The organism is Cedecea davisae (genome assembly GCF_044095835.1).
GTDB classification, from domain to species: Bacteria; Pseudomonadota; Gammaproteobacteria; order Enterobacterales; family Enterobacteriaceae; genus Cedecea; species Cedecea davisae.
Window position 1 is genome coordinate 4800265 of the sequence record NZ_CP172054.1, and the last position, 115343, is coordinate 4915607.

Sequence of the window (115343 nt, forward strand, 5' to 3'; positions counted from 1 at the left end):
TGTCTGGGATCACCGATCATTCACAGCAAACGATCCTTTCCAGGTCATTGATCCTGATGCAGTAAAATGGGTTATCCACAGATGTGGTCGATCCTAATAAGAGATCATAATAAAGAGATCTTTAAATAAAAAAGATCTTCTTTTAATTACCAAAGATCCCGATGCTTTCTCGAAAGACTAAAGTTGAGTAGAATCCCCAGCCCGGGAAGTCACAAACCCTCATCGCGCAACCGAGGCAGTTACCATGTTTTATCCAGATCCTTTTGACGTCATCATCATCGGCGGGGGTCATGCAGGCACAGAGGCGGCAATGGCCGCAGCTCGTATGGGTCAGCAGACCCTGCTTCTGACACACAATATCGACACGCTGGGACAGATGTCCTGTAACCCGGCAATTGGCGGTATTGGCAAGGGACATTTGGTTAAGGAAGTGGACGCCCTCGGTGGCTTGATGGCGAAGGCCATCGACAGTGCCGGCATCCAGTTTAGGATACTAAACGCCAGCAAAGGCCCGGCGGTTCGCGCCACTCGTGCTCAGGCAGACCGCGTGCTTTACCGGCAGGCCGTTCGTACCGCACTGGAAAACCAGCCTAATCTAATGATCTTCCAGCAGGCGGTTGAAGACCTGATCGTCGAGAACGATCGCGTTGTCGGCGCCGTGACCCAAATGGGGCTTAAATTCCGCGCCAAAGCGGTTGTGCTCACCGTAGGCACCTTCCTCGACGGTAAGATCCACATCGGGATGGATAACTACAGCGGCGGACGTGCAGGCGATCCTCCTTCGATCCCGCTTTCCCGTCGTTTACGTGAACTCCCGCTGCGCGTCGGTCGCCTTAAAACCGGCACGCCTCCGCGTATTGACGCACGCACTATTGATTTCAGCGTACTTGCCCAGCAGCACGGCGATAATCCAATGCCGGTGTTCTCGTTCATGGGAAACGTTAACCAGCATCCTGCGCAAGTGCCGTGTTACATGACCTATACCAATGAGGAAACTCACGAGGTCATTCGTAATAACCTCGACCGCAGCCCAATGTATGCGGGTGTTATCGAAGGTATTGGCCCACGTTACTGCCCGTCTATCGAAGATAAAGTAATGCGTTTTGCCGACCGCAACGCACATCAGATCTTCCTTGAGCCGGAAGGCCTGACCAGCAACGAAATTTACCCGAACGGCATCTCCACCAGCCTGCCGTTTGACGTGCAGATGCAAATCGTCCGCTCGATGAAAGGGATGGAAAACGCGAAGATCGTTCGTCCTGGCTACGCTATTGAGTACGATTTCTTCGATCCGCGTGATTTGAAACCTACGCTGGAAAGTAAATATATTCAGGGCCTGTTCTTTGCCGGACAGATCAACGGGACGACCGGCTACGAAGAGGCCGCTGCCCAGGGTCTGCTCGCGGGTCTGAACGCCGCGCGCTCTTCGGCCGAAAAAGACGGTTGGGCGCCAGCGCGCTCCCAGGCTTACCTTGGTGTCCTGGTCGATGACCTGTGCACTCTGGGGACCAAAGAGCCGTATCGCATGTTTACCTCACGCGCCGAATATCGCCTGATGCTGCGTGAAGATAACGCCGACCTGCGTCTGACCGAAGCGGGCCGCGAGCTGGGCCTGGTTGACGACGAGCGCTGGGCACGCTTTAACGACAAGCTTGAAATGATCGAGCGTGAGCGTCAGCGCCTGAAAGATGTCTGGCTGCACCCGCATTCTGAGCAAATCGAAGAAGTAAATGCTCGCCTTAGCGCACCGCTCTCGCGGGAAGCTAACGGTGAAGATCTGCTGCGTCGCCCGGAAATGACCTATGCTTCCATGATGCAGCTCTCGCCGTTTGCTCCGGGGCTTGAAGATCCTCAGGCGGCAGAGCAGGTTGAGATCCAGGTGAAATACGAAGGCTACATCGCTCGCCAGCAGGATGAGATTGAAAAACAGCAGCGTAACGAGAATACTTTGCTGCCTGCGACGCTTGATTACAGCCAGGTTAACGGGTTGTCCAACGAAGTGATTGCCAAGCTTAACGATCACAAACCGGTTTCTATTGGCCAGGCGACACGCATTTCGGGTATTACCCCTGCGGCGATCTCTATTTTGCTTATCTGGCTGAAAAAACAGGGTCTGCTGCGACGCAGCGCCTGAAAATAAACGATAACGGGCCAGGCAAACCTGGCCTATTTTTTTATGGGTTTTACAACGTGCTGACTAAATTATCCCGTCTGCTGAAAGAAGCGGGCATCACTCTACCGGAAACTCAGCAGCAGCAGCTGGTGGGCTACGTCTCGCTGCTCGACAAATGGAACAAGGCTTACAACCTCACTTCGGTCCGCAATCCGGACGAGATGCTGGTACGCCATATTCTCGACAGCATCGTGGTTGAGCCTCACCTGCAGGGGAGTCGCTTTATCGACGTTGGCACGGGTCCTGGCCTGCCGGGTATTCCGCTGGCGATCGTTCGTCCGGACTCGCATTTCACCCTGCTGGACAGCCTCGGCAAGCGCGTGCGTTTTCTGCGCCAGGTCCAGCACGAACTTAAGCTTGAGAACATCACGCCGGTGCAGAGCAGGGTTGAAGATTTCCCGGCAGAACCGCCGTTTGACGGGGTTATCAGCCGCGCTTTCGCTTCGCTGAACGACATGGTGACCTGGTGCCACCACCTGCCGGGCGAGCACGGCCGCTTCTATGCGCTGAAAGGCATTCGCCCGGATGACGAGATAAGCGCTTTACCGGCAGGGTTTGCCGTCGAAGATATCGTCAAACTTGAGGTCCCCGGCCTGGAAGGGGAGAGGCATTTGGTGCGCATTAAGCCAAACAAAACTTAATATTTGTCAAAAAACGACGCGATAGAGATGTTTCACCCAGGTTAAAATTCCCCATCGTTACCGATGAAATGTTTGGTTACATTTAACTAAACTTTAACCAGGAATTATCCTAACCTTAACGCTGGGTGAGTTAATTACCAGGGTAATAGTTTTATTTGAAAATATCATCCGGCTAAAATTACGTCGCAGAATGGTCTGTATTGGATGTTAAAAGTTTTACTGCGATGTCAATGAAAGGTTTAAATGACGTTTCAGGTTGTTTTAAACAGAGTATGCATTAATCAGCTTAATTATCAGTCATATGTAATTAGTGCTTTATGAGGCAGCAAAATCGCGGCCGGGGATAAGATGTTTAATTTGTGATCCCGTGCACGCTTTGCTGCTGGCTATTTCGGCTTATTTGCACTTTTTGAGGAAGCTGACGGGATTCATCAAAAGTAAGAAAATGGCCGTGCGGAAAATTAATTAAACATTTGTTCACCTTTTCGCTACTTATTGTTTGAAATCACTGGGCCGCACCGTATAATTTGCTCGCTTTTTGAGGCTTGACTCAGAGTCGCAAAGACAGTTTTATACGACACGCGACATACCTCATAGGTGGCAGGAGTTAGGAAACGTCATGTCAGTGTCGCTCTTGAGTAAGAACGTAGCCCGTAAGCTTCTGTTCATCCAACTTCTGGCTGTAGTGGCAATCGGACTGCTGTTTTGCCTGAAAGCTCCCTCATGGGGCGCTTCTGCCGTTGGCGGAGGCATGGCAGTTTGGCTGCCAAACGTACTGTTTATGATTTTTGCCTGGCGCCATCAGGCGCATACACCCTCTAAAGGCCGCGTGGCCTGGACATTCGCCATCGGCGAAGTGCTGAAGGTGATTGCGACCTTTACTATTCTGGTGGTGGCGCTGGCGTACTTTAAGGCGGTGTTTTTGCCGCTAATAGTGACGTGGGTTTCGGTGCTGGTTGTGCAGATACTCGCACCAGCTGTAATTAACAACAAAGGGTAAGAGGCATCATGTCTGCAGGAGAAATCTCTACACCGCAGGAGTATATAGGTCACCACCTGAATAACCTTCAGCTGGACCTGCGTACTTTCTCGCTGGTGGATCCGCATAACCCCCCGGCTACCTTCTGGACGCTCAACATCGACTCCATGTTCTTCTCAGTATTTCTGGGTCTGGTGTTCCTGGTGTTGTTCCGTAAAGTGGCGAAAACCGCGACCAGCGGTGTCCCGGGTAAATTTCAGACTTTTGTAGAGCTGATCATTGGCTTTGTACATGGCAGCGTGAAAGACATGTACCATGGCAAAAGCAAGGTTATCGCTCCACTGGCTCTGACGATTTTCGTCTGGGTCTTCCTGATGAACGTGATGGACCTGTTGCCAATCGATCTGCTGCCGTATATCGGCGAGCACATCTTTGGCCTCCCTGCCCTGCGTGTGGTGCCGTCTGCTGACGTGAATATCACCCTCTCAATGGCGCTGGGCGTGTTTGTCCTGATCCTGTTCTACAGCATCAAAATGAAAGGCATTGGCGGCTTCACGAAAGAGCTGACGCTGCAGCCGTTCAATCACTGGGCATTTATTCCGTTCAACTTAATCCTTGAAGGGGTAAGCCTGCTGTCCAAACCTGTATCGCTGGGTCTGCGACTGTTCGGCAACATGTATGCCGGTGAGCTGATTTTCATTCTGATTGCTGGCCTGCTGCCGTGGTGGTCACAGTGGATTCTGAATGTGCCATGGGCCATTTTCCACATCCTGATTATTACGCTGCAAGCCTTCATCTTCATGGTTCTGACGATCGTCTATCTGTCGATGGCGTCTGAAGAACATTAATTTACTTACCACTACTGCGTTTAACTGAAACAAACTTGGAGACTGTCATGGAAAACCTGAATATGGATCTGCTGTACATGGCTGCCGCTGTGATGATGGGTCTGGCGGCAATCGGTGCTGCGATCGGTATCGGCATCCTCGGGGGCAAATTCCTGGAAGGCGCTGCACGCCAACCAGATCTGATTCCACTGCTGCGTACTCAGTTCTTTATCGTTATGGGTCTGGTGGATGCAATCCCAATGATCGCTGTTGGTCTGGGTCTGTACGTGATGTTCGCCGTCGCGTAGTGAGCGATGTTTGAGTCATCAAGCAATATCAGAACGTTAACTAACAAAGAGGCATTGTGCTGTGAACATTAACGCAACAATCCTCGGCCAGGCCATCGCGTTTGTCCTGTTTGTTCTGTTCTGCATGAAGTATGTATGGCCGCCTTTAATGGCAGCCATCGAGAAACGTCAAAAAGAAATTGCTGACGGTCTTGCTTCTGCTGAACGTGCTCACAAGGACCTTGACCTTGCACAGGCCAACGCGACCGACCAGCTGAAAAAAGCCAAAGCGGAAGCTCAGGTGATTATTGAGCAGGCGAACAAACGCCGTGCGCAGATCCTTGATGAAGCGAAAACTGAGGCAGAGCAGGAACGTAATAAAATCGTTGAACAGGCTCAGGCAGAAATCGACGCGGAGCGTAAGCGCGCTCGTGAAGAGCTGCGTAAGCAGGTCGCTCTGCTGGCAATTGCCGGTGCCGAGAAGATAATCGAACGTTCCGTAGATGAAGCTGCTAACAGCGACATCGTCGATAAACTGGTCGCTGAACTGTAAGGAGGGAGGGGCTGATGTCTGAATTTGTTACTGTAGCTCGCCCCTACGCCAAAGCAGCTTTTGACTTTGCCGTCGAACACCAGAGCGTAGACCGCTGGCAGAACATGCTGGCGTTTGCTGCCGAGGTAACGAAAAACGAACAAATGGAAGAGCTCCTTTCCGGTGCACTGGCACCTGAAACGCTCGCAGATTCGTTCATCGCCATTTGCGGCGAGCAGCTGGATGCCAACGGCCAAAACCTGATTCGGGTTATGGCTGATAATGGTCGTTTGAAAGCGCTCCCGGATGTTCTCGAGCAGTTTGCGCATTTACGCGCCCTGAGCGAAGCCATTGCTGAAGTTCAAGTAACTTCTGCGGCTTCCCTGAGTGATGAACAGCTTGCGAATATTACCGCTGCAATGGAAAAACGTCTGTCACGCAAAGTTAAGCTGAATTGCAAAATCGATAAGTCTGTTATGGCGGGCGTTATCATCCAGTCGGGTGATATGGTCATTGACGGTAGCGTACGCGGCCGTCTTGAACGCCTTGCAGACGTCTTGCAGTCTTAAGGGGACTGGAGCATGCAACTGAATTCCACCGAAATCAGCGAACTGATCAAGCAGCGCATTGCTCAGTTCAATGTTGTGAGTGAAGCTCACAACGAAGGTACAATTGTATCTGTAAGTGACGGTATTATCCGCGTTCACGGCCTGGCCGATTGTATGCAGGGTGAGATGATTTCCCTGCCGGGAAACCGTTACGCTATCGCACTGAACCTGGAGCGCGACTCCGTAGGTGCCGTAGTTATGGGCCCATACGCTGACCTTGCCGAAGGCATGAAAGTTAAGTGTACTGGCCGTATCCTCGAAGTACCGGTTGGCCGTGGCCTGCTGGGCCGCGTGGTGAACACCCTGGGTGCACCAATTGACGGTAAAGGTCCGATTGATAACGATGGCTTCTCGCCAATCGAAGTTATCGCACCGGGCGTTATCGAACGTCAGTCCGTCGATCAGCCGGTTCAAACGGGTTATAAATCCGTTGATGCCATGATCCCAATCGGTCGTGGTCAGCGTGAACTTATCATCGGTGACCGTCAGACCGGTAAAACCGCGATGGCAATCGACGCCATCATCAACCAGCGTGACTCCGGCATCAAATGTGTGTACGTGGCTATCGGCCAGAAAGCGTCCACCATTTCTAACGTAGTTCGTAAGCTGGAAGAGCACGGCGCGCTGGCTAACACCATCGTTGTTGTGGCGACCGCTTCTGAATCCGCTGCACTGCAATACCTGGCGCCATATGCCGGTTGTGCAATGGGTGAATACTTCCGTGACCGCGGTGAAGATGCGCTGATCGTATACGATGACCTGTCCAAACAGGCTGTTGCTTACCGTCAGGTTTCCCTGCTGCTTCGTCGTCCACCGGGCCGTGAAGCCTTCCCTGGCGACGTGTTCTACCTCCACTCCCGTCTGCTGGAGCGCGCATCCCGCGTTAACGCTGAATACGTCGAGAACTTCACCAAAGGTGAAGTAAAAGGTAAAACCGGCTCCCTGACCGCGCTGCCGATCATCGAAACTCAGGCTGGTGACGTTTCTGCGTTCGTTCCGACCAACGTAATTTCGATTACCGATGGTCAGATCTTCCTGGAAACCAACCTGTTTAACTCCGGTATTCGTCCGGCAGTTAACCCGGGTATCTCGGTATCTCGTGTTGGTGGTGCTGCTCAGACCAAGATCATCAAGAAACTGTCCGGTGGTATTCGTACCGCGCTGGCACAGTATCGTGAACTGGCTGCGTTCTCTCAGTTCGCATCCGATCTGGACGAAGCAACCCGTAAACAGCTGAGCCATGGTCAGAAAGTGACCGAGCTGCTGAAACAGAAACAGTATGCCCCAATGTCTGTTGCACAGCAGGGCCTGGTGCTGTTCGCGGCTGAACGCGGTTACCTCGAAGACGTGGAACTGGCGAAAATCGGTAGCTTCGAAGCCGCTCTGCTGGCTTACGCTGACCGTGATCACGCTCCGCTGATGCAAGAGATTAACCAGACCGGTGGCTATAACGATGAGATCGAAGGCAAGCTGAAAGGCATCCTCGACTCGTTTAAAGCAACCCAGTCCTGGTAACGTCTGGCGGCTTGCCTTAGGGCAGGCCGCGAGGCATTGAGGAGAAGCTCATGGCCGGCGCAAAAGAGATACGTAGTAAGATCGCAAGCGTCCAGAACACGCAGAAGATCACCAAAGCGATGGAAATGGTCGCCGCTTCCAAAATGCGTAAATCGCAGGATCGCATGGCGGCCAGCCGTCCTTATGCAGATACCATGCGCAAAGTGATTGGTCACCTTGCAACCGGTAATCTGGAATATAAGCACCCTTACCTGGAAGAACGCGACGTTAAGCGCGTGGGCTACCTGGTGGTGTCGACCGATCGTGGTCTGTGCGGTGGTTTGAACATCAACCTGTTCAAAAAAGTGCTGGCGGATATGAAAGCATGGTCCGATAAAGGCGTTCAGAGCGAACTCGCGATGATCGGCTCAAAAGGCGTGTCTTTCTTCAATTCCGTTGGCGGCAACGTGGTTGCTCAGGTGACCGGTATGGGAGATAACCCTTCCCTGTCCGAACTGATTGGCCCGGTGAAAGTGATGTTACAGGCCTACGACGAAGGTCGTCTGGACAAGCTGTACGTTGTAAGCAACAAATTTATCAACACCATGTCTCAGGTTCCGACCATCACTCAGCTGCTGCCGTTACCGGCATCAGAAGATGAGGAGCTGAAGCGTAAATCCTGGGACTACCTGTACGAACCGGATCCGAAAGCGCTGCTGGACACCCTGCTGCGTCGTTATGTCGAATCTCAGGTTTATCAGGGCGTCGTAGAAAACCTGGCCAGCGAGCAGGCCGCGCGTATGGTGGCGATGAAAGCCGCGACCGATAATGGCGGCAGCCTGATTAAAGAGCTGCAGTTGGTCTACAACAAAGCTCGTCAGGCCAGCATTACTCAGGAACTCACCGAAATCGTCGGTGGCGCGTCCGCGGTTTAACCAGGTTATTACCCTAAATAGTTCGGTTTGCAGAAAGACGGCAACTGAGCGAATCCTTCGGAGCTTGCTTAAGTAAGTGACTGAGGTGAGGGAAGGCAGTCAACGCGTCTGCAAATTGAAATATGACGGGTAAACGAATTACGTAGAGGATTCAAGATGGCTACTGGAAAGATTGTCCAGGTAATCGGCGCCGTGGTGGACGTCGAGTTCCCTCAGGACGGCGTACCGCGCGTTTATGATGCGCTTGAAGTACAAAATAACAGCGAGCAGCTGGTGCTGGAAGTTCAGCAGCAGCTCGGCGGCGGTATCGTGCGTACCATCGCTATGGGTTCTTCCGACGGTCTGCGTCGTGGTCTGGAAGTTAAAGATCTCGAGCACCCGATCGAAGTCCCGGTAGGTAAAGCGACCCTTGGCCGTATCATGAACGTGCTGGGTCAGCCGATCGACATGAAAGGCGATATCGGCGAAGAAGACCGTTGGGCTATTCACCGCGCTGCACCTTCCTATGAAGAGCTGTCCAGCTCTCAGGAACTGCTGGAAACCGGCATCAAAGTAATCGACCTTATCTGTCCGTTCGCTAAGGGCGGTAAAGTAGGTCTGTTCGGTGGTGCGGGCGTGGGTAAAACCGTAAACATGATGGAGCTTATCCGTAACATCGCGATCGAGCACTCCGGCTACTCCGTGTTTGCGGGCGTGGGTGAGCGTACTCGTGAGGGTAACGACTTCTATCACGAAATGACCGACTCCAACGTTCTGGACAAAGTTGCCCTGGTTTACGGCCAGATGAACGAGCCACCGGGTAACCGTCTGCGCGTAGCGCTGACCGGTCTGACCATCGCGGAGAAATTCCGTGACGAAGGTCGTGACGTTCTGCTGTTCGTTGATAACATCTACCGTTACACCCTGGCCGGTACTGAAGTATCCGCGCTGCTGGGTCGTATGCCTTCTGCGGTAGGTTACCAGCCAACTCTGGCGGAAGAGATGGGTGTTCTTCAGGAGCGTATTACCTCCACCAAGACCGGCTCCATCACCTCCGTACAGGCCGTTTACGTTCCTGCGGATGACTTGACTGACCCGTCTCCGGCAACCACCTTTGCGCACCTGGACTCAACCGTTACACTGAGCCGCCAGATCGCATCTCTGGGTATTTACCCGGCAGTAGACCCGCTGGACTCCACCAGCCGTCAGCTGGACCCGCTGGTTGTTGGTCAGGAACACTACGATACCGCTCGTGGCGTACAGTCTATCCTGCAGCGTTACCAGGAACTGAAAGACATCATCGCCATCCTGGGTATGGACGAACTGTCTGAAGAAGACAAACTGGTTGTGGCACGTGCGCGTAAGATCCAGCGCTTCCTGTCCCAGCCGTTCTTCGTAGCAGAAGTCTTTACCGGTTCTCCAGGCAAATACGTTTCGCTGAAAGATACCATCCGTGGCTTTAAAGGCATCATGGACGGCGAATACGACCATCTGCCAGAGCAGGCGTTCTACATGGTTGGCTCTATCGACGAAGCCGTTGAGAAAGCTAAAAAACTTTAACGCCTAATCGGAGGGTGACATGGCTATGACATATCACCTGGACGTCGTCAGCGCGGAGAAGCAACTGTTCTCCGGTCTGGTCGAGAAGATCCAGGTAACGGGTAGCGAAGGTGAACTGGGTATTTTCCCGGGCCACGCCCCGCTGCTCACCGCCATTAAGCCTGGTATGATCCGCATCGTGAAGCAGCACGGACATGAAGAGTTTATCTACCTGTCCGGTGGTGTTCTGGAAGTGCAGCCGGGTAACGTAACCGTACTGGCTGACACAGCGATTCGCGGCCAGGATCTCGACGAAGCGCGAGCCCTGGAAGCGAAACGTAAAGCTGAAGAACACATGCATAGCTCCCACGGCGACGTGGACTACGCTCAGGCTTCTGCTGAACTGGCTAAGGCTATCGCCAAACTGCGCGTTATCGAGTTAACCAGAAAAGCGATGTAACTACCTGCTTGAAAAGACAAATGCCAGTCCGGGAAACCAGACTGGCATTTTTTTTATCCCTCAGCTTTATTCCGGCGCTAAAATAAGCTCTAAACTCGCTATATAGCTGTAACAAAGAGAGATTAGGCCAAATTTCTACTTTTTACCCTCATGCTGGTGCCGGTGTTTATCAAAAACCGGCCCCAAAACGCCCGGTAATGGATGATTTAGCGGCAATGCATTTTTTGCTGCAAAATATGTAGAATTTTCAAGGCTAAATCGGTTTACTTCTCGAACTCACACGATTCAGGACACGTATGTCAAACAGTGCAATGAGCGTGGTTATCCTTGCCGCAGGCAAAGGGACCCGCATGTATTCAGACCTCCCGAAAGTGCTGCACACTCTGGCCGGAAAGCCAATGGTTCAGCATGTTATTGATGCGGCTAATAAGCTGGGCGCTCAGCGGGTTAACCTGGTATACGGCCACGGCGGCGAACTGCTTAAGCAGACCCTGAGCGATGACTCGCTGAACTGGGTGCTTCAGGCAGAACAGCTGGGAACCGGCCACGCAATGCAAATGGCCGCGCCTTTCTTTGCCGATGACGAAGACATTCTGATGCTTTACGGCGACGTGCCGCTGATCTCTGTTGATACTTTACGGCGCCTGCGTGAAGCCAAACCGCAAGGCGGCATTGGCCTGCTGACCGTTAAGCTTGACGATCCAACCGGCTATGGCCGTATTGCGCGTGAAAACGGGCAAGTTGTCGGCATTGTTGAACATAAAGACGCGAGCGAAGAGCAGCGCAAAATCAACGAGATCAACACCGGGATTCTGGTGGCTAACGGCGCAGACCTGAAGCGCTGGCTTGGTAAGCTGGATAACAACAACGCCCAGGGCGAGTTCTACATCACGGACATTATTGCCCTGGCCCACGGTGAAGGGCGCGAAATCGCCGCCGTTCATCCGGATCGACTGAGTGAAGTTGAGGGCGTGAATAACCGCCTGCAACTCTCCCGCCTGGAGCGCGTATTCCAGACCGAACAGGCGGACAAGCTGCTGCTGGCCGGCGTCATGCTGCGCGATCCGGCACGTTTCGATCTGCGCGGTGAATTGGTTCACGGACGCGATGTTGAAATCGATACTAATGTCATTGTGGAAGGCAAGGTCACGCTGGGCAATCGCGTCAAAATTGGCACCGGCTGTGTTATCAAGAACGCGGTAATCGGTGATGACTGTGAAATCAGTCCTTATACCGTTATCGAAGACGCCACGTTTGAAGCAGCCTGCACCATTGGGCCGTTTGCCCGCCTGCGCCCAGGCGCCGAGCTGGCAGAAGGCGCACACGTCGGTAACTTCGTTGAAATAAAGAAAGCTCGCCTGGGCAAAGGTTCTAAAGCTGGCCACCTGAGCTACCTCGGTGATGCGGAAATTGGCGACAACGTAAACATTGGCGCGGGCACCATCACCTGTAACTACGACGGTGCAAACAAACACAAAACCATCATCGGCGACGATGTCTTTGTCGGCTCCGACACTCAGCTGGTGGCTCCTGTCACCGTGGCTCGCGGCGTAACTATTGGCGCCGGGACGACAATCACGCGTGATGTGGCGGAAAACGAACTGGTGATTAGCCGCGTGAAGCAGACCCATATTCAGGGCTGGCAGCGTCCGGTGAAGAAAAAGTAACGGATTTATACCCCTCACCCTAACCCTCTCCCCACAGGGGAGAGGGGATCGTTCGGTGCGGTGTTTTTCTCCCTCGCCCCTTTGGGAAGAGGGCCGGGGTGAGGGGATAACATAATCCTCCACCCCAAAGCAGTAAGCATAAAAATAACCCCACTCTCTACAAGGCTCGGGGCTCCGGAAAAAACAGGTCAGCGACAACACATGGCTAACGCCATTATCAGGACTTAAAATTATGTGTGGAATTGTTGGCGCAGTAGCGCAACGTGATATCGCTGAAATCCTTCTTGAAGGGTTACGTCGCCTGGAATACCGCGGTTATGACTCTGCGGGTCTGGCGGTTGTGGACGAAAAGGGTCATATGACCCGTCTGCGTCGCCTGGGTAAAGTGCAAAAGCTTGCCGAAGCGGCTGAGGGAACCGAGCTGCACGGCGGCACCGGTATCGCTCACACCCGCTGGGCAACCCACGGCGAACCTTCAGAAACCAATGCTCACCCGCATGTCTCTGACTACATCGTGGTGGTGCACAACGGTATCATTGAAAACCACGAACCGCTGCGCGAAATGCTGCAACAGCGCGGCTACGTCTTTGTTTCCGAAACCGACACCGAAGTGATTGCTCACCTGGTGCACTGGGAGCTGGAACAGGGCGGTACGCTGCGCGAAGCCGTGCTGCGCACCATCCCTCAGTTGCGCGGTGCCTACGGCACGGTCATCATGGATACTCGTCATCCTGACACCCTGCTGGCCGCTCGTTCTGGCAGCCCGCTGGTTATCGGTCTCGGCATGGGCGAAAACTTCATTGCTTCCGACCAGCTGGCGCTGCTGCCGGTGACCCGTCGCTTTATCTTCCTGGAAGAGGGCGATATTGCCGAAGTCACCCGCCGCTCGGTGACGATTTTCGATAATACAGGCGAGCTGGTTAAGCGCCCGGACATCGAATCAAACCTGCAATATGACGCGGGCGACAAAGGTATTTATCGCCACTATATGCAGAAAGAGATCTACGAGCAGCCAAACGCCATCAAGAATACGCTGACCGGGCGCATCAGCCACGGTGAGGTGGACTTGAGCGAGCTGGGGCCAAAAGCCAACGAGCTGCTGTCTCAGGTTGAGCACATTCAAATCGTCGCCTGCGGAACTTCTTATAACTCCGGTATGGTTTCCCGTTACTGGTTCGAAGCGCTTGCTGGCGTACCTTGTGACGTCGAAATTGCCTCGGAATTCCGCTATCGCAAATCTGCGGTTCGCCGTAACAGCCTGATGATCACCCTTTCCCAGTCTGGCGAAACGGCCGATACGCTCGCTGCGCTGCGTCTTTCCAAAGAGCTGGGTTACCTTGGCTCTCTGGCGATTTGTAACGTGCCGGGTTCTTCTCTGGTGCGTGAATCCGACCTGGCGATGATGACCAAAGCCGGAACTGAAATCGGCGTAGCGTCCACCAAGGCATTTACCACCCAGCTTACCGTTCTGCTGATGCTGGTGGCTAAACTGGGGCGTCTGAAGGGTGTTGATGCTTCCGTTGAGCACGAAATCGTTCACGGCCTGCAGGCGTTGCCGAGCCGCATCGAGCAGATGCTGTCTCAGGACAAACGCATTGAAGCTTTAGCCGAAGATTTCTCAGACAAACATCATGCGCTGTTCCTCGGCCGTGGCGATCAGTACCCGATCGCGATGGAAGGTGCCCTGAAGCTGAAAGAGATTTCCTATATTCACGCTGAAGCCTACGCCGCAGGCGAGCTGAAACATGGCCCGCTGGCGTTAATTGATGCTGATATGCCGGTTATCGTTGTGGCACCAAACAACGAACTGCTGGAAAAACTGAAATCCAACATTGAAGAAGTGCGCGCTCGTGGCGGCCAACTGTATGTCTTCGCCGACCAGGATGCCGGTTTCACCGGTAGCGACAATATGCACATCATCGAGATGCCGCATGTGGAAGAGGTGATTGCCCCAATCTTCTACACCGTGCCGCTACAGCTGCTTTCTTACCATGTCGCGCTTATCAAAGGCACAGACGTGGACCAGCCGCGTAACCTGGCGAAATCGGTAACAGTAGAATAAGCTGTTGTCATAAATGTTGAATACCAGGCTGCCTACGGGCAGCTTTTTTATTGCCCGCTCGATAATTATAACTAACTGATTTTTATTGTAATAATGAGCTTATTTAGCTTAGGTTTTGTTGTGGGCTGGCCTTGTCATAAAACTGTCATAATTCGTACATTTAACTGTCACCAAACTGTCCTATTTTCTACCCTGTATTTAATTAAACAACAATTTATGAACATCTGGCAGGAGACATTATGAACGTTATGCGTACCACTGTCGCAACTGTTGTCGCCGCGACCTTATCTCTGAGCGCTTCTACTGCGTTTGCAGCTGCAAGCCTGACCGGCGCTGGTGCAACTTTCCCTGCGCCGGTGTATGCCAAGTGGGCAGATACCTACCAGAAAGAAACTGGTAACAAGGTTAACTACCAGGGTATCGGTTCCTCCGGCGGCGTTAAGCAAATCATTGCTAACACCGTTGACTTCGGCGCTTCTGACGCCCCTCTGGCGGATGACAAATTACAGCAAGAAGGCCTGTTCCAGTTCCCGACCGTTATCGGCGGCGTAGTGCTGGCAGTTAACCTGCCGGGCTTCAAATCTGGCGAACTGGTGCTGGACGGCAAAACCCTGGGTGATATCTACCTGGGCACCATCAAAAAATGGAACGACCCGGCGATTGCCAAACTGAACCCTGGCCACAAACTGCCGGATCAGAACATCGCGGTTGTACGTCGTGCTGACGGCTCCGGTACTTCCTTCGTGTTCACCAGCTACCTGGCTAAAGTGAACGAAGAGTGGAAAACCAAAATCGGCGCAGGCTCTACCGTAAACTGGCCAACCGGTCTGGGCGGTAAAGGCAACGACGGTATCGCTGCATTCGTACAGCGTCTGCCAGGCTCCATCGGCTACGTTGAATACGCTTACGCTAAGCAGAACAACCTGACTTACACCAAGCTGCTGTCCGCTGACGGCAAGCCGGTTAGCCCGACTGAAGCCAACTTTGCTAACGCGGCTAAAGGCGCTGACTGGAGCAAATCCTTCGCACAGGACTTGACCAACCAGAAGGGTGATGAAGCATGGCCAATCACCTCCACCACCTTTATCCTGGTCCACAAAGAGCAGAAAAACCCTGAGCAGGGCGCAGAAGTGCTGAAGTTCTTTGACTGGGCATACAAATCTGGCGCTAAAGAAGCTAACGCGCTGGACTATGCAACGCTGCCAGCCTCCGTGGTTGAGCAGGTTCGCGCTGCATGGAAAACGAATGTAAAAGACAGCTCCGGTAAGGCGCTGTACTAAGTGCAAAAATCCGGGGTAACGGGTATGTTACCCCGGTTTATTCAGCAACTACAAAGAGTACGCTATGGCTGTGACTAAGCCGACGTTTAAAGCCCCTGGCAAACAAGGCGATGTAATTTTCAGTGCGCTGGTAAAACTGGCTGCGGTGATTGTGCTATTTCTGCTGGGTGGGATTATCATCTCGCTGTTTATCTCCTCCCTGCCGAGCATCGAGAAGTTTGGTTTCTCCTTCCTCTGGACCAAAGAGTGGGATGCGCCTAACGAAGTCTTCGGTGCGCTGGTGCCGATTTACGGAACCCTGGTGACCTCGTTCATCGCGCTGCTGATTGCGGTGCCGGTGAGCTTTGGTATTGCCCTGTTCCTGACTGAACTTGCGCCCGGCTGGCTGAAGCGCCCGCTGGGTATTGCTATTGAACTGCTGGCGGCTATTCCAAGTATCGTGTACGGCATGTGGGGCCTGTTTATCTTTGCTCCGCTGTTCGCGACTTACTTCCAGCAGCCGGTAGGCGACGTGCTGTCCGCCGTGCCTATTGTTGGCGCGCTGTTCTCTGGCCCGGCCTTCGGCATTGGTATCCTCGCTGCTGGCGTGATCCTCGCGATTATGATCATTCCCTACATCGCCTCCGTCATGCGCGATGTATTCGAACAAACCCCGGTGATGATGAAAGAGTCGGCCTACGGCATCGGCTGCACCACATGGGAAGTTATCTGGCGAATCGTTCTGCCGTTCACCAAAAATGGCGTGATCGGCGGCGTGATGCTTGGCCTTGGCCGCGCGCTGGGTGAAACCATGGCGGTGACCTTTATCATCGGCAACACCTACCAGCTCGACAGCGCATCGCTGTATATGCCGGGGAACAGCATCACTTCCGCGCTGGCAAACGAATTTGCCGAAGCGGAATCCGGGCTGCATACCGCCGCGCTGATGGAACTGGGCTTAATTCTGTTCGTGATTACCTTTATCGTGCTGGCTATCTCTAAGTTCATGATTATGCGCCTGGCGAAAAATGAAGGGGCTCGCTCATGACCACGATGGAAATGCAAAGCAACGCGGCGCTGGCTGAATCGCGCCGTAAGATGCAGGCGCGCCGCCGCGTAAAAAACCGTATTGCCCTGACGCTTTCAATGGCGACCATGGTATTCGGTCTGTTCTGGCTGGTATGGATCCTGTTTTCAACGGTGACGCGCGGCATCGACGGTATGTCGCTGGCGCTGTTCACCGAAATGACGCCTCCGCCAAATACCGCAGGCGGTGGCCTGGCGAACGCCCTCGCGGGCAGCGGCCTGCTTATCCTGTGGGCGACCGTTATCGGGACTCCGCTTGGCATCATGGCCGGGATTTACCTGGCGGAATATGGCCGCAAGTCTGCTCTGGCCGAAGTGATTCGCTTTATTAACGACATCCTTCTGTCCGCGCCGTCGATTGTTGTAGGCCTGTTTGTTTACACCATCGTGGTGGCGAAGATGGAGCACTTCTCCGGCTGGGCGGGCGTTATTGCGCTGGCGCTGCTGCAGGTGCCAATCGTGATTCGTACCACTGAGAACATGCTGAAACTGGTGCCGGACAGCCTGCGTGAAGCGGCTTACGCTCTGGGTACGCCGAAGTGGAAAATGATCTCCGCCATTACGCTGAAAGCGTCGGTGTCCGGGATTATCACCGGGGTGCTGCTGGCGATTGCCCGTATCGCCGGTGAAACCGCGCCGCTGCTGTTCACCTCCCTCTCCAACCAGTTCTGGAGTACGGACATGATGCAGCCAATCGCCAACCTGCCGGTGACCATTTTCAAATTTGCTATGAGCCCGTTTGCCGAATGGCAACAGCTGGCCTGGGCAGGGGTGCTAATTATTACCCTCTGCGTGCTGCTGCTGAACATTCTGGCGCGCGTGATTTTCTCAAAGAGTAAACACGGTTAAATTTTACGGCGCGGCCATCGCGGCGCCGGACGGAGATTAAGAAACAGATGAGTAAGGTTGATTTAGCCCCAGGCAAAATCCAGGTTCGTGACCTGAACTTCTACTACGGTAAGTTCCACGCCCTGAAGAACATCAATCTGGATATCGCGAAGAACCAGGTTACCGCCTTCATCGGGCCGTCAGGCTGTGGTAAGTCCACCCTGCTGCGCACCTTTAACAAAATGTACTCGCTCTACCCGGAGCAGCGTGCAGAAGGTGAAATCCTGCTGGATGGGGAAAACATCCTCACCCAGAGCCAGGATATCGCGCTGCTGCGTGCCAAAGTGGGCATGGTCTTCCAGAAGCCGACGCCGTTCCCGATGTCGATTTACGACAACATCGCCTTCGGCGTTCGCCTGTTTGAAAAGCTTTCCCGTAGCGATATGGACGAGCGCGTGCAGTGGGCTTTGACTAAAGCCGCATTGTGGAACGAAACTAAAGATAAACTGCACCAGAGCGGCTACAGTCTCTCCGGTGGCCAGCAGCAGCGTCTGTGCATCGCCCGCGGTATCGCTATTCGCCCGGAAGTGTTACTCCTGGATGAGCCGTGCTCCGCTCTTGACCCAATCTCTACCGGGCGCATTGAAGAGCTGATTACCGAGCTGAAAGAAGACTATACCGTGGTGATCGTGACCCACAACATGCAGCAGGCGGCGCGTTGTTCTGACCACACGGCGTTTATGTACCTCGGCGAGCTGATTGAATTTAGCGAAACCGATACGCTGTTTACTACGCCAGCGAAGAAACAAACCGAAGATTATATTACTGGCCGCTACGGTTGATTTGGAGAGCGCGATGGACAACCTCAATTTAAATAAACATATTTCCGGCCAGTTCAACGCCGAGCTGGAGTACATCCGCACTCAGGTCATGACCATGGGCGGGCTGGTGGAGCAGCAGCTTTCCGACGCTATCACCGCTATGCACAACCAGGACAGCGAGCTGGCCAAGCGCGTTATTGCCGGTGACCAGAAGGTCAACATGATGGAAGTGGCTATCGATGAAGCCTGCGTGCGCATCATCGCTAAACGCCAGCCAACCGCCAGCGACCTGCGCCTGGTGATGGCCATCATCAAGACCATCGCCGAGCTGGAACGTATTGGTGACGTAGCGGATAAAATCTGCCGCACCGCGCTGGAGAAATTCTCCCAGCAACACCAGCCTCTGCTGGTGAGCCTGGAGTCTCTGGGCCGCCACACCGTACAGATGCTGCACGATGTGCTGGATGCATTTGCTCGTATGGATCTGGACGAAGCGGTGCGTATTTACCGTGAAGATAAGAAAGTGGATCAGGAGTACGAAGGCATCGTGCGTCAGCTAATGACTTACATGATGGAAGATTCCCGCACTATTCCAAGCGTGCTGACCGCGCTGTTCTGCGCCCGTTCAATCGAGCGCATCGGCGACCGCTGCCAGAACATTTGTGAGTATATTTTCTACTTCGTGAAGGGCCAGGACTTCCGTCACGTTGGCGGCGACGAGCTGGACAAGCTGCTGGCAGGTAAAGATCCAAAAGAATAAGCTTCTCTGTTTCCCTCTCCTCAGGGAGAGGGATGATGATCGTTTCATCAAATTCATGAGTTATCCGCCTCTCCCTTAAAATGAGCGTTTTCTGCAAATTCCCTCCCGGTTTCCTGAAATGGCTTAATAACCATCGTCAGTGAATAATATATTTTCTTATTATATTGTTAGATAACTATATTTTATTCTTTGTGGGTGGGTATTGTTTTCCCATTATTTCTCGTTGTGTTTTTACACGTTATTCTGCCTGACGTTGCAGAAAGATATATTTTTTTCATGTTTTTATTTGTGGTCTAGACTAATTGTCGTTGCAATAAAATCCATGGTTTGAGGGTGGTTGTTATTATGTATTTCACGCGCGAAGGTTATATCGTGTGTTCAATATCATGCTTTTATTTTATTAGCAGAATGAAAGCCAGCCTTGAATATATAAAGTATTTATTTAACTCTTTCACAATAAATAGAGGGTTCTGTTCATGCGTAAAACGACAGTATTAACTACTTGTGCCGGTTTGGCCTTAATGGCGGCATCTTCACTAAGTTATGCCGAGCAGGCAAAACCTTTCCATGGCTACGTCAGTAATCCGCCTTCACGCGCTTTTCTTTGTACTTCACAAGCCGGTAATCTTAATAAAAACTGCGGGGCTATTCAGTATGAACCGCAGTCGCTGGAAGGACCTAAAGGGTTCCCTGCAAACGGCCCTGCTGATGGTCACATCGCCAGTGCCGGGCATGATAATTATGCGCAACTTGATGAGCAAAGCCCTACTCGTTGGCACAAGGTGGAATTGAATACAGGTAAGCAAAGTTTTACCTGGACTTTGACCGCAGCTCATAAAACCGAAAGATGGCGTTTCTTTATTACTAAAAAAGACTGGGATCCAAGCAAGAAATTGACCCGTGCACAGTTTGACCTTGATAAGCCAATTTGCGATCAGGACGGTAAAGGTGAGGTTCCTGCGAATAGTATTACCATCAAGGATTGTACCATTCCGTCAGATTATAAGGGCTACCATGTTATTCTCGGCGTCTGGGATATTGCCGATACCGGTAATGCGTTCTATCAGGTAATTGATACTGATATCAAATAGCTTTGACGGATGATAACCATGCTTTCAGGGCATGGTTATCACAACGTTATTATTTGCCGAACAAACGCCGCGAATTATCCTCAATCTTTCCTGAAATACGCCTTTTCTGCATCGTCCTTGTCCAACTGGTCGAAAGCCCCGCGGCTGACAACAGGCGATGATATTGCGAATCATCAAACGGCATATGCCAGGCTATGGCAATCGCTTCGGCCACGGTAACATCGCTCAGGCGCGATGCCAGCTCCAGCGGCGCGTCAGCGGAAACGCTCCCCGCCAGAATCACGCGATAAAGCCAGCCGCAATAGCCCGCTTCCTGCATCCTTGATGACATATCGCTGACGCCAAAGTGATAGTTGAGCTTAAAACACGGCGAGCGTGGCTGAGTGACCTGAATCAACGCTTCGCCCCAGCGGTAGATATCGCCCATATAGACGTTTTTCTCGGTCATCCCTTCTGTGGAAAGGTTCTCGCCAAAAGCGGGGGCGTTAAACAGCTCTGCTTTTTCCGGGAACAGCTGCGCCCAGTACTGATAATGTTCGCGCGGATAGTGGCACAACGCCCTGTCCGGCCCGCCGTGGATAACCTTTTCCGCCTGCTCATCGCCTTCGATACCGAGTTCGGTTAACCGGAGTTCTCCATCCACCTGAACTTTGGCGATGGCGCTTGGCCTGCTGCCGTCATAGTCACGAATTTTGCCGACGTAAACCTGTAATGGATTGCGATGCATGAGCGGTTCCCTGCGTTATAGGCATAAAAAAAGCGAGCCATCAGGCTCGCTTCTCTAAGGCGACAATGCAACCTTATTTTTTAGCGGCGAAACGTGCTGCTGCTTCGTCCCAGTTAACCACGTTCCAGAACTCTTTAGCGTAGTCCGGGCGGCGGTTCTGGAATTTCAGGTAGTAAGCGTGCTCCCAAACGTCCAGGCCCACAATTGGGAAGCCGGAAGCGCCGGAGATAGCTTCACCCATCAGCGGGCTATCCTGGTTAGCGGTAGACACTACAGCCAGTTTGTCGCCTTTCAGAACCAGCCACGCCCAGCCGGAGCCGAAACGGGTTGCTGCTGCTTTCTCGAACTCGGCTTTGAACGCGTCAACGCTGCCGAAATCGCGCTCGATAGCGGCTTTCAGGTCGCCCTTCAGCTCGGTACCTTTTTTCAGGCCTTTCCAGAAGAAGCTGTGGTTAGCGTGGCCGCCGGCGTTGTTACGCAGTACGGTTTTCTTATCAGCAGGCAGCTGATCCAGTTTAGTAATCAGCTCTTCAGCAGACAGGTTGGCAAACTCAGGCAGGGACTCCAGCGCGGCGTTCGCGTTGTTAACATAAGCCTGGTGGTGTTTGCTGTGATGGATTTCCATCGTTTCTTTGTCGAAATGCGGTTCCAGCGCGTCGTAAGCGTAAGGCAGGGATGGCAGTGTATAGCTCATATTCATCGTCTCCATTAACGTAGAGCGGCTGTGATGCTGTTAACGCCGCGTAATCAGTTGGTCCATTATAGTTAATTAAATGATATTGAAAATGCTTATCAATGCCGTAATTTTAATAAGGTTATAACTTTTTGTCATGATGGCGAGAATATGAGCGATTAGCTATCGATTGCGAGTCGTAACCCAGGCCAGAGGTAAAAGCGCCGCCAGTACCATCGCGACGCCAGCCAAAGGCGTAAAGCGCATCAGTTCCATTTTCACCAGCAATCCGCCGACGTTCTCCCCGAAGAATATCCCCAGATTAAAAGCAGAGATATTCAGGCCCGAGGCAAAGTCGATCGCGCCGGGCGTGTGCCGGGTGGCGGTCGTCAGCATGCCGTGCTGAACGGCGGGTGAGACGGCGAAAGCGATCATTCCCCATAAAAAGAGCAGCACTACCACCGGTATTTTGAGGTTAAGCGTCAGCGTCATGGCGGCCAGAATAATCGCCAGCAACACAAACAGTATTCTCAATGAGGAAGTCCATCCCAGCGCGGAGGTCATTTTCCCTCCCGCCAGATTCCCGGCAAGCGTTGCCGCCCCGAACACCACCAGCAGCGTACTGGCCGCGGCTGATGAAAATCCTGTTACGGTTGTCAGCAGCGGGATGATGAACGTAAATGCCGCGAAACTGGCGCCAAATCCAAAGATGGTCACCAGCATCATGGTGAGCACCGCCGGGCTCTTTAGCGCTGACAGCTGTTTCGCCATCTTTGCCGCTTTTGCCATTGGCATCTCCGGCAGCCATAAGGCAATGGCTACCAGCGACAGCACGGCGAGAGCCGAGACGGCGAAAAGTGGAAAACGCCAGCCCAGAGTGTGGCCTGCAAGGCTGCCCAGCGGTACGCCAATCACCATCGCCAGCGTCAGCCCGGCAAACATCACGGCAATCGCTTTACCTGCCTGCCCGGCCGGTGCAAGGCGGGATGCAATGGTTGCCCCGATGGCGAAAAAGCTGCCGTGGGCAACGGCGGTAAGCACTCTACCGGTGAGAAAAAGGGCATAGCTGCTGGACAGGGCGGAGATAAGGCTGCCGACCAAAAACAGCAGGATAAGCGACATCAGCACCGGCTTGCGCGGTAGCCCGGACAACAGTAGCACCAGTGCCGGAGAACCCAGCGCCAGCGCCAGGGCATAGAGTCCCACAAGATTGCCCGCTCGCGTCAGCTCAATATTCAGGGCAGCGGCAATATCGGGCAGGATCCCTACCACAATAAACTCGGCTACCCCGATAGCGAATGCTGTTACCGAAAGCGCAACCAGGCCCGGATGTATCCGTCGCGAATCCATTACACTCGCCCTGCCGCCTGGGTTGCCGCCGCACCGGCTAGCGCCAGAGACTGATCGTCATCGACCGTGGCTCCGGCAACGCCCAGGCCGCCGATGATTTGCCCGTTATCACCGCGTAAAACGATGCCGCCGCCAAAGCTAATCAGGCCGCCGTTAGTCGACTCTAAGGAATAAATATTGCCGCCGGGGCGTGCTTCCTGGCCCAGAGAAAGCGAATCACTGCCGAAGAGAGCGGCGGTGCGGGCTTTCTTAATTGAGACATCAATCGCGCCAGCAACCGCGCTGTCCATGCGCAGGAATCCTCTTAGCAGCCCGGCATCGTCCACCACGCTGATGCAGACTGCCTGTTTGCGGGACTGAGCAAGCTCGGTGATTTTGAGAATGGCATCGCGGGTAATGTGTTCAAACATGGATATGGCTCCTGAAAATTTGGGAGCCGCGATAGTGGCAGGTGACTTGAAACACGCCAATCAGAAGCGCGGTTAGAGGGCTAAAGTTTGATAATGTCGAACATTTCGCTTAATACGCGCTGCGCAAAGCGCCGCATATAATCGGGATGGAGCCGGGCGGCTGGCCCCGCCATTCCCAGCGCGGCTACCACCTGCCCGGATTGCCGTAGCGGCAAAGCCAGGCAATGCAGGCCTTCTTCCGCCTCGCCGGTATCCAGGGCAAACCCCTGCTCGCGGATGCGGGATATTTCACCATTTAGTGCAGAGGAGACCGCATCCGATTTTCTTAGCGCCCGCAGCAGGTCGTCATTAAAGGCCAGAAAAATGCGGCCAATGGCCGAAGTTGTGAGCCGCTCGCGTTTACCCCTTGGGCTGGCTACGCGCAGGTTTTTACCGCCCTCAACCGCATCAATATACAGGTATTCTCGTGTACCGCAGGGGACGGCCAGCCAGCAAGTTTCGCCGCTCATGGCGGAAAGCCTACGCAGAGCGGGGCTGAAGGCCGTGCGAATCAAGGAGTCTGCATCCTGAAGCGGCTGGGCTATCTCCCTGAGCCGCAGGCCGAGGGTATAGTTTTGCTCGCGGCGGGAAATATATCCCAGCTCTAATAGCGTTTTCAGCAGGCCATGGAGGGTGCTTTTATTCAGCCCCAGCGACTCGGATAACGTGGTCAGGCGAGCTTCGCCTCCGTGGGCCGCAAGGGTTTCCAGCACCGCCATTGCCCGCTCAACGGACTGAATACTTTTAGCCTGGCTCACCGCGCATCCTTCCTGAACATGGGGAAATAATCACCTTTTGATAATAGTGATATTTCCCCAGGTAATGAAGTCGCGTTTTACCCTTGAGCTGCGTCTTCCAGCGCTTTATGGATAACAGAAGAGAGTTCGGCCACGTCAAACTTTGCCACGTAGCCGTTGGCACCGACTTTTCTCACATGGTCTTCGTTTGCGCTGCCCGAGAGCGAGGAGTGAATCACCACCGGAATATGCTTCAGCGAAGGCTCAGTTTTGATATTACGGGTCAGCGTGAAACCGTCCATTTCCGGCATCTCGATGTCGGTTAACACCAGACCTATCTTGTCGGTTATCGGCGTACCGGACGCTTTAGCCTCGGCGGCGATGGCTTTGATTTTCTCCCATGCTTCAAGGCCGGTGGCGTGCATGATTGCCGGGATACCCATGCCTTTCAAACCCTGCTCCAGCATTGAGCGGGCGACTTTGGAGTCTTCCGCGACTATCGCTACCGCGCCGGGCTTCAGGGTGTAATTTTTCTCTTCAATCGCCGCGATATTGACGTCCCTTCCCGAAGGAATGATGTCATAGAGAATTTGCTCTACGTCCAGCACCAGCGCCAGGTCCTTGCCGGTTAACGGATCGTCAATGGTGGCGATGCTGGTGATATTGCGGCTGCTGACGCCGGCCTCGGCGGCGTGTACCTGGCTCCAGTCGAGGCGAATGATGTTTTCCACTGACTCAACGGCAAAGGCCTGAGTGCTGCGGGCATATTCGGTTATCAGCAAGAGATTCAGGCCGGTGGTTGGCTTGCAGCCGGTCACGGCAGGCAGGTCAATGACGGGGATAATCTGGTCGCGAATATTCGCCATCCCCAGCAGCGGTGACTCCATGCCCGCGGCGCGGTTGATCTTCGGCATCGGAACGATTTCGCGCAGCTTAAACACGTTAATGCCGTACAGCTCTGATTTGCTGTCGTGCTGGCTGGCGCCTAAGCGAAACAGCAGCAGCTCAAACTTGTTGGATAACGCCAGGTTGGCTCTTTCATCGATATCTTTCTGAAAACTATCCATTTTAACCTCAAGTGATAACCCGGCCTGAGAACCTAACCGTGCGGAATAAATACTCTGTATAAGTTATCGGCAGCGGCGAGGAAAAATGAAGGGGAAGAAGGGAAATGATTTAGATTAGAGGGAAATAATTCCCTCTGTAGGGCGGCTTAGCGGGTCAATCGCGCTTATTTCTTCTTGTTCAGCATCGATTTTAAATCGGCAAACGGATTATAGGTGGCTTCGCCAACGTCCTTCTGCGCATCTTCTCCGGCAATGACCCTGGAGCCATATTGGTCCGCTTCGGTATATTTGGAGTGCTCATGATCGTGGCAATACAGACATAAAAGCTCCCAATTGCTGCCATCTTCCGGGTTATTGGTATGATCGTGATCCATATGATGAACGGTCAGCTCGCGCAGATTGGAGTAAACAAACTCCCGCGAGCAGCGTCCGCATACCCACGGGAAGAGTTTCAGCGCTTTTTCGCGGTAGCCGCTCTCCAGCCGCGTATAGTTTTTCGGGATAATCGCCATAATTATTGTTCCAGGCAGAAATACAGGGTTATGCCCAGTTTCCGGCTAAAGCGCCTCTTTATCAATCTCTGTATTACCCGTCAGCGTGAGCTCCTCCCAGAAATCATCAATCATCGTCTCAATATCTTCAGTATTACTTCCGGTGGTGTGCCGCGTGATGGCATCCTTCAGGCGCTCTCTATCCATGGATAACAGCGCTTGTTGAATCTCTGGTGAGGAAATCTGTGCCGTATCGCTCCCGGCAAGCCTGGCGCCTAATCTGTCGGGATTCCAGCCTACGAGTTCACCCCATTCTGCATTGTCGTACAGGCGTGCCTCTTCGATGACGGCGTACTCTTTAAGAATATTGAATATGTCGATAGCGTCTTTAGAGACTTCGCCTCCTCTGTCGCGCCAGGCAAACAGTTTTAGCAATAGCAAACCCGGCAGTGAGCAAAATCGAATAACTTCCCCGGTGCTTAACCGAATAGAAATCGAGTGATTAAATGCCTCCAGAAAGCCATCGACAGACATGATGAAATGCCTGTCAGGGGGCCAGGCGATAGCGTTTCCTTCAGCAACGCCACCAAATGGAATAATATCCAGCTCTGTTTTTTCCCATATCAGCCGGTGGGCATTCCCTGCTACTTCTTCTGCGCCCTGGTTGAGAATGGCCTGTTTTAACGCCGAGAATGGGTGCCAGTCTTTAATGAATATTGCAATATCAATATCTCGCGTATGGCGGCCACGCTTTCTTTCATACAGATGCGTTAAGACCACTTCCCTGGCCGTTGCACCGGCGACGAAGAAATCTATCTCAGCTTCAGCGCAGGTATTCGCTATACGAACGAGCAGAGATTCAGTTTCCGAAGAGAGCGGCTGTTTTAAGCTGTAGATATCTGTCATTCAATACCCCGGCGGTTTCAATGTTCCTGTCATCCTGAGTGGCGATTAATTCAGCGATACACAGTAAAACAACGGCTCTATCCGGGAGAGTGAAGCTTTCACCCCAAAAAGCCGAGGTCAGGTAAAAATTCCCTTTGGGATGAGATCGAAGATGCAGGCTGTCTTTACGATACAGTAGCGGAGTCGGCGTAATGAGCTGAATATTCTCGGGAATAAGATAGCCGTCACTAAGAATGCTGGCCGCAGCCTCGCCTCCCCAACATTCTCCTTGCTCAAGATGCTGAGAGCGCCAGTGAGGATTATCTTCCAGCCGCAGAGTCTTTAATTTGGGACGTAAGACGAGCGCATATTCGCGAATCCACAGCACAGTTAACGCATCGGGATCGGTGAGACGACGCCCCTGCTTTGACTGGCGGTAAAAACGTTGTGATTCCAGGTAGTCGAAAGCTTTACTCACCATTCCCAGCGATATTCCGGCTATCGATGCGAGCTGGCGGTAATTTGCATTAATCGCTGCCGGTTCCGAGAGCAAAACAAACAACAACTTCATCACTCCGAAAGACATTCTGCCGGGTTCGTCGCTAAAGGCATGGTTTTTACGGCCTGAAACTCGCAGAAACAACCCTGGAACGGTGATGCTGGTATTGCCTGCGCTATCAATAAAGTGGATGTTCTGTGCGATGCAATATCTTTCCAGGGCAGGGGTAATGCGGTCGCAGATAAGCAGGGCAGGCTGTGGAAGGTTGTGTGTAGCTTGTCTCTCCCGCCACAAAAGAAGATTTTCCTTTCGCGGACGGAAGCGGATTTGAAAAACAAAAGGGAATGCCCGCCCGTCGGGCGTTATGATGTCAATCAGACCGTCATAACCGCCGTCTTCGGGTGGACTTAACCTGTTGTGTACAGCAATTTTCAAACCTTCAGGAAGGTTGCGGATCAGCTCTTCGAATAGCTGTTCTTCACGGAACATGTGTTCACACCTTTATTGATGTTCATGATGCATGAACATAATTATTTTATGAACAAACGCGAGGTTGTGCAACATCCACAGGCTAAAGAACAGGCATGGGGCAGGTAATAATGATGATTATCTCTCTGGACAAGAACAGAAGCGGGCGTGACTTTGTTGTAGGAGATCTTCACGGCAGTTTCGAAGCATTTAGCAACTTACTAAAACATATTGATTTTGATGATCGGTGCGATCGGGTGGTTGCCGTTGGCGACATAATCGATCGTGGTAAAGATAGTCAGGCCTGCCTTGAACTTCTTAATTCCGGTTGGTTTTATTCGGTTCTCGGTAATCACGAAGATTTAATGCTGAAATGGTCGCTTTCTTCGCCTGAGCTACGCCCTGCTGTTGAACATCAGTGGTGTGAAGAAGGAGGACGTTGGTTCTTTTCTCTTCCGGGAAAACAACAATCCCGATGTATACAGCTGGCAGAGAAACTGCCGTTAGCCATTGTGATTGAATCAGGTTGCCATCTATATGTTGTCTTACATGCCGAAATTCCGCCAGAAATAGATGATTTTCAGGACTTTATCACCGGGATTGTCGAGGATGATCGGCAAATTATTCATTCGTGTCTGTGGGGACGAAGAAGAAAGCAGGGCAGGTACACCTCTGTGGTTCACGGTATCGATTATATTCTGGCAGGGCATTCGCCGTCGCACTTTCCCCGAATACGGCACGGCAATTCGTTGATTCTTGATTTTGGCGCTGCAGGCCAGGGCTTTGACTCCGGTTTGGGGCTACTGGAACTTGCCACGCAACGTTTGTATATACAGCGCCAAAATCAAATCGACATTCACGAGGCCGTCACTTTTCTATGACGGCCTGAAGGGATCTAAAGCGCCTCTTTATCAATCCCCAGACGCTTCATACGTGAAAGCAGCGTGGTCCGTTTGAGGCCTAAGCGCTGTGCCGCGCCGCGCGGTCCGGCAACAACGCCGTTCGTTTCTTTTAATACCCGTAAAATGCGCTGGCGCTCGTCCTCATCTTCGCGAACTTCCTCGCTGACGAAGGAGGATAGGTTGCGCTCAAGCGGAGGCTGCACCGTCATCTCCGGCAGGGAAAGATGCAGCACGTTGCCCCGCGTTAGCAGAACCGCCCTTTCTATCACATTTTCCAGCTCGCGAACGTTGCCCGGCCATTCCATACGGCTCAGGGCGCGCAGCGTTTCCGCCGGGATGCTGTCGATATTGCGGTTCAGGCGGTGCGCAATTTTAAAGGTGAAGGATTTCACCAGCAGGGGGATATCTTCCGGGCGCTCGCGCAGCGGCGGCAGGGTGATGGGAAAAACGTTCAGCCGATAATAGAGATCGCTGCGAAACTCCCGGTCGGCCACCATCTGCTTGAGATTGCGGTTGGTGGCGGCAATCAGGCGCACATCCACCTGCTGGATTTTGTTGCTGCCAAGACGTTCAAATTCCTGCTCCTGCAATACGCGCAGCAGTTTGGGCTGTAGCTCAAGGGGCATATCGCCGACTTCATCAAGGAACAGCGAGCTTTTATCCGCCAGTTCAAAACGCCCGATACGCTGCGTATTGGCCCCGGTAAAGGCCCCGCGTTCATGGCCGAAAAGGTCGCTTTCCAGCAGCCCGGCAGGCATCGCCGCGCAGTTTATTTTTACCATCCTGCGGCTATTGCGCTCGCTCAGGTTATGAATGGCGCGGGCAATCAGCTCTTTGCCGGTTCCGGTTTCGCCGAGGATCAGCACCGTACTGTCGCTATTGGCGACCATTTCCACCTGTTTGAGCACGATAGACATCGCTTCGCCCCGGCCGATGATTTCGCCGAAGTCGCTGCCGACATTGTTAATCTGCTCGGTGAGATAAAGGTTTTCATCCACCAGATTCTCTTTCAGGCGGTTAATTTCCTGGTAGGCGAGGGCGTTATCCACCGCAATGGCAATGCGCTCGGCAATCTGGCACAGCAGCTTGAGGTTGGCTGGGGTAAAGCCCTGCTCGCCGCACTTCGCAAGCTTGAGCACGCCCAGCATATTGTTGCCGAACTTCAGTGGCAGCAGGCAAAGCGTTTGGGTTTGGTTGCGCCACATCTCCAGCAGCATACGTTCATAAGGCGCCAGTTTGTCTCCCGGACACAGGTTAAGCAGCAGCATTTCGCCGCTTTTAAATACCCGTTCCGAGAGCGTGCCCGCTTCAATCACATCGCTCTGCTCATGAATCGGTGAGGCCTCATCAACAAAGTGGGTTGAGTAGAGCGTTAACCGGGATTTGCGGCTGCTTCGCAGCACAATGCTGATGGAATCAATGGAGAAGTGGTAATGGATCTCGCGGGCAATCTCGCTAATCAGCTCGTCCAGGTCGAGCTTCGACAGCACCGCATTGGTTACCGCAACAAGGATGCGAAAATCATCACGCTCGCGGCATAAAAGCTGGTGGTCGTGATTGGTGTCCAGCCGGGTCTGGATCTGTTCGGCCGCCAGGCCTACAACCTGGGCCAGAGTGTGCAGGCGGTTAAGCTCTTTTTCACTCCAGGGCGTCTCGCTATTGCGAATAAACTCGCAGCCGCCGAAGATCCGCCCCTCGGCGGCCAGCGGCAGCAGGCAGTAGCGGCCAAAGGGCGCATACAGCTCCAGGTCTGTCATCTGGGGCCAGGTTTCATAAAATTCATCCTGGCTGCAAACCAGCGCCTCCGGGCGTGAAAGTACCCGGCGGACAGGGCCGTTTGCCAGCGCCATCTCATCTTCGTAGTGCAGCTCTTTACCCTGCTTATCCTTGCCATAAAAGCTCACCCGCTGGTGCTGAGGGTGGTAAAGCAGGACGTTGACCCGCTCCGCCAGGCCGGACTGTTTTGCAAGCCGGGTCAGGCAGGTAGCGAGTTCAGTAAGACTGGGTTGTTGCAGCAGAGTCCGGGTGATATCAAACAACCCCTGCTGCCCGAGATCGCTCATCGGGGTGTATGGCATTTTGCTTTCCATTGAAAAACCCTGTGCAAAACACAGGGTTAAAATATTTTATTAATATAAATATAGTTTAAGTTTAATCAGTGCCGGGCGGACGCGTCATGGCGCAGGTCAACAAATGCGCGGTAACGGCTCAAAATGCGGCAGGTCGAGTGAGCGTTTAACGCCATAAAGCCCCGTCACCCTTACGCCTTTGCGTTCTACGGCTTCGCCGATAATGGCGGCTTGTTTACCGAGATCATGCTGCTTTAGCGCGTTTAAAATGGCGGGAGCGGCCTCGCGTGAGGCGGCAATAACCAGCTTGCCTTCATTAGCAAAATTTAAGGCATCCAGCCCCAGGAGTTCGCAAACGCCGCGCACCGCGGGCGTTAGCGGAAGCTGATTTTCAACGATTTCCATACCATAGCCGCTGGTATCGGCAAATTCGTGCAGAACCGCATTCACTCCACCGCGGGTGGCGTCACGCAGGGCTTTTACGCCCGGGATGTTAACCAGCGGGGCAATCATTGGTGCCAGCACCGCGCAGTCGCTTTGTAAATCGCCGTCCATTCCCAGTTGCTCGCGCAGGTTAAGGATCGTAGCCCCGTGGTCGCCCAGCGTTCCGCTGACGATGAGCACATCCCCGGCTTCTATTTGAGCCGCACCCCAGTTAACGGATGTCGGGATGGCGCCTATCCCTGCCGTGTTGATGAAAATTTTGTCCGCCGCGCCGCGCGGCACCACTTTGGTGTCACCGGTAACAATGGCAATATTCGCCGCGCGGGCGGCTCCGGCCATGCTGGTGACCACGCGCTCCAGCGTCTCAAGCGGCAGCCCTTCTTCGAGGATAAAACCGCATGAAAGCCAGCGCGGTATGGCTCCACTTACAGCCACATCATTGGCGGTTCCGCAAACGGCCAGCTTGCCGATATCCCCGCCGGGAAAAAACAGCGGGTCGATAACATAGCTGTCTGTAGAAAACGCCAGCCTGTCGCCGCTGGCGGTCAGTTGTGCAAGCGGAAGCCGGGCCTGATCTTCCTGCTCTGCCAGCCACGGGTTAGCAAACTCCCGCATAAACAACCCGGCGATCAGCTGCTGCATCGCCTGGCCGCCGCTGCCGTGGGCCAGCTCAATGGTTTTCATACTTCACACTCCTGCGAACGATACTGATACCACGCCGCGCAGGCTCCTTCGGAGGAAACCATCAGCGCGCCGAAGGCGTTTTGCGGATTACAGCCGCTGCCAAACAGCGGGCATTGCTGCGGTTTGCAGCGCCCGGTCAGCACGTCGCCGCAGCGTGCCTGCGGGTCGTCATAAACCTGCTGCGGAAGCGGTTTAAAGTGGGCTTCGGCATCAAACTGGCGATAGGCAGGGGTAAGCTGCACGCCGGATTCACTGATAACGCCCAGGCCGCGCCATTCGGCCTCGCCCTGCACGCTGAAGACTTCGCTAATTGCGCGCTGCGCCAGCAAGTTGCCTTCGTCGGGCACCACGCGTTTGTACTGATTTTCCACCTCGCTGTGCTGGCGAATTTTTTGCTCCACCAGCATCAGCACGCCCTGCATTAGATCCATAGGTTCAAAACCGGCGACAACCAGCGGGCGCTGGTGCTGCGAGGCAATAAAATCGTAGGCGGCTGTACCAATCACCATGCTGACATGGCCGGGAGCGAGGAATGCATCAATACCGTTGTCCGGCTCGGAAAGCAGGCTGCGTAAAGTTGGGATCAGCGTGATGTGCTGGCAGAAGAAGTAAAAGTTCTCCAGTCCCTGAGCTTTCGCCTGCTGCAACATGATGGCGGTGGCGGGCATAGTAGTTTCGAATCCGAGGCCGAAAAACACCACTTTGCGCTGCGGGTTCTGGCTCGCCAGCGTCAGGGCGTCCATCGGCGAATAAATTACCCGCACGTCGGCTCCGCGGGCTTTCGCCTGCATCAGCGAGCCATTTTTACCCGGCACGCGCATAGCGTCGCCAAAGGTGCAGAAAATCACTTCCGGGTGGCTGGCTATTTCGATACAGCTGTCGATGCGGCCCATCGGCAGGACGCAAACCGGGCAGCCGGGGCCGTGGATAAACTCAATGTTTTCCGGGAGCAGTTGGTCGAGGCCAAATTTAAAAATAGCGTGAGTATGGCCGCCGCAGACTTCCATAATGCGCAGCGGGCGTGAAGCGGTGTTAGCCAGCAGCGGTGCGCGCTGTTTCAGGGTCTCAATCAGCTGCATCACGCGTTCGGGGTCGCGATATTCGTCCACATAGCGCATTAGCTACGCTCCTCGCCGTACAGCAGCGCGCCCACGTCCGGCTCTACTTCAAACATGTTTTGCAAAGCGTCTAACGTGTCCCTCGCTTCCGCTTCGTCGATAACGCTCATGGCAAAGCCTACGTGAACCAGCACCCATTGCCCGACGGTGGCGTCTCCCACCAGGGCCAGATTGACATTGCGCTGCACGCCGCAGACGTCAACTTTTGCGCTGCCGTCCGCCAGGCGCTCAACGATTTGGCCGGGAATGCCTATGCACATCTTTCCGCCTCCAGCCAGGCCAGCCAGTCGTTAATGCCTTCGCCGTTGGCGGCGGAAACCAGAATAATTTTGATGTCCGGATTAACTTCCCGGGCGTAAGCCATGCACTTTTCAACGTCGAATTGCAGGTATGGCAGCAGATCGATTTTGTTCAGCAGCATCAGCGAGGCGGCGGCAAACATATGCGGGTACTTCAGCGGCTTATCTTCCCCTTCGGTTACCGACAGCACCGCCACTTTGTGGCGTTCGCCAAGGTCAAAGCTCGCCGGACACACCAGATTACCTACATTCTCGATAAACAAGACGCCGTCCCGCTCCAGCGGCAGGCGCAGCATGGCGTCGCGGATCATTTGGGCATCAAGGTGGCAGCCCTTGCCGGTATTCACCTGAATTGCCGGGGTGCCGGTGGCACGAATGCGCGCCGCATCGTTAACCGTCTGCTGGTCTCCTTCAATGACCGCGCAGGGCACATTGCCATTGAGCCGTTTTAGCGTTTCGGTCAGCAGGGTGGTTTTGCCGGAGCCGGGGCTTGAGACGAGGTTAAGCACAAGCTGATTCTGTTTGGCGAATTGCTCCCGGTTATGGGCCGCCAGCTGGTTATTTTTATCCAGCACGTTGAGTTCGATTTCCAGCATTTTGCGCTGGGTGATGCCGGGCGCATGGGTTCCCGCCGCGCCGTGGCCGTAATGCAGGTCGCCCTGCTCGTCCGCCGTTGGGGCAAATTTTACGCCGGTAATTTGTAATACCGGACGGGATGCCGGGGAAAAAGGGGCGCTGCGAAATCCTGAATGCGGGTTACGTTCATCCCCTTCGATATACAGGTTGCCTTCGCCGCAACCGCAAGTGCTACACATGAGCTACCTCCTGATCAATTTCCAGACGCTTAATCTGCACGCCATCGTCCGCCACAATACGCAGGTTGCTGCCGTCGCAGAGCGGGCAAAGCCGCACTCGCTGGGTCAGCAGGGTGATGTGTTGCTGGCAGTCGTAGCACCAGCATTCCGCTTCCTGTTGCTGGATGTGGAGTTCACAGCCTTCTGCCAGCGTGCCCCGGCAGACCAGTTCAAAACAGAACTCCATGGCGCTGATTTCTACGCAGGAAAAAGCACCCACTTCCAGCCAGACGCCGGTGACGCGGCGGGCATGATTCTGACGGGCATGGGTATCAATTAATTCGACTGCGCGCTGGCAGAGGGTGATTTCGTGCATGGTGCCTCCGGGTTAACTGGGGGAGGTAATGCAAAGACGGTGCCAGGCCTTTTCTTTGCCTCTCTACCCTGGGGAATTCGCGTGGGAGAGGGCCTTTTGTTTGTTCCCTCTCCCTCCCAGGGAGAGGGTTAGGATGAGGGTAAAAACCTCCGTCACTGAAAGTCAAAGATGACGAAATGACATGTCACTCCCGCACATATTCCGAAGGATTAAGTTATAAAACCCTTTAAATACAGTTAATTAAAAACATGGCATGAAACATGCCTTACGGAGGAACAAGTACATACAGAGTGAATAAAGAATGAACATTTGGGAACTGAGCGAGAAAGCTGAATATATTGCCGATAAGCATCAGCGCTTACTTTCGCAGTGGCATCACTACGGTAACACCCTGATTCAGGGAATAACCTTGTCGAAAGCGAAGCTGCACCACTCCGTGGGCTGCAATGCCGACGAAAGCCTGCGCTTCTTTTTATTTGACCACTTCGCCATCCATATCAGCCTGGCCGAAGGCTTTAACAGCCACACCATTGAGTACGCCATCGCCCTGCGTGACGGTAGCGATAAGGTGCTGATTGCAAAAGCCGTTATCGATGACGATGGCCGTATCGACAACCTCATCAGCAACCGCGATCGCGAAAAAGTGCTCGACCATTATCTCGAGCTTATTCGCCCGGTGTACGACAGCCTTTATCAGGCGGTGCATGACAACACCCCGCTTTCCCTGGCGCTGCTTCAGCAGTCTGCCGTGGCGTGAATGCGCTCTGGGGTGTCGGAAGCCTGTCGAAACGACAGCTTTTCGGCATGTTTTCGTCAAAAATGACGACAGTCACCTGAGGAAGTCCTGGTGAATCGTTTTGTAATCGCTGATTCCAAATTATGTATCGGCTGCCACACCTGTGAAGCCGCCTGTGCGGAGACGCACCGCCTGCACGGTTTGCAGTCTATGCCGCGCCTGAAAGTTATGCGCAGTGCGACAGAATCCGCACCGCAGATGTGCCACCACTGCGAAGATGCGCCCTGCGCCGGGGTCTGCCCGGTGAACGCAATTACCCGGGTGGACGGCGCGGTACAGCTGAATGAAAGCCTGTGCGTAAGCTGCAAGCTTTGCGGCATTGCCTGCCCGTTCGGCGCTATTGAATTCTCCGGCAGCCGCCCGCTGCATATCCCCGCTAACGTCAACAGCCCGAAAGCCCCGCCTGTGCCACCGGCTCCTGCCCGCGTCAGCACTTTGCTTGACTGGGTTCCCGGCATTCGCGCTATCGCGGTGAAATGCGACCTGTGCAGCTTCGACGAAAGCGGCCCGGCGTGCGTTCGCACCTGTCCGACCGGCGCGCTGCGGGTTATCGACAACAGCGACATCGCGCAGGCGAGCAAGCGTAAACGTGAGCTAACCCTTGGGGCCTCGCTCGGCGATCTGACCCTGTTTACCCAGCCAGAGGCGAGAAAATGAATGCTTTTCTATTGATTCACTGGGCGCTACTGGGATTTGTTATTAGCGCTGTTTTGGCCGGTGTTAGCGCATTTTATAAGCCAGTTAGCGGCTTTATTGCCGGAATTGGCGGCGCAATTAGCTCGGTACTGCTGCTGATTGCTGGCGCGCAGGGCCTGCTCGGGTTCAGCGGCGACGCAGAAATCTGGCACTGGCACCTTCAGCTTAACGCCTTCAACGGCATCTGGCTGGTCACCGTGGCGTTCTGCGGCCTGTTTATCTCGCTGTTTAACCTCTCATGGCATCGCCATCACGCGGTAAAAGCCAACGGACTGCTGATAAATCTGATCCTTGCCGCCAGCGTGGCTGCCCTGGTGGCCGATAACTTCGTCACCCTGGTGGCGATGGCGGAAATCATCTCTCTGGCGGGCTACTTCCTTACCGGCTGCCAGAAGTCCGGGCAGCTTTGGTTTGCGCTCGGGCGCCTTGGCACCGTGCTGCTGGTGATTGCCTGCTGGCTGCTGTGGCGGGAATTCGGCACGCTCGGCTATGGCGAGTTGCGCCATTTAACCAGCGGGGCCTCTCTTCCTCCGCAGGTATTGATTCTCGCGCTGCTCGGCTTTGGCCTTCTCGCAGGAATAATCCCGCTGCATGGCTGGGTGCCGCAGGCGCACGCCAATGCTTCGGCTCCTGCCGCCGCGCTGTTCTCCGCCGTGGTGCTGAAAATCGGCCTCTACGGCATTATGTGCTTCTCGCTTATCAGCAACGTGCTGCCGCTGTGGTGGGGCGTGCTTATCGTGGTGCTTGGCATGGTGACGGCGTTCATTGGCGGGCTGTACGCGCTGATGGAGCACAATATCAACCGCCTGCTGGCTTACCACTCGCTGGAAAATATCGGCATCATTCTGCTGGGCCTGGGCTGCGGCATGATAGGCATCGCGCTTAACGAGCCGGTGCTGCTGGCGCTTGGCATGACCGGCGGGCTGTATCACCTGTTCAACCACAGCCTGTTTAAGACCACGCTGTTTCTCGGCGCAGGCGCGGTGTGGTTCCGCACCGGGCATCGCGACATCGAAAAACTGGGCGGGATCGGCAAACGTATGCCGCTGATTTCGCTCTTTATGCTGGTGGGTTTGATGGCGATGGCGGCCCTGCCTCCGCTCAATGGCTTCGCCGGTGAGTGGGTGATTTACCAGTCGTTCTTCCGTCTTGGCAGCCTGCCGCTGTTTGTCGGGCGTTTTATCGGCCCGCTGCTGGCCGTCGGGCTGGCTATAACCGGAGCGCTGGCCGTGATGTGCATGGCGAAGGTTTACGGCGTGACCTTCCTCGGCGCGCCGCGCAGCAAGGAGGCTGAAAACGCCACCTCTGCGCCGTGGCTGATGAACCTCTCCGTTGGCCTGCTGGCGCTGAGCTGCGTTGCCGCAGGTGTTGCCGCTCCGTGGCTGCTGCCGCTGCTGCAACATGCCGTTCCGTTGCCGCTGCAAACCGCGCATACCGCCGTTTCCCAACCGATGATTACGCTGCTGCTGGTGGCCTCTCCGCTGCTGCCGTTTATTTTGATGATCGTTTTCCGTGGCGACCGTTTACCGAACCGTTCGCGCGGCGCGGCATGGGTCTGCGGCTACGATCACGAGCAGGCGATGGTTATTACCGCGACGGGCTTCGCACAGCCGGTGAAAGCGGCTTTTGCGCCGCTGCTCAAGCTGCGCAATACCCTGAATCCGGGGAAATGGGTGCCGGGCTGGCAGTGTGACTGCCTCGCCGGTACGTTCCGCCGTCTGGCGATGGTCGAGCTGGCGATTCTGCTGGTCGCGATGGTTGCCTGAGGAGCTGATATGACTACATTTTACTTTGCCCTGACCCAGGCGCTGGTGCTGTTTTTGGCCGCGCCGCTGCTCTCCGGCATTACCCGCGTAACCCGCGCCCGGCTGCATAACCGCCGCGGGCCTGGCGTGCTCCAGGAATACCGTGATTTGTTCAAGCTGTTTGGCCGCCAGAGTGTGGCACCGGCGGCGTCCGGCTGGGTATTCCGCCTGATGCCTTTTGTGATGGTCGGCGTGATGCTGACTATCGCTACCGCGCTGCCCATTGTCACTCTCGCCTCGCCGCTGCCGTCATTAGGTGACCTGATCACCTTAATTTATCTGTTCGCCATCGCCCGTTTCTTCTTTGCGATTGCCGGGCTGGATACCGGTAGCCCGTTCACCGGCATCGGTGCCAGCCGTGAAGCCATGCTTGGGGTGCTGGTGGAGCCGATTTTGCTGCTCGGGCTGTGGGTTGCCGCGCAGGTTGCCGGCAGCACGCACATCAGCAATATCGCAGGCACGATTCATGCCTGGCCGGTTGCCCAGAGCCTGACGCTGATTCTGGCGTTTGCCGCCTGCGCTTTTGCCACTTTCATCGAGATGGGCAAGTTGCCGTTTGACCTCGCTGAAGCCGAGCAGGAGCTACAGGAAGGCCCGCTGTCCGAATACAGCGGCGCGGGCTTTGCGGTGCTCAAATGGGGCATTTCCCTCAAGCAGTTAGTGGTGCTGCAAATGTTTGTCGGCGTGTTCCTGCCGTGGGGCCAGATGAGCGCCTTCAGCTGGAGCGGGCTGGCTATCGCCGTGGTGCTGGCGGTCGTGAAGCTGGTGGCGGGCGTACTTATCATCGCGTTGTTCGAAAACAGCATGGCGCGCCTGCGGATGCTCGAAACCTCCCGCATTACCTGGGCCGGTTTTGGCTTTGCCTTTTTAGCCTTCGTCTCCTTGCTGGCGGCGTGATTTAAGAGAATTTATCGATGTCTGAAGAAAAGATTGGTCAACATTACCTCGCCGCGCTGCATCAGCAATTTCCGCATGCCGTGATCGACGAGGCCTGGCAGACTAAAGATCAAATCACCGTCACCGTGAAGCTCAACATGCTGCCGGAAGTGGTGGAGTGGCTTTACTACCAGCAGGGCGGCTGGCTGTCGGTGCTGTTTGGCAACGACGAGCGCCAGCTGTGCGGCAACTATGCGGTTTATTACGTGCTGTCGATGGAAAGCGGCGTGAAGTGCTGGATTACCGTGCGTGTGGAAGTGGATGCCGACAAGCCTGAATTCCCGTCCGTTACGCCGCGCGTGCCCGCCGCCGTATGGGGCGAGCGTGAAGTGCGTGATATGTACGGACTTCAGCCGGTTGGCCTGCCGGACGAGCGCCGCCTGGTACTGCCGGACGACTGGCCGGACGATCTGTATCCGCTGCGTAAAGACAGCATGGACTACCGTCAGCGTCCGGCCCCGACCACGGATAAAGAAACCTACGAGTTCATTAACGAACTGGGGACGAAAAAGAACAACGTGGTGCCGATTGGCCCGCTGCACGTTACCTCCGATGAACCCGGCCACTTCCGTCTGTTTGTTGACGGCGAAAACATTATCGACGCCGATTACCGCCTGTTCTACGTCCATCGCGGCATGGAAAAGCTGGCGGAAACCCGCATGGGTTACAACGAAGTGACTTTTCTGTCCGACCGCGTGTGCGGTATCTGCGGCTTTGCCCATAGCACCGCCTATACCACTTCGGTCGAGAACGCGATGGGGATTGTGGTGCCGGAGCGTGCGCAAATGATCCGCGCCATCCTGCTGGAAGTCGAACGTCTGCACAGCCACCTGCTTAACCTCGGCCTGGCCTGCCACTTTGTCGGCTTTGACTCCGGTTTTATGCAGTTCTTCCGGGTACGTGAAATGTCGATGAAGATGGCGGAAATCCTCACCGGCGCGCGTAAAACTTACGGCCTTAACCTGATCGGCGGTATCCGCCGCGACTTGCTGAAAGACGACATGATCCAGACCCGCCAGCTGGCGCAGCAGATGCGCAGGGAAGTGAAGGATCTGGTGGATATCCTGATGAGTACGCCGAACATTGAGCAGCGCACCGTCGGGATTGGCCGCCTCGACCCGCAAATCGCGCGCGACTTCAGCAACGTAGGCCCGATGGTTCGCGCCAGCGGCCATGCAAGGGATACCCGAGCCGATCATCCCTTTGTGGGTTACGGCCTGCTGCCGATGGAAGTACACAGCCTCGACGGCTGTGACGTGCTCTCACGCCTGAAAGTGCGTATCAACGAAGTCTTTACCGCGCTGAATATGATTGATTTTGGACTGGATAACCTGCCGGGCGGCGCGCTTGCCGTGGAGGGTTTCACCTATATTCCAAACCGCTTTGCGCTCGGTTTCTCCGAAGCGCCTCGCGGGGATGATATCCACTGGAGCATGACCGGCGACAACCAAAAACTCTACCGCTGGCGCTGCCGTGCGGCGACGTATGCCAACTGGCCAACGCTGCGCTACATGTTGCGCGGCAATACGGTTTCGGACGCGCCGCTGATTATCGGCAGCCTCGACCCCTGCTACTCCTGCACCGACCGCATGACGGTGGTCGATGTGCGCAAGAAGAAAAGCAAGGTGGTGCCTTACAAAGAGCTGGAGCGCTACAGCATTGAGCGCACGAATTCGCCGCTGAAATGATTTTGATGCCTGGTCGGTGATGAGCAGCCCCTCACCCTAACCCTCTCCCCAAAGGGGAGAGGGAACTGGATCGAGCTAGCTTTCCCCCCTCTCCCTTCCAGGGAGAGGGCCGGGGTGAGGGTCAATCACTAAGACCAGGCAAACAAGGAAAACGCATGTTTAACTTCATTAAAAAAGCCATCAAGGGCGGCGTCGCAACCGAGTCATATCCGCTTCAGCCGATTGCCGTTGACCCAAATTTCCGCGGTAAACCGGAACATAACCCGCAGCAGTGCATCGGCTGCGCGGCGTGCGTAAATGCCTGTCCTTCCAACGCTCTTAGCGTGGAAACCGATCTGGCTAAAGGGCAACTGGCATGGCGCTTTAACCTCGGGCGCTGCATCTTCTGCGGCCGCTGCGAAGAAGTCTGTCCGACCGCCGCCATTAAGCTTTCTCAGCAGTACGAGCTGGCGGTGTGGAACAAGGCGGACTTCCTCCAGGAAGCCCATTTCCCGCTGTGTCATTGCCGGGAGTGCGGGCGTCCATTCGCGGTTCAAAAAGAGATCGACTACGCGATTGCGCTGCTGGAGCACAACGGCGATGCGCGCGCGCAGGCTCGCCGCCAGGGCTTTGAAACCTGCCCGGACTGCAAACGCCAGCAGAGCCTGGTGTCTTCCGACCGTATTGATTTTACCCGCCAGATGAGAGAGGCCAGCTAATGAGTGATTTACTTGGGCCACGCGACCATAACGGCATTCCGGTGCCGCTGACGGTGGACGAGTCCATCGCCAGCATGAAGGCTTCGCTGCTGAAAAACATCAAACGCTCGGCCTACGTTTACCGCGTGGACTGCGGCGGCTGCAATGGCTGTGAAATTGAGATTTTTGCCACACTTTCACCGCTTTTCGATGCTGAACGCTTTGGTATCAAAGTGGTTCCTTCTCCGCGTCATGCCGATATTTTGCTGTTTACCGGGGCGGTAACCCGCGCTATGCGTTCCCCGGCGCTGAGGGCGTGGGAATCGGCTCCCGACCCTAAAATCTGCATTTCCTACGGCGCATGCGGCAATAGCGGCGGTATCTTCCACGACCTTTACTGCGTGTGGGGCGGCACCGATAAAATAGTGCCGGTAGACGTTTATATTCCCGGCTGCCCGCCGTCGCCCGCCGCCACGCTGTACGGCTTTGCGATGGCGCTCGGCCTGCTGGAGCAGAAAATTCAGGCCCGTCCGGCAAGCGAGCTGGATGTGGAACCGGCGAAAATCCTGCACCCGGATATGGTTCAGCCGCTGCGCGTGCGCATTGACCGGGCCGCTCGTCGCCTGGCGGGCTACCGCTATGGCCGCCAGATTGCCGACAGCTACATGACAAACCTGACCGCAGGCGGCGATGCCGTGCAGCGGTGGCTGAGTACGGAAAACGATCCGCGCCTGACCGAGATTGTGGCCAATCTTGAAAATCTGGTGCATCAGGAGCGCGTGTAATGAGCGAGTCGGTGGTGTTTTGCCAGCTCAGCCGCAAATTTGTCGATGATAGCGACAATACCCCGGCTGACGCGCAGCAGGTGGTCTATTACAGCCTGGCTATCGGCCATCATCTTGGCATCATTGATTGCCTGAAAGAGAGTCTGGTCTGCCCGTATGAGGCTTACCGGGAGTGGATCTCCACGCTTGAAGGCGGCAGCGAGGCGCGGCGCAAAATGGAAGGCGTGCCGCGCTATGGCGAAATCGTCATCGACCAGAACCACGTTGTGATGCTGGCGCGGGCGCTGGACGCGGCCAAACCGACTCAGACCCCGGAGCAGCAGGCCTGGAGCCAGGCGCTGCTCGATATGCTTCAGGCCATTCAACAGGAACCCGCCATCTACCTGATGGTTCGGAGGCGTTATGACTAAAGTTTTACTCTGCGTCGGCAACAGCATGATGGGCGACGACGGCGCAGGCCCGCTACTGGCAGAAAAGTGCCAGGCTTCCCCTCAGGGCGACTGGATTGTCATTGACGGCGGCACCGCGCCGGAAAACGACGTGGTTGCTATTCGCGAGCTGCGCCCGGAGCTGCTGCTGATTGTCGATGCTACCGACATGATGCTCAGTCCCGGCGAGACTCGCACTATCGACCCGGATGACATTGCCGAGATGTTTATGATGACCACCCACAATATGCCGCTGAATTATCTGGTCGATCAGCTTAAAGAAGATGTGGGTGAAGTTATTTTCCTGGGCATTCAGCCGGATATCGTCGGTTTTTACTACCCGATGACCGAAGCGATAAAAACGGCGGTGGAAACCGTTTATCAGCGGTTGGCGAGCTGGGAAGGTGACGGTGGTTTTGCGGCGCTGGAGGCTTCTTTCGAGGACACGGGTGACTAAGTCGCCCGTGATGTCATCGTCATAAGTGTCGACGTCACCGAAGTTAGAGAAGGGATTCTCTATAACATAATGAAAATATTGAGTTTTAAAAACTGGCACGGTTTATGAATAAGAGTCAGCAATAACGCACTTATTGCAGGAGTTTATGATGAACCGCTTCATCATTGCTGATTCGAGCAAATGTATTGGCTGCCGCACTTGTGAGGTAGCCTGTGTTGTATCCCACCAGGAAGAACAGGACTGCTCTGCGCTGACCGCGCAAACTTTTCTGCCGCGTATTCACGTCATCAAAGGCGTAGATATCTCCACCGCAACCATGTGCCGCCAGTGCGAAGACGCGCCCTGCGCTAACGTCTGCCCGAACGGCGCAATCAGCCGCGATAAAGGCTTTGTCCACGTCATGCAGGAACGCTGCATCGGCTGTAAAACCTGCGTTGTTGCCTGCCCGTACGGTGCGATGGAAGTCGTTGTCCGCCCGGTTATCCGCAACAGCGGCGCAGGGCTTAAGGTGCGCGCTGAAAAAGCCGAAGCCAACAAGTGCGACCTTTGCCATCACCGCGAGGCTGGCCCTGCCTGTATGGAAGCCTGCCCAACCAACGCCATCCTCTGCATTGACCGCAATATGCTGGAGCAGATGAGCGCCGAAAAACGCCGCCGTGCCGCGTTCGATACCAACGTCTCCCTGAGTTTTTAATCCCAAGCATTTCAACTTTTAACAGGTCTGTTACTGATGAAAAAGATTACCAGCGTCTGCCCATACTGCGGTGCGGGCTGCAAACTGAAACTGGTCGTAGAGAACAATAAAATTATTCGCGCCGAAGCGGCGGAAGGCGTCACTAACCAGAACCAACTGTGCCTGAAAGGCTATTACGGCTGGGATTTTCTCAACGACACCAAGCTGCTGACGCCAAGACTCACTCAGCCGATGATTCGCTACGAGAAAGGCGGCAAGCTTCAGCCGGTAAGCTGGGAAGAGGCGATTAGCTACACCGCGAAACGCCTGAAGGCGATTAAAGAACAGTTTGGCCCTCGCGCCATTATGACCACCGGCTCTTCACGCGGTACCGGGAATGAAACCAACTTTGTGATGCAGAAATTCGCCCGTGCGGTGCTGAATACCAACAACGTAGACTGCTGCGCCCGCGTTTGCCACGGGCCGTCCGTTGCCGGGCTACAGGCCACGTTAGGGAACGGGGCGATGAGCAACTCCATCGGCGATATCGAAAACTCCAAATGCCTGCTGGTGGTGGGTTACAACTGCGCCGACTCGCATCCCATCGTGGCTCGCCGGGTGATTAAGGCCAAAAGCAACGGGGCAAAAATTATCGTTTGCGACCCGCGTCGCATCGAAACCGCCCGCATCGCAGACCAGCATCTGCAAATCAAAAACGGCTGCAATATGGCGCTGGTCAACGCCTTTGGCTATGTGCTGCTGGAAGAGCAGCTGTACGACAAAGAATACGTGGCGAAATATGCCGAAGGGCTGGAGGCCTACCGCGAAACCGTTAAAGGCTATGCCCCGGAAGACGTGGAGCATTTAACCGGCATTCCTGCTCAGCAGGTTCGCCAGGCGATGCGCACCTTCGCCGCCGCGCCGTCCGCCACCATTATGTGGGGCATGGGCGTAACCCAGTTTGGCCAGGCGGTAGACGTGGTGAAAGGGCTGTCGAGCCTGGCATTGCTGACCGGCAACCTCGGGCGTGAGAACGTCGGCGTTGGCCCGGTGCGCGGCCAGAACAACGTGCAGGGTGCCTGTGATATGGGCGTGCTGCCAAATCAGTTCCCCGGCTACCAGGACGTGGTTGACCCGGAGGTTCGCGCTAAATTCGCCAAAGCCTGGGGAATCGACCCGGCGGTGATGGATGACAAAGTCGGCGTGCGCATTACCGAAGTGCCGCACCTGGCGATGGAAGGCAAGGTAAAAGCCTACTACATCATGGGTGAAGACCCGCTCCAGACCGAAGCGGACCTGGGCCTGGTACGCAAAGGCTTTGAGGCGCTCGATTTTGTCGTGGTGCAGGATATCTTCATGACCAAGACCGCCGAAGTGGCCGACGTGCTGCTGCCCGCGACCTCCTGGGGCGAGCACGGCGGGGTGTTTACCTGCGCCGACCGCGGCTTCCAGCGCTTCGAAAAAGCCATTGAGCCGAAATACAACGTCAAGCGTGACTGGGAAATCATCAGCCTTCTCGCCACAGAGATGGGCTACCCGATGCACTACGAAGATAACCAGCAAATCTGGGACGAGCTGCGCGAGCTATGCCCGCTGTTCTACGGCGTGACCTACGAAAAAATGGGCGATATGGGGCATGTACAATGGCCGTGCCCGACGCTGGATCACCCCGGTACGCCTTATCTCTACAAAGACAGCAAGTTCGATACCCCGACCGGCAAAGGCCAGCTGTTTGCCGCCGAGTGGCGTGCGCCTGCCGAGGTCCCGGACGAAACTTACCCGCTGGTGCTTTGTACCGTGCGTGAGGTGGGCCACTACTCCTGCCGTTCGATGACCGGCAACTGCGCGGCGCTGCAAACCCTCGCCGACGAGCCGGGCTTTATGCAAATCAACCCGCAGGATGCCGACGAGTTGGGGATCAAAAACAATCAGCTGGTTTGGGTTAGCTCTCGTCGGGGCAAGGTGATTAGCCGGGCGGACGTCAACGAGCGCATTAACAAAGGCTCGGTATATATGACCTACCAGTGGTGGATCGGGGCCTGCAACGAACTTACCCAGGACAACCTCGACCCTATCTCCAAAACGCCGGAGACCAAATATTGCGCGGTAAACGTGAGTGCGATTGAGGACCAGACCTGGGCTGAGAATTATGCGCAAACGACGTATAACGCGATGAAAGCTCGCCTGCGCGAGGCGGTAGAAGCGTGATCTTTACCCTCACCCCGGCTCTCTCTCTGGAAGAGAGCGAGGGACGATCGGAGTCCGGAGCAGAGCCAAAACTCGATCCGTCCTCCAGTCCCTTTGGGCAGAGGGTGAGGGGCACCTTACTCCGTATTCGCGGCAAAGTGCAGGGTGTTGGCTTCCGGCCATTCGTCTGGCAACTTGCACAGCGCCTTAAGCTAAGCGGCGACGTCTGCAACGACGGCGAAGGCGTACTGGTGCGCCTTGGCTGCGGCCCGGATGAGCTTATTGCCGCGCTTTACCGTGAATGCCCTCCGCTGGCGCGGATCGACAGCGTGGAACAATGGCCCTTAGAGGGAGAGGCATTGCCCCAGGGCTTTACTATCCGCCACAGCAATAGCGGCTCGATGGATACCCAGATTGTGCCGGATGCCGCAACCTGCCCGGCGTGCCTGCGGGAACTCAACGATCCAGCTGACAGGCGCTATCGCTATCCGTTTATCAACTGCACCCACTGCGGGCCGCGCTTTACCATTATCCGCGCCATGCCTTATGACCGCCCGGCAACCGTGATGGCGGCATTTCCGCTCTGCGCCGCCTGCGATGAAGAGTATCGCAACCCGATGGACAGGCGTTTTCACGCCCAGCCGGTAGCCTGCCCGGACTGCGGGCCGCAGATCTTCTGGCAGTGCGGCAAGCAGCGTATTGGGGGCGAGCAGGGGCTTCAGCGGGCCGTTAGCATTCTGAAAAGCGGCGGTATTGTCGCAATCAAAGGGCTGGGTGGCTTCCATCTCGCGGTTGACGCCCGCAACACCGCTGCGGTTGAGCGGCTGCGCAAGCGTAAACAGCGGCCTGCAAAACCGCTGGCCGTGATGGTCCCGGATGCCGAAGGATTACCGGCTCAGGCCGTCAGCCAGCTTGCCACGCCTGCCTCGCCCATTGTTCTTGTGGCGAGCAGCACTCTGGAAGGGCTGAGCGGCGCCGTTGCGCCGGGGCGTAATGAAATCGGCGTGATGTTGCCCGCCAACCCGCTTCAGCACCTGCTGATGCAGGATTTCGACGGCCCGCTGGTGATGACCTCCGGGAATGTGAACGGCAGGCCGCCCGCTATCGACAACCAGCAGGCTCTGGATGAGCTGGCGGAGATTGCCGACGGCTGGCTGCTGCACAACCGCGACATACTCCAGCGCATGGATGATTCCGTGGTGCGCGCCAGCGGCGAGGTGCTGCGCCGCGCCCGAGGTTTTGTGCCGGATGCCCTGCCTCTCCCGCCGGGATTTAGCGGCGTGCCGCCGATTCTGGCGCTGGGGGGCGATCTCAAAAATACCTTCTGCCTGGTTCGCGGCGGGCAGGCCGTGCTGAGTCAGCATTTGGGCGATCTCGCTCAGGAAGGCGTAGAGCAGCAGTGGCGGAGGGCGCTGACGCTGATGTGCGATATTTACAGTTTCAGGCCGGAGCACGTCGCCCTGGATGCTCATCCTGCTTACCGTAGTGCGAGCCTGGGGCGCGAGATGGCGCTCCCGGTTAGCCCGGTTCTGCATCATCATGCCCACGCCGCCGCCTGCCTGGCCGAGCATGGCTGGCCTTTAGACGGCGGCAAGGTTATCGCCCTGGCGCTGGACGGAATTGGCTACGGCGCGGATGACCAACTCTGGGGCGGAGAATGCCTGCTGGTGGATTACCAGACCTGCGTTCACGCTGGCGGCCTGCCTGCGGTAGCGCTGCCCGGCGGTGACCTCGCGGCGCGGCAGCCCTGGCGCAACCTGCTGGCTCAGTGCGAGGCGTTTGTCCCCGGCTGGGAGCAGTATTGTGACACTGCGGTGCTGCGCGAGCAGAACTGGCAGCCGCTGGCGAGGGCCATTGTGCGCGGCGTTAACTCGCCGCTCGCCTCCTCCTGTGGCCGTCTTTTCGATGCGGTTGCCGCCGCGCTTGGCTGCGCACCGCTTGAGCAAAGCTACGAGGGCGAGGCCGCCTGTCAGCTTGAAACTCTGGCGCTGGAAAGCGGTTTTTGCCGCCACCCGGTGACGCTGTCGTTGATGAACGGTCATCACGATATGGCCGTTTTCTGGCAGCAGTGGCTTGGCTGGCAGGCACCGCTCGCTGCCCGCGCCTGGGCGTTCCACGACGCGCTGGCTAAAGGCCTGGCGGAGCTGGCTCGCCACCATGCGGCACTTGCCGGTACAACGACCGTTGTTTGCTGCGGCGGCGTACTGCATAACCGCCTGATGCGCGAACGTCTCGCCTTCTATCTCTGCGATTTAAATGTTTTGTTCCCGACACGGTTGCCTGCGGGCGACGGTGCCCTTTCTCTGGGGCAGGCAGTGGTTGCTGCCGCCCGTCTTATGAACGACCCACAAGGATAAAAAGATGTTTTTGCGTGTTCTTCGTGCCAATCCACGCGCCGGTCTCCTGCTGGCGGTTTTAGCGGCGGCTAATCTTGCGGCCTGGGCCTGGGCGCTGGTGACCTTTCACCACAGTTCGGCGCTGATGGCGGCAAGTCTGCTCGCCTGGTGTTATGGCCTGCGCCATGCGGTAGATGCCGACCATATCGCGGCTATCGATAACGTTACGCGCAAGATGATGCAGGAGGGCAAGCGCCCGTTTGGCGTCGGCGCATGGTTCTCGCTCGGGCACTCCAGCATTGTTATCCTGGCGTCGATAGCGATTGCCGCCACGGCGGCGGCTTTCCAGAAAAATATGGGCTGGTTCCATGATGTCGGTGGCACCATCGGTACGGCGGTATCGGCCTGCTTCCTGCTGGCAATGGCGCTGGTGAACCTGATTATCCTGAAAGGCATCTGGCGTAACTTCAGCCAGTTCAGGCGCGGCGGAGCGTTAACGGCCGAGCAGACGGAAATCACCGGCGGCGGCATGATGAGCTGGCTGTTTAACTCCACCTTCCGACTGATTGGTAAAAGCTGGCATATGTATCTGGTGGGCTTCCTGTTTGGCCTGGGCTTTGACACCGCCACCGAAATTGGGGTGCTTGGTATCTCAGCCGCCAGCGCATCCTGCGGGATGTCCATCTGGTCAATTCTGGTATTTCCGGCGCTGTTTGCCAGCGGCATGGCGCTGATAGACACCCTCGACAACGTGATTATGGTGGGCGCGTACGGCTGGGCCTTCAACAAGCCGCAGCGCAAGCTCTACTACAACATGACCATCACCGGCACTTCCGTGGTGGTGGCATTGTTCATCGGCGGCCTTGAGGCGCTTGGCCTGTTGGTGGATAAGCTGGATCTTCAGGGCGGCGTCTGGGAATGGGTCGGCATGCTGAATGACAACCTCGGCAACGCCGGTTTTGTGGTGGTGGCGCTGTTTATCGCCTGCTGGGGTATTTCGATGCTCAACTACCGCTGGAAGGGGTATGACTCTTTAGCTGTTCATTAATATGAAAAACGGGGCGCAAAGCCCCGTTTTTTTTAAGCTTCCGCCCAGGCTCGCTCAATTTCTTCGGCCAGAATTTTCACTCCGGCTTCAATTTTCTCCGGCTCCGGCACGTAGTTCATGCGCATGCATTGATGCGTGTGCGGCCACGGCTTATCCAGCCCCGGGAAGAAGTAGTCGCCTGGCACCATCAGCACGCCGCGCTTTTTCAGGCGCTGATACAGTAGCTCAGTAGTGATCGGCAGGTCTTTAAACCACAGCCACAGGAAGATTGCGCCTTCCGGCTTGTGAATAAGGCAGCGTTCCGGCGACAGATAGCGGCGAATAACGGCGATAGTTTCGTGCACGCGCTGGTAGTAGAACGGCTTGATAACCGTCTCTGACAGGCGCAGCAGGTCTTTGCGCTTAATCATTTCGCAGGCCATCGCCGGGCCAATACCGCCGGGCGCCAGGCTAATAATGCCGTTCATGTTGCCGATGGCGGAGATGATTTTCTCGTTAGCGATAATAATGCCGCAGCGGCTTCCCGGCAGGCCGAGCTTGGAAAGGCTCATGCACAGAATGATGTTCGGGTTCCACAGGGGGCGAGCTTCGCTAAAGATAATGCCGGGGAACGGCACGCCGTAGGCGTTATCGATAACCAGCGGAATGCCGTGCTGATTTGCCAGGGCATCGAGCTTCATCAGCTCTTCGTCTGTTATCACGTTGCCGGTTGGGTTGGTCGGACGCGAAACACAAATCATGCCGGTATCTTCGCCGATATGGAGGTGTTCGAAGTCAACATGATACTTAAACTGGCCTTCCGGCAGCAGTTCGATGTTCGGGCGGGTTGAGACAAACAGGTCTTCTTCAAGCCCGGCATCCGCGTAGCCAATGTATTCAGGAGCAAGCGGGAAAAGCACCTTTTTGGTGCTGCCATCCGCATGACGTCCGGCGAAAAGGTTAAACAAGTAGAAAAACGCGCTCTGACTGCCATTTGTCAGTGCAATATTCTGTGGTTCGATATCCCAGCCTAATTCTTCGCGCAGCATTTCGGCCAGCAGTTTTAGCAGCTCACTTTTCCCCTGCGGACCGTCGTAATTGCAGAGCGTATCGGTCAGTTGGCCGTTGGCCAGCATCCCGGAGAGCAGCTGCTGGAAATAATCGTTCATCGCCGGAATCTGCGCAGGATTGCCGCCGCCGAGCATGATAGCGCCGGGGGTGCGTAAACCGTCGTTGAGATCCTCCATCAGGCGTGTAATGCCTGCATGGCGGGTAAATTTGTCGCCGAAAAGTGAAAACGTCATAACGTGGGTCTGCTGAATACTTTTAGAAAGAGGCTAACCATAGCGCTACAAATAACGCCGTGCAAACCCGGTAATCGTAGCCTCTATTTGTGAATGTGCTGTGTGATTCGTGCTATGCAGCAGGATCTGTTGAATGGTGAGGGCGTAACTGCGAGATTGAAAGCAACGCTTACTTTCAGGATGGCTGTTAGCTAAACAGAACAAATAACCTCTGCAAGTCCGGTTATATTCCGTTCACCCGTAAATTTGTTTTCCCTGCACGCGCAGAGAACGGTGAACGTGTCAGGGGAAATTACGCCATTCCCCCTGACAACCCCCGGCGCCGGCAAACTCATCGCCGCTAAAGCGGTAAACCCCCTGCTGTCACCCAACAGTCACGGTCGTTCGCGATCCGTTCCCGACGATCGCTCTCTTTCGCTGCTCCCGGCAGCTCCACCCCGCCTGTACTGGGTCAAAGCCGGGGGCGCTGAGAGCCGGGGAAAAGGGCGTGGCTGCGGGATTCAAAGTTTCAGAATGGCGGCTACCGGTTACCCGCCCAAACCACCATCACCTTGTCATCTCCGCTCTCCCGGCTAAAGGCGTAACCCTGCTTCGCGCTTAGCGTCGTCTGTTTTCCGGCTCCCACGGCCAGGTGGCGGGCGCGGAACTGGCTGAGTTTTTGCCAGTGGGCGAGCGTGGCGGCGCTCTTGCTGTTGATATCCTGCCAGTTCATGTCTGACCTCGTGCCCTGCAGCGGGTCGGAGCCCGTTGGGCCAAATGGGCGTTCGGTTTCGTCGCCATAAAATATCTGCACCGCGCCGGGTGAGAGCATTAATAGCTCAGCCGCTTTCTGGCCGCCCTCGCGGAACAGGCGGGTGTCGTGGGAGGATAGATAACTTAGCACGTTGAATTGCTGCAACTTCTCCGCCATTTGCTGCCAGGTGGGGCCGATGTTTGCCAGGCAGTCCGTCGCCTTCGCCGCCTGCTCCTGATAGTCGAAGTTGATCATTGCGTCGAAGCCGCTGGCGTAGTAATCGCTTTTCATCACGCCGTGGCCCCAGGATTCGCCGGTCATCCAGAACGGCGCGTCGTCGAGTTTTTTCTCCGGGTTCGCTTTTTTCCATTCGACTAATGCCGTGCTGGCCTGGTCTTTTAGCTGTTGCCACGCGGCCTTTTCAACGTGTTTGGCGGTATCCACGCGGAACCCGTCAATGCCGTAGTCGCGTACCCACTGGCTAAGCCAATGGGTCAGATAATCCCGCACGGTATAGCCGGGCAGCGCCTGCGCATGGGTATCCGGCTTATGGGCGTAGAAGGTTGGCAGCCCTGCGGGCGCAGTAGCTTCGGTTTTCAGGTCTGGCAGGAAGGCCAAAGACATCGTTAAATCGTCAAAGCCGGGGTTGTCGTAGTCGCCGATGTCGGTTCTTATCCACGCTTTTCCCCACCATTTATCCCAGGCGGCCTTGTCGCTGAAATTGATGTAGTCGTTAAAGCTGTGCCAGCTCTGGCCGGGACCCGGCTTCCAGTCTGTCCAGCGCTTGCCGAGAGTCGCCGTAAGCTCTGTGCCTTTGAGATAGAGTCCGCCAAACTGGTATTCCTGCATGTCGGCGAGCGTGGCATAACCGGTGTGGTTCATGACCACGTCGAATAAGATACGCATCCCGCGTTTGTGCGCCTCATCGACCAGTTTTCGTAGATCCGCTTCGTCGCCCATATTGGCGTCGAGACGCGTCCAGTCCTGGGTGTAATAACCGTGATAGGCATAATGGGGAAAATCGCCCTTAGTGCCGCCGCCAACCCAGCCGTGGATTTGCTCCAGCGGCGAGCTTATCCACAGCACGTTGACCCCAAGCTGCTGAAGATAGTCGAGTTTGCCGGTTAGCCCGGCGAGATCGCCGCCGTGGAAGGTGCTGATTTCCTGCATGCCGTCTCTATGGCGGCCATAGCTGTTGTCGTTGGCCGGGTTGCCGTTCTCAAAGCGGTCGGTAAGGACGAAATAAACCGTGGCGTTATGCCAGCTGAACGGCGCGGTGCCGGTCGTGGCGGCCTGCTCGAGCAGCAGCAGGCCGCCGCTTCCTGCGTCCGGAGTCAGGGTAATGTGGCCCTGTTCGACTTTCGCCGTTGCGCCGCTGTAGAAGTCCCGCACCGTAGAGCCTTCCGCGAAGGTGCTGCTGACGTCAACCGTGAGCGGCTGGCCATCCCATCGCGGGCACTGTTTGACGATTTGCTCAGGCTCGCTGCTGGTTTCCTGTTTAACGTTCAGCAGCAGGGTTGGCGTGCCGCTGCGGGTATCCACCTGAATCTGATACTGCCCGGAACGGAAAAGCCGCCACTGGGGTGCATCGCCTTCACAGGGTTTAAGCGAGAGTACCTGATTCAGCCTGATGGCTTCTGCGGGCTGCCAGCAGCGGCTATCCAGCATCAGGCTCAGCGGACGCGCGCCTTTATCCAACTGAGCATTGCTGATAAACAGGCCAGGGCTGGTTTCCTGAAAGGGGGGCAGGCCAGAGGCACTCCAGCCCGCATGGGCCAGGCAGGGAGCGAGTAGCAGACTGAGGGTAAGCCGTTTCATACGCGTCGTCCGGTGAGGATTTATTGCGCAGTGTGCCACCGGATGAAGTTTTTTCGCTCATCCCGCCTGCCCGTTATGCGGGGTGGAGCAGAGAGGGTGAGTGACGGAGATAACGTTTTGCTATTTGTTCGGCAGCCACTGGCCGAAATGGGCGCTCAGGGTATTGCGGGTCGCCAGCAGTTCGTCGATGGTTTTGGTCAGCCTGGCGTTCAGGGTTTCACACTGTTCGAAGTTGTAATGGCTGTCGGCACGCAGATTTTCGAGTTTTTCGCGCAGGCTGGCGACTTCCGCCTCGGCCCTGTGGCGTGCTTCCTGCTGGGTTTTGATCAGCTCGTCGGCGGCTTGCAGGCGCTGGTTTAGCTCGGCTTTTTCACGCTGGTGGCTTTCAACTAGCCCGGAGCCTGACTCCCTCTGGCGGTTAAACAGGCTTTTAAGCTCGTCGATTTCGCGCTGCATGACGCTGCGCACCAGGGCCGACTCCTTAAGGTGCATCTCCTGGCTAATGTTCAGGGCTTTTTGCAGTTCGGAGACCTGTTTTTCATATCTACGCAGGCGCTCGGTGGTTTCCGGCCTGTCCTGCTGTAAAGGTTGTTGACCTGCGTTTTGCTGCGCCTGGCGCAGCTGGGCAAGCAGGCTGGCGGAGAGCGACTCGGCTTCCCTGAGGCGTTTGAGGGTTTCCGGCGAGTCCTGATAAACCGTTTTGGCCTGCGGCGGTTTCTCGCTGATGCGCACCAGATTCACGTTCACCAGGGCCGCGCTGACTTCCGCCTGAATTTGCTCTTTATTATGCATCTTCATACGGTTGCATGCGCTGGCTAAGAAGCTTGCGGCTTCATTTGCATTAGCGGTAGCGAAGGCTTTTTTTATCAGGTTCTGAACCAGGCTCATGTTTGCCAGTTTTCCTGTATTAAATGTTATCTGAGCGCTTTTGCCCGGTCACACCTCGCCGAAGCACAGCTGCCGCCATCTTAAAAATATAACCAAAAATTAAACTCTCTAAACCCAGGAATAAGCCTCAACAGTCCATTTTTTACTGAAATGCTGAACTGTGATTAACCCCCGAATTTTACAATACTTTTTGCCACTATAAGAAGTTCTTAGGTGACATTGTTTCGGAATGGGACTATTTCTTAACGTGCTCTGAACGGTTAAATTTGATAGTATTCGCCCCTAATTTTCTAAAACCTTTTATAAAATAAGGCACTGGAAACGATCGATCCGACCAGGAGAACTCATGATATCACCCCCATTCCGACGATTCGGGGCCGCGATACTCATGTTACTGACCGTGGGCTTTTCAAGCCAGGTATTAGCCAGTAAACATGAGCCTAAGTCGCACAGTAAAGCCCATATAACGAAAGTAAGCAGTAAAAAAACGGTAAGTAGTAAACTGGCAAGTAGTAAAAAAGAGTATTCTCGCAATAGTGAAAATGGTTCGCTTCCTGATTTGCGAAAATACCCTTCCGGAACACCAAGGAAAAAAGCGTTTCTCCGGACGGTCATGCCATATATTACCCGCCAAAATGCAGCGATTACCGCAGATCGTAACTGGTTGATTTCAAAACAGTACGAGAAGCGCTGGTCGCCGAGCGAACGTGCTCGTCTGAAAGAAATCACCCAGCGCTACAAGGTAGCATGGCGCGGCAACACCAATCGCGTGCCGTGGAACAATCTGCTGGAGAAGGTTGATATCATCCCTACCAATATGGTGGCGACGATGGCGGCTGCAGAAAGCGGCTGGGGAACCTCGAAGCTGGCGCGAAGCAATAACAACCTGTTTGGCATGAAGTGCACTAAGCGCCACTGCAACAGCGAGCCTGGAAAAGTGAAGGGCTACCTGCATTACGGCTCGCTGAAAGAAGGCGTGAGCTCTTATGTTGCCAATCTGAATACCCATCCGGCCTATTCTTCGTTCCGCAAAGAGCGCGCCAAGCTGCGTAAAGCGGACCAGGAAGTTACCGCCAACAATATGATCCATAAGCTGAAAGGGTATTCGACTAAGGGTTCAAGCTATAACAATTATCTGTTTGCTATGTTCCAGACTAACCAGCGTTTAATGGTGCCAAATTAAAGTCGGTACGCTTGCGAAATAATACAAATGCCCTCTCAGGAGGGCATTGTTATTTATGGTGTTAAACTAAAACTTCGCTAAATCGGTCGCGGTGTTCTTTTGGCGTCGCGTCGTACTCTTTTTTAAATACCGAATAGAAATATTGCAAAGAAGGGTAGCCGCACATTTGTGATATCTCGTTGATAGAGAGCGAGGTCGAAATTAGCAGGCTGCGCGCCTTTTCAAGTTTTTCCGCGTGGATAACCGCGTGGATCGTTTCCCCCACTTCCTCTTTAAAGCGCTTCTCCAGATTGGAGCGAGAAATACCCACCGCATCCAGCACCTGCTCGACCTTAATACCCTTGCAGGCATGATTGCGGATGTAATGCATCGCCTGTATGACCGCCGGGTCGTGCAGCGAGCGGTAGTCGGTTGAGCTGCGCTCCACGACCCTCACCGGCGGCACCAGCACGCGCTGCAAAGGCAGGTTTTCATCAGCCAGCAGCCGGTGCAGCAGCTTGGCCGCCTGGTAGCCCATCTGGCGGGTGCCCTGGGCAACGGAGGAGAGCGCCACCCGCGATAAGTAGCGGGTTAATTCTTCATTATCGATTCCAATGACACACAGCTTTTCCGGCACCGGGATATGAAGATGCTCGCAAACCTGGAGCAGATGGCGCGCCCTCGCATCCGTCACCGCGATTATCCCGGTTTGCGGAGGCAGGGTTTGCACCCAGTCGGCGAGCCGATTTTGCGCGTGCTGCCAGTTTTCCGGTGCGGTTTCGATGCCCTGATAAACCACGCCGCGATATTTTTCCTGCGCCACTAACTGGCGGAAGGCGTGCTCACGCTCCGCGGCCCAGCGCTTACCGCTGGAGCCAGGCAGCCCGTAAAAAGCGAAGCGCTGTACGCCTTTCTCTTTCAAATGCAAAAAAGCGCTTTCCACCAGCGCGTGGTTGTCGGTGGCGATGTAATGCACCGGCGGGTAGTGCTCAGGAAGATGATATGAACCGCCCACGCCGACAATCGGCACGCCGGCACCGGCCAGCAGGCGCTCAATTTCCCGGTCGTCGAAGTCGGCGATAACGCCGTCGCCCAGCCACTCCTTTATGTTGTCGATACGAGCGCGGAAATCCTCTTCGATGAAAATATCCCACTCGGATTGAGACGCCTGCAAATATTCACCGACGCCCTCGACCACCTGGCGGTCGTACACTTTGTTGGCATTGAATAACAGCGTGATGCGATGACGTTTCTCAAACATGCTGATGGTTTCCTGAAAATAGCCTCGTGTCTCAATATCACAGCCATAACAGCGCCGGGGTACGCCGCCCCGGCATTGTGATCGCTTGCACGTTTTGCCGCTGGTCGTTTAAGCCCGACGTTTGGTCGCGGAATCCATCCATACCGCCAGCAGCAAAATGGCCCCTTTGACGATGTACTGCCAGAAGGTGGGCACATCCATCATGCTCATGCCGTTGTCCAGCGAGGCCATGATAAAAGCCCCCATTACCGCGCCAGCCACGCTGCCGATGCCTCCTGCCAGGCTGGTGCCGCCGATAACGCAGGCGGCGATGGCGTCTAGTTCGGCAATATTCCCGGCAGAAGGGGAACCCGCACCGAGGCGCGAGCTTAAAATCAGCCCGGCAATCGCCACCATCAGGCCGTTAATCGCGAAGACCGCGAGCTTGGTGCGTTCGACGTTAATCCCGGACAGGCGCGCGGCATCGATGTTGCCGCCGATGGCGTAAATACGGCGGCCAAAGGCGGTACGCGTCGCCATGAACATGCCAGCCAGCAGCAGCAGGGCGAGGATTAATACCGGGGTTGGCACGCCACGGTAGTCGTTCAGCAGCCAGATAGCCCCGAGGATAATCACGGCGGTTATCGCCTGGCGACCCACCATGCCGCTGGATGCAGGAGCGACAAGCCCAAGTGCCTGGCGGCGCATGCGCAGCCGCCACTGCCAGGCAATGAACCCCATCAGCCCGATGACGCCAACGCCAAAGCCGATACCGTCCGGCAGGTAGCTCTGGCCAATTTGCGACATCGCCGCGCTGGTTGGCGATACGGTCGTGCCGTTGGTAATGCCGATCAGTACACCGCGAAAGGCCAGCATCCCGGCGAGGGTGACGATGAACGAAGGCACTTTGCGGTAGGCCACCCACCAGCCGTTCCAGGCCCCGAGCAGCAGGCCAAGCGCGAGGGTGACGACAATCGTCAGCGGCAGCGGCCAGCCGAGCCAGACGTCGAAAATCGCCGCGACGCCGCCGAGCAGCCCCATCATCGACCCCACCGAGAGATCGATTTCAGCGGAAATAATCACAAACACCATGCCCACGGCCAGGATACCGGTGATCGCCGTCTGGCGCAGCAGGTTGGAGACATTGCGGGCGCTGAGATAAGCGCCCTCGGTTTGCCAGGTGAAGAACAGCATGATGACGACGATGGCGGCTATCATCACGAAGACCTGCAAATTAAGCGCCCTGAGGCCGCCAAATGCCGGGCGGCCCGGTGCCGCAAGTTTCAGTTCAGGCGAATTGCTTTTCGACATGGGGGTCACTCCTCAGGGCGGCTACCATCACCCTTTCCTGGGTCAGGTTGCGGTTAATCAAATCGGCTTTTATGCGCCCTTCGTGCATTACCAGCACCCGGTCGCTGAGACCGAGCACCTCTGGCAGTTCCGAAGAGATGACAATCACAGCAATCCCCTGCTGCACCAATTGATTGATTAATTTATAAATTTCGTACTTCGCGCCGATATCGATCCCGCGCGTTGGCTCGTCGAGTATCAGGATGCGTGGGTTGAGCAGCAGGCAGCGGGCGAGAATCGCTTTTTGCTGGTTCCCGCCGCTGAGGCGGCCAATGGCAAGCTCCGGCGATGAGGTCTTTACTTTCAGGCGCCTGAGCGATTGCAGCATACAATCCTGTTCCGCGGCCTCGTCCAGGCTGCTGAGAGGGCCGGAAAACCTGTCCAGCGCGGCCAGGGTGATGTTTTGCCCAACCGCCATCACCGGCACGATGCCGTCTTTTTTGCGGTCTTCCGGCACCATCGCGATACCGTGGGCAATCGCCTGCTGGCAGTTGTTGATATGGACGCGATGGCCGTCAATGTACACTTCGCCTTCCCAGCGCCCCGGCCAGACGCCAAACAGGCACTGCACCGCCTCCGTTCGTCCTGCGCCGACCAGTCCGGCAATACCGAGGATTTCGCCTTTGCGCAGGGAAAAAGAGGCATCGTTAACCCGCTTAATGTGCCGGTTAACCGGGTGCCAGGCGGTGAGGTGTTCCACGCGCAGGATTTCATCCCCGGCCTGGTGCGGCTCGCTCGGGTAGAGCGCGGTAAGCTCGCGGCCTACCATCATAGTGATGATATCGTCCTCGCTCATCTGTGCGGCCTGGCGGGTGCCGATGGGCTGCCCGTCCCGGATAACGCAGATGCTGTCGGAGATGGCTTTCACTTCATTGAGCTTGTGGGAGATATAAATACAGGCAATACCGTGGGCCTGAAGGCTGCGAATGATCCCCAGCAGCGTGTCGGTTTCCTGCCCGGTGAGCGAGGCGGTCGGCTCATCCAGAATCAGCAGGCGAACCTGCTTGTTCAGTGCTTTCGCTATCTCCACCAATTGTTGCTGCCCGAGGCCTAAATCGCCCACCCGGGTATCCGGGGAGAGAGACAAATTCACCTGAGCCAGCAGCTTCTGGCAGCGCAGCGTCATGGTGTCGTAGTCCAACACCCCGCGGCGGGTTATCTCCGTGCCGAGGAAGATGTTTTCCAGCACGGTGAGGTGCTTAACCAGCGCCAGCTCCTGGTGAATAATGGCGATGCCCTTACGCTCGGTATCGCGGATGTGGCTGGCCTCTAACAGTTCGCCCGCAAACCAGATTTCGCCTTCATAGCTGCCGTGAGGGTAGATCCCGCACAGAACTTTCATCAACGTTGATTTGCCCGAACCATTTTCGCCGCACAGCGACATGACCTCTCCGGCCTCGAGCGCCAGGCTTACGTTGTCCACCGCTTTCACCGCGCCAAAGGCTTTGGTGATATTTTTCATTTCCAGCAAATGAGGCATAACCTCTCCTCCGGGTCAGAGATGGCCCGCGTTATGGCGGGCCTGCGGCCTATAGCTCGGCTTTTTTGTGGAAACCATCGGCGATGACGGTGCTGTCGATATTGGTTTTATCCACCTCGATTGGCGTCAACAGGCGGGAAGGGACCTCTTTCAGGCCGTTATTCAGTTTGGCATCGGAGGCTGGCTGCTTACCTTCGCCCAATTCGACGGCAATTTCGGCGGCGGTATTTGCCAGTTTGGTAATGGGTTTATACACGGTCATGGTCTGGGTCCCGGCAATAATGCGCTTTATGCCAGCAAGGTCCGCATCCTGGCCGGAAATAGCGACTTTACCCGCCAGCCCCTGGGCGCTAAGCGCCTGAATAGCGCCGCCGGCCGTGGCATCGTTAGAAGCCACTACCGCGTCAATCTTGTTGTTATTCGCCGTCAGTGCGTTTTCCATTATTTTTAGCGCGTTTTCCGGCAGCCAGCCGTCAACCCACTGATCGCCGACGACTTTAATTTTCCCTTCATCAATATAAGGTTTTAATACTTTCATCTGCCCGGCACGGAATAATTTGGCATTATTATCCACCGGCGAGCCGCCCATTAAAAAATAATTTCCCTGGGGTGCTTTGTTAACAATGCTTTTAGCCTGTAATTCACCGACTTTTTCATTGTCAAAGGAAATATAAAAATCAATATCGGCATTATTTATCATACGGTCATAGGCTAATACTTTTATGCCTTCACGTTTGGCCTCTGCGATCACGTTGCTTAATACCTGGCCGTTGTAAGGAATAATAACCAACACGTCAACGCCGCGGTTTATCATGTTTTCAATCTGCGACATCTGCGTTTCTTCATTGCCGTTGGCGGACTGCACAAATACTTTCGCCCCTAAAGATTCGGCTTTTTTAACAAAGATATCGCGGTCTTTTTGCCAGCGCTCGAGGCGCAGGTCATCAATCGCCATACCGATTTTGACTTCTTTTGCCATGCCGCTCACGCTGGTGAGGACAAGTGCGGCACATAACGTCAGTAAGATGTTCTTTATCTTCATTTTATTTTACCTGTAGGGAGAGAGGGCTTATCGGAGTAAAGAATGGTTCACATCAGTAGACCTTCGGATTGTTATCGCTGCGGGCGCAACCTTCAATTACAGATTTTTATCCTGGCATTATGTTTTTTGGTTTAATTGTCAATTTATGATGGCGATCGGGTTTTATATCGAGTGAATAACCTGTGGAGATAATTTATTGCCCTGGTTCAGGCCGTTGCTAATTATTTTTAGCCTCTTTTTTGAGAGCCAGCGCACGTTTGAGTATTCTCTTAATCCCGGTGTGAAATAACGTAATTGAGCAACCGTTCGGGAGACACCAGGATGAAATAACTTTCTATCCTGGCAGCTGTTTTCCTGATGACGGAGTTAATTATGCAAGCCTATTTTGACCAACTTGATCGCGTTCGCTTTGAAGGGCCGAAAACCACCAACCCGCTAGCGTTTCGCCACTACAACCCGGACGAGCTGATTCTCGGCAAACGTATGGAAGAGCACCTGCGCTTCGCCGCCTGCTACTGGCATACATTCTGCTGGACCGGCGCGGATATGTTCGGCGTGGGGGCGTTTGAGCGCCCGTGGCAGCAGGCCGGTGACGCAATGGCGCTGGCGAAACGCAAGGCCGACGTGGCATTTGAATTTTTCCACAAGCTGAACGTGCCGTACTACTGTTTCCACGATGTCGACGTCTCGCCCGAAGGCGCTTCCCTGAAAGAGTACCTGAACAATTTTGCGCAGATGACAGAAGTGCTGGCGCAAAAACAGCAGGAAAGCGGCGTGAAGCTGCTGTGGGGCACGGCTAACTGCTTCACCCATCCACGTTATGGCGCCGGGGCGGCGACTAACCCCGATCCGGACGTATTCTCCTGGGCCGCCACGCAGGTTGTAACGGCGATGAACGCGACTCATCAGCTGGGCGGCGAAAACTATGTGCTCTGGGGCGGGCGAGAAGGTTATGAAACCCTGCTGAATACCGACCTGCGGCAGGAACGCGAGCAGATCGGCCGCTTTATGCAGATGGTGGTTGAGCATAAACATAAAATCGGCTTCCGCGGCACGCTGCTTATCGAGCCTAAGCCGCAGGAGCCGACCAAGCACCAGTATGATTACGATGTCGCGACGGTCTACGGCTTCCTGAAGCAGTTTGGTCTGGAAAAAGAGATCAAAGTGAATATTGAGGCCAACCATGCCACGCTTGCGGGCCACTCCTTCCACCACGAAATCGCCAGCGCTATTGCTTTGGGGATCTTTGGTTCGGTGGATGCCAACCGGGGGGACCCGCAGCTGGGCTGGGATACCGACCAGTTCCCGAACAGCGTGGAAGAAAACGCCCTGGTCATGTACGAAATCCTCAAGGCAGGTGGGTTAACCACCGGCGGCCTGAACTTCGACGCCAAAGTACGGCGCCAGAGCACCGATAAATATGACTTGTTCTACGGCCATATCGGCGCGATGGACACCATGGCGCTGGCGCTGAAAATTGCCGCACGCATGGTCGAGGACGGCGAGCTTGATAAGCGAGTAGCCAAACGTTACGCCGGGTGGAATAGTGAGCTGGGCCAGCAAATTCTTAAAGGGCAGATATCGCTCACGCAGCTGGCACAGTACGCTGAGCAGCATAACCTGGCACCGCAGCATCAGAGCGGGCATCAGGAGCTGCTGGAAAACCTGGTGAATCACTATCTATTTGATAAATAAACCTTCCTGCGCCGCCGGTAACGCGGCGCGATATTAAGGAGCTACCATGTATATCGGCATCGATCTTGGCACTTCGGGCGTGAAGGCAATCCTGCTGGGTGAAGCAGGCGAGGTGCTGGCCGCGCATAGCGAACCGCTTACCGTGTCCCGGCCTCATTCGCTCTGGTCCGAGCAAGATCCCGAAAGCTGGTGGCTCGCAACCGATCGGGCAATGCGCGCCCTGGGTGCTGAGCATCCGCTGAAGGGCGTAAAGGCTATCGGGCTTGCCGGGCAGATGCACGGTGCCACGTTGCTGGACAGTAAACAACGGGTGCTGCGCCCGGCGATTTTATGGAACGATGGCCGCAGCGGTGAAGAGTGCGCGCTGCTTGAAAGCAATGTTGAGGAAGCGCGGGCGATTACCGGCAACCTGATGATGCCGGGCTTTACCGCGCCAAAACTGTTGTGGGTGGAGCGCCACGAGCCTGAAGTGTTCGGCCAGATTAACAAAGTGCTGCTGCCAAAAGATTACCTGCGCCTGAGAATGACCGGCGAGTTCGCCAGCGACATGTCAGACGCGGCGGGAACGATGTGGCTGGATGTCGCGAAGCGCGACTGGAGCGACACCATGCTGGATGCCTGCCGTCTTTCCCGCCAGCATATGCCGGAGCTGTTTGAAGGCAGCGAAGTCACCGGCGCGCTGAAACCGGAAGTGGCCGCGGCCTGGAATATGGCTGCGGTTCGCGTGGTAGCCGGTGGTGGCGATAACGCGGCGGGCGCGATTGGCGTGGGAATGGTGGATGCCGGGCAGGCAATGCTTTCCCTCGGGACATCCGGCGTTTACTTTGCGGTGAGCGACGGCTTTCGCAGCAACCCCGAAAGCGCGGTGCACAGTTTTTGTCACGCTTTGCCGAACCGCTGGCATTTGATGTCGGTAATGCTGAGTGCGGCTTCCTGCCTTGACTGGGCGGCTAAGTTGACCGGGCTTGGCTCGGTTCCCGCCCTGCTGGCCGCCGCCGAGCAGGCTAACCAGGACGCTGGCGTAGTTTGGTTCTTGCCGTACCTCTCCGGGGAGCGAACGCCGCATAATAACCCGCAGGCAAAAGGCACCTTCTTCGGCCTGACCCATCAACACGGCCCGGCAGAGCTTGCCCGCGCGGTGCTTGAAGGCGTGGGCTATGCCCTGGCGGACGGCATGGATGTGGTACACCTTTGCGGTATTACGCCGGATAGCGTAACGCTGATAGGCGGCGGGGCGCGCAGCCCGTACTGGCGGCAAATGCTGGCGGATATCAGCGGCCAGGTGCTGGACTACCGCACCGGCGGCGACGTTGGGCCAGCGCTTGGCGCGGCGCGGCTGGCACAAATCGCGCTTTCGCCCGGCCAGTCGCTGCAATCTCTGCTCCCGCAGCTGCCGCTGGAGCAAAGGCATCAACCTGATTTCAATCGCCACCAGCGCTACGCCGGGCGACGTCAGGTGTTTAATCAGATTTATCAGCAGCTTTTGCCGCTGATGTCGTGATAGCACTTCCCCTGTCTCCCGGCAGCTCCACCCCGCCTGAGTTGGGTCAAAGCCGGGGACGATGGCGTGACAACGGGATATTGCGTGAACGGAATTATCTTCGGGTCTGCATAAACCGTTGTAACCAGAAGATATAACCCCTGCAAGCCCGGCTATGTTCCGTTCACCCGTAAATTTGTTTTCCCTGCACGCGTAGAGAACGGTGAACGTGTCAGGGGAAATTACGCCATTCCCCCTGACAACCCCCGGCGCCGGCAAACTCATCGCCGCTGAAGCGGTAAACCCACCGGCTATCACCCAAACATTCGGGGTCGTTCGCGATCCGTTCCCGACGATCGCTCTCTTTCGCTGCTCCCGGCAGCTCCACCCCGCCTGAGTTGGGTCAAAGCCGGGGGCGCTGAGAGCCGGGAACAAGGGAGTGGCTGTGGAATCTAACGCGATCTGATACTGGTGATACAAAGCCATTTTTTGCCCCCTCGCCCCTTTGGGGAGAGGGCCGGGGTGAGGGGAAAATGACATGGCTTTTGGACTTAACGCGATACGGCGTCCCAAACCACCCTCATCCTGTCCGTTTTTGGTATTAGCATTGCAGTGAAGCCTTGTCAGAATGGCTTCAGGCCAACAGATGAGGAGTCCGAAAATGTCACGCACCGCGCTTATTAATATCGATACCCAACAATCCTTCTTCCACCGTGACTACTGGCAGGAGGACGATGTTCCGGCGTTTCAGCAGGCCATACTGGCGCTGATTGCCGGCTGTCAGGTCAAAGGCGTGCCGGTGGTGGATATCTTCCACGTTGACGGCGACGGCGCGTTTTCCCTGGATTCCGGTTTTGTGAAGCCGATGCCGTTCTTACAGCATCAACCTGCCGTCAGCTTCCAGAAGCACGTTCATAACGCCTTTACCGATACCGGGCTGGATCGCTGGCTACGCGACCGGGACATTAACCACCTGATTATTTGCGGTATTCGTACCGAGCAGTGTTGCGAAACAACGACTCGCGTCGCCTCCGATTTGGGCTATCGCGTTACTTTCGTCAGCGAAGCGATGCTGACCTTCCCGATGAGCTGGAAAGGCGTTACGCTGGACGCCGCGACCCTGCGCCATCGCACTGAAACGGTACTGGCAGGGCGCTTCGCAGAGATACAAACCGTAGCCGAGTGTCTGGAGTCGCTGGAATGAGTATTGGGGTCTGGTTTGTGGTGCTGCCGGGGGTGTTATCCCTCGACCTGAGCGGCCCGGCGGAAACGCTGGTGCTGGCGCGGAAGGCTTTTGAGCTGCACTACATCGGCCCGGACCCGCAGGTAGAAACCTCCATCGGCCTGACCTTCAGCGGCATTCAGCCGTTGCCGGAGCGGCTTCCTCCGGGCAGTCTGTTGGTGCTGCCCGGGGTGTGCGATTCAAACCGTTTTTTTGCCACGGCTCAGGCCGAAGAGGTACGGCGCTGGCTGACCCGGCTTCAGCCGCAGATCCACAGCCAGCAGCTTAATCTGATGTGCGTCTGCTCCGGCTCGCTGCTGGCGGCTCGGGCGGGCCTGATGAACGGCGTGCAGTGCACCACCCATCATGATGTGCTCGAGCGTTTAAAAGCGGCGGCACCGGGCGCGCAGGTAAAGGACAACCGAATTTTTGTTGAGGACCGGGGCATCTGGACCAGCGCGGGGATCACTTCCGGCATCGATCTTTCCCTGCATTTGATTAACCGCTACTGCGGCCCGCGCGTGGCGCTGGAGGTGGCGAGAGAAATGGTAGTCTGGTTCCGGCGTTCCGGCGACGATCCGCAGCTTTCTCCCTGGCTGCGCTACCGCAACCATATTCATCCGGCGGTACACCGCGCCCAGGATTTGCTGTCCGGGGCTCCCGAGCTACCCTGGCCGGTGCCGGAAATCGCCAGCCGGGTTCACGTCAGCCCGCGGCATCTTTCCCGTCTTTTCCAGCAACATCTTGGCATTTCTGTACGCGACTATCTGGAGCAGCTAAGGCTTGCGGTTGCCGAACAGCGGCTATTGCAGGGGCAGCGCACGGAGCAGGCGGCCAGCGCCGCCGGGTTTTCTTCACCCCGACAGCTGCACCGGGCCCGCTCCCGAGCAAGCGGGGCTAGCTGACCAGCTTCCAGCGGTCGAGTTTGCCAACCGCCAACGCCAGCAGCAGGCTGCCAGCAAGGGTTGCGCCAAATATCCAGAGGATATCCAGCACCGGCCAGGCGGTTATCTCGATATCGTGCGTGCGAAGATAATGAATAATCAGCGCGTGAAAACCGTAAATCCCCAGCGAATAACGTGAAATAAACGCCAGCCCGGGCAGCGGGCGCTGGTTAAGACAGTTTTTGGCGAAGACCAGCAGGCTGATGGCGGCGATAAACACCAGCGGGCCGCAGTAAACGTAAAAGGTTTCGGCGAAGTTTTGGTTAATTTCCAGCTGCCTGCGGGTGCCCAGAGAGATAGACATCACGCACAGCAGGAACAGGCCACCCGCCAGCACGCTAACCCAGTTTTTCCTCGTCTCCAGCATGCCAATTGCCCGCCCTAACAGCCCGTACAGCACGTAATAGAAAGTATCGCCGTTGATATAAAGATTAACCGGCATCCACTTCATATTGCCCAGAGTCTGCGGCACGGTATTGGGGTTCGCCACTACGCCCAGCAGCACCATCAGACCCAGAACGGTGACGGCGCTGACCTTTTTGACCTGTATCAGCGGCGAAAGCAGGTAAATCACCATAATCGCGAAGAAAAACCACAGGTGATAAAACACCGGTTTTTGCAGGATGTAGCGCAGCGCCAGGCCGACGCTTATTGGCGTAAACAGCCAGATGTAAAGCAGGGCGATGGCGCTATAGAACAGCAGGCAGCTGGAAATCCGCAGGAAGTGGCGCTGCTGAGCGCTGCGCTCACCGAAGAACAGATAACCTGAAATCATAAAAAAGAGCGGCACGCTGACGCGTGAGGCTGAATTAAGTACGTTCGACAGATCCCAACTAAAAGCGGTCACGCTGTGTGGATTGGTAATGTACCAGGTCGTGGTGTGGATCATGACGACCATCAGGCAAGCGATGCCACGAAGGTTATCGATCCAGTTTATCTTCTGCTGCATTCGTTCCCCTGAGCCTGGATATTTCTGAGTTTGTGCCGCGCATCTTGTCATCCCCGCCGTCGCTTCGCAGAATGCGTGGTTCACGGGGAGTATGAATAAGAAACCGAGTTTAACGTACTGGCAGCGAATGATGATGGAAGAAAAAAGAAATCGACTCCTCTTAACGGTATTTTTTGCGTTTTTCCTGAGCGCGTGCAGCGCCCCACAGCAGGAAAGCCAATATGCGCAGCAGGCTCGCCCGCGGGTCAATGCAGGTGCTATGGAGCTGGCGTGTAAAAACGAAGCCGCATTACGCTACAACACCCAGCCGCAGCGTATTAATGTGTCCGATTTTAAGCAGTATCAGGCAAGCTATGAACTGGCAGGCAATACTGCCCGCAAAGAGGGCTTTACCTGTTCTTTTGACCAAAGTGGTCAGTTTTCACACCTTTCCAGTCGCGAAAACCTCAACCAACGCGCAACAACTTAACGGCTTTTCGCCTCCGGGCCGTTCCGTTGCCGTGTTGATACAACTCAACCGCTTTTGCGTATATACTGGCCGCTTCTCTTAAATCCACCGAACGCGTGCGAATTCAACATGCAAAAGTTTGATACCAAGACCTTTCAAGGCCTGATCCTGACCTTACAGGACTACTGGGCTCGCCAGGGCTGCACCATTGTTCAACCTTTGGACATGGAAGTAGGCGCAGGCACCTCTCACCCGATGACCAGCCTGCGTGCCTTAGGCCCGGAGCCAATGGCCACCGCTTATGTGCAGCCGTCCCGCCGTCCTACCGATGGCCGTTACGGCGAAAACCCGAACCGTTTACAGCACTACTATCAGTTCCAGGTGGTGATTAAGCCTTCCCCGGACAATATTCAGGAGCTGTACCTCGGGTCGCTGAAAGAGCTGGGAATGGATCCGACGATTCATGACATTCGCTTCGTGGAAGATAACTGGGAAAACCCAACGCTTGGCGCGTGGGGCCTGGGCTGGGAAGTGTGGCTGAACGGTATGGAAGTTACCCAGTTTACCTACTTCCAGCAGGTTGGCGGCCTGGAGTGCAAGCCGGTAACCGGTGAAATCACCTACGGTTTAGAGCGTCTTGCTATGTACATTCAGGGCGTAGACAGCGTTTACGACCTGGTGTGGAGCGACGGCCCGCTGGGTAAAACCACCTACGGCGACGTGTTCCACCAGAACGAAGTGGAGCAGTCCACCTATAACTTCGAATACGCCGATGTGGACTTCCTGTTCACCTGCTTCGAGCAGTATGAGAAAGAAGCCCAGCAGCTGCTGGCGCTGGAAACTCCGCTGCCGCTGCCGGCCTACGAACGTATTCTGAAAGCCGCTCACAGCTTTAACCTGCTGGATGCGCGCAAGGCCATTTCGGTGACCGAGCGTCAGCGCTACATTCTGCGCATTCGCACCCTGACCAAAGCCGTGGCCGAAGCCTACTACGCTTCTCGTGAAGCGCTTGGCTTCCCGATGTGCAATAAGAAAAACTAGAGAGGCTGGCATGTCTGAAAAAACTTTCCTGGTGGAGCTTGGCACTGAAGAGCTGCCACCAAAAGCCCTGCGCAGCCTGGCTGAGTCCTTCGCTGCCAACGTCACCGCCGAGCTGGATGCGGCAAACATCGCCCACGGTGAAGTAAAATGGTTTGCGGCCCCGCGCCGCCTGGCGCTGAAAATCGCTAACCTGGCTGCCTCTCAGCCGGATCGCGAAGTTGAAAAACGCGGCCCCGCGGTAACCGCCGCGTTTGACGCCGAAGGCAAGCCGAGCAAAGCGGCAGAAGGCTGGGCGCGCGGCTGCGGTATTACCGTTGACCAGGCCGAGCGTCTGGCGACCGACAAAGGCGAGTGGCTGTTGTACCGCGCTCATGTGAAGGGCGAAAGCGTTCAGGCGCTGCTGCCGAACATGATTGCAACGTCGCTGGCTAAGCTGCCAATTCCTAAGCTGATGCGCTGGGGCGCGTCCGACATCCACTTCGTGCGTCCGGTTCATACCCTCACGCTGCTGCTGGGCGACGAGCTTATCCCCGCCACCATTCTCGGCATTCAGTCCGATCGCGTGATTCGCGGCCACCGCTTTATGGGCGAGCCGGAATTCACCATCGACAACGCCGAACAGTATCCGCAAATCCTGCTGGAACGCGGCAAAGTGATCGCCGATTACGAACAGCGTAAAGCAGTTATCAAGCGCGACGCCGAAGAAGCTGCGCGTAAGATTGGCGGCAACGCTGACCTGAGCGAAAGCCTGCTGGAAGAGGTCACCTCGCTGGTGGAATGGCCGGTCGTGCTGACCGCAAAATTCGAAGAGAAATTCCTCGCGGTGCCTGCCGAAGCGCTGGTTTACACCATGAAGGGCGACCAGAAGTACTTCCCGGTTTACGCCGACGACGGCAAGCTGCTGCCGAACTTCATCTTCGTGGCCAACATCGAGTCTAAAGACCCGATACAGATTATCTCCGGTAACGAGAAAGTTGTGCGCCCGCGCCTTGCGGATGCGGAGTTCTTCTTCAATACCGACCGTAAAAAGCGCCTGGAAGACAACCTGCCGCGTCTGGAGACCGTTCTGTTCCAGAAAGAGCTGGGCACCCTGCGCGACAAAACCAACCGCATCGAAGCGCTTTCTGGCTGGATTGCCGGGCAGATTGGTGCCGACGTGAACCACGCGACCCGCGCAGGCCTGCTCTCCAAGTGCGACCTGATGACCAACATGGTGTTCGAATTTACCGACACTCAGGGCGTGATGGGCATGCACTACGCGCGCCACGACGGCGAAGCGGAAGATGTAGCTGTTGCGTTGAACGAGCAGTACCAGCCGCGCTTTGCCGGGGACGCTCTGCCGTCTAACCTGGTTGCCTGTGCGGTAGCGATTGCCGACAAGATGGACACCCTTGCGGGTATCTTCGGCATCGGTCAGCACCCTAAAGGCGATAAAGACCCGTTTGCGCTGCGCCGTGCTGCGCTGGGCGTGCTGCGTATTATCGTTGAGAAAAACCTGCCGCTGGATCTGCAAACCCTGGCCGAAGAAGCCGTGCGCCTCTACGGCAGCAAGCTGACCAATGCCAATGTAGTTGATGACGTTATCGACTTCATGCTGGGCCGCTTCCGCGCCTGGTATCAGGAAGAAGGTCACGCGGTTGACACCATCCAGGCGGTACTGGCTCGTCGTCCGACCAAACCGGCCGACTTTGATGCCCGTATGAAGGCGGTTTCCCACTTCCGTACTCTGGAAGCGGCGGCCTCTCTGGCGGCGGCTAACAAGCGTGTATCCAACATTCTTGCCAAGTCCGACGAAGCGCTGAACGAGACCGTTCGTGCCTCCGTGCTGAAAGAAGCCGAAGAAATTCGCCTGGCGACCAATGTAGTGGTTCTGCGCGATAAGTTGCAGCCGTACTTCGCGGAAGGCCGCTACCAGGAAGCGCTGGAAGAGCTGGCTAACCTGCGTGAGCCGGTGGATGAGTTCTTCGATAAGGTGATGGTTAACGCGGAAGACAAAGAGCTGCGCATTAACCGCCTGACTTTACTGACCAAGCTGCGCGAGCTGTTCTTGCAGGTAGCGGACATTTCTCTGCTGCAATAATCGCTTAAAAGCTACGCTCTGTCATAAACCCGCTTCGGCGGGTTTTTTTGTCGATTTTTTTACTTTCAAATATCAATGGATTAACAAAAAACTCTGCCAGCAGCGATAAGGTTAATCCGCGCCGAACCGATATATCTAATATCGCCTACCACCTCAGGAATGTTCGGCCCCATGAAAAATGTCAAAGTCATCACCGGAATCGTTACCACGCTTGGGATCTTCAGCGCGCTGCTGCTGCTGACCGGAGCGCTCTTTTACTCCTCGGTCAGCGGCGATCGTCTTAACTTCCAAAAAACCGGGCTGCTGAATTACCAGCAGGAACAGCTGGGCGGCAGCTTCCTGACGCTGGTTGAGGCTCGCGTTACTATCAACCGCGTGGCCATTCGGGTGCTAAAAAATCAGCGCGATCCCGCCGCGCTGGAGGCGATGAATAAGCTGCTGGCGAATGCCGGAGTTTTGCTGGGCGAGTCGCAGAAGCAGTTTTCCAATTACATGGACTCTGACGATGTTCCCGGCCAGGAAAAAGCCATCGACGATAAAGCCGCTGCCAGCTTTAAGCAGATGCATGACGTGTTGTTGCAGTCCATTGAGTTCCTGAAGGCCGATAACTACCAGGCCTACGGCAACCTGGATGCGCAGCAGGCTCAGGACGACTTCAAGGCGGTTTACGGCCAGTGGCTGACGCAAAATACCCATCTGTTGAAGGCGGCCAGCGAGCAGAACCAAAGTAGTTTTACCAGCATGCTGTGGACGCTTGGCGCTATTCTGCTGATCGTGATTGCGGCGCTGGTGATAATCTGGCTGGGGTTGCAGCGCGTGCTGCTGTGGCCTTTAAAAACCGTTATGGGGCATATCCAGGCTATTTCAGAAGGGGATTTAACGCGCAATATCGAAGCCGAAGGGCGCAGCGAAATGAGCCGCCTCTCGGCCGGGCTGAAGACGATGCAGCAGTCGCTGATTAAGACCGTAAGCTCGGTGCGCGACAATGCCGACTCCATCTACACAGGCGCGAGCGAAATCTCAGCGGGCAGTAGCGATCTCTCCTCCCGTACCGAGCAGCAGGCTGCGGCGCTTGAAGAGACGGCGGCCAGCATGGAACAGCTCACCGCCACCGTGAAGCAAAACACCGACAACGCCCGCCAGGCAACGGGCCTTGCGAAAAATGCCTCGGAAACCGCGCAGAAAGGCGGGCGCGTGGTGGAAAGCGTGGTCAGCACCATGAACGAGATTGCCGAAAGCTCCGGCAAGATTGTGGATATCACCAGCGTCATCGACAGCATCGCCTTCCAGACCAATATCCTGGCGCTAAACGCCGCGGTAGAAGCCGCGCGGGCGGGCGAGCAGGGGCGTGGTTTTGCCGTAGTAGCAGGCGAGGTGAGAACCCTGGCGAGCCGCAGCGCCCAGGCGGCAAAAGAGATTAAAGTGCTGATTGAAAACTCTGTTTCACGCATTGATACCGGCTCAAGCCAGGTGCGGGAGGCGGGCGCGACTATGAAAGAGATAGTCGCCGCGGTGACCCGCGTAACCGACATCATGGGTGAAATTGCTTCGGCTTCCGATGAGCAAAGCAAGGGCATTGAGCAGGTGGCGCAGGCGGTTTCCGAGATGGACAGCGTGACCCAGCAAAATGCCTCCCTGGTGGAAGAGTCCGCTTCAGCGGCGGCGGCGCTTGAAGATCAGGCCAGCGAACTGCGTCTGGCGGTGGCTGTGTTCCAGCTACAGGGCGGGGGACGCCGGGCCGAGCCGGTTGGCGAAAAACTACGGCCTCAACCGGCAGCCTTAAAACCGCAAACTGCGGGTGCGGATGCAAACTGGGAAACTTTCTAAGGCTTAGACTCAGAAATGACAAACCCCGCATCGCAGCGGGGTTTTTTCTAACTCATTAACTGCTTGCTGAGTGCCGGATTCGCCTGAATCAGGCGCATCAGTTTCAGCTCGGTGCTTGACGGTTTTAGTCGTCGCGACTCCCATTCCTGCACCATGGAAACGCTAACGCCCATCGCCTGAGCAAAATCATCAATTTTTAGTCCGGTGCTTTTGCGCAGTTGCTCAAATTCGGAGAAGGCGTTGGATTTCTGACTCAGGCTAAGGGCCTGTTTATCTTTAAAAACAATCTGCTCAAGGCTACTAAGCAGCTCAATCATTGGATCTTTATATTCCATTGAGAACTCCTCATAAATCACACAGCGAGAACGTGAACGCTAAGAAGCTTATTAACTGTAGTCTGCTTTGACGCCTGCGTATCGCCTTGCCCTGAACCAATCGTGCTTTAGAAAAAGCTTATGCGTTTCAGCTGAATGCTCAGGCTAAGTAAGCGCTTGAAAACGCTCTCAGAGCGCTGGGTTAGTATAAAACTGTAAATAGTTATGCAAATAGTTAGCAAGCTAAGACCGGCGGGCAGGGCTGCCAACCGCCGCGGCCTTTTTAGCCGTCCGGCTGATGAACGCGGCAGGCATAAGAGATTATCGTGAAAGGGTATCTTGCGAGGGGCGCTTGGACTATTCTTAGCATCGTTATTGGGTGGCAATTTGCCAGGTAGTGCATTGGTAATAGGAGTAGAAATGATGGCGACAGGTAAGTCCTGGTCTCGCTGGTTTGCGCCGCTGGCGGCGTTGTTAATGGTGGTGAGCCTCAGCGGTTGCTTCGATAAAGAAGGCGACCAGCGCAAGGCGTTCATCGATTTTCTGCAAAACACGGCTATGCGTAGCGGCGATCGCCTGCCGACGCTGACGTCCGATCAGAAAAAACAGTTTGGCCCGCTGGTATCAGATTACGCCATTCTGTACGGCTTCTCTCAGCAGGTAAGCCAGGCAATGGACGAAGGCATGAAGCCGGTTGTGGACAGCGTCAACAGCATCCGAGCTCCACAGGATTATATGACCCAGCGCGACGCGCTGCGCCAGGCTAACGGCTCGCTGAACGTATTAGGCCAGCAGGTTCAGAATGCAAAAATGCAGGCCGATGGCGCGCTTGCGGCGCTGAAACAGCCGGATGACCTGAAAACCGTTTACTATCAGGTGTACCAGAAAGTGGTAACCGGTCCGGCTAACGCGATGGCTCCGCTGATCCCGGCGGCCCAGACCCTGACCCAGCAGCTGGTGCAGGTGGGCGATTTTATCGCTCAGCAGAATAATCAGGTGGGCTTTGCCAACGGCGGTATCCAGTTCCCGACCTCTCAGCAGGCCAGCCAGTACAACTCGCTGATTGCCCCGCTGGCCGCGCAGCATCAGGCATTTACTCAGGCCTGGACTGCCGCGCAGAGCGCAATGCAGTAAGCTGATTTTGCAGTAAAAAAAGGTGGAGAGCCTCGCGGCTGCTCCACCTTTTTTATGGCGTTAATATCTGCATCCGTGAGTAAATTTAGTATAAATTGGATCCCGCCCCTGATTGCTCATAAAATCACCATGTCTATTTAAGCTGAGGGTACAATCATGCCAAATACCATGTCGCAAAAAACCGCCCGCGAAGGATTGAGCAACCCAGAGCTGTTTGAGGGGGGCGTCTACGTGACCAAAAATGGTGTTGCAGAGTTATTTGTGCAAACAGTTGCCGAGCGCCAGCTTGAAGAAGCAGAGCGGGCCAGGGAGCGTCAGAGTAATGCGTTGCTGAAGCTTATTATGAAAGCAAAACAGGATGTTGTGGCGGGCGAGACCTTTTCTCCTGAAGACGCATTAGCAAAACTGCGGTCAGCCAGAAAATAAGGGCAATCAGGGATGAATAAGCCAGTCGAGTTTGCGGGGACTGCGGTTATCAGCCTTCAGGATCTGGAGTTTTTCAAGGCGCAGTTTATCGTCCATGCCGAGGCCGCAAAGCTAATCGACTCTCTGCTTATGCGTGCAGTAGCGGCAATATCGCAAGATCCTACCCGATATCGCTTTAATGGCATTCTGGCTGATAAAGGGATAAGAATTCGGGAATGGCTGGATACTGAAAATGATTATCGCTGTTTCTATGATGACGGCGATCCTGCATCAGTCAATATCTTGCTTTACGCCAGCATGAAGGAAGACTTCGAGGCCGCATTATATAGACACAGTGTGATTTATTAGTGGTGGGTTAGCTTGTGCGTAACCCACTCTATTAACCAGATTACTTCAGTACCTGAGGATTCACGCAGTTCACCTCAATCTTGCCGGTTAACGCGGTAATCAGGTTCTCTACCGCGCACTCCGCCATGCCATAGCGGGTTTCATGGGTTGCGGAGCCGATGTGCGGCAGGGCGACCACGTTCGGCAGGCTCAGCAGCGGCGAGTCCACGGCCAGCGGTTCCTGCTCGAATACGTCCAGCCCGGCGGCGTGAATTTTACCTTCCTGTAGTGCCTGAATCAGCGCCTTCTCATCCACTACCGGGCCGCGCCCGACGTTTATCAGCACTGCCGAAGATTTCATTTTTGCAATTTGCTCCGCGCCGATCAGGTGACGGGTTTCGTCGCTTAGCGGCAGCAGAATACAGACAAAATCAGACTCCGCCAGCAGGGTATCGAGGTCGCAGTAGCGGGCATTAAAACGCTCCTCGGCTTCTTTGTGATGGCGGCGGGCGTTATACAGAATCGGCATGCTGAAGCCGAAGTGAGCGCGCTGCGCCAGCGCCAGTCCAATGCGCCCCATACCCAAAATGCCGAGCGTTTTATGGTGCACGTCGATACCGAACCAGTCAGCGCCGATGCTGCTTTGCCACTCGCCGTTCTTCACGCGTTCGGCCACTTCGACTACGCGGCGGGCGCTGGAGAGAATGAGCGCCATTGCCGTGTCGGCAACGGTTTCCGTCAGCACGGTTGGGGTGTGCATCAGCACTACGCCGCGTTCGTTCAGGGCATCAACATTGAAGTTGTCATAGCCGACGGAAACGGTGGAAGCCACCCGTAGCTTTGGCGTACTCGCCAGAAACGCGCCGTCGACTTTGCCGCCGGAACCCAGGATACCTTCGGCATTGGCGAACACGTCGGCATTCGCCTTTACGGTTTCCGGGCTGATGTCGTCAAACTGGGTGACGGTAAAGTGACTTTCAAGACGGGACAGCAGGTTATCAGGCAGCGTTTTGTAGAGGATGACGGACGGCTTCATGAGATTCTCCGTTTTTCGGGTAAACGCAAACCGGGCGGCAAACGCCACCCGGTGCGGGGTCAGGCGCGGTGAGCGCCCTCCGGGATTTGTTGTTGCTTAGCAGGCTTAACAATCAAAGTAAGCCATACCGAGGCCAGCAGCGCCAGCCCCATAAAGACATAGGATGCCGCCGGGCTGCCGGTTGCGCCGTTCAGGTAGCCGACAAACCAGGATCCGACGAAGGAGCCCAATGCGCCCATGCTGTTGATCAGCGCCATCGCGCCCCCAGCGACATTTCTCGGCAGCATCTCCGGGATAATGGCGAAGAACGGGCCATAAGGGGCGTACATGGCAGCACCGGCAATCACCAGCAGCGTGTAGGAGGCCCAGAAATGGTTAGCGCCAACCAGCCAGGAACCGAGGAACGCCAGGGCGCCAATCAGCAGTAGCGGCCAGACGAACAGCTTGCGGTTTTGCATTTTGTCGGACGCCCAGGAGACGGCAATCATCGCGATAGTGGCCGCCAGATAAGGCACGGAAGAGAGCCAGCCTACTTCCACCATCCCCATTCCTGCGCTGCCGCTGCGGATGATTGACGGCAACCACAGCACAAAGCCGTACACGCCAATACTCCAGGCAAAATACTGCATGCACAGGATAACAACGTTACGTGAACGGAATGCTTCACCGTAGTTACGCACCGCCTTGATGCCTTCTTGCTCTTTCAGCAACTGCGCCTGCAATGCGGATTTTTCATCTTCGGACAGCCAGCCCACCTGGGCCGGTTTATCTTTTACCAGCACCCACCAGGCAAACGCCCAGATGACAGCCGGAATACCTTCGAAGATAAACATTTCGCGCCAGCCGAAGGCCTGAATCAGATAACCGGAAACCACCGACATCCACAGCACGGTGACCGGATTACCGAGGATCAGGAAGGTGTTCGCGCGGGAGCGTTCGGATTTAGTAAACCAGTTGCTGATATAAATCAGCATCGCTGGCATGACCGCCGCCTCAACGACGCCGAGAACGAAACGAATGGCCGCCAGCATCGGGATGTTGCTGACCATGCCGGTTAATGACGCGCAGCCGCCCCATAAAATCAGGCAGACGAAGATAAGTTTGCGCACGCTGCGGCGCTCGGCGTACATCGCGCCGGGGATCTGGAAGAAGAAATAGCCGAGGAAGAACAGGGCACCCAGCAGGGAAGAGATCCCTTTGGTGATACCGAGGTCGTCGTTGATTCCGGCGGCGGAAGCGAAGCTGAAATTAGCGCGGTCGAGGTATGCCAGGCTATACGTGATAAACACGATAGGCATGATGTACCACCAGCGCCTTGGCGCGATTGTCTGGTTTTTCATAATAAGGCCTCTATGTTGAGGTTAGCCGCATCGCCTTGTTTGTAGGGTACAGGCGAGGTCGGATGATTTATTCGCCCAGTGCGCTACGGGTAGGTAACCCTTCGCTATCACCGATGACCTGTATCGCCAGCGAGCCGATTTTATTGCCCCGGCTTACGGCCTGATGCAAAGGTTTCCCTTCCAGCAGGGCGCTAATTACCCCGACCGCAAAGCCGTCTCCGGCGCCCACGGTGTCCACTACGTTATCCACTTTTACCGCCGCCACGGCACCTTGCTCGCCGCTGGCGGTTTTATACCAGGCGCCGTCCGCGCCGGTTTTTAGCACCACAGTTTTTACCCCATGATGCAGATAAAAATCGGCAATCCCTTCCGGCGTCGTCTGGCCGGTGAGGATGACGCCTTCTTTCAGCCCCGGCAGCACCCAGTCGGCCTGGAATGCCAGTTGGTTCAGCTGTTTCACCATTTCTGCCTCGCTGTTCCACAGCACCGGGCGCAGGTTTGGGTCAAAGGAAATTGTTTTCCCCTGCTGTTTCATGCTTTTGGCTGCATGATTCAATAATTCAAGCGACGTTGGTGACAGCGCAGCCGCTACGCCGCTGAGATGCAGATGGCGCGCGGAGAAAAAATACTTTTCGTCAAAATCGGCTATCGACAGGTGGCTTGCCGCCGAGTCTTTGCGGAAATATTCCACGATGGGATCGGTTCCATCTTCGACTTTAGATTTGAGCTGAAAGCCGGTGCGGTAGCGCTCATCAACGCTGACACCCTGGCCGTCGATGTTCTCTTTTGCCAGCTGCCGTAACACGTAGCGGCCAAATGAGTCGTTGCCTACGCGGCTTACCCAGCCCACGTTCAGGCCGAGGCGCGCCAGGCCGGTTGCAACGTTAAGTTCGGCACCGGCTGCACGTTTTACAAAGTGCTCCGCCGCGGCAAGATCTCCGGTTTCGGTTGCGACAAACATCGCCATGGCTTCGCCAATGGTGACGACATCCAGCTGTTTCATCTCTATTCCTCGCGTAACAGGTTGACGTAGCGGCGGGTAACGGCGACCAAATCTCGCCCTTCCAGCGGAAACTCGATCCCGCGTGGCGCATCCGCCGGCAGCATATTCAGCATTCCTTTCCAGTCTGATCCGGACTCGTCCGGCGGCACGGCGCGATAATGGTTGTGGTGGGCAACAGCCGTTTTGACGTGGATATAGCTCACCGAAGGCGCAAGGGCGCGGGCGGCCTGCTGCGGGGAGTCATCCACCCACAGCCAGTTCGCCATATCAAAAGTGAGCGTAACCGGCAGGTTGTGCACCTTGATGGCGGCCTGGAAGCGCTGCATTGGCGCCAGTTTTCCGCAGGAGGTCTGGTCGTTTTCGACCACCAGGGCGACCGGGCTGTCGCTTAGCCACTGCTTCAGGGTGCCAAACGAGCGCGCGTTGTTGAACTGGCCGAGCGAGAGCTTTAGCCAGGCCGCGTTTAGCTGGTGGGCTTCCTGTAGCAGAGAGGGGATCAGCGGGTTGAGGCTGCCGTCGCCGACAAACAGCGGTTCAGGTGCGGAATAACAGGCCTCCAGGCCTAGCTGGGTCATCTCTCCGGCTATTCCGGAGAGGAAATCCAGCTGGGAGGGCGTAAACAGTTCACGGCGGATTTCGACGCCGTCCGCACCGGCTTCAGCGATAATCGGCAATAAGGCCTGCTGGCCGCCGAGGGCGGAAATGCGGTCGTGGCCGTAGGCGGCGGTAACAACGATAATTTTGCGCGGCATGGAAGGCCCCATAGCGATAACGGCTAAATAATATAGTTATTACGCTAGATGGAACCGGTTCCAAAGAAAAGCGGACTGCTGCTAATTTTTGAGCGGCATCACGAAGATAAAATTTAGCGGGAGGTGGAGCCGCGCACGATAAGCTCGCCGGAGAAAAGCTGTTCGCGCACCGTTTCGTCCGCGCCTTCAATACGCCTTACCACCTGCTCCAGCGCGGCATAGCCAATTTGCCAGGTTGGCTGCTTCAGGGTGGTAATGCCCACGCCCGCAAGCTCGGCCCACTCCAGTTCGTCAAACCCCAGCAGGCCGATATCGCTGCCCCAGTGCAGGCCAATGCGGCGCAGGGAGCGGGCAACTTGCAGCGTCAGCGCGCCGTTGGCGGAGATAACCGCTTTTCGCATGCCGCGATGGCGGGTATGGAACTGGCGCAGCGTGTTATCCAGCAGGTCGGTTTCATGAAGCGGTGTTTCGGCATTTTCAGCAACGATGCCGGGATAACGCTCAATCGTGCTGCGAAATGCGCGCAAACGCTCGCGGCGAGTATTAACCATGCCCAGCGGTTCGCTGAGAAACAGAATCGCTTCGAAGCCCTGCTCGACGAGATGCTCGGTGGCGGTGGTGGCGGCCTGAATATTATCCAGCCCGACCACATCGCAGGCAAAATCCGGGATCTTACGGTCGATAAGCACCATCGGCAGCGCGGACTGCTGGAGCCGGTTTAGCCCCTCTTCACGCATGCCAACTGCGTTAACCACGATGCCCTCAACCTGGTAACTGCGCAGTAAATCGAGGTAATGCAGTTCCTGGTCCACTTCATTGTTGGTGTTACAGACCAGCGGGGTAAAGCCTTTCTCGCGGCAGGCGGCTTCTATACCGCTGAGGACGTCAACGGAATAAGGGTTGGTGATGTCGGCGATGATCAGGCCAATCAGGCGGGTTCTGCCCCGCTTCAGGCCCCGTGCCATCTGGTTTGGGCGGTAATCGAGGTCAGCAATGGCGCGTTCAATGCGCCCGCGCAGGTCGTCGGACAGCACGTTCTGCTCGCCGTTAAGATAGCGCGAAACGCTGGTTTTACCGGTCTTCGCCGCTTTTGCGACGTCGCTTATCGTGGGGCGTGCAGCCTTGCCGTTCATGTCCGTCTCCAGAGAGGTAACTCAGCGGAGAGTAACATATTTTTTTCGAAGGGTAAGGCTACGCCAGAGGATTATGCTGAGCATATTGAGCGCTTAAAATAATAAAAACGGGTTTCTGCGAGACGGATTCCTGCTTTGCCCACGGCCACTTTCCGGCTGCTTTATATCCTCATATTCTTTCTGCTCACTATTCACAGATGCGCGACTTTATTGTTGCGCATCAGGGAACAACGCCGTAATGTTCCTCCTAACGGAACACTATCAGGATGATAAGAAGCTTCAGGCATAAAGGACTGCGGGATTTATTTATGAAAAGCCAGGCCCGCGGCGTCCGTTTTGAGCATATCAACAGGCTCCGGGCGAGGTTGGCTATTATCGATGCTGCAAGCCACATTAGCGACATCGACTTACCGGGCTATCGTTTGCACGCCCTGCAGGGGGAGCGGGAGTCCATTTGGGCAGTTAATGTTTCAGGTAACTGGCGGTTAACCTTTGAGTTTTGGAAAGGCGATGCCTGGATACTGGATTATGAGGACTATCACTGATGAAAATGGCAAACCCGCCGCACCCAGGGCTGATTATTCAGGAGTCGCTTGAAGCGCTTAACGTGAGCCTGCGAGATTTCTCCCGGGCAATGGATATCGCCCCTTCAACCGCCAGCCGCCTGCTTACCGGAAAGGCGGCATTAACGCCTGAAATGGCATTCAAGCTTTCCATCGTGATCGGCAGTTCGCCCGATGTCTGGATGAAAATTCAGAACGCTTTTAGCCTGGCACAGGCAGAAAAAACCGTTGATACCTCCCGTCTTCACCGGCTGGTGTTAGTTTCGCCCGGGGCTTAGGGCAAAACGTTCCACGCAGTGCGCGGCCCGTGCCATGAAAAACCTACTGTTTTGCCAGCAATACCAGCATTTTCAGGCTGGCCGAGTAATAGTCATCCTGCGGGATGATATGCGGCGGCTGGCTGGTGTCGCCAAGCGCCAAATCTCTGACTGCCAGCAGGCCTCCGGTCATCATATAAGGCGCTGTCTGGTTATTGGCGACGTTTATCCAGGCCGGCGTTTGCGCGCGCGGGTAGCGGCTCCAGAAGCTTTTAAAAGGAGCCAGTTCCGGGCTTGCAGGATCCTGCCAGGCGAGATAGAGCGGAACGCGTATTGCGTCGTAGCTAAAGCGCGGCGGGTGGTTGGCATCCGGCGTTAGCTTGCCGTCGGCGGCCAGCGAAACCCAGTCTGTTGGCAGCTGGCTGTTGCCCCAGCGCATTTTGTCGAGCAGCGTTTTGCCGTCGGTAATCAGTTCTTTCCACACCACTAAATGGCTGCGTTGGGCGAAGTCCTGCCAGGCCGGGAAGATAAAATAGGACGGATTGAGCGTGACGGAACTATTGAGGTTAAACCCGTTTACGCCCGGCAGCATCACGCGCTTGTCGGCAAACTGAATGACGTTATGGGTGACCAGCGCTTTCGCGATGGCATCGGACTCTTTCAGGTAACCGCTATCGTGCCACTTTTGCCCGGCCTTCAGCAGAGCCCAGGCGATAAAAGTATCCCCGTCGGTCGCGTTGTTTTTATCCGCTATTGGGTCAGCCTCTACCGGGTTATAGCGCCAGTAAAACAGGCCGTTCTTTGGGTTACGCAGCGTGGCGTTGGTCCAGTTCCAGATTTTGTCGAAACTGGCGCGGTCGTTGTTCGATACCGCCATCATCATGGCGAATCCCTGGCCTTCGGTGTGGCTGACATTGTTATTGCCGGTATCAATAATTCTGCCGTCGGCCATCAGAAAGCGGGATTTATAGCTGTCCCACTCGGCGGCGGCTTTAGCCGGCAGGCTCGCCATCAGCCATACCATTCCGGTCAATAACAGCGTTATCAGGCGGTTAACCATTACGTCTCTCCGTTTATGCCCTGGTTTGATATCTGAAGGTGACCGCCGAAGCGTTATGAGACGGCTCCTGCCACAGCGAAACATGCGGCTGGCCGCCCTGAGCGATAAGCCAGCGGGCGTACAGCCCTTCCAGCACCGCGCTAAACGCCTGGCTCCAGCTTTGCTGCCGGTGCTGTTCGTTGGTCACGGGCAGCGCCTGGTGGTGGATAATCAGCATTTTTTCGTTGGCTTCAATCTCGATATAGCCCCAGTTAAAGCGAGCCAGCTGGGCATTAATTTGCTGCTCAAGTTCACCTACGGTTGCCGCGAGCGGCAGCGGGTAGCGCTCGGCCAGAGTTTCGCCCATTTGATTCAGGAACGGACGGCTGTCGTGGTAGCCCGCATTGCTGACCATCCCTTCAAGCATAATATTCAGCAGATCGAACCAGCCTGGCTGCGTTTGCTGGGTCTGAAAATAGTGTAAAAGCTGCTTTTCTTGCATGATTAATGATCCCCAAGCAGGTAGCGCAGGTAAAGCTGAGCGGTACTTTCGTTATAGTTGCCAAAGGTGTCGTAGCCAACCCGGCCACCAATGGTCATGTCTTTATTCACGTTATAGTCGGCTGAGGCGCGCAAAGTATAGCCGAGGCCGTTTTCGCTGCCGCCGCTATAGAACGCTTCTTTTGCCATGCCGCGCGCAACATAGTCCTCCAACTGGCCCTGTAGGCCCGGGTTGTTAGGGAAGTATGCGCTCGGATCCTGGCTGTAGGCCTGGTAGCCGATTGAAGCGCCAACGGACATTTTCCAGTTGTCGTATTTCTGGGTGTAATCCACCGGGAACGACACGCTAATGTAGTTCTGCGGGCTGAAGTAGCCGCCCTGGCCATAGCTGAAGTAGCTAAGGTTTTTGGAGAAGTCCATATAGCTCATGCTGACGCCGGTTTTCAGCTCCCGGTCGTCAAAGTGATACGGGCGCAGATAAACCCCGGCCGACCCATTAACGCTTTGGTTGCTCGGGACATTGGTGCCGATATAGCTATACAGCCCAACGCCCGCGTAGAAACCGGCATCGCCGTTGTCGTAGCTCAGCTGCGCGTTACCGCCGTTTTTGGTTACCTGCCCCCATTTTTCACCGCTGTATTTATCCTTCGCGCCGACATAAGAGAGCAGGCTGTCCACTACCGCACGCCTTTCGCCGGTAAGGATAAGTTTGAGGTAGTCGGTGAGCTGCGGCGACCATTGTACGCCGCCGACCAGAGTATTCAGATCCTGCCCAAGCGGCGTTGAGCCAACGTCGAGTTTGTACTGATTCCCGGTGAGCGCCATACCGAGCTCTACGCCAGAAGCGCTCTGTGCGCCCTGGGACGGTACGATTGGCAGCACCGCCGGCGGCTGTTCGGGCAGCGTTTCGGACACCAGGCCCTGAATCAGCGCCCCGGTGCCAAAACGCGTGCTGGCCTGGTCCGAAGAACTGCCTGCATTTAAGGTAATTGGCGTAATGTTGATGTCGAAGCGCGAATCGCCAAACGGCACCGTAGACCACTGGAGCGGGGCTTTTATCTCGGTCATCTTGCTAAGACCGTTTTCACCGTCTCGGCTTCGCATCGCTACCGAACCCAGCGCCCAGGTGGCGGTTTTATCGGTTAGCTGCTCCATCATGCTGTTGACCTGGCGCAGCATGCCCGCATTGGCGTTTTCTACCGGTAAGTCCTGGCGTGTGGTTCCCGGCGGCGCGGCCTGCGGGTTACGCGCCAGCTCGTTAACCTGCCACGGCATCGAAGCCTGGCCATAAACGTTGCCGCTTTGGCTGCCGCCGGAGCTGGTACTGATGAACGGGTTGTCCGCCAGAGCCAGCCCGCCGATGGTTGGAGTCACGCCGCTGTCGCTGCCCTGAATACCCGTTAACCTGCCGCGCGCGGTACGCAGGTAGCTCATGGCCTGCTGGTGGTTGCCCTGCGCTTCGGCCACTCGTGCCAGCAGTATCAGGCGCTCAGGCGTATTGGTGTTGTGCAACCCGGCGGTAAGCTGTTGGGCTTTGTCTACGTCATTGCCCGCCAGCGCGATGTCGATAGCACCCGCACGGGCATCCTGGTCCGGCGTGTCGCGGGTCATCAGATAGTCATAAACTACGCCCGCTTCTTTGTTCATTTTGCCGGACTGGTAAAGCCTCGCCATCGCGAACATCAGGTCGGTATTCTGCGGGTCGCTTTGCAGGGCGCGGATGAGCTTGTCGTAGGCGGCAGCATAATTGCCCTGGGCTCGCAGCCGATCGGCTTCGTTTATCACATAGCCGTTGCGAATACCTGCCAGCTGGGCGGTGGTGCTGTGGGATTGCAGCTCCGGGTTCGCAAGGAACGCCTGCGCTTCGCTGTCCAGTCCCGCCTGGTTCAGGACGGTTATCTGGTCGGCATAATCACCGGCATTGCCCTGCACGCCACGGCGCATGTTATTACGCACCAGCGCAACAGCACCGCTCATATCGCCGCTCTGCGCCAGCATACGTGCCAGCTTACCGGCGTCCGCCGGGCTTTGCGGAGGATTAACGCTGAGCGCTTTTAAGGTGTTAGCTGCCGCAACGTTATCCCCCTGAGCCAGATAGCGCTCTGCTACGCCCATTTGCAGGTTGTAGTTCACGCGTTGGCCGAGTTCGCGCATCTCGCCGTTGCGGGCAGAGGCCGGTATACGTGACAGCAGGTTTTGCGCCTGCGGCCACGCATTGCTTTCGCTCGCGAACAGCGCCGCCGCGTAGATTTCAGTGTTGCTGGCTCCGGGGCGGAAAGCGGGCTGCATCAGGTCTGCCGCTTCGGCGCTGTTGCCCTGTTTTTGCAGCAGCCGGGCAAGGTCGAGGCGCAGCCACGGGTCGGACGGCAGGCGGCTCATCCCCTGGCGCAGAATCGCTATCGCCTGCTGGACGTTGCCTCCGGCCGCCGCCTGCTGGGCCTGGCGGCGAATCGGATCGGCCGGGTTGCCTCCGCCCGTGCGTGGCTGGAGTTTGGCCTGGAGCGAAGCGGGCAGCGTTTGCAGCACCGCCTGAGCCTCGGCAGTTTTGCCTGCATCACGCAGCACGTAGTAGAGGTTTTCCCGAGCCGGGCCGTTGTTCGGCTGTGCTTCTAGCAGGCTGCGCAGCGTCTGCTCCGCCTGCGGGTAGTCTTTGTTGTGGCGTAAAACGTCGGCGCGGAACAGTTTTACCGCCGTGCCGCGCTCGCCGCTGGCGTCCGCCAAAGGGGCGCTGAGCGCCAGAGCCTGGCTAACGTTGCCCTGTTTGTAGGCCGCCTGAGCACCCGCCAGCTGGCCGTAAAACGCCGCGTCATCCGCCTGCTGTTTACGCTCGGCAGACTGGTCGCCACCGAGGCTTGCTGCTCGATTAAGATATTGCGCGGCCGCCGCATAGTCGCCGCGCCGCTGCGCGATGTAGCCCATCCCCGCCAGCGCATCGGCATCCTGAGGATTGGCCTGAAGCACCTGTTCAAACTGGCCGCGCGCCGCGTCGGTATTGCCGCTATTAAGATCGGCAAAACCCGCACCTTTAGCCACGCCGCCGATGGCGTTCCGGTAATGATTTTGCACTTCTTTATCATCCGGATGGCGCTGGATCCAGGTCTGATAATACTGTTCGTCTCCGGCGGTCGGCCCCAGCCACAGCAGCGCCTGACGCAATGATTTATCCGCGTCCGGGTTGCCGCTCGCCATATCCTGGAGCATGCCGATGCCGTCCCGGCGGGTCGGCTCCCGGAAGGTCAGGATCTTGCCGAGCGCAATGCGCGCGCCGTTATCCTGCGGATGCTGAGCAATAAACTGCTGTAGCCCGCTAACCGCCTGGGGATAAAGTGATTTATCCCCGGCCATCGTCAGATAATATTCAGGTGCCAGCCCGGACGGCGGCTGGTCGCCGGTGAACAGCGTTTGCCAGGTGGCGAGCGCCGCGCTGATATTCCCGCTTCGGGCCTGCTGGCGAGCCAGCTCAAGCTGACCGCGTGGGATCTGCTGAACCTGCTTCGCGTTATCCAGCGCCTGAAGGTTCGGGTCCTGCGGCGATACTGCCGAGAGGCGGCTGCGCCACTGAGTGGCGGATTTCAAATCTCCGCTCTGCTGCGCCCAGAGCGACATCAGATATAAGGCCTGCGCGTTGTTGGCATCCACCATCAGCACTTTTTTCAGGGCTTCCATCGCCAGCTCATCATGGGATTTTTCGTGCCAGTAGTTTGCCTGGTCGAAAAGCGCCTTGAGGACGGGATTATTGTCCGCGGCCAGGGCATTTACCGCCGCCAGCGCGAGCGCGCCGGACAGGCAAATCCTTGGCCAGCGGCGGGGGGTCTTTTTATTTTTCATTATTGTTATCCCTTTGCTCACTCTCTTCAGCCTGCGGGTTAATGCGGCTTCTTGCCCGGCGTTTCAGCAGCGGGTAGAGGGTGCCGCCGACAATAGCGGCGAACAGCAGGCCCAGAATCGCCAGCAGCGCAGAATGCTGGTTGGCGTACCAAACTATCAACATGTACCACGGCAGCTCTCCGCTCGGGAACTGCGGCCCAACCCGGAAGCTGCGAACGCCGTTCTCGTCGGTAATGATGGCGGCATCGCCGCGCACGCTGGCGTTAATTTTTGCAGAGGACAAATCGCTGTGCAGGTGGGCAAGCTGGTCGTTATTGCTGCCGATAGCCAGCACCACAACCCGCGAGGCGTTCCAGCGTGAGCGGAAGCTGACAAACCCGCGCCAGGCCTCATTAGAGGAGAAGTAGCGGTCTGCCTCAACGCCCGTGGAGTTCCAGTCGCCTGCCAACAGGCGCTGCACCTTTTCCCAACTGGTGGGCTGGCGGACTCCAAATAAGTGCTCATTGGTGACGAACGGCGATCCGGCGAGCAGGGTGCGGTTAAAAGCGCTCTGCTCCATCGTTGAAACCGCCAGCACGTCGCTCTGAGACAAATGCAGCAGGTTAGCGCCGCCCTCCGGCAGGCCGAACATCACGCGGTTATTGTTCAGCGCTGTGCCGGTGGCGTTACCCGAGCGTGCCGCCAGGTCAAGCAGGGTGGATATCTCGGTTTCGCCCGGATGCTCCGGCAGCAGCAGAACGGTCTGCGAATAGTCGGCAAAGCGGGTGAACGGGAACGAAGCGCCGACGAAGTAAGAGAGGTTTGGCAGCAGCGTGAAGTGGCGAGTTTTGCTCAGGTCAATCCACGAGTTTTCATCGATGCGGCTCTTGATGTTGTTATTCAGCAGCACGCTGCACGGCGCATCTTCCTTAGGTACGATTTTAAAATAGAGCGCCAGCTGGTTATCGCCGTAGATGAGATACGGCTCCAGAGCCATATCGTAGTTTTCCTGGCGTGCATCGCCGCCAATCTTATGCCACAGCGTTTCCAGCGCGCCCTGTTTGTTAACCGGCAGGTTGTGCAGGAAAGTACCGTTCAGGGTCATCGACAGCAGAGAGCGCTGTTCGTCGATCCAGCTTTCTGACGGGAAGCGGTAGCCAATCTTCAGCGGGATGGCTTCGCCGTCCCAGAGGAACAGATCCGGCGCCGCGCGGAACGCGAGGTTTACCGCATCATGCCAGATGCCCGGAGCCGTGAGGCTTTGATCTTTACGCAGCAGTTCGCTCAGGCGCACCGGGCGATCGGTTCGTATCCAGCGCGGGGCGTCGTATGGGGCGCTGAGCGGGATAGTCTGAGGTTCTACCGGCAGGCTGGCGGTTTGCGGCTCAAACTGCCCACGAGTCAGGCGCCAGGCCGCGCTGCGAAGCTGGGATTCGTTGTTACCCACCACCAGCAGCAGTTTGTAAACCGGGTTCCCAGGGTTATCGATCATCTTCAGCAGCGGCCCGCTGCTGGCCGGTAAGGTAATTCCGCCGATAGTGTCGCCGGGTTTACCGAACAAAATGCCATTTTTCTCCGGCAGACGGTCGTTGAGGGCTTCAAAAGAGATCCCGCGGTAGTCAGCGGCAATGCCAAGCCACGAAGCCACCAGCGCCGCGGCGCTTACCTGCTCCGGCTGAGTTTGCGCCGGGAAAGCGAAGCTCAGCGTGGTCGGCGTCATCTGCATCGAGTCAAAGAACGGGCGCGGGAAGTGGCTCAGATCGGAGCTGATATTCAACTGCTGCCCTTCAAGAGTGAGACGCGTGTCCGGCATGATGGTGACCTGGTAATTATCGTTCAGGTCGCGCTGGCAAAGCAGGGCGTCGGCATCGTTGATTTTGAGGTTAATGTTGTTGCTGGACACCACCAGCGCGGCCGGAATATCCAGCTGATAGCTGGTGACGTTGCTGTCGGCTGAACCGAGCGGCACGCTGCCGAGCGGCTGGCCGTTCATCATCAGCTGCATGGTCGTGTTACGTGCCGCCATCGCCGGGGAGACTTTGAGGTTCAGCGTCAGCTGGGCGCTGGTAATCACCTGGTCGGCAGGCAGCGTAAAGTCGATACCCGTTTGCAGCTGGCCGCCGCTAAGCACGATGCCGCGCGGCTGGCCCATTTGCGCCACGGTAATGCTGCTCGCGGTGCCGGGGTTAATCGCCGTCTGGACCGGCTGCGGCGTCTGTTCAACCGGCGGCGGCAGGCTGACGGGCAGCATCGACTCCACCGTGGTTGGCTGTTCAGTCATGCCCGGTTCTTCTGCCGCTGCGGGGAGCGCCAGCACGCTCAGAGCCAGAACGATCCCGGCTGCTACTTTCGTCATCCTTTTCATAGGGCGCTGTCCTCACCGGAACCGTCCAGTCGGTTGGGTTGCTCATGCTTTGCCCGGCGAGCGGCGCGGCGATCTTTCCAGGTCAGCCAGAACAGCTCGAACACGCAGCGGATAATGGTCAGCAGCGAGCGGAACGGGTTGTCCTGCGGTTTTGGCGGCTGGATCCAGGCGTCGGCGCGGGCAAGCACCACGCGTACCAGCTCGCGGCGGCGGGCCAGAGGGATCTCTTCAAACATCAGGCGAATAGTGGACTCGTCCGAGGCAATTACTTTCACCGGAATGCTGATGGCACCGGAATGAAGCTGTAACTCTACCTCTTCAATTTCGTCTGTCAGGTGGCGCTCATCCGGTACTTTGATGCGGCAGCCACCCATCGACAGGTCGAGCGTATGGCTGCGGGAAGAGATGCCGCTGGCGTAGTGGATAACCACCGGGACATCGACCTCGATGCGAATCGTTTTGCGGGTCTGCCGCGTTTCTCTGGCGACGGCGATGGCCGCCAGCAGGAAGATCAGGCTATACAAACCCCAGCCTACGTTGAGGGCGATAACTTTGGGGTCAACGCCGAAGTAGTCGTGGGCGCAGGCGCGCACAATCCCGGCAATCACCGCCATCGCAAGCAGAACGGCGACAATCACATGAGGGCGCACAACGCGGAAATCGAAATAGCCGACGTCCAGCAGGTCTCCCTTATCGGTAACGTTGAACTTGCCGCGCTTCGGGAACAGCATGGTTATCGCCGTCGGCAGGATCAGGTGGAAGGCCATCACCAGGTCGTAGATTTCCCCCCAGAAGCTGTAGCGATAGCGGCCGTTGAGCCGCGAGTTCAGCCAGATGGCGAGGAACAGGTGCGGCAGCGCATAGGCAAACAGCATGCTGGCCGAGGAGTGAATAATATTCAGGTTAAACAGCAGGTAAGCCAGCGGTGCGGTAAGGAAGGCGACACGCGGCAGGGCAAACTGGTAGTAAAGCATCGCGCTCAGGTAGCACAGCCGCTGTTGCCAGGCCAGCCCGCGGCCAAACAGAGGGTTATCGGTGCGGAAAATTTGCGTCATCCCGCGCGCCCAGCGGGTACGCTGAATAACGTGCAGCACCAGGCGTTCGGTCGCCAGCCCGGCCGCCAGCGGGATATCGAGGAATGCGGATTTCCAGCCCCGGCGCTGCATTTTCAGCGCGGTGTGAGCATCTTCGGTCACCGTTTCAACCGCAAAACCGCCAATTTCTTCCAGCGCGCTGCGGCGGATAACCGCGCAGGAGCCGCAGAAGAAGGTCGCGTTCCAGAAGTCGTTGCCGCGCTGGATTGGGCCATAGAACAGCGCCCCTTCGTTCGGGATATCGCGCCCTACGGAGAGATTACGCTCGAACGGATCGGGCGAGTAGAAGTAGTGCGGCGTCTGGATCAGCGCAAGCTTAGGATCTTGCAGGAATGCACCCACGGTTGCCTGCAGGAAGATACGCGTGGCGACGTGGTCGCAGTCGAAGACGGTAATTAACTCGCCGCTGGTCAGCTTCATGGCGTGGTTAAGGTTGCCCGCCTTGGCGTGCGAGTTATCGTTACGCGTAATGTAACCTACGCCGACGTTGGCGGCGAATACCGCAAACTCGCTGCGCTTGCCGTCATCCAGCAGGTAAATCTTCATTTTATCCTGAGGATAATCAATACACTGTGCGGCCAGCACGGTGTCCCGTACGACGTCGAGGCTTTCGTTATATGTCGGAATATAGACATCGACGGTTGGCCAAAGCGAAGTGTCGTCCGGCAGGGGAACAATTTCACGCTTCAGCGGGAATAATGTCTGGAGGTGGCTTAGCAGCAGCAGTAGCCAAATATACAGTTCCGCCAGATAAAGCCCGATGCCGAGAATTGCCTCGATTTCGGAATTAAAATGTAGCGTCTGGGTGGTGCGAAACCAGATATAGCGCGTGGACATTAAGCCCGACACGATAATCAATATGATGGAAACGCTGCGCTTTTTGCTCAGGCCTAATAACAGCAATACTCCGATGCTGATTAAGCCAAAAATATACTGCTTCTGGCTGTCCATAGGCGTAATGATGACCAACACCGCCACCGGTGCCAGCACCAGCAGCAGTAAATAAAACAAAGCCTTTTTCATAGGACTTCCTGAATATTTCAGAAGTTTGATGTTCTCAAACCGGAATGAACTGCGCCGTCTCCAACGTGGATCCCCAGCAGGCCCGCAACCCGTTTACTGATTAATTCAATATCGAATGCGGCCGCAGAAACCGGGCTGAAATCGAATATCGATTGCTGCGAAGCATTGGCTTCCGCCACGCTTTCATCCCGATTAATAACCCCGAGCAGGCTGTCGCCGAGCCGCTGCTGCATAAATGCCGTGACGTCGCGGCTGATATGGCGGCGGCTGTCGCTTTGGTTAACCACGAAATAATGGCCCAGCCGGTTATTAAGCGGCTCGCCGGTCAGGCGGTGGTTTTCAATTTGCGGCAGCAGAGACAGCGAGGCGGTGTCCGCGAGCAGGGTGATGAGATGTAAATCTGCAAGCCGGGAGACTGCCTTCAGCGCCGGATTTGGCCCCGGAGGGAAATCCGCGATGATAACCAGGCCCGGGTAATTAAGCAGAGTGCCGAGGCCGCGTTGCAGAAAGTGGCTATCGTTGGCCAGGCGTTGCTCGAAGTCGAGGCGCTGGGCTTCGGTGGCGTCGCCATACGGCAGCACAAAGATATTACCGCCCGCGGTCAGCACCGACTGGCTCCAGTCGGAGGACTCTCCCGCTTTTGCCACATAGCCACGTCCGTCCGAAAGCGGGACGCCAAAATGCAGGCGCAGCGCGTTCTGCACGTCGAAATCAATGGCTAACACTTTGCTGCCAGCGCGCGCCAGCGCCCAGGCCAGGTTTGCGGTAACGGTGGTTTTCCCCACGCCGCCTTTTGGCGAGCAAACACAAACTAACGGCATGAGGCAATCATCTCCAGCAAGGGTTGTAGCGGCAGGTCTTTACCGGCCTGAGTCGCGGCTGGCGCGGTTTTGGCGGCAAACAGTTTATTAAACGGAATGGCTTCGGCCTGCTGGCGCGCAGCGGGCGGCACAGCGGAAGCCTGAGGGTTGACAACCGGGGCAGGCGTTAACTGATCAAACAGAGAAGATGCTGCTGGTTGCGGTTTGATAACCGGCGCTTCAGGAACCGGCTGAGGGGCAGGTTGTACCTGTGCGGAGGAAACCGCGGAAGCTACGCTATTGAGAATTGAGGTTTGCCCGGCGGCAGGGATCTGCGGCGAGGCCGGTGCAGGTTTTGCCAGACTAATATCGAAGGCATCCGCCGCAACTGATTGTGGAACGGGAACGGACACGCTGCCCGCGTGGGAAAGGGCATTTTCCTCTCCCGGAACCTGGTTTAATTGTTTAATAATCGCCCAGCGCCCGCTATCTGCGGTCTGGGTCTGCGCCGACATGTCCTTAAAATTAATGGCGCCTGTGCGTGTCTTTTCCTTGAAACGCTGCAAATCATCATAGTTTTTCATAAATATATCCATGATTTACAATTATTTATGAACTCACGCACGGCTACAGGGCGGCGCTTAGCGAGAGGTATTATTCGCCGTCTATATTACAGCCTATAACGTTTTCACCCTTTTGCTGGGGTTTAATCGAGAGTGGATGCCTTCTGTTATGAATAATTATTGATGGCTCCATTAGCGCGGATATTAAGCCAAAATATCGGCCGTTGACGAGCACTCTGTTTCTTTTTTTGAAGAAATTCATATCTGGCGTGAAAGAGCATTAATTAATATCAAATTCACCCCTCAATTCGGAGTGTTTACCCAGGTTTAAATGCTGGTTTTTATTTCTTTATTAGCATTAATAATGGTAGTTACGGCGCTCGATTCGTCGGCAGGTAATACTTTCTTTGGGGGCACGTGGCAATTATCGTTCGTGAAAAACGAAAGAGTAGGTACGTTGCGCCCGGAGCCAGCGGAACAATACCTAATGGCTCCGGAGAGGTTTGCTTTGCTGGTTAGGCCTGACGGTATGACTGGGTTTCAGTATGCTCAAGCATATGCAGGTGCTCTGCAACCTTCGCTTCTGCTCGCGAGGCACGTATGCGAAGTGCAAGGTTCCAGGTATTGAGTTCCTTTGCATTAGCGGCCAGGCCGGAGTCTTTAGCGATTCTGCCGCAATTCTCAAGCCATTCGGCTACCTCAGCCCAATCCCAGAGCGGTGACTGGCCGGTAATCCGTTGGATTGGGTTTGGAAAATCCCCTTTCCCACGGATGCCATCTTTCAGCATGGTGATAGCCTGGCGAGATAAAGCAGAAAGCTCAGCTATGTCGCTTAGCCCGACCAGCGTGGAATCAACAGACTCGACTCTCGCCCCAATGCCTGCACTTTCGATATCCCGGATAGCCGTAGCAATTGCATTCTTGAGGGAGGGGGCTTCACGGTCGAACTCAAGATAGATAGCGTTGCCGTAATAGCTAATCATGGCGTCATCACAACCGGCCTCAAAAAGCGCATCTTCATGGCCCGGTGTATTGAGGGTGATGCCGGATACCGTGAGCGTGAAATTGTAGAGTTCCATATGGACTCCTTCTTGACAAAGGCGGTAGTGGCGCCGCCTTTGGATTTCTTTGTTTGGATGCTTCTTCATCAGCCTCCATTTGCGCAAAGAATAACCAAGGTGTGAGCGCGTGTCAACAGTGGGTGTTTCGTAACCCCTATAGATTGCCGCGGTAGCAATATGCTGCTGTCTGCAAATTGGGGTTGGGTTTAATGCCAGTGTTTTGAGGCAAAAAGGGTAGTCATGCGAAGCCACTTCTCAACCTGGAATGTACACGCCGAAGGCACAAGTGTGAGAGGCGTGGGAGGAGGGGCAGATACCCTCTCCTTTGCAGGAGAGGGTAAAAACGGTTAGCGAATTTCCCCGTTGACGTCCTGATCGACGGCAAAACAGGCGACCAGCTGGCCGTTGCCGTAATCCTTAAGCTGCGGCTGGAGCTGGGTGCATGGCCCAAAACGACGGCTGCAGCGGGCATTAAAGGCGCAGCCTGGCGGCGGGTTCAGCGGGCTTGGCAACTCGCCGGTCAATTTGATGCGCTCGCGGCGTTCGTCCGGGTTCAGACGCGGCGTGGCGGACAGCAGTGCCTGAGTGTACGGGTGCAGCGGGTTGGAGAAAATCTGCTCTTTACTGCCTTTCTCCACGCAGCGGCCGAGGTACATCACCATCACTTCATCGGCAATGTGCTCCACTACCGACAGGTCGTGAGAGATAAATACGTAAGACAGCCCCAAATCCTGCTGCAAATCCATCATCAGGTTCAGAACCTGAGCGCGCACGGATACGTCCAGCGCGGAGACCGGTTCGTCGGCAATTACCACGTCCGGGTCCAGCATCAGGCCGCGGGCGATGGCGATACGCTGGCGCTGGCCGCCGGAGAACATATGCGGATAACGGTCGTAGTGTTCGGTTTTCAGGCCGACTTTTGCCATCATCTCCAGCGCTTTTTCACGGCGCTGGGCTTTGCTCAGGCTGGTGTTGATTTGCAGCGGCTCTTCCAGAATCTGGCCCACTTTTTTACGCGGGTTCAGCGAGCCATAAGGGTTCTGGAAGACTATCTGGATTTTCTGGCGGCGCAGTTTTTCCGCCGAGGCGTCTGGTTTCAGCAGATCCTGCCCCTGGTAGTACAGCTCACCGCCGGTCGGGACTTCAATCATGGTCAGCAGGCGGCCAAGGGTGGATTTCCCGCAGCCGGACTCGCCCACGACCGCCAGCGTTTTGCCGCGCTCGAGGGTAAAGGTTACGCCGTCCAGCGCTTTGACCAGGCGTTCAGGTGCAAAAAATCCCTTCTTCACCGGGTAGTGTTTTTTCAGGTCGATGGCCTGCAACAGCGGTTGCGCGGTGGCCTGTTCGGTACTCATAGGGTTGGCCTCCCGGCATCATCGAGTGGGTAGTGGCATTTGGACTGACGCCCGTCGGCCAGCATGGTGAGCTCCGGCTCTTCGCTGCGACATTTGTCGGTGGCGTACGGGCAGCGCGGGTTAAGCAGGCAGCCGTTCGGACGGTCGTATTTGCCCGGTACTACGCCCGGCAGCGACGCAAGGCGCGCTTTGTCCTGAGCAAACTCCGGCAGCGCACGCAGCAGCGCCTGGGTATAAGGATGGCGCGGCGCACGGAAGATATCGTGCGATGAACCGGCCTCAACGACCTGGCCCGCGTACATGACGATGATTTTATGCGCCGCTTCGGCAACCAGCGCGAGGTCATGGGTGATAAGGATCAGCGCCATGTTCTCTTTCTGCTGAAGCTCCAGCAGCAGCTCGATGATTTGCGCCTGGATGGTGACGTCGAGTGCGGTGGTCGGCTCATCGGCAATCAGTAGTTTAGGTCGGCAGGCAATTGCCATCGCAATCATTACGCGCTGGCTCATACCGCCGGAAAGCTGGTGCGGGTAAACGTCCAGGCGCGAAGCCGGATCGGGAATGCCTACCTGGGTCAGCAGGTCGATTGCCCGCTGGCGACGGGTTTTCTTGTTGCCGCCCTGATGCACCTTAATCGCTTCCATAATCTGGAAGCCGACGGTGTAACACGGGTTCAGGCTGGTCATCGGGTCCTGGAAGATCATCGCCACTTCGGCGCCGACCAGGTTGCGGCGCTCTTTCTCAGAAATGCGCTTCAGATCCCGGCCGTTAAACTCCAGCTTCTCAGGCATCACGCGGCCCGGGAAGTCAATAAGCCCCATAATTGCCAGCGAGCTGACCGATTTGCCGGAGCCGGACTCGCCGACAATCCCGACGACCTGCCCCTGATCCACGCTATAACTTATGCGGTCAACGGCACGGAACGGTGCGCTTTCGTCGCCGAAATGCACCGATAATTTATCTACATTTAATAACGCCATCTCGAACCTCTTACTGCTTCAGTTTGGGATCGAGCGCGTCACGCAGACCGTCACCCATCAGGTTAAATGCCAGTACCGTCAGCAGAATCGCAACCCCAGGGAAGGTCACAACCCACCAGGCACTCTGCGCGAACTGCAACACGTCGGCGAGCATGGTGCCCCACTCCGGTGTTGGCGGCTGCGCACCCATGCCGAGGAAGCCAAGGGCGGCCATATCGAGAATGGCGTTCGAGAAACCAAGCGACGCCTGAACAATCAGCGGCGCAAGGGTGTTCGGGAAGATATTCACAAACATCTGGCGCATTGCGCCTGCACCCGCCACGCGGGATGCGGTCACGTAGTCACGGTTTACTTCTACCAGTACGGCGGCGCGAGTCAGGCGAACATAGTGCGGCAGCGCAACAAAGGTCAGCGCCAGCGCGGCGTTACCGATAGACGGGCCAAAGATAGCTACCAGTACCAGCGCCAGCAGCAGGCTTGGCAGGGCCAGCATGATGTCGACAACGCGCATGATGATGTTATCAACTACGCCGCCAAAGTAACCGGCGACCAGGCCAAGTACGATGCCCATCACCAGCGAGAGCACCACCACCAGGCAGCCAACCAGCAGCGACAGGCGTGCGCCGTACATCAGACGGGAAAGCACATCGCGGCCAACGTCATCGGTGCCAAGGATGTAGCTCCAGCTGCCGCCTTCCTGCCAGACCGGCGGGTGCAGCAGCGCGTCGCGGAACTGCTCGGCAGGCGCGTGGGGAGCGATAAAGTTGGCGAACACGGCGATGAAGATCATCACGGCGACGTACACCAGGCCGATCACCGCGCCTTTATTGCGTTTAAAGTAGTGCCAGAACTCCTGGAAAGGGGTCATCGGCTTGGGTGCTGCCTGCACTTTGTTTTCAGTGCTTATATTTTCAGTAGATGGCGTCATGATGGCCCCTTATTTCTTATGGCGTATACGCGGGTTCACCACGCCGTACAGCAGGTCTACCAGCAGGTTGACGAGGATAATCATCGTCGCTACCAGCAGCACGCCGCCCTGAACCACCGGATAGTCACGGCGCTGCAAGGCATCAATCAGCCAGCGACCCAGACCCGGCCAGGAGAAGATGGTTTCGGTCAGGATTGCGCCCGCCAGCAGCGTACCGACCTGCAGGCCGATAACGGTAACAACCGGCAGCATGGCGTTGCGCAGAGCGTGAACCACGATGACGCGCATGCGGGTTAAGCCCTTGGCGCGAGCGGTACGGATATAGTCTTCGCCCAGCACTTCCAGCATCGAAGAACGGGTCATACGCACGATAACCGCCAGCGGGATAGTGCCAAGCACGACAGCGGGCAGGATCATATGGGCAACGGCGTCAATAAAGTCGCCCTGCTGGCCCCAGATTGCGGTGTCTATCAGCGCAAAACCTGTCAGAGGCAGGGAGTCGTCGAGGAACACCGTATCGCTGACTCGCCCGGAAACCGGCGTCAGGTTCCAGTGAACGGAGACCAGCATGATAAGCATCATGCCCCACCAGAAAATCGGCATTGAGTAGCCGGTCAGCGCGATGCCAACGGCGGTATGGTCGAAGATAGAACCCCGCTTCACGGCGGCGAGTACGCCCACCGGGATGCCTACCGCAACGGCGAACATCATCGCGCAGATGCCGAGTTCCAGCGTCGCTTTAAAGCGCGGAACAAATTCGTCCCATACCGGAAGGCGGCTCTTTAATGAAATCCCCAGGTCGCCATGCATTACGCCCCATATGTAATGGAGGTATTGCTGCCACATAGGTTTGTCGAGGCCAAGCTCAGCCAGCAGCTGGGCATGGCGCTCAGGAGAAATACCGCGCTCTCCGGCCATGATCATCACCGGGTCACCGGGGATCATATGAACGAAAGCGAAGGTGAGTAGGGTAATACCTATAAACGTGGGGATGACTAACCCCAGTCTTCGGAGGATGAACTGCAGCATATCCCGGATTCTCTGTAGTGACGGCGCGCCTGGTGACGCTTCGTCTGTATTGCTCACAAATAATGAATATAAATTCCCTCTCCCCTGAGGGGAGAGGGTTAGGGTGAGGGGGAAATTAAAACACCCTCACCCCGGCCCTCTCCCTCAAGGGAGAGGGGGGATCTCTACTTATTATTCGACGGACACGTTCTCGAAGTGGTGTTTGCCCAACGGATCGACCACGTAGCCTTTAACTTCTTTACGCACCGGCTCGAACACGGTGGAGTGAGCGATGATCAGCGCCGGAGCCTGGTCATGCATCACAACCTGAGCCTGTTTGTACAGTTCAATACGCTTGTTGTGGTCGTCGGTTGCGCGAGCCGGCTGAATCAGGTCTTCAAACGGCTTGTAGCACCAGCGGGAGTAGTTAGAGCCATCTTTGGCTGCCGCGCAGCTGAACAGGGTCGCGAAGAAGTTATCCGGGTCCCCATTATCGCCGGTCCAGCCCATCATTACGGCCTGGTGTTCACCGGCTTTAGCACGCTTCAGATATTCGCCCCACTCGTAGGTCACAATCTTGGCCTGAACGCCGATTTTCGCCCAGTCAGCCTGAATCATCTCGGCCATACGGCGAGCGTTCGGGTTGTAAGGACGCTGTACCGGCATTGCCCACAGCTCAACGGTGAAGCCTTTATCCTGGCCCGCTTCTTTCAGCAGCGCTTTCGCTTTCTCAGGATCGTAGGTGTAGTCTTTCACGTCATCGTTGTAGCCCCACATAGTTGGTGGGATCAGGTTTTTAGCCGCGGTGCCCGCGCCCTGGTAAACCGCTTTGATGATCGCTTCTTTGTTCACCGCGTAAGTCAGCGCCTGGCGAACTTTTACGTCGTCAAACGGCTTCTTCTCGGTGTTGAAGGAGAGGTAACCCACGTTCAGGCCAGCCTGTTCCATCAGATTGATGTTTTTGTCTTCTTTCATGCGGGCGATGTCGGCCGGGTTAGGGAACGGCATTACCTGACATTCGTTTTTCTGCAGCTTGGCGTAACGTACGGAAGCATCCGGGGTGATGGAGAACACCAGGCGATCGATCTGTGGTTTGGTGCCCCAGAAGCCAGGGAACGCTTTATACAGAATGCGGGAGTCTTTCTGGTATTGCAGCAGCTGGAATGGACCGGTGCCGATTGGGTTCAGGTCGGTTTTTTCCGGGGTGCCGGCTTTCATCATGTTGTCCGCATATTCTTTAGAAAGAATAGAGGCGAAGTCCATGGCCATATCCGCAAGGAATGGCGCTTCCGGGCGAGCCAGAACGAACTGAACGGTGTTGTCGTCCACTTTCTTGATTTCAGTAATCAGGTCAGGCAGGCCCATGCCTTCGAAGTATTCATAGCTGCCGCCAGAAACTTTGTGGTACGGGTTGTCTTTGTTTTTCTGACGATCGAAAGAGAACACTACGTCGTCGGCGTTGAAATCACGAGTCGGTTTGAAGTCTTTATTATCCTGCCACTTCACGCCTTTGCGCAGGTGGAAGGTATAGGTTTTGCCGTCCGCGCTAACGTCCCACTTTTCAGCAAGGCCCGGAATGATTTCGGTGGTGCCGGTTTTGAACTCGACCAGACGGTTATAGATCGGTACGGAGCTGGCATCGTAAGTGGTGCCGGAGGTGAACAGCTGCGGGTTAAACCCTTCCGGGGAACCTTCTGAACAATAAACCAGGGTTTTGGCTTGTACGCTTGCTGCAACGGTCATGGCAACCAGGCTCAGACCAAATTTCAGCATCCCTGACTTCTTCAAGGAAATACTCATTATTCTGCTCCAATTATGTGTCGTGTTGTGTTTTGTAACCGTCTGACCATTGTTATTTGTGTGAGGTCGGTACGGTGTGCCCGGAGGCGATGGTGAGGTCAGCAGTTCCTTTCGCGAGTCATGCGTGGAGGTAGCACAGACGGTCCGTAAATAGCCCCTCTCGTCCTACAATCTGTCAACAGATTAAGGAAACGTCAATACAGGTCACGGGGATTTACAAGCAAGGTGGGATTCGGTGGGCAAAGATTAAAAAAACCTTCGGGGGCAGTTTCCAGCAGAGAAAATTATGCTACGCGCTTGTTACCAGAATATTAAACTGCTTCTTTTGCGTACGCTAGTGGTAATCGATTGCTTACAATGGGCAAAATTTTGTGTTAAATGATGAATTGTTGCACGATTTATTTTGTGATCTGCATCGCTCACAGCGAAAAATGCTGTCCGCCATCATAAGTAATGGCGCAAAAAACCACGCTTTTTCATAACTAAATTCGATGGCTTATATTCTGCCAGATTCGCAATGGCGGCAGGTTATGACTCCCGCCGTCCACGGTTTTTTTAAACCCTATTGCGCAGTTTTTTCCGGTACGTGACACCAGTTGTTATTCTGGTTGATCCCGCCGTTCGGCGAGGTATAGCCCAGGCAGCCCAGGATGGTGTCATACAGTTCAACATGGCGATGCGGTACCTTCATTTTCGCCTGTTCCTGCATATGCCTGAACGACTCGGCAGAGGCAGGGTTTTCCAGATATTTATCCGACGCCCAGACCAGCAGCGGCACGCGGAACTGCTCCGGCGGCGCCATTTCGCGTGGGGTGCCGTGCAGGTGTTTGGACTCGCTAATCGACTCGCCGTGGTCTGCCGCATAGAAGACGATGGCTTTCTTATCTCGCAGCTTATCAATCACGCTGTCGATAACCGTGTCGGTGTAGAGCACCGAGTTATCGAAAGCGTTAATCAGCATCTCTTTTGAGCAGCCTTTATCAAGACTGATGCACTCCGGCGTCCATTTGGCGAAGCTGCGCGGGTAGCGCTGCGCGTAGGAGAAGTGGGAGCCTTTGGTGTGAAGAATCACCAGGTGTTTACCTTCCGGGTTCTCGTCGACCGACTGCTTCATCTCCTCAACCAGCAGCATGTCATCAACGGTTTTGCCGCGATTAAGCGGTTCGGCGGCAATTTGCTCGCGGAAGGAGAAGCTGTCCGGCATGGCATTTTTGTAGAACCAGATTTCACTCTGCATCGCGAACAGCTCCGAGCTGAAACCAAGCTGCTTGAGAACCGCAAAGACGTTTTGCTCTTTCAGGGTTCGCTGTGGGTTATCCGCCGTACCGCCCTCACGCACAAACATGCAGCGCAGCGAAAGTTTGGTGGCGGTGTCGCAGGACTCGCCGCGGAACGCGACAAGGTTTTTCTCTTTTGAAAGTTTCGGCGTCGTGTCACGTTCGTAGCCGAGTATCCCCATGTGATCCCAGCGCGTGGTTTCCCCGATAATAAACACCATGTAGGTATCATCGATGCCCTGCGGAGCAACATAGGTAAACTTCTTTGCCGGATTCAGCAACGAGGTATTGCCGCTGGACTCGTCCGCGCGCGCCCAGGCGAACAAACCGAGGGCCGAGACCCAGTTAGAGGGTAAATAGGAGCTTGCTACCACGCCGCCATAGCTGGCCATATCGGTGGTCGAGCCTTGTTCATCGTCGGACTGTACCTCGCCTAAAAAACGCAGAGGCGCCCAGACCAGCAGGGCGGAAAGCAGCACGATAGCGATATTTTTTATCCGCTGGCCGGGGGTTAATAGCTGCTGAATTAGCGTATCGCGGGATTGATTCATCCAGATAAGGAGCAGCGGTATGGCGCTGACCAGCACCATCCAGATGGCGAAGTGATAGCCTACGACTTCTTTAGAAAGATCGATATCGGTGGTCATCACCGAGGCGATAATGCCGTAGCCCACCACCACGTTAAAGAACGTCATGTAATAGCCGGCGGCCACCGAGCACAGCACCACAAACGAAGCCAGAATCCGCCACGCGGAACGTCCGAACAGCGAAAGGAGGCGGAACAGGAAAAAGGTGACCAGCAGGCAGGCCAGCACTTCTGCCGCCGCGGCTATTCCTTTCCAGGCAATGAAAACTTGTGCGCGGCTATCAAAGCGCTGGTAGAAAACAGAGATATTCAAAAACCAACCAATGTATACCGCCAGCAGCAAACACAACTTCTGGTGGGACATTGTTTTAAAGTAATTCATGCAGGTTATCCTGGCGATATAGACATATAAGCGCTATTCAGACCGTAGGGCGGGTGGGGAGTTCTCAATGAAGCCGAATTAGTTGCGATTAGGGGATAATTCCTGGCGCTGGCTCAAATTAGAACGGTGGGGGATTGTAATGCCCGATTGCGTGGCGGTCACCCGGATAAAGTCTCTTTGGTGCGAAAAGTGAAAAACCCCGCCTTTCGGGCGAGGTTTTTATTCAGCTAAGTGGCCGGAATGACTCACTCTTTCGAGGCGGCATGCAGCTTGTCGTAAATGTAGTTTCTGTAGCTGTTAAACAGCGCGGTGTCCTGGCAATCATTGAGTTCGCCCTTGCATAAGTGGCGCATGTCGATATTGGCCTGGTAGAACGGAGACACTTTCAGCTGCGCCTGCTCGAGCAATATCCCACCCAGGAATGCGATGTCGGTGACCTGGCCCAGGTCCGAAACCGGCGGAAGATTGAAGTTGTCCCGCAGGCTGAACTGCGACAGGTGCATGGCGTCCGGCAGCGGTGAGGTATAGCCGTTAGCCCAGTCGATAGCGGGCTGGTGGTCACCAAAATACATGAACATCGTAGGCCGCTTACGCTGGTCAATGAACTGGAAGAAGTCCTTGAGCGCGATGTCGGAGTTTTTGATTTTTTCCACGTAGTGGCTGAATTTACCCGCCGAACCTTCATTTTTCACCACCGATGCCAGCTGGTAATCATCGTGATGAGAGGCATCGTAAGGGCCGTGCTCATACATGGTCAGGGCGTAGACAAAAATTGGTTTGTCGGTCTGGCTGCCGAGGAGCTTTTTGACGTAGCTCAGAACATCGCCAGTGCTGATGTGCCAAAGGTTTTCCGAGATATCACCAGGGTAGCCCAGCTCCTGAGGCTGAATAATTTTATCCACGCCCATCATGCTATAGGCGTGGCCAGCGTTGTAGGCCGATTTATTGAATGGCGTCAGGACTACGGTGTAATAACCGTTATCTTTCATCTGTTTAAACAGACTGTCGTTGACGTGGTCGATGACGGAATAAAACACCGCGTTTTTCATCGCGCCAAAATCATCGCTACGCAGGCCGGTGAGCGCCGCAAATTCAGACAGCCAGGTACCGCCGCCGAAAGTTTGTACGCGCATCAGAGAATGGGCTTTTACCTTGCTGTCCTGGTCGAACATAGCGAGATGCGGCAGCACACCCGGGGTCGGCACCTTGTAAAGACGTGGGTCAACCGTGGACTCCTGCAATAGCAGAACGATGTCGGGGCGCACGCCGTTTGGCGTTGGCTGAGCTTTATTGAGCGCTGCGGCACGGGTGATAAATTCCTGAGCTGGTTCTTCAGGGAAGGTTGGGGAGTCATAAATCGTCTGTATTCCCGACATCGCCAGGTTGGACAGCACGCCGGTGCCGCCCGGTAGCTTGGTTGACCAGTCATGCTGATTGCGCAGCACGCTGTGGCTTAAAAGCGCGGCGCTGCCCAGCATGATGCCAACGGCGACCAGCGGTGCGGCCAAACCGGCGCGGCGCGGCGCAACGCGCCAGCTGACGACGAGCGTTAATATAAGCAGTGCTAGCATGGCCACCACGGCTACACCGGCGGACGGATAGTGCAGCAGCGTGCCGGCGTTGGAAGGGTCGGCCATCATAAAGATATCAGGGAACAGCAGCTGATCTTTGTAATAGTGAACCTTAAGCTGGTTTAAAAATTGCAGCAGGATGACCAGCAGGCTGCTGGTGGCGATGGCGAATGCGGCTCTGGCAGAGACTAAATAAAGCAGCCCGCCGCAGAAAATAAAGGCACATGCCGCTATAACCAGCGGGTAGACATCACGCGGTGAATTACCTGCGACAATGATAAGGGCCGCAATGAGCAGCAGCGCGACATAAAGGTATGTCCAACGAGCTTTTCGGCCGGAGCCTGGTTTCATCATGCTCATATTATCCTGTGGGATGTATTATTTTTCTGGGTAACAAACGCAGTCCGGCATACTACAACTTCAACCAGAAAAATCGTATTGAATACTGCTATTGAATGAGGCTGGTTGTGCTTCTGTTTGTGAAAGGACTACTTTGTGCCGTATGCATGTGACCGGGAAAGCCGCAATAAAAAAACCGCCCTCGATGAAGTGAACCCCATTTGTTGGGCACTTTATCATGTGGCGGTTTTGGGCAGTCTGAATACTTAGAGGGTATCAGGCATGTGCATGGCGATGTTTCATCATGGCGCGAACCGGCTGGCGAATTGTGGTGGAGATAGCCAGGGACAAAATCAGCAGGGCGAAGATGACGCAGAAGGTCACATAGAAGCCGCCGAACAGCGAAGCGATAATAGAGCCGCAGATGCTGCCGATACCGAAGCCCAGGTAAATCACACCGTAGTTTTTAGTCAGGTTGTTCAGGCCGAAGAATTCGCTCACCAGAGAAGGGTATACGGTGATGGTGCCGCCGAAGTTAAAGGCAACGCAGGCGATGGCCGCGAAGAAGGTTGCTTCGTTGAGCGGGGCGAACAGCAGGGCTGCCATACCCACCAGAGAAATTACCTGGCCGATAGTAATAACGCGAATGCGGGCGATTTTGTCTGACAGGATACCGAGCACCAGGCGACCGCTGAGGTTCGCGATAGAGATAACGGTTACCGCGTTGGCGGCGGACAGGGCATCCAGGTGTACCATTCCCTGAGCGATATCTTTTGCTACGCCGATAACGTACAGGCCGCTCATGCAGGCGGTCAGGAACATCAGCGCCAGCATCCAGTATTGTGGTTGACGCATAGATTCGGCGAGGGTGAAGTCTGCTTTTGCCACGCCGCCAGCGGTTTTGGTTTCCTGGAGCGGAGCATCTTTCATCATGGTGGCGCCGAACAGCACCATCACCATTGCCAGGCCACCCCAAATCATGAAGGTGTTTTCCAGGCCGTAGGCCGCCATCAGGTGAGTATCAATATATTTGAAGCCCAGGCTACCGAGGCCGTAAGCGCCGATGGAGAAGGCAGAAATCAGGCCTTTACGCTCGGGGAACCACTTCACGCAGTTGGAAAGCGTTAACAGGTAACCCGCGCCGTCCGCCAGACCGACCAGCACGCCAGCGGTTAGCCACAACATCATCAGGTTGTTTGCGTGAGCGGTGAAAAACAGCCCCGCGCCAAGCAGCACGCCCGCCGCCATCGTCACTTTGCGAACCCCGAAGCGGTCCTGCAGCTTGCCCGCTACGGAGGAAGAGATGGCAAGACCAAGGCTCAGCAGGCCGAAGGAGAAAGCGACCTGGCTGATAGGGGCGTTGAGCTTGTCGGACAGCGCGCTGTTGAACAGGCTCCAGGTATAAACGGAACCCAGAGCGAACTGGGTAATGATGGTGCCGATAAGAGTTAACCAGCGTGTACGGTTGTAGGTGGCAGTATTCATGGCAGATGTCCTGCGAATCTAAGGGAAGTTATCTGCCGCCTACGATAGCGAAGTGCAGTTTATTCCAGGAGAAAACGGCATGAAATGCGTGGAGAACGGAATGAAATGCATCCCTGAGGGTATGAATGACCTTGAAAGCGGTTTTTACTTTTCGTTTGTTAGTGCCTACTATCGTTGTATGGTGCGTATTTGCTGTATATTAAATGTTAAATCATAAATGAGATGTGGTTAACAGTTTGCAAAAATGTCGCCGGGAAAGAGCCTTACTTTGATTCGATCAAGGTTGTGAATCTTGCGGGATTCGCTATTGTCCTGGTACTAGATTTGTTCGCCGATGCGGAAAAATAATCAGGGAGCAGAATATGGAACGTTGTGGCTGGGTGACTCAGGATCCGCTGTATCTTGAGTATCACGACAAAGAGTGGGGCGTGCCGGTAACCGACGGGCAAAAGCTGTTCGAGATGATCTGTCTCGAAGGCCAGCAGGCCGGGCTTTCCTGGATTACCGTGCTGAAAAAACGCGAGAATTATCGCCGCCGTTTTAGAGACTTTGATCCCTATGCCGTTGCGCTTATTCAGCCGGAAGAGATTGAAGAGCTGATGCAGGATGCGGGCATTATCCGGCATCGGGGGAAAATTGAAGCCATCATTAATAACGCCAAAGCGTTTCTGGCGATGGAAGCAAACGGCGAAAAATTCCCCGAATTCGTCTGGTCGTTTGTCCACAATACTCCTCAGGTGAGGCATGCCGCCACGCTGAGCGAAATCCCGGCCTTTACCCCAGCGTCGGATGCTTTATCTAAAGCGCTAAAAAAACGCGGCTTTAAATTCGTAGGCTCGACTATCTGCTACTCCTTTATGCAGGCCTGTGGGCTGGTAAACGATCACGTTACCGGCTGCTTCTGTCATCCGGACCACGGCTGATGATCCGCCGTTTTGAGTTATCGGAAATGGATGTTCTGATGGCGCTGTGGCTCGAGAGCACAATCGCCGGGCACCCCTTTATCGCCGAAAGTTACTGGCGTGAGAGCGAAAACCTGGTACGCAATGTTTATATTCCGCAGTCAAAAACCTGGGTTTACCTGCAACAGGAAAGGCTGGTGGGGTTTATCAGCGTCATGGAGAAGCAGTTTATCGGCGCGCTGTTTGTCGCCCCGTCCTGCTGCGGGCAAGGGATTGGCGGCGCGCTGCTTGAGCAGGCTAAAGCCGAATATCCGGCTTTAAGCCTTGAGGTGTACCAGAAAAACCGGAAGGCGGTGCATTTCTACCACCGCCACGGCTTTCACATCGAGGAAAGCGCGTGGCAGGAAGAAACGCAGCACCCTACCTGGATTATGGGCTGGCAGGCGGGTCAAAACCGGTAATTACTGATGAGTATTTACTGTTTCTCCGGTGTGTATATTTTTAGCTAACCCGGATTGTGGAGCGGCGATTTCATCAAGGGTTACAACTATTCTTTTAGTAACGCCTGCTGTGTCGCCCCCCCCTGGGACTTCCTCAGAAATTGCAATTTGCTTTACTTTAAAAAATGAGTTTCTCCTGAATAATGATTCTTGCTCATCAACCAACGATGCCGCACCCCTGAGTAAAGGTTTTGAAGAGAATGTGTTTTCGAACCTATATATTATTATCGCATTGGTATTTTCATCAGGGACCGATCCCAGGATATAGTTTTGGTCAGCCGATGTGCTCATATAACAAGGATAGTTAGTGACTGTATCGCCTGGCTTTATTTGACTATCCCAGGGAGTATTCCGGTTGGGATATTCTGCTATCCTGATAAACTCCCCCTTCTGAGATGGGATTTTGTTTAGGGCGGAATCAAAGAGCCTGACCATATTCCGTTCGTCATCTGTAAGCTTTTGATAATAAGCTAGTTTGCGATTGAGATCGTAATTCAACGGTTTCAGGCCGAGTTTTGTTGTGTCTGCCATACCATCACTAAATAAATCAGGTAACTCCTCATCTACAGCTGTCCAGCGCCTTACCGCGAGTTTTTCGTTCTTAGTCAGAATGGGTGTATTGGCTAAATTAGCGTCAGATGTATCGGTGAAATGTGTTTCATCAGGATTCATTTCTATATTTTTATCTGAAAATGCTTTCTCATATTTCGTTGCGTCAACCGGATCTTGAATCAAATAAATATTGCGATTTTCAAAAAATAAAGTATCCGTGATGGTATTTATTGCATTTAATCTTGTCAACATGTCCGTATTGTAAACACCACGGAATATAACGTCAAAATCTCTGTTTTTGGTGTCAGTTGGTAATAATACGTTGTATCTATAAGATACAGTATTTTCTGCCAGTTCCGGAGGCTGAACACATTCCAGCCAATCATTCATCATGAGCCTTCTTCTGCCTGCTGATGGTAACGGGCACCATGTACTGTCCAAATACTCATTCGCTATCGGCTTGTTCACCGGTAAGTGTTCAGCTACCTCAAATGTATTATTTTTTTTCTCAATAATGACACGGCTATTACCTTCGCCTGCAATATAGTACCTTCCCTTGCTAATCTCAGTGACAGGAACCCAGCCCTGCTCTTGAATTAAAAATAGTTTGCCTGTTTTTTTTCCTTGTGCATCAAGACTGGTATGGAAACCAGATTCATGGGGAATTATTTTCTCTTTTAATATATTTTTGGAATCAAAAACATGCCAGTTTGTAATGCCTGTGATTTCTTTTTTAAAGTATCTAATATGATCTGCATTGATTACCGCGGGGATAAGTTCACCAGCACTATTTATTATATACCTCTTCCCGAAAAGCTCTCCGGTTGCCGGGTTGTGGCGTACATATACCGTGTTACTGTCTTGTATTCCTACAGCAGTTACAGGTACAGATACTTTTCTCTCCGGTAATGTTGCCACTAATGATTCGGCAGATGATCCCTGTGGAAGCTTATCGAGTGCATTCGATGAAAGGATGTTTTCTGCCAGGTTAGCCGTTTTTTTATTAGCAGCCAGCCTGCTGACAATCTTACTGGCAAATTTATTACTAATAGATGTTATCACCCCAAAACCCGGGTCAAGAGCATAGAGAGCACTGACCGCAATATGACGTATTTCACCTTGTGAAGGCAGATAAGCCCCCCAGGGAAGACGGGACAGCGTTTTTCTACCGAGCAGGCCCCGCGCCAGCCCGGTGCCGAATCTTCCGCTCAGGCTCGCTGCTGCCCCCAGGGCAGGGATAAATGCAACCGCATCAAGGAGGCAGGCAGGAACGGCTTTTTCCGGGTCATTATTAATAATCCCTTCAATGCAGTCATAAAAAGGGATTAAATGCTTAATAGTATTCCATAATGTCTGTTTGTTAGATAATGTATGTCCAATTTCATAGAGTGAACTATATAAATGTTCTCTATGTTTTTGGCTCAGTAAATTTACAAGTATATCTAAATTGCTGCCACTCCCTTTTAATGCAGGGCCAGTTGTATATACATCAAAATTATAAATATCTTTACTATCTTCTATTTTTTGCCAGGTGGGGTTGTAGTCATTCAATCCATCACCCAGAATTTTGCTAGTGAAATACAGTCTAAGATCGCGATCAACCCGGGAAATTGTATAGCCATTTCCATCATTAACTTCTGCTTTTAAGGCATAAATTCGCTCCTGATTGCCGAGCTTTACGGAAAAAAGATCTGTGTTTTCTATGAATATTTTTTTGTGGCAATGAATGATCCGGGTTGCATAAGTTGCACATAAGAATCCGCTGGTCGTATTATTGAATCGGGTGAGTTTATAAATTCAACTTCATCATTAGATAATGAACTAATTGCAGAAAGGATAATGTATTTATCTAATTCACGAAAACTATCAGCTACTCTGGCAGTTTGTCTTTTATATTCATCACTCAGGTTTTCTGGTGCGATGTCACAGGGTTTTCCTCGGTCATCTAAATAGCGTTCTTTAGCAATTTTTTTCGCGTCGTATGATACGCGTATATTGTTATAACCGGGGACGTTGATAGGCATTGACTGGTCAGGTATGGGGGCAATAAAAGGAGCGCATTGGTCTATTATCTTATCTGCTAGTTTCCCTTTACTGAGCCATGCGTGGGTTTCTGACATATAAGTGTTGTATTTTTTATTTATATCCTGTAGTAATTCATCGGTCCCTTTTCTGTATTGAATATAGTTGCTTATATCTGTAGCAATATCACTCTCTTCTTCTTTTAAATTTTCAACTGCATTTGATAATGCAAAAAATCTGGCGGGTGTTTTATAGAGCTGAAAGTTTTCTGTAATTTCCTCATTAATAGCAGAGTTCCATATGTTTTCTCCTATAATCATTGCCTCTTCTGATGAGTATTTTTCAACACCCACAGATTGCAAAAAAGATGACCCCGTATAGAGATTGGCGAAATTTTTATCTCGTAGGTTTAAATCAAGCACCGATTTTTTTCGAAAGCTAAGAAATGGTATTTCTTGTTCCAGAAAATGCTTCCACATAATATCCAATAAATATCGTCTATGTGAAAGTGGATGTTTTAAATGAAAATATTTTTTCTCAACCAGGTAGTCCATGGATAATAAATGATTAACATCTCTAACGGTGTAATGATAATCTGCCGTTTTCATCTTGTCCTCAATATATTCCTCCGGTGACATACCCAGAACATTATTGAATACCCAGTGGCGAATGACTTTTTCGGCCTGTGCCGTGGAGATTTTCTCTTCTTTATCCCCGCCCCACATCCCACCAGCCGTCAGGATTTTTTTGGCAAATAACTCAATCTTTTTATTGTAGTCATATGTAGCTTCGTGTTGAGAAAATAAATATTCAGTAGCAGCAGTAAGAAGTTTTTCTTTTGTTAATTTTTTTGGGGCAAGGAATCCCTCTGCTTTCAGTAAATGAATAATTTTTCTATTTGCATTTTTTGTGTCAGGAGAAAGAGGATGATGTCTGTTTTTTATCTTTATTTCATCATCAGTTCTGGATCCGCTCATACTTTCCATGGGTAGGGCGGTTGCTCCTGGGAATATCAACGGATCATAATGAGATAAAAAATTACCGGTTTCATGTAGTGCATTTGCAAGTGACGTTAATAGTGAGGTGCTGGCGCTATGATTAATCTCATCAGAGAGACCTGTCTTTTCAGAGGAGGAAGAAATTAATGTTTTCTCTGTTGCAAATGAGTGGCCGTATGTTGAAAGCTGGCCGTCGGCGGGACGGGGGGGCGGCAAAGAGTTTTTACCCTGCTCAAAGTGGGCAGGATAGGGTGTAGCATCGCATTGTGTATTGAGATGGGTGTTGGTAATGATTTTCTCATTTCCCTGCTGGCGGCTTTCAGTATGGCGAGTCGCACAGTATTGCAGGTCTGATAGTCCATTTTTGTGCCTGAGTTGTTCTACCACCAGCGCATGTGCTTTTTCAGGTACGGAAAAGAGTTGGTTGTCTCCTGAGTATGGTGTTGCTCTATTTTGTACCGTTGCCCGTGTCAAAAGTTCTGGGGTAATGGTTGAGTTCGACATAAAAGCGGTCATTTGTGGTTTAGACAGCGTGCTGAGAAAACCACGTTTGTCGCTTGTGTTTTGAGTCATCTCCACTTGAGTATCCACTTCAAAAGCTGATTCCTGTTGCCGTTGTTCAGTATTTCTTTGTGGTTCCAGGGGGGGCGAGGAGTGATTGCCTGCCATTCTCCCGAGAGCATTCCAGTAATAGTTGGCGCGAATGAAAAGATTCGCGATAAAAGTCGGAACCTTCAGAATTGCACGTTCTGGCCCGCCTCTGTCTGCCATCCAGTATCTTGCAGCAATGGCAGTAACCGCCAGGGCAGTCCACAGGTTGGCATAGGTATTATCTGCTTCACCTTCCAGATATGGGCGCAGGCAAGTATCCTCAGCCCAGTCTTTAATGGTGTCCCGCACAACCGCGGCCAGATGAGAAAAGACGTTGATATTGTCAGGAAGATGCGATGAAGCAACAAGCAGCGTTTGCAAGGAGGCGGTATCAATATTCGTTCTCTGAGTAACAGCGGTATAAATACTTTTAGCCGCCATAATAATATTTGTAGGGGCTTCTGGAAGAATTTTTGAAAGGCACTCCGAAATTATTCTACTTTCGCTATATTCACCCATGGTATGGAGAAGTCGCTGAATACTTCGCCTACAGTCTTCAGTGAATGGAACACGAAGATTTGCAGTTTCTTCGTAATATATATCACTGGTATCAAACCATGTTTCGTCTATTTCAATCTGGTCTTGAGCATCAAACCAAATATCTTTTTCTGGTTGTTCTTTTGGCAGGGGTTTATCAAATAACGATGCTGCCTTATAGATAGGGGAAGGGAGGGTTGTTGAGTTGATATGTGGCATGTTTCTTTCCTTTCGTTTTGTGAAGAAACATTTTTATTATGAATGTAATTGATGTTGCTATTAAAAAAAGGTTTTTTGATTTTATTTTGACGTTAAAAATGTGGATGATTTTTCTGATAAAAAACCATGATAAATAAAATATTATATATTCATAGGCGGCTTAATCATTGTTGCCCGGCAGTTCGTCGGGCAACAATGGCTACTGATTTTAAATTACTATTTTTTAAGTGTTGTACTTGTATTATTCGGTTTTATCCAGGATATCCATCAAAAGCCGTAACAACCGGCGGCTGGCCGGTAAACTTCTCTGCCCAGACCAGCGAATTATTTGCCGCACAGCCGTTCGCGAGGCGCGAAGACGGGATATCCATCGTCAGCACGTTAACGGCTCCGTTTTTACACAGCTGATTTTCGTCGAGGTCTGGCCACGCGCCCTGATGAATACAAACCACTCCGGGCCTGATGCCATCCGTAATATGAGCACCAACCAATACCTGCCCACGGGCGTTCCAGACGCGAACTAAGTCACCCTGAGCGATGCCGCGCGCTTTTGCGTCATCCGGGTGCAGCGTGATGGGTTCTCGTCCGGCAATGGTGTACTGGTCACGCAGAGCGGCGTAGTTGAGCTGGCTGTGCAGGCGGTGAGCCGGATGCGAGGAGAGCAGCTGAAGCTGGCCGGACTCGGCGTTGCCCTGCCACTCATCAGGGGCCAGCCAGCTCGGATGCGGAGGACAATCCTCATAGCCAAAGCTTGCTATGCGCTCGGAATAGATCTCAATTTTACCGCTCGGCGTTTTCAGCGGGTTCGCCTGAGGATCTTCCCGGAAGGCGGCGAAGCGAATAAATTCTGCATTTTTCGCATTTTCCGGCATTTCTATCAGCTGGTTAGCTTCCCAGAATTCACTGAATGCTGGCAGCGTAATGTGCTGTGCGGCTCCCCGCTGGCGAGCTATCTCATAAAAGCTTTCCAGCCATTCAAGTTCGCTTTTACCTTCGTTAAAGCGCAGTTTTCCGCCCGCTTCCCATATTTCGCTCAGTTCTGCGAAAATATCGAAATCGTTACGTGCTTCGCCCTGGGCCGCAACAACCTGCTTCATCGGCACCAGATGCTGGTTGCTGTAATCTCCGGTCATCGTCATGTCGTTGCGTTCAAACGAGGTGGTTACCGGCAGCACGATATCGGCGTGCTTAGCTGCCGCCGTCCAGAAGCATTCGGAGATGACGATAAACTCAGGCTTTTGCCATGAGGCAGACAGGCGATTAGTGTCCTGATGATGAGTAAAGTTGCTGCCGCCCGCCCACCACAGCATGCGAATATCCGGGAAGGTGTACTGCCGACCGTTGTGCTGATAAACGCCACCCGGATTCTCCAGCGCCTCGACAATGCGCGCCACCGGTATTTTATCTACCGCGTCGGTTCCCCCGGCCAGAGAGCCTTGCAGCGAACCGAGAACCGCCGCGCTGCGGGTTGGGTTGCCGCCGTTAGCAAAGTGGTAGGAGAGGCCGAACCCGCCGCCCGGCGTGCCTATCTGGCCCAGCATCGCCGCCAGCGTCACCAGCATCCAGTGTTTCTGCTCGCCGTACTGCTGGCGCTGCATGCCCCAGCCCGCCATCAGCATGGTGCGCTGGCCGCTGAACAGCGTCGCCAGTTTCTCGATTTTCTCTGCCGGAATGCCGCATATATCTGCCGCCCAGGCCGCGCTTTTCGGCATGCCGTCGCGGGTGCCAAGCAGATAGGCTTCAAACTTGTCGTAGCCGGTGGTGCAGCGTTGCAGAAACTCAGTATCGTGCTTATTAAGCGCGACGAGAGTATGGGCGATGCCAAGCATCAGCGCCACGTCGGTGCCCATATGCGGCGCAATCCAGTCAGCATGCTCGCCAAAAAAATCCACGGTTTCGGAGCGCATCGGGTCGATGGCAATAATGGTTTTTCCGCTGTTTTTGAGCTGCTCAAAAAACTTCACGCCCTGCTCGTCGCTGGCGTTCCATGCAATTTTTAATGTATTTAGCGGATTAGCGCTCCACAGCACCACAACTTCGCTGTTCTCAAGCAGCAGCGGCCAGCTGGTCTGCTGCTGGTAAACCTCACTGGAGCCGACGACATAGGGCATGATCACCTGCGCGGCGCCGGTAGAGTAGTCGCCTGAGTGCCCGGTGTAGCCGCCCGCCAGGCTCATGTAGCGCTGAAGCAGGGTGGAGGCTTTATGCAACACGCCGTTGGAGCGCCAGCCATAGGAACCGGCAAAAATCGCCGCCGGGCCGTAGCTCTCCCTGATGCGTTTATGCTGCCGGTGGATAAGCTCAAGGGCCTCATCCCAGCTGATGCGCACATACTCGTCCTTTCCTCGAATGCCCTGTGGGCTATCGGGGGAGGCCAAAAATCCTTTTCGCGCCATCGGAAACGCCACTCGCGCTTTGCTGTGTACCTGGTCCGGAACAGCCGTTTGTAACGAGTTGAGGTGGCCGGTTTCCAGCGCTCCGCGCGAGCTATAAACCCGCTTGCCGTCGGTTTCAACCAGCATCGGCCCCCAGTGCGCGGCGGTGAGGATCTGTTTGCGTGAAGAAGATGAGTTTGCCAATTTGGGCTCCGCGTTTGCAGGTGGTGGGCTGCGCCCACGCATATTATTTACAACTATCAGAATACTTCCCGGAATTTTCTACACGATCCGCCGTCATAATCAATCGCCGATATCGTATACGGCCAAGGATTCATAAGGATTGAAGGAAAGAAGATGAAAAAACGCGTCATGATTATGGCTGCCGTGGTTTGCGGCACCTTAGTGGTTTCAGGCTGCACCACTAACCCTTACACCGGCGAAAGCCAGGCGGGCAAATCCGGCATCGGAGCAGGGATTGGTTCGCTGGTGGGTGCGGGAGTCGGCGTGCTCTCTTCGTCGAAAAAAGATCGCGGCAAAGGCGCTCTTATTGGCGCGGCGGCCGGTGCGGCACTGGGCGGCGGCGTGGGTTATTACATGGATGTGCAGGAGGCGAAACTGCGCGACAAAATGCGCGGAACCGGCGTCAGCGTGACCCGTAACGGCGACAATATCGTGCTGAATATGCCGAACAACGTTACCTTCGACAGCAGCAGCGCGACGCTGAAGCCCGCAGGCGCGAATACCCTGACCGGCGTTGCGATGGTGCTGAAAGAGTATCCGAAAACGGCGGTAAACGTCGTGGGCTATACCGACAGCACCGGCAGCAACGAGCTGAACATGCGTCTTTCTCAGCAGCGTGCTGACGGGGTCGGCAGCGCGTTGATTACCCAGGGCGTGGACGCCAGCCGCGTTCGCACTTCCGGCGCTGGCCCGGCGAACCCTATCGCCAGCAACAGCACTGCCGAAGGCAAAGCGCAGAACCGCCGGGTAGAAATCACTCTTAGCCCTTTGGGGTAAATTGAATCAGACGGTGGGCCTGGCAACAGCAAACCCGCCGCCGGAAGCCGCTACCCTGCTGGTATTTTTAGTAGTGGTAGCGGCAGGCTACGATAATCAGGCGATCTTCTTTAACGGTATAAACCAGCCGATGCTCTTCATCTACGCGGCGTGACCAGAAACCTGCCCAGTTAAATTTCAGCGGCTCAGGTTTGCCCAGGCCCTGAAACGGCGTTCGTTTGATATCTTTAATGAGATCGTTAATGCGCTTCACCCTTCTTTTATCGCTGGCCTGAAACCAGAGATAGTCCTCCCAGGCCTGACGGTGCCAGCAGAGGATCATTCGATAAGGTCTCGTTCTGTATACCGATCGTTATTGATATCTTCTATGGCCTGATTCAGACGCGCGGCGTTGGCCGGAGAACGCATCAGATAAGCCGTCTCCTCCAGAGAGTTATATTGCTCTTCACTAAGTAGCACGCAGTTGCCTCCATTCTGTCGGGTGATCAGGACTGGTGCCCGATCGTCTATTGCATTTTGCATGGTATCTGCCAGCTCCTGCCGAGCTTTACTGTAGGTGATTGTGCGCACGGAAACCCCCGGGATGTACAATATTTCTACCAGTATATAATCTATACAGATATTGTACAGCTTTGAGTACAATGCGTCGCCGTAAACACTCTATTCCTTCTCGACTTCCGATCACAGTCTTTGTTTTTAATTCAGGAACCTGGCTCGCAACCTATTGTGCTAAATCGCATTTATTTTCTGGAGATGCAGCTATAAGCTGATAAAAAAACCGGCAACAGAGTGCCGGTTTTGTTGATGATAAAGTCGCGTAAAAATTACTGCGGATAAGGCACCCAGTCGCCGCCGCTGAGCCGAACATACGGCTTATCCTGGTATTTCAGCACCACCGCCGTGGCGTTTTCAGAGACCGGTGCGGTTTGCGGCAGGTTGCCGGTTAACGCATTCCAGTCCACCTGGTCTGCCACGAAATTTTTGCCGTCAACCGAACGGGAAACCAGCTCCGAAATGGCCAGATAACTGGTCGGCTGGCTGATTTCGATAGCCTCTCCCTGATGCGGAGCCTTCATCCCAACAAATTTCACGCCTGCCGGAACGTGGGTGATGTCCGGGCTCGGGATGTCACGCAGGCCGGAGACCTGCATTTTATCGCCTTTCAGCGCCGCGCCGTGCTCTGGCACAATCACTACCATCACTTTGCGGTCCGACTTTTCAAGCTCGGTCAGGAACGAGTCCAGCTCGTCAAACAGCTTTTGCGCCCTGGCTTTATAGTCGGCGGTTTTGCTATTGCCCGGATAATGGTTGCCGTCGTGCAGCGGCACCAGATTATAGAAGGTGGCGGTACGCGGGTTAGCGCCGTCGTTCTGTTCGCCCTGCAACCAACGATGTAGCACCGCGGTGTCGTCATAAATTTGTGAGCCATCGAAGGCGAGCAGCCCGCTCGGCAGCCCGCCCTGGTCCATCAGCGGAACCTGAACGCCGCCGTACTCACGGACTTCTTTCAGGAAATCACCGAACACGCCGTTATGATCCATTATCAGCTGCTGTTTAAAGCCCAGACGGGCAAGATCATCAAACAGATAGCACTGATTACCGGCAGGCTCGTAAAGCCCTTTATGAGAAGACTGGCCGCAGCTGGCACGCAGCAGGCGAATAGCCGCCGGGCCGCTGTAGGAGGTGGCCGAGTTAAAGTTTTTGAACAGAATATCGAAGTGTTTCCACAGCGGGTGTGAATCCAGGCCGACCGCTTCAATGTCCGACCATGAAAGCGAGCAGATATTGATTATCAGCAGCTCAAAAGGCTGAGCGTCCGCGGGCAGCGCGTCCGGGAATTTGGTCTGCCGTTTGGCTTCGCCGGCATAAAAACTGTTCAGCCAGGCGGTAATGTTATCGCTGGTGGGAGGGGCGGTCTGTGCCGGAATGTCGCCGGGCACCGGAGCCGGAGCCGCACCGGAAGCTGCCGGTGCGCCGGTATTAACCGAAGCGGTAGTTTGTGCGGCGGAAGGCAGCAGGGAGATAGCTGGCCCGGCCACGGTTAACAGGTTAAGCCAAACCAGAATTGCGACCACAAATACCGTCACGCGCAGCCATTGTGAGACAAAAAGCCAGGCAACCAGC

The 115343-nt window shown here is 55.1% G+C and carries 101 protein-coding genes (1 of these 101 running past the window's edge); 50 read left to right on the top strand and 51 right to left on the bottom strand.

The window, feature by feature from the left end:
- Positions 1-244: 244 nt before the first annotated feature.
- From mnmG to ACG1VR_RS23040, 19 genes are all read left to right on the top strand, one after another.
- Positions 245-2134 (top strand): tRNA uridine-5-carboxymethylaminomethyl(34) synthesis enzyme MnmG, encoded by a 1890-nt coding sequence (gene mnmG / locus ACG1VR_RS22950; protein ID WP_395489852.1) that lies wholly within the window; start codon positions 245-247, stop codon positions 2132-2134.
- A 56-nt stretch (positions 2135-2190) separates the two neighbouring features.
- Positions 2191-2814 (top strand): 16S rRNA (guanine(527)-N(7))-methyltransferase RsmG, encoded by a 624-nt coding sequence (rsmG, locus tag ACG1VR_RS22955; RefSeq protein WP_016538831.1) that lies wholly within the window; start codon positions 2191-2193, stop codon positions 2812-2814.
- A 619-nt stretch (positions 2815-3433) separates the two neighbouring features.
- Positions 3434-3814 carry a F0F1 ATP synthase subunit I gene (gene atpI / locus ACG1VR_RS22960; protein WP_016538829.1) on the top strand — a complete coding sequence of 127 codons (381 nt, stop codon included), beginning with the start codon at positions 3434-3436 and terminating at the stop codon, positions 3812-3814.
- Positions 3815-3822: 8 nt separating this feature from the next.
- Positions 3823-4641, top strand: a complete 819-nt coding sequence (atpB, locus tag ACG1VR_RS22965; RefSeq protein ID WP_016538828.1) for a F0F1 ATP synthase subunit A — start codon at positions 3823-3825, stop codon at positions 4639-4641.
- A gap of 47 nt (positions 4642-4688) precedes the next feature.
- Positions 4689-4928, top strand: coding sequence for a F0F1 ATP synthase subunit C (gene atpE / locus ACG1VR_RS22970; RefSeq protein ID WP_000429386.1), 240 nt, complete (start codon positions 4689-4691; stop codon positions 4926-4928).
- Between the two features lie 61 nt (positions 4929-4989).
- A complete protein-coding gene (atpF, locus tag ACG1VR_RS22975) occupies positions 4990-5460 on the top strand; it encodes a F0F1 ATP synthase subunit B (RefSeq protein WP_016538827.1) in 471 nt (156 codons plus the stop codon).
- Between the two features lie 14 nt (positions 5461-5474).
- Positions 5475-6008: a F0F1 ATP synthase subunit delta gene (gene atpH, locus ACG1VR_RS22980; protein ID WP_016538826.1), complete on the top strand. Its 534-nt coding sequence runs from the start codon at positions 5475-5477 to the stop codon at positions 6006-6008.
- Between the two features lie 12 nt (positions 6009-6020).
- The gene (atpA, locus tag ACG1VR_RS22985; RefSeq protein ID WP_016538825.1) at positions 6021-7562 is read left to right on the top strand and encodes a F0F1 ATP synthase subunit alpha; all 1542 of its coding nucleotides are present in this window, start codon (positions 6021-6023) and stop codon (positions 7560-7562) included.
- Between the two features lie 50 nt (positions 7563-7612).
- Positions 7613-8476: a F0F1 ATP synthase subunit gamma gene (atpG, locus tag ACG1VR_RS22990; RefSeq protein ID WP_016538824.1), complete on the top strand. Its 864-nt coding sequence runs from the start codon at positions 7613-7615 to the stop codon at positions 8474-8476.
- 156 nt (positions 8477-8632) lie between these two features.
- Positions 8633-10015, top strand: coding sequence for a F0F1 ATP synthase subunit beta (gene atpD / locus ACG1VR_RS22995; protein ID WP_016538823.1), 1383 nt, complete (start codon positions 8633-8635; stop codon positions 10013-10015).
- Between the two features lie 19 nt (positions 10016-10034).
- Entirely contained in the window at positions 10035-10454 is a 420-nt protein-coding gene (locus ACG1VR_RS23000; protein ID WP_016538822.1) for a F0F1 ATP synthase subunit epsilon, read from the top strand.
- 296 nt (positions 10455-10750) lie between these two features.
- Complete coding sequence (gene glmU, locus ACG1VR_RS23005; RefSeq protein WP_395489853.1) at positions 10751-12121, top strand: bifunctional UDP-N-acetylglucosamine diphosphorylase/glucosamine-1-phosphate N-acetyltransferase GlmU; 1371 nt, start codon at positions 10751-10753, stop codon at positions 12119-12121.
- A 232-nt stretch (positions 12122-12353) separates the two neighbouring features.
- Positions 12354-14183 (top strand): glutamine--fructose-6-phosphate transaminase (isomerizing), encoded by a 1830-nt coding sequence (gene glmS, locus ACG1VR_RS23010; RefSeq protein ID WP_279046587.1) that lies wholly within the window; start codon positions 12354-12356, stop codon positions 14181-14183.
- Positions 14184-14422: 239 nt separating this feature from the next.
- Positions 14423-15463: a phosphate ABC transporter substrate-binding protein PstS gene (gene pstS, locus ACG1VR_RS23015; RefSeq protein WP_016538819.1), complete on the top strand. Its 1041-nt coding sequence runs from the start codon at positions 14423-14425 to the stop codon at positions 15461-15463.
- A 64-nt stretch (positions 15464-15527) separates the two neighbouring features.
- Positions 15528-16490, top strand: coding sequence for a phosphate ABC transporter permease PstC (pstC, locus tag ACG1VR_RS23020; protein WP_395489854.1), 963 nt, complete (start codon positions 15528-15530; stop codon positions 16488-16490).
- Positions 16487-17377 carry a phosphate ABC transporter permease PstA gene (gene pstA, locus ACG1VR_RS23025; protein ID WP_016538817.1) on the top strand — a complete coding sequence of 297 codons (891 nt, stop codon included), beginning with the start codon at positions 16487-16489 and terminating at the stop codon, positions 17375-17377. The genes pstC and pstA overlap by 4 nt, the downstream gene beginning before the upstream one ends.
- A gap of 47 nt (positions 17378-17424) precedes the next feature.
- Positions 17425-18198, top strand: a complete 774-nt coding sequence (gene pstB, locus ACG1VR_RS23030) for a phosphate ABC transporter ATP-binding protein PstB (RefSeq protein WP_008457722.1) — start codon at positions 17425-17427, stop codon at positions 18196-18198.
- Positions 18199-18211: 13 nt separating this feature from the next.
- A complete protein-coding gene (gene phoU, locus ACG1VR_RS23035) occupies positions 18212-18937 on the top strand; it encodes a phosphate signaling complex protein PhoU (protein ID WP_008457720.1) in 726 nt (241 codons plus the stop codon).
- 476 nt (positions 18938-19413) lie between these two features.
- A complete protein-coding gene (locus ACG1VR_RS23040) occupies positions 19414-20028 on the top strand; it encodes a lytic polysaccharide monooxygenase (protein WP_039898976.1) in 615 nt (204 codons plus the stop codon).
- A gap of 49 nt (positions 20029-20077) precedes the next feature.
- Here ACG1VR_RS23040 and yiiM read toward each other — a convergent pair whose 3' ends face one another.
- The 9 genes from yiiM to ACG1VR_RS23085 all read right to left on the bottom strand — a co-directional run bounded on the left by yiiM (position 20078) and on the right by ACG1VR_RS23085 (position 27395).
- Positions 20078-20755: a 6-hydroxyaminopurine reductase gene (yiiM, locus tag ACG1VR_RS23045; RefSeq protein WP_016538813.1), complete on the bottom strand. Its 678-nt coding sequence runs from the start codon at positions 20753-20755 to the stop codon at positions 20078-20080.
- Between the two features lie 73 nt (positions 20756-20828).
- Positions 20829-21449: a superoxide dismutase [Mn] gene (gene sodA / locus ACG1VR_RS23050; RefSeq protein ID WP_216375499.1), complete on the bottom strand. Its 621-nt coding sequence runs from the start codon at positions 21447-21449 to the stop codon at positions 20829-20831.
- 162 nt (positions 21450-21611) lie between these two features.
- Positions 21612-22778, bottom strand: coding sequence for an MFS transporter (locus tag ACG1VR_RS23055; protein ID WP_395489855.1), 1167 nt, complete (start codon positions 22776-22778; stop codon positions 21612-21614).
- Entirely contained in the window at positions 22778-23188 is a 411-nt protein-coding gene (locus ACG1VR_RS23060) for a heme-binding protein (protein ID WP_016538810.1), read from the bottom strand. The genes ACG1VR_RS23055 and ACG1VR_RS23060 overlap by 1 nt, the downstream gene beginning before the upstream one ends.
- A gap of 80 nt (positions 23189-23268) precedes the next feature.
- Positions 23269-23985 carry an IclR family transcriptional regulator gene (locus ACG1VR_RS23065; RefSeq protein ID WP_395489856.1) on the bottom strand — a complete coding sequence of 239 codons (717 nt, stop codon included), beginning with the start codon at positions 23983-23985 and terminating at the stop codon, positions 23269-23271.
- 77 nt (positions 23986-24062) lie between these two features.
- Entirely contained in the window at positions 24063-25031 is a 969-nt protein-coding gene (locus ACG1VR_RS23070; protein ID WP_016538808.1) for a chemotaxis protein, read from the bottom strand.
- Between the two features lie 164 nt (positions 25032-25195).
- On the bottom strand, positions 25196-25543 hold the full coding sequence (gene yajD / locus ACG1VR_RS23075; RefSeq protein ID WP_016538807.1) for an HNH nuclease YajD: 348 nt from the start codon (positions 25541-25543) through the stop codon (positions 25196-25198).
- Positions 25544-25588: 45 nt separating this feature from the next.
- Positions 25589-26428: a hypothetical protein gene (locus ACG1VR_RS23080; protein ID WP_395489857.1), complete on the bottom strand. Its 840-nt coding sequence runs from the start codon at positions 26426-26428 to the stop codon at positions 25589-25591.
- Positions 26382-27395 carry a type IV toxin-antitoxin system AbiEi family antitoxin gene (locus ACG1VR_RS23085; protein ID WP_395489858.1) on the bottom strand — a complete coding sequence of 338 codons (1014 nt, stop codon included), beginning with the start codon at positions 27393-27395 and terminating at the stop codon, positions 26382-26384. The genes ACG1VR_RS23080 and ACG1VR_RS23085 overlap by 47 nt, the downstream gene beginning before the upstream one ends.
- A gap of 110 nt (positions 27396-27505) precedes the next feature.
- On the opposite strand from ACG1VR_RS23085, the gene ACG1VR_RS23090 reads away from it, so the two are divergent.
- Positions 27506-28255: a metallophosphoesterase gene (locus tag ACG1VR_RS23090; protein ID WP_395489859.1), complete on the top strand. Its 750-nt coding sequence runs from the start codon at positions 27506-27508 to the stop codon at positions 28253-28255.
- 14 nt (positions 28256-28269) lie between these two features.
- Here ACG1VR_RS23090 and flhA read toward each other — a convergent pair whose 3' ends face one another.
- From flhA to hypA, 6 genes are all read right to left on the bottom strand, one after another.
- Complete coding sequence (flhA, locus tag ACG1VR_RS23095; protein ID WP_039899479.1) at positions 28270-30354, bottom strand: formate hydrogenlyase transcriptional activator FlhA; 2085 nt, start codon at positions 30352-30354, stop codon at positions 28270-28272.
- A 108-nt stretch (positions 30355-30462) separates the two neighbouring features.
- Positions 30463-31473, bottom strand: a complete 1011-nt coding sequence (hypE, locus tag ACG1VR_RS23100; protein ID WP_395489860.1) for a hydrogenase expression/formation protein HypE — start codon at positions 31471-31473, stop codon at positions 30463-30465.
- Positions 31470-32591, bottom strand: a complete 1122-nt coding sequence (gene hypD / locus ACG1VR_RS23105; protein WP_395489861.1) for a hydrogenase formation protein HypD — start codon at positions 32589-32591, stop codon at positions 31470-31472. The genes hypE and hypD overlap by 4 nt, the downstream gene beginning before the upstream one ends.
- Positions 32591-32851 (bottom strand): HypC/HybG/HupF family hydrogenase formation chaperone, encoded by a 261-nt coding sequence (locus tag ACG1VR_RS23110; RefSeq protein WP_395489862.1) that lies wholly within the window; start codon positions 32849-32851, stop codon positions 32591-32593. The genes hypD and ACG1VR_RS23110 overlap by 1 nt, the downstream gene beginning before the upstream one ends.
- Positions 32842-33705 carry a hydrogenase nickel incorporation protein HypB gene (gene hypB, locus ACG1VR_RS23115; protein WP_395489863.1) on the bottom strand — a complete coding sequence of 288 codons (864 nt, stop codon included), beginning with the start codon at positions 33703-33705 and terminating at the stop codon, positions 32842-32844. Before hypB ends, ACG1VR_RS23110 begins: the two co-directional genes overlap by 10 nt.
- Positions 33698-34060: a hydrogenase maturation nickel metallochaperone HypA gene (gene hypA / locus ACG1VR_RS23120; RefSeq protein WP_279046637.1), complete on the bottom strand. Its 363-nt coding sequence runs from the start codon at positions 34058-34060 to the stop codon at positions 33698-33700. The genes hypB and hypA overlap by 8 nt, the downstream gene beginning before the upstream one ends.
- Positions 34061-34361: 301 nt before the next feature.
- Here hypA and hycA point away from each other — a divergent pair, with 301 nt between their 5' ends.
- From hycA to ACG1VR_RS23185, 13 genes are all read left to right on the top strand, one after another.
- A complete protein-coding gene (gene hycA, locus ACG1VR_RS23125) occupies positions 34362-34817 on the top strand; it encodes a formate hydrogenlyase regulator HycA (RefSeq protein ID WP_016538800.1) in 456 nt (151 codons plus the stop codon).
- Between the two features lie 90 nt (positions 34818-34907).
- Positions 34908-35513, top strand: a complete 606-nt coding sequence (locus tag ACG1VR_RS23130) for a 4Fe-4S dicluster domain-containing protein (protein WP_395489864.1) — start codon at positions 34908-34910, stop codon at positions 35511-35513.
- Entirely contained in the window at positions 35510-37318 is a 1809-nt protein-coding gene (hycC, locus tag ACG1VR_RS23135) for a formate hydrogenlyase subunit 3 (protein WP_395489865.1), read from the top strand. The genes ACG1VR_RS23130 and hycC overlap by 4 nt, the downstream gene beginning before the upstream one ends.
- A 9-nt stretch (positions 37319-37327) precedes the next feature.
- Positions 37328-38254 carry a respiratory chain complex I subunit 1 family protein gene (locus tag ACG1VR_RS23140; protein ID WP_395489867.1) on the top strand — a complete coding sequence of 309 codons (927 nt, stop codon included), beginning with the start codon at positions 37328-37330 and terminating at the stop codon, positions 38252-38254.
- A 17-nt stretch (positions 38255-38271) separates the two neighbouring features.
- Positions 38272-39981, top strand: a complete 1710-nt coding sequence (locus tag ACG1VR_RS23145; RefSeq protein WP_016538796.1) for an NADH-quinone oxidoreductase subunit C — start codon at positions 38272-38274, stop codon at positions 39979-39981.
- A gap of 155 nt (positions 39982-40136) precedes the next feature.
- Positions 40137-40679 carry a formate hydrogenlyase complex iron-sulfur subunit gene (locus tag ACG1VR_RS23150; RefSeq protein ID WP_016538795.1) on the top strand — a complete coding sequence of 181 codons (543 nt, stop codon included), beginning with the start codon at positions 40137-40139 and terminating at the stop codon, positions 40677-40679.
- Positions 40679-41443, top strand: a complete 765-nt coding sequence (locus ACG1VR_RS23155; RefSeq protein ID WP_279046654.1) for an NADH-quinone oxidoreductase subunit B family protein — start codon at positions 40679-40681, stop codon at positions 41441-41443. The genes ACG1VR_RS23150 and ACG1VR_RS23155 overlap by 1 nt, the downstream gene beginning before the upstream one ends.
- Complete coding sequence (locus ACG1VR_RS23160; protein WP_395489868.1) at positions 41443-41853, top strand: formate hydrogenlyase maturation HycH family protein; 411 nt, start codon at positions 41443-41445, stop codon at positions 41851-41853. Before ACG1VR_RS23155 ends, ACG1VR_RS23160 begins: the two co-directional genes overlap by 1 nt.
- Complete coding sequence (hycI, locus tag ACG1VR_RS23165) at positions 41846-42328, top strand: hydrogenase maturation peptidase HycI (protein ID WP_265438635.1); 483 nt, start codon at positions 41846-41848, stop codon at positions 42326-42328. Before ACG1VR_RS23160 ends, hycI begins: the two co-directional genes overlap by 8 nt.
- A gap of 148 nt (positions 42329-42476) precedes the next feature.
- Complete coding sequence (gene hydN / locus ACG1VR_RS23170; protein WP_016538791.1) at positions 42477-43022, top strand: electron transport protein HydN; 546 nt, start codon at positions 42477-42479, stop codon at positions 43020-43022.
- A 36-nt stretch (positions 43023-43058) separates the two neighbouring features.
- Entirely contained in the window at positions 43059-45209 is a 2151-nt protein-coding gene (gene fdhF, locus ACG1VR_RS23175; RefSeq protein ID WP_172568717.1) for a formate dehydrogenase subunit alpha, read from the top strand.
- A gap of 104 nt (positions 45210-45313) precedes the next feature.
- Entirely contained in the window at positions 45314-47545 is a 2232-nt protein-coding gene (gene hypF, locus ACG1VR_RS23180) for a carbamoyltransferase HypF (protein ID WP_395491139.1), read from the top strand.
- 4 nt (positions 47546-47549) lie between these two features.
- Complete coding sequence (locus tag ACG1VR_RS23185) at positions 47550-48572, top strand: HoxN/HupN/NixA family nickel/cobalt transporter (protein ID WP_395489869.1); 1023 nt, start codon at positions 47550-47552, stop codon at positions 48570-48572.
- 32 nt (positions 48573-48604) lie between these two features.
- On the opposite strand, the gene avtA is transcribed toward ACG1VR_RS23185, so the two are convergent.
- From avtA to ACG1VR_RS23200, 3 genes are all read right to left on the bottom strand, one after another.
- Positions 48605-49855: a valine--pyruvate transaminase gene (gene avtA, locus ACG1VR_RS23190; protein WP_016538787.1), complete on the bottom strand. Its 1251-nt coding sequence runs from the start codon at positions 49853-49855 to the stop codon at positions 48605-48607.
- 520 nt (positions 49856-50375) lie between these two features.
- Positions 50376-52406: an alpha-amylase gene (locus ACG1VR_RS23195; protein ID WP_395489871.1), complete on the bottom strand. Its 2031-nt coding sequence runs from the start codon at positions 52404-52406 to the stop codon at positions 50376-50378.
- 120 nt (positions 52407-52526) lie between these two features.
- A complete protein-coding gene (locus ACG1VR_RS23200) occupies positions 52527-53294 on the bottom strand; it encodes a hypothetical protein (protein WP_395489872.1) in 768 nt (255 codons plus the stop codon).
- Between the two features lie 346 nt (positions 53295-53640).
- Here ACG1VR_RS23200 and ACG1VR_RS23205 point away from each other — a divergent pair, with 346 nt between their 5' ends.
- Positions 53641-54477 (top strand): protein bax, encoded by an 837-nt coding sequence (locus ACG1VR_RS23205; RefSeq protein ID WP_039898967.1) that lies wholly within the window; start codon positions 53641-53643, stop codon positions 54475-54477.
- 61 nt (positions 54478-54538) lie between these two features.
- Here ACG1VR_RS23205 and xylR read toward each other — a convergent pair whose 3' ends face one another.
- The 4 genes from xylR to xylF form a co-directional block, all read right to left on the bottom strand.
- Entirely contained in the window at positions 54539-55717 is a 1179-nt protein-coding gene (xylR, locus tag ACG1VR_RS23210) for a D-xylose utilization transcriptional activator XylR (protein WP_016538783.1), read from the bottom strand.
- Positions 55718-55825: 108 nt separating this feature from the next.
- Positions 55826-57007 (bottom strand): xylose ABC transporter permease XylH, encoded by a 1182-nt coding sequence (gene xylH / locus ACG1VR_RS23215; RefSeq protein WP_279046678.1) that lies wholly within the window; start codon positions 57005-57007, stop codon positions 55826-55828.
- Positions 56985-58526: a xylose ABC transporter ATP-binding protein gene (locus tag ACG1VR_RS23220; protein ID WP_395489873.1), complete on the bottom strand. Its 1542-nt coding sequence runs from the start codon at positions 58524-58526 to the stop codon at positions 56985-56987. The genes xylH and ACG1VR_RS23220 overlap by 23 nt, the downstream gene beginning before the upstream one ends.
- A gap of 49 nt (positions 58527-58575) precedes the next feature.
- Positions 58576-59568, bottom strand: coding sequence for a D-xylose ABC transporter substrate-binding protein (gene xylF, locus ACG1VR_RS23225; RefSeq protein WP_016538780.1), 993 nt, complete (start codon positions 59566-59568; stop codon positions 58576-58578).
- A gap of 372 nt (positions 59569-59940) precedes the next feature.
- On the opposite strand from xylF, the gene xylA reads away from it, so the two are divergent.
- The 4 genes from xylA to ACG1VR_RS23245 all read left to right on the top strand — a co-directional run bounded on the left by xylA (position 59941) and on the right by ACG1VR_RS23245 (position 64870).
- Entirely contained in the window at positions 59941-61263 is a 1323-nt protein-coding gene (gene xylA / locus ACG1VR_RS23230; RefSeq protein ID WP_039899478.1) for a xylose isomerase, read from the top strand.
- A gap of 46 nt (positions 61264-61309) precedes the next feature.
- Entirely contained in the window at positions 61310-62764 is a 1455-nt protein-coding gene (xylB, locus tag ACG1VR_RS23235) for a xylulokinase (protein ID WP_395489874.1), read from the top strand.
- Between the two features lie 640 nt (positions 62765-63404).
- A complete protein-coding gene (locus ACG1VR_RS23240; RefSeq protein ID WP_395489875.1) occupies positions 63405-63947 on the top strand; it encodes an isochorismatase family protein in 543 nt (180 codons plus the stop codon).
- Positions 63944-64870 carry a GlxA family transcriptional regulator gene (locus ACG1VR_RS23245; RefSeq protein WP_395489876.1) on the top strand — a complete coding sequence of 309 codons (927 nt, stop codon included), beginning with the start codon at positions 63944-63946 and terminating at the stop codon, positions 64868-64870. Before ACG1VR_RS23240 ends, ACG1VR_RS23245 begins: the two co-directional genes overlap by 4 nt.
- Here ACG1VR_RS23245 and ACG1VR_RS23250 read toward each other — a convergent pair.
- Positions 64863-65858 carry an acyltransferase gene (locus tag ACG1VR_RS23250; protein WP_016538775.1) on the bottom strand — a complete coding sequence of 332 codons (996 nt, stop codon included), beginning with the start codon at positions 65856-65858 and terminating at the stop codon, positions 64863-64865. The genes ACG1VR_RS23245 and ACG1VR_RS23250 overlap by 8 nt on opposite strands.
- A gap of 130 nt (positions 65859-65988) precedes the next feature.
- On the opposite strand from ACG1VR_RS23250, the gene ACG1VR_RS23255 reads away from it, so the two are divergent.
- The 4 genes from ACG1VR_RS23255 (at position 65989) to ACG1VR_RS23270 (ending at position 71254) form a co-directional block, all read left to right on the top strand.
- Complete coding sequence (locus tag ACG1VR_RS23255) at positions 65989-66327, top strand: YsaB family lipoprotein (protein ID WP_083478390.1); 339 nt, start codon at positions 65989-65991, stop codon at positions 66325-66327.
- Positions 66328-66435: 108 nt separating this feature from the next.
- The gene (glyQ, locus tag ACG1VR_RS23260) at positions 66436-67347 is read left to right on the top strand and encodes a glycine--tRNA ligase subunit alpha (RefSeq protein WP_016538773.1); all 912 of its coding nucleotides are present in this window, start codon (positions 66436-66438) and stop codon (positions 67345-67347) included.
- 10 nt (positions 67348-67357) lie between these two features.
- Complete coding sequence (glyS, locus tag ACG1VR_RS23265) at positions 67358-69427, top strand: glycine--tRNA ligase subunit beta (protein WP_172568729.1); 2070 nt, start codon at positions 67358-67360, stop codon at positions 69425-69427.
- Between the two features lie 171 nt (positions 69428-69598).
- Complete coding sequence (locus tag ACG1VR_RS23270; protein WP_172568730.1) at positions 69599-71254, top strand: methyl-accepting chemotaxis protein; 1656 nt, start codon at positions 69599-69601, stop codon at positions 71252-71254.
- 47 nt (positions 71255-71301) lie between these two features.
- On the opposite strand, the gene ACG1VR_RS23275 is transcribed toward ACG1VR_RS23270, so the two are convergent.
- Entirely contained in the window at positions 71302-71589 is a 288-nt protein-coding gene (locus ACG1VR_RS23275; protein WP_016538770.1) for an HTH-type transcriptional regulator, read from the bottom strand.
- 402 nt (positions 71590-71991) lie between these two features.
- On the opposite strand from ACG1VR_RS23275, the gene ACG1VR_RS23280 reads away from it, so the two are divergent.
- The 3 genes from ACG1VR_RS23280 to ACG1VR_RS23290 all read left to right on the top strand — a co-directional run bounded on the left by ACG1VR_RS23280 (position 71992) and on the right by ACG1VR_RS23290 (position 73476).
- A complete protein-coding gene (locus ACG1VR_RS23280; RefSeq protein ID WP_039899476.1) occupies positions 71992-72702 on the top strand; it encodes a DUF3053 domain-containing protein in 711 nt (236 codons plus the stop codon).
- A 156-nt stretch (positions 72703-72858) separates the two neighbouring features.
- Positions 72859-73128: a hypothetical protein gene (locus ACG1VR_RS23285; RefSeq protein ID WP_039898961.1), complete on the top strand. Its 270-nt coding sequence runs from the start codon at positions 72859-72861 to the stop codon at positions 73126-73128.
- Positions 73129-73140: 12 nt separating this feature from the next.
- Positions 73141-73476 carry a hypothetical protein gene (locus ACG1VR_RS23290; RefSeq protein ID WP_172568732.1) on the top strand — a complete coding sequence of 112 codons (336 nt, stop codon included), beginning with the start codon at positions 73141-73143 and terminating at the stop codon, positions 73474-73476.
- Positions 73477-73516: 40 nt separating this feature from the next.
- Here the strand turns inward: ACG1VR_RS23290 and ghrB are convergent, their stop codons facing one another.
- From ghrB to ACG1VR_RS23315, 5 genes are all read right to left on the bottom strand, one after another.
- Positions 73517-74491, bottom strand: a complete 975-nt coding sequence (gene ghrB, locus ACG1VR_RS23295) for a glyoxylate/hydroxypyruvate reductase GhrB (RefSeq protein WP_172568733.1) — start codon at positions 74489-74491, stop codon at positions 73517-73519.
- A gap of 59 nt (positions 74492-74550) precedes the next feature.
- Positions 74551-75831, bottom strand: a complete 1281-nt coding sequence (locus tag ACG1VR_RS23300) for an MFS transporter (protein WP_395489877.1) — start codon at positions 75829-75831, stop codon at positions 74551-74553.
- A gap of 67 nt (positions 75832-75898) precedes the next feature.
- A complete protein-coding gene (locus ACG1VR_RS23305) occupies positions 75899-76834 on the bottom strand; it encodes a sugar kinase (RefSeq protein ID WP_395489878.1) in 936 nt (311 codons plus the stop codon).
- Between the two features lie 2 nt (positions 76835-76836).
- A complete protein-coding gene (locus tag ACG1VR_RS23310; protein ID WP_395489879.1) occupies positions 76837-77586 on the bottom strand; it encodes a sugar phosphate isomerase/epimerase family protein in 750 nt (249 codons plus the stop codon).
- 113 nt (positions 77587-77699) lie between these two features.
- Positions 77700-78719, bottom strand: coding sequence for a LacI family DNA-binding transcriptional regulator (locus ACG1VR_RS23315; protein ID WP_395489880.1), 1020 nt, complete (start codon positions 78717-78719; stop codon positions 77700-77702).
- Between the two features lie 266 nt (positions 78720-78985).
- Between ACG1VR_RS23315 and ACG1VR_RS23320 the strand changes: the two genes are divergently transcribed.
- Positions 78986-79264 (top strand): type II toxin-antitoxin system RelE/ParE family toxin, encoded by a 279-nt coding sequence (locus ACG1VR_RS23320; protein ID WP_172568737.1) that lies wholly within the window; start codon positions 78986-78988, stop codon positions 79262-79264.
- The gene (locus tag ACG1VR_RS23325) at positions 79264-79560 is read left to right on the top strand and encodes a HigA family addiction module antitoxin (RefSeq protein ID WP_016538760.1); all 297 of its coding nucleotides are present in this window, start codon (positions 79264-79266) and stop codon (positions 79558-79560) included. Before ACG1VR_RS23320 ends, ACG1VR_RS23325 begins: the two co-directional genes overlap by 1 nt.
- A 43-nt stretch (positions 79561-79603) precedes the next feature.
- On the opposite strand, the gene ACG1VR_RS23330 is transcribed toward ACG1VR_RS23325, so the two are convergent.
- From ACG1VR_RS23330 to ACG1VR_RS23405, 16 genes are all read right to left on the bottom strand, one after another.
- Positions 79604-80599 carry a glycosyl hydrolase family 8 gene (locus tag ACG1VR_RS23330; RefSeq protein ID WP_395489881.1) on the bottom strand — a complete coding sequence of 332 codons (996 nt, stop codon included), beginning with the start codon at positions 80597-80599 and terminating at the stop codon, positions 79604-79606.
- 13 nt (positions 80600-80612) lie between these two features.
- A complete protein-coding gene (bcsD, locus tag ACG1VR_RS23335; protein WP_395489882.1) occupies positions 80613-81080 on the bottom strand; it encodes a cellulose biosynthesis protein BcsD in 468 nt (155 codons plus the stop codon).
- Positions 81081-81082: 2 nt separating this feature from the next.
- Positions 81083-84907 carry a cellulose synthase subunit BcsC-related outer membrane protein gene (locus tag ACG1VR_RS23340; protein ID WP_395489883.1) on the bottom strand — a complete coding sequence of 1275 codons (3825 nt, stop codon included), beginning with the start codon at positions 84905-84907 and terminating at the stop codon, positions 81083-81085.
- Positions 84897-87251, bottom strand: coding sequence for a cellulose biosynthesis cyclic di-GMP-binding regulatory protein BcsB (bcsB, locus tag ACG1VR_RS23345; protein ID WP_395489884.1), 2355 nt, complete (start codon positions 87249-87251; stop codon positions 84897-84899). The genes ACG1VR_RS23340 and bcsB overlap by 11 nt, the downstream gene beginning before the upstream one ends.
- Complete coding sequence (gene bcsA / locus ACG1VR_RS23350; RefSeq protein ID WP_172568742.1) at positions 87248-89368, bottom strand: UDP-forming cellulose synthase catalytic subunit; 2121 nt, start codon at positions 89366-89368, stop codon at positions 87248-87250. The genes bcsB and bcsA overlap by 4 nt, the downstream gene beginning before the upstream one ends.
- Positions 89369-89385: 17 nt before the next feature.
- Entirely contained in the window at positions 89386-90189 is an 804-nt protein-coding gene (gene bcsQ, locus ACG1VR_RS23355; RefSeq protein ID WP_016538754.1) for a cellulose biosynthesis protein BcsQ, read from the bottom strand.
- On the bottom strand, positions 90180-90752 hold the full coding sequence (gene bcsO, locus ACG1VR_RS23360) for a cellulose biosynthesis protein BcsO (RefSeq protein WP_395489885.1): 573 nt from the start codon (positions 90750-90752) through the stop codon (positions 90180-90182). Before bcsO ends, bcsQ begins: the two co-directional genes overlap by 10 nt.
- Before the next feature lie 494 nt (positions 90753-91246).
- Positions 91247-91810, bottom strand: coding sequence for a DNA-binding protein (locus ACG1VR_RS23365; RefSeq protein ID WP_395489886.1), 564 nt, complete (start codon positions 91808-91810; stop codon positions 91247-91249).
- A gap of 329 nt (positions 91811-92139) precedes the next feature.
- The gene (gene dppF / locus ACG1VR_RS23370; RefSeq protein WP_016538751.1) at positions 92140-93147 is read right to left on the bottom strand and encodes a dipeptide ABC transporter ATP-binding subunit DppF; all 1008 of its coding nucleotides are present in this window, start codon (positions 93145-93147) and stop codon (positions 92140-92142) included.
- A complete protein-coding gene (gene dppD / locus ACG1VR_RS23375; RefSeq protein WP_016538750.1) occupies positions 93144-94127 on the bottom strand; it encodes a dipeptide ABC transporter ATP-binding protein in 984 nt (327 codons plus the stop codon). Before dppD ends, dppF begins: the two co-directional genes overlap by 4 nt.
- 10 nt (positions 94128-94137) lie before the next feature.
- Entirely contained in the window at positions 94138-95055 is a 918-nt protein-coding gene (dppC, locus tag ACG1VR_RS23380; protein WP_016538749.1) for a dipeptide ABC transporter permease DppC, read from the bottom strand.
- Positions 95056-95064: 9 nt separating this feature from the next.
- Positions 95065-96084 carry a dipeptide ABC transporter permease DppB gene (dppB, locus tag ACG1VR_RS23385; RefSeq protein ID WP_016538748.1) on the bottom strand — a complete coding sequence of 340 codons (1020 nt, stop codon included), beginning with the start codon at positions 96082-96084 and terminating at the stop codon, positions 95065-95067.
- A gap of 171 nt (positions 96085-96255) precedes the next feature.
- On the bottom strand, positions 96256-97863 hold the full coding sequence (dppA, locus tag ACG1VR_RS23390; RefSeq protein WP_016538747.1) for a dipeptide ABC transporter periplasmic-binding protein DppA: 1608 nt from the start codon (positions 97861-97863) through the stop codon (positions 96256-96258).
- A gap of 562 nt (positions 97864-98425) precedes the next feature.
- A complete protein-coding gene (eptB, locus tag ACG1VR_RS23395; RefSeq protein ID WP_016538746.1) occupies positions 98426-100108 on the bottom strand; it encodes a kdo(2)-lipid A phosphoethanolamine 7''-transferase in 1683 nt (560 codons plus the stop codon).
- A 245-nt stretch (positions 100109-100353) separates the two neighbouring features.
- Positions 100354-102039 (bottom strand): LTA synthase family protein, encoded by a 1686-nt coding sequence (locus ACG1VR_RS23400; RefSeq protein WP_395489887.1) that lies wholly within the window; start codon positions 102037-102039, stop codon positions 100354-100356.
- A gap of 255 nt (positions 102040-102294) precedes the next feature.
- Positions 102295-103503 carry an MFS transporter gene (locus ACG1VR_RS23405; protein ID WP_016538744.1) on the bottom strand — a complete coding sequence of 403 codons (1209 nt, stop codon included), beginning with the start codon at positions 103501-103503 and terminating at the stop codon, positions 102295-102297.
- A 362-nt stretch (positions 103504-103865) separates the two neighbouring features.
- Here ACG1VR_RS23405 and tag point away from each other — a divergent pair, with 362 nt between their 5' ends.
- Together tag and ACG1VR_RS23415 are read left to right on the top strand one after the other, a co-directional pair.
- Positions 103866-104426 (top strand): DNA-3-methyladenine glycosylase I, encoded by a 561-nt coding sequence (gene tag, locus ACG1VR_RS23410; protein ID WP_395489888.1) that lies wholly within the window; start codon positions 103866-103868, stop codon positions 104424-104426.
- Positions 104426-104866, top strand: a complete 441-nt coding sequence (locus tag ACG1VR_RS23415) for an N-acetyltransferase (RefSeq protein ID WP_395489889.1) — start codon at positions 104426-104428, stop codon at positions 104864-104866. Before tag ends, ACG1VR_RS23415 begins: the two co-directional genes overlap by 1 nt.
- On the opposite strand, the gene ACG1VR_RS23420 is transcribed toward ACG1VR_RS23415, so the two are convergent.
- From ACG1VR_RS23420 to ACG1VR_RS23430, 3 genes are all read right to left on the bottom strand, one after another.
- Entirely contained in the window at positions 104867-107008 is a 2142-nt protein-coding gene (locus ACG1VR_RS23420; protein WP_395489890.1) for a hypothetical protein, read from the bottom strand.
- Positions 107009-107157: 149 nt separating this feature from the next.
- Positions 107158-109824, bottom strand: coding sequence for a hypothetical protein (locus tag ACG1VR_RS23425; protein ID WP_395489891.1), 2667 nt, complete (start codon positions 109822-109824; stop codon positions 107158-107160).
- Between the two features lie 251 nt (positions 109825-110075).
- Positions 110076-112445: a molybdopterin guanine dinucleotide-containing S/N-oxide reductase gene (locus ACG1VR_RS23430; RefSeq protein ID WP_395489892.1), complete on the bottom strand. Its 2370-nt coding sequence runs from the start codon at positions 112443-112445 to the stop codon at positions 110076-110078.
- 111 nt (positions 112446-112556) lie between these two features.
- On the opposite strand from ACG1VR_RS23430, the gene ACG1VR_RS23435 reads away from it, so the two are divergent.
- A complete protein-coding gene (locus ACG1VR_RS23435) occupies positions 112557-113219 on the top strand; it encodes an OmpA family lipoprotein (protein ID WP_395489893.1) in 663 nt (220 codons plus the stop codon).
- Between the two features lie 67 nt (positions 113220-113286).
- Here the strand turns inward: ACG1VR_RS23435 and ACG1VR_RS23440 are convergent, their stop codons facing one another.
- From ACG1VR_RS23440 to bcsG, 3 genes are all read right to left on the bottom strand, one after another.
- Positions 113287-113541 (bottom strand): Txe/YoeB family addiction module toxin, encoded by a 255-nt coding sequence (locus tag ACG1VR_RS23440; protein ID WP_016538736.1) that lies wholly within the window; start codon positions 113539-113541, stop codon positions 113287-113289.
- Positions 113538-113789 (bottom strand): YoeB-YefM toxin-antitoxin system antitoxin YefM, encoded by a 252-nt coding sequence (gene yefM / locus ACG1VR_RS23445; protein WP_039899469.1) that lies wholly within the window; start codon positions 113787-113789, stop codon positions 113538-113540. The genes ACG1VR_RS23440 and yefM overlap by 4 nt, the downstream gene beginning before the upstream one ends.
- A 254-nt stretch (positions 113790-114043) precedes the next feature.
- A protein-coding gene (gene bcsG, locus ACG1VR_RS23450) for a cellulose biosynthesis protein BcsG (protein WP_395489894.1) crosses the window boundary here: on the bottom strand, positions 114044-115343 show its 3' portion. It continues 374 nt past the right edge of the window; the window shows 1300 of its 1674 coding nt (coding positions 375-1674); its start codon lies beyond the right edge, outside the window; the stop codon is at positions 114044-114046.

Coding starts and splice junctions, on each gene's coding strand:
- mnmG (WP_395489852.1), top strand. CDS start 245: ATGTTTTATCCAGATCCTTTTGACGTCATCATCATCGGCGGGGGTCAT.
- atpI (WP_016538829.1), top strand. CDS start 3,434: ATGTCAGTGTCGCTCTTGAGTAAGAACGTAGCCCGTAAGCTTCTGTTC.
- atpB (WP_016538828.1), top strand. CDS start 3,823: ATGTCTGCAGGAGAAATCTCTACACCGCAGGAGTATATAGGTCACCAC.
- atpE (WP_000429386.1), top strand. CDS start 4,689: ATGGAAAACCTGAATATGGATCTGCTGTACATGGCTGCCGCTGTGATG.
- atpH (WP_016538826.1), top strand. CDS start 5,475: ATGTCTGAATTTGTTACTGTAGCTCGCCCCTACGCCAAAGCAGCTTTT.
- atpA (WP_016538825.1), top strand. CDS start 6,021: ATGCAACTGAATTCCACCGAAATCAGCGAACTGATCAAGCAGCGCATT.
- atpG (WP_016538824.1), top strand. CDS start 7,613: ATGGCCGGCGCAAAAGAGATACGTAGTAAGATCGCAAGCGTCCAGAAC.
- atpD (WP_016538823.1), top strand. CDS start 8,633: ATGGCTACTGGAAAGATTGTCCAGGTAATCGGCGCCGTGGTGGACGTC.
- ACG1VR_RS23000 (WP_016538822.1), top strand. CDS start 10,035: ATGGCTATGACATATCACCTGGACGTCGTCAGCGCGGAGAAGCAACTG.
- glmU (WP_395489853.1), top strand. CDS start 10,751: ATGTCAAACAGTGCAATGAGCGTGGTTATCCTTGCCGCAGGCAAAGGG.
- glmS (WP_279046587.1), top strand. CDS start 12,354: ATGTGTGGAATTGTTGGCGCAGTAGCGCAACGTGATATCGCTGAAATC.
- pstS (WP_016538819.1), top strand. CDS start 14,423: ATGAACGTTATGCGTACCACTGTCGCAACTGTTGTCGCCGCGACCTTA.
- pstC (WP_395489854.1), top strand. CDS start 15,528: ATGGCTGTGACTAAGCCGACGTTTAAAGCCCCTGGCAAACAAGGCGAT.
- pstA (WP_016538817.1), top strand. CDS start 16,487: ATGACCACGATGGAAATGCAAAGCAACGCGGCGCTGGCTGAATCGCGC.
- pstB (WP_008457722.1), top strand. CDS start 17,425: ATGAGTAAGGTTGATTTAGCCCCAGGCAAAATCCAGGTTCGTGACCTG.
- phoU (WP_008457720.1), top strand. CDS start 18,212: ATGGACAACCTCAATTTAAATAAACATATTTCCGGCCAGTTCAACGCC.
- ACG1VR_RS23040 (WP_039898976.1), top strand. CDS start 19,414: ATGCGTAAAACGACAGTATTAACTACTTGTGCCGGTTTGGCCTTAATG.
- yiiM (WP_016538813.1), bottom strand. CDS start 20,755: ATGCATCGCAATCCATTACAGGTTTACGTCGGCAAAATTCGTGACTAT.
- sodA (WP_216375499.1), bottom strand. CDS start 21,449: ATGAGCTATACACTGCCATCCCTGCCTTACGCTTACGACGCGCTGGAA.
- ACG1VR_RS23055 (WP_395489855.1), bottom strand. CDS start 22,778: ATGGATTCGCGACGGATACATCCGGGCCTGGTTGCGCTTTCGGTAACA.
- ACG1VR_RS23060 (WP_016538810.1), bottom strand. CDS start 23,188: ATGTTTGAACACATTACCCGCGATGCCATTCTCAAAATCACCGAGCTT.
- ACG1VR_RS23070 (WP_016538808.1), bottom strand. CDS start 25,031: ATGGATAGTTTTCAGAAAGATATCGATGAAAGAGCCAACCTGGCGTTA.
- yajD (WP_016538807.1), bottom strand. CDS start 25,543: ATGGCGATTATCCCGAAAAACTATACGCGGCTGGAGAGCGGCTACCGC.
- ACG1VR_RS23080 (WP_395489857.1), bottom strand. CDS start 26,428: ATGACAGATATCTACAGCTTAAAACAGCCGCTCTCTTCGGAAACTGAA.
- ACG1VR_RS23085 (WP_395489858.1), bottom strand. CDS start 27,395: ATGTTCCGTGAAGAACAGCTATTCGAAGAGCTGATCCGCAACCTTCCT.
- ACG1VR_RS23090 (WP_395489859.1), top strand. CDS start 27,506: ATGATGATTATCTCTCTGGACAAGAACAGAAGCGGGCGTGACTTTGTT.
- flhA (WP_039899479.1), bottom strand. CDS start 30,354: ATGCCATACACCCCGATGAGCGATCTCGGGCAGCAGGGGTTGTTTGAT.
- hypE (WP_395489860.1), bottom strand. CDS start 31,473: ATGAAAACCATTGAGCTGGCCCACGGCAGCGGCGGCCAGGCGATGCAG.
- hypD (WP_395489861.1), bottom strand. CDS start 32,591: ATGCGCTATGTGGACGAATATCGCGACCCCGAACGCGTGATGCAGCTG.
- ACG1VR_RS23110 (WP_395489862.1), bottom strand. CDS start 32,851: ATGTGCATAGGCATTCCCGGCCAAATCGTTGAGCGCCTGGCGGACGGC.
- hypB (WP_395489863.1), bottom strand. CDS start 33,705: ATGTGTAGCACTTGCGGTTGCGGCGAAGGCAACCTGTATATCGAAGGG.
- hypA (WP_279046637.1), bottom strand. CDS start 34,060: ATGCACGAAATCACCCTCTGCCAGCGCGCAGTCGAATTAATTGATACC.
- hycA (WP_016538800.1), top strand. CDS start 34,362: ATGAACATTTGGGAACTGAGCGAGAAAGCTGAATATATTGCCGATAAG.
- hycC (WP_395489865.1), top strand. CDS start 35,510: ATGAATGCTTTTCTATTGATTCACTGGGCGCTACTGGGATTTGTTATT.
- ACG1VR_RS23140 (WP_395489867.1), top strand. CDS start 37,328: ATGACTACATTTTACTTTGCCCTGACCCAGGCGCTGGTGCTGTTTTTG.
- ACG1VR_RS23145 (WP_016538796.1), top strand. CDS start 38,272: ATGTCTGAAGAAAAGATTGGTCAACATTACCTCGCCGCGCTGCATCAG.
- ACG1VR_RS23150 (WP_016538795.1), top strand. CDS start 40,137: ATGTTTAACTTCATTAAAAAAGCCATCAAGGGCGGCGTCGCAACCGAG.
- ACG1VR_RS23155 (WP_279046654.1), top strand. CDS start 40,679: ATGAGTGATTTACTTGGGCCACGCGACCATAACGGCATTCCGGTGCCG.
- ACG1VR_RS23160 (WP_395489868.1), top strand. CDS start 41,443: ATGAGCGAGTCGGTGGTGTTTTGCCAGCTCAGCCGCAAATTTGTCGAT.
- hycI (WP_265438635.1), top strand. CDS start 41,846: ATGACTAAAGTTTTACTCTGCGTCGGCAACAGCATGATGGGCGACGAC.
- hydN (WP_016538791.1), top strand. CDS start 42,477: ATGAACCGCTTCATCATTGCTGATTCGAGCAAATGTATTGGCTGCCGC.
- fdhF (WP_172568717.1), top strand. CDS start 43,059: ATGAAAAAGATTACCAGCGTCTGCCCATACTGCGGTGCGGGCTGCAAA.
- ACG1VR_RS23185 (WP_395489869.1), top strand. CDS start 47,550: ATGTTTTTGCGTGTTCTTCGTGCCAATCCACGCGCCGGTCTCCTGCTG.
- avtA (WP_016538787.1), bottom strand. CDS start 49,855: ATGACGTTTTCACTTTTCGGCGACAAATTTACCCGCCATGCAGGCATT.
- ACG1VR_RS23195 (WP_395489871.1), bottom strand. CDS start 52,406: ATGAAACGGCTTACCCTCAGTCTGCTACTCGCTCCCTGCCTGGCCCAT.
- ACG1VR_RS23200 (WP_395489872.1), bottom strand. CDS start 53,294: ATGAGCCTGGTTCAGAACCTGATAAAAAAAGCCTTCGCTACCGCTAAT.
- ACG1VR_RS23205 (WP_039898967.1), top strand. CDS start 53,641: ATGATATCACCCCCATTCCGACGATTCGGGGCCGCGATACTCATGTTA.
- xylR (WP_016538783.1), bottom strand. CDS start 55,717: ATGTTTGAGAAACGTCATCGCATCACGCTGTTATTCAATGCCAACAAA.
- xylH (WP_279046678.1), bottom strand. CDS start 57,007: ATGTCGAAAAGCAATTCGCCTGAACTGAAACTTGCGGCACCGGGCCGC.
- ACG1VR_RS23220 (WP_395489873.1), bottom strand. CDS start 58,526: ATGCCTCATTTGCTGGAAATGAAAAATATCACCAAAGCCTTTGGCGCG.
- xylF (WP_016538780.1), bottom strand. CDS start 59,568: ATGAAGATAAAGAACATCTTACTGACGTTATGTGCCGCACTTGTCCTC.
- xylA (WP_039899478.1), top strand. CDS start 59,941: ATGCAAGCCTATTTTGACCAACTTGATCGCGTTCGCTTTGAAGGGCCG.
- xylB (WP_395489874.1), top strand. CDS start 61,310: ATGTATATCGGCATCGATCTTGGCACTTCGGGCGTGAAGGCAATCCTG.
- ACG1VR_RS23240 (WP_395489875.1), top strand. CDS start 63,405: ATGTCACGCACCGCGCTTATTAATATCGATACCCAACAATCCTTCTTC.
- ACG1VR_RS23245 (WP_395489876.1), top strand. CDS start 63,944: ATGAGTATTGGGGTCTGGTTTGTGGTGCTGCCGGGGGTGTTATCCCTC.
- ACG1VR_RS23250 (WP_016538775.1), bottom strand. CDS start 65,858: ATGCAGCAGAAGATAAACTGGATCGATAACCTTCGTGGCATCGCTTGC.
- ACG1VR_RS23255 (WP_083478390.1), top strand. CDS start 65,989: ATGATGGAAGAAAAAAGAAATCGACTCCTCTTAACGGTATTTTTTGCG.
- glyQ (WP_016538773.1), top strand. CDS start 66,436: ATGCAAAAGTTTGATACCAAGACCTTTCAAGGCCTGATCCTGACCTTA.
- glyS (WP_172568729.1), top strand. CDS start 67,358: ATGTCTGAAAAAACTTTCCTGGTGGAGCTTGGCACTGAAGAGCTGCCA.
- ACG1VR_RS23270 (WP_172568730.1), top strand. CDS start 69,599: ATGAAAAATGTCAAAGTCATCACCGGAATCGTTACCACGCTTGGGATC.
- ACG1VR_RS23275 (WP_016538770.1), bottom strand. CDS start 71,589: ATGGAATATAAAGATCCAATGATTGAGCTGCTTAGTAGCCTTGAGCAG.
- ACG1VR_RS23280 (WP_039899476.1), top strand. CDS start 71,992: ATGGCGACAGGTAAGTCCTGGTCTCGCTGGTTTGCGCCGCTGGCGGCG.
- ACG1VR_RS23285 (WP_039898961.1), top strand. CDS start 72,859: ATGCCAAATACCATGTCGCAAAAAACCGCCCGCGAAGGATTGAGCAAC.
- ACG1VR_RS23290 (WP_172568732.1), top strand. CDS start 73,141: ATGAATAAGCCAGTCGAGTTTGCGGGGACTGCGGTTATCAGCCTTCAG.
- ghrB (WP_172568733.1), bottom strand. CDS start 74,491: ATGAAGCCGTCCGTCATCCTCTACAAAACGCTGCCTGATAACCTGCTG.
- ACG1VR_RS23300 (WP_395489877.1), bottom strand. CDS start 75,831: ATGAAAAACCAGACAATCGCGCCAAGGCGCTGGTGGTACATCATGCCT.
- ACG1VR_RS23305 (WP_395489878.1), bottom strand. CDS start 76,834: ATGAAACAGCTGGATGTCGTCACCATTGGCGAAGCCATGGCGATGTTT.
- ACG1VR_RS23310 (WP_395489879.1), bottom strand. CDS start 77,586: ATGCCGCGCAAAATTATCGTTGTTACCGCCGCCTACGGCCACGACCGC.
- ACG1VR_RS23315 (WP_395489880.1), bottom strand. CDS start 78,719: ATGAACGGCAAGGCTGCACGCCCCACGATAAGCGACGTCGCAAAAGCG.
- ACG1VR_RS23320 (WP_172568737.1), top strand. CDS start 78,986: ATGATAAGAAGCTTCAGGCATAAAGGACTGCGGGATTTATTTATGAAA.
- ACG1VR_RS23325 (WP_016538760.1), top strand. CDS start 79,264: ATGAAAATGGCAAACCCGCCGCACCCAGGGCTGATTATTCAGGAGTCG.
- ACG1VR_RS23330 (WP_395489881.1), bottom strand. CDS start 80,599: ATGGTTAACCGCCTGATAACGCTGTTATTGACCGGAATGGTATGGCTG.
- bcsD (WP_395489882.1), bottom strand. CDS start 81,080: ATGCAAGAAAAGCAGCTTTTACACTATTTTCAGACCCAGCAAACGCAG.
- ACG1VR_RS23340 (WP_395489883.1), bottom strand. CDS start 84,907: ATGAAAAATAAAAAGACCCCCCGCCGCTGGCCAAGGATTTGCCTGTCC.
- bcsB (WP_395489884.1), bottom strand. CDS start 87,251: ATGAAAAGGATGACGAAAGTAGCAGCCGGGATCGTTCTGGCTCTGAGC.
- bcsA (WP_172568742.1), bottom strand. CDS start 89,368: ATGAAAAAGGCTTTGTTTTATTTACTGCTGCTGGTGCTGGCACCGGTG.
- bcsQ (WP_016538754.1), bottom strand. CDS start 90,189: ATGCCGTTAGTTTGTGTTTGCTCGCCAAAAGGCGGCGTGGGGAAAACC.
- bcsO (WP_395489885.1), bottom strand. CDS start 90,752: ATGAAAAACTATGATGATTTGCAGCGTTTCAAGGAAAAGACACGCACA.
- ACG1VR_RS23365 (WP_395489886.1), bottom strand. CDS start 91,810: ATGGAACTCTACAATTTCACGCTCACGGTATCCGGCATCACCCTCAAT.
- dppF (WP_016538751.1), bottom strand. CDS start 93,147: ATGAGTACCGAACAGGCCACCGCGCAACCGCTGTTGCAGGCCATCGAC.
- dppD (WP_016538750.1), bottom strand. CDS start 94,127: ATGGCGTTATTAAATGTAGATAAATTATCGGTGCATTTCGGCGACGAA.
- dppC (WP_016538749.1), bottom strand. CDS start 95,055: ATGACGCCATCTACTGAAAATATAAGCACTGAAAACAAAGTGCAGGCA.
- dppB (WP_016538748.1), bottom strand. CDS start 96,084: ATGCTGCAGTTCATCCTCCGAAGACTGGGGTTAGTCATCCCCACGTTT.
- dppA (WP_016538747.1), bottom strand. CDS start 97,863: ATGAGTATTTCCTTGAAGAAGTCAGGGATGCTGAAATTTGGTCTGAGC.
- eptB (WP_016538746.1), bottom strand. CDS start 100,108: ATGAATTACTTTAAAACAATGTCCCACCAGAAGTTGTGTTTGCTGCTG.
- ACG1VR_RS23400 (WP_395489887.1), bottom strand. CDS start 102,039: ATGAGCATGATGAAACCAGGCTCCGGCCGAAAAGCTCGTTGGACATAC.
- ACG1VR_RS23405 (WP_016538744.1), bottom strand. CDS start 103,503: ATGAATACTGCCACCTACAACCGTACACGCTGGTTAACTCTTATCGGC.
- tag (WP_395489888.1), top strand. CDS start 103,866: ATGGAACGTTGTGGCTGGGTGACTCAGGATCCGCTGTATCTTGAGTAT.
- ACG1VR_RS23415 (WP_395489889.1), top strand. CDS start 104,426: ATGATCCGCCGTTTTGAGTTATCGGAAATGGATGTTCTGATGGCGCTG.
- ACG1VR_RS23425 (WP_395489891.1), bottom strand. CDS start 109,824: ATGCCACATATCAACTCAACAACCCTCCCTTCCCCTATCTATAAGGCA.
- ACG1VR_RS23430 (WP_395489892.1), bottom strand. CDS start 112,445: ATGCGTGGGCGCAGCCCACCACCTGCAAACGCGGAGCCCAAATTGGCA.
- ACG1VR_RS23435 (WP_395489893.1), top strand. CDS start 112,557: ATGAAAAAACGCGTCATGATTATGGCTGCCGTGGTTTGCGGCACCTTA.
- ACG1VR_RS23440 (WP_016538736.1), bottom strand. CDS start 113,541: ATGATCCTCTGCTGGCACCGTCAGGCCTGGGAGGACTATCTCTGGTTT.